Origin of the sequence: Paenalcaligenes suwonensis, assembly GCF_011290505.1 — a bacterium.
Taxonomy (GTDB): domain Bacteria; phylum Pseudomonadota; class Gammaproteobacteria; order Burkholderiales; family Burkholderiaceae_B; genus Paenalcaligenes; species Paenalcaligenes suwonensis.
On the sequence record NZ_JAANPV010000008.1, the window covers coordinates 57,672 to 173,014 of the forward strand.

Below are 115,343 nucleotides of genomic sequence, written 5' to 3' on the forward strand. Positions count from 1 at the left end.
ACATCAACTCCTTACAAAACTATCTATCCAGCGCCTATTAAGGGCGTTGCTGGGCGGTGGTGACAATCAGTGCTTTCATGTCACGTACAGCTTTTTCCCAACCATCAAATACCGCTTGAGCCACAATGGCGTGACCAATGTTTAGCTCAGCAATACCTGGAATAGCAGCCACTTCTTGTACGTTACCGTAATGCAAACCGTGACCTGCATTCACACGCAGACCCAAGGCCACACCTTGCGCTGCACCTTCACGGATGCGTTGCAACTGTATGGCTTGCTCTTCTGGGCCTGTGGCGTCTGCAAATGCCCCAGTATGCAATTCAATGACGGTAGCGCCTGCTTGTTGAGCAGCAGCAATTTGTGCGGCATCAGCATCGATAAACAACGACACGCGAATACCGGCATCTTGCAATTGCTTAACGGCGGCACTAACTTGCTCAAAGTGCCCCACCACATCTAACCCACCTTCGGTAGTTAGTTCGTGGCGTTTTTCAGGGACTAGACACACATCATCCGGTTTAACCTTGCAAGCAATTTCCAGCATTTCCGTGGTGATTGCACATTCCAGATTCATTCTGGTGCGCAACAACGGACGCATGGCAAATACGTCTGCATCTTGAATATGGCGTCTATCTTCACGCAGGTGCAAGGTAATTAAATCTGCACCTGCTTCTTCGGCACGTTGTGCCGCCAGTAAGGGATCAGGATATGTGGTCAAACGCTGCTGACGCAGCGTTGCCACATGATCAATGTTTACACCCAACTCAATCATTGGTTTCTATAGCCTTTTCATCCAGTTGCCACCCGCCACCTAACGCTTTGTATAGCGAGATGCGGTTAATCAGCGAAGCCAGACTAATCTGTATACCCGCTTGTTGCGCACTGTACAGGTTGACCTCTGCAGTTTGTACCTGCAAGAAGCTATCTACCCCTGTTTTGTAGCGCAAGTTTGCCAGTTCCAGCGTACGGTCTGCAGATGAGATCATACGATTTGTAGCGTCTAATTGCGAACTATAGGTAGCCTCACCCGCCAACGCATCCGCGACTTCTCGGAAAGCGTTCTGAATACTTTGCTCGTATTGGGCTACCGAGATGATTTTTCGCGCTTCTGCTACATCTAACGCGGCCTGAATACTACCACCCGCAAAAATCGGCAACGAAATTTGCGGTGAGTATTGCCAGAAACGGTGCGATGAACCCACTAAATTATCCAACGATGGGCTAGCAAAACCCAGCAAGCCCGTAATGGAAATTGAGGGGAAGAACGCCGCACGCGCTGCACCAATATTCGCATTCGATGCACGTAGTACGTGCTCCGCAGCAATAATATCAGGGCGACGCTGTAGCAAATCGGAAGGCAAGCCAACCGGAATATCGCTCACCAACTGGTCATGACCAAACGCCTGCTCTTTAGGCAGGTCAGCGGGCAGCTCAGTGCCCACCAATAATGTCAGCGCATTCAGCGCTTGCATTTCATTACGCTTAGCGGCCTCTAGGTCAGCACGTACAGTTTCTAGCTGCAGCGTCGCTTGATTCAGTTCTAGCTCGGACGTAGAGCCTGCTTCAAACGATACTTTGGTTAAGCGCAAACTTTCCAAACGGCTTTTCTCGGTGCTTAGCATGACGCTTTGCAGCTCTTGAGCAGCACGTAAACGGAAGTAGGCTTCAGCGACTTGGGCCACCACGTTAATACGAACGGCGCGTTGCGCTTCTTCTGTCGCTAAGTATTGCTCAAAAGCAGCTTCGCTAAGGTTACGCAACTTGCCAAAGAAGTCCAAATCAAAGGAGGTCACTGCCGCCCCGGTTTGGAAAGTCTTGCTCACCGACGATGCGCCAGGCAAACGCATGTTTTCTGGATTGCGTGTTACCTGACCATTTGCCGCAGCACCAATAGACGGGAACTGCTCCCCTCTAGCGATACCGTACTGCGCGCGCGCTTCGTCTACTCGTGCTACCGCGATACGCATATCGCGGTTGTTTTCTAAGGAAAGAGCAATCAGTGCTTGTAAACGTGGGTCGTTAAAAAACTCTTTCCAACCCAGGGTTTCCACACTGCCCTCAGCGCTTGCCTCAGCGGCACCCTGCACATAAGCAGGGTATTGCGCCGAAACAGGCATCTCGGGTTGCTCGTATTTAGGAGCGAATGAGCACCCTGCTAGCAGCAATGCTGCGCTAAGTGTACTGAGCTTAGCTTTGATCATTTTTGCTCCCCGGTACTAGCCTGAGCATGCGCGGCTTTCTCGGCCGCTGCAGCCGCAGCTGCGGCACCAAATAACTTGGGCTGCGTTTTAAACAATTTCAATACCACAACAAAGAAGGTAGGCACAAACAGCACTGCCAATGGTGTAGCGGCCAACATACCACCCAATACACCAATACCTACCGCGTTCTGACTGGCTGCACCCGCACCACTAGCAATAGACAGTGGTACCACACCCAGAATAAACGCAAAGGACGTCATCAGAATTGGGCGGAAACGTAGACGTGCAGCTTCAACTGTGGCCTCGATAAGATCGTCACCTCGGGCAACCGCATCTTTCGCAAACTCCACAATCAGAATCGCGTTCTTCGCCGCCAAACCAATAATGGTCACAATACCCACCTGGAAGTACACGTCGTTCGCCATGCCCATAGCACTGGTTAACAATACCGAACCCAGTACCCCTAGTGGCACAGACAACATCACTGACAGCGGGATAGCCCAGCTTTCATACAATGCCGCCAACACCATGAACACAACCAGTACCGACAGACCCATCAGGATCATACTTTGACCCGATGCCTGAATTTCCTGATAAGACAAACCTGTCCACTCGTAACCGAAGCCACGCGGCAATTCAGAAATCAAGCGTTCAATTTCGGCCATCGCGTCACCACTGGTGTAGCCCTCTTGCGCACCACCACTGATACGTGTTGCAGGGTAACTGTTGTAGCGAACAATCTGTACTGGGCCTTTGATAGGCTCAGCGGTAACTACAGTACGCAACGGCACCATTTCACCTTGATTGTTTTTCGCTTGCAGGCTCATCACGTTTTCGATGTTCATACGGAAACGTTCATCTGCCTGTACCCACACGTTCTGTACCCAACCTTCACTGGTGTATTTACCCAGATAGGAAGAACCCAACGCTGTACTTAAGAGGTTAGCGACTTCGTTGAAATCAACGCCTTGAATGGCCGCTTTCTCACGGTCAATCGTCACTTGCCACTGTTGGCCAGGAGCCAAGCCTGTCAAACGTACGTCTTTCAGAATTGGGCTTTGACCTGCTTTGTTCAGCAGCTCTTGAGTAGCATCCAACAAGGCCGCTGTACCCAGTTCAGCACGGTCTTCTAAACGCACATCAAAACCGGTGGAGTTACCCAACGACATAATGGCGGGCGGAACAATAGAGAACACGATAGAGTCAGGTAACCCCATCAGCAACGCACCCGTTGCACGACCAGCCACAGCTTGCGCTGAGTTTTCAGGACCTTTACGTTCTTTAAAGTCTTTCAGTGTTACGAATGCCAATGCTGCATTCAGACCGTTACCGTTAAAACTGAAACCACGCACAGTCACCAAGTTTTCTACTTGTGGCTGTTTAAAAAAGTAGTCTTCCACTTCTTTGATGGTATCCATCGTACGGTTAGCGGTAGAGCCTGCTGGCAACTCGATGTTCGCAAACGCAAAGCCTTGGTCTTCTTCTGGCAAGAAGGCGGTAGGCATACGCATGTACATAAACACTACAGCTACTACCAATGCCAGATACACCAGCATCATGCGGCCTGTACGTTTCAAGCTACCTTTAATAAAGCCTTCGTAACCATCTGTCAGCTTGTTAAAGCCACGGTTAAACATGCCGAAGAAACCACGACGGTTATCGCCATGCTCACCCTTAGGCACAGGTTTCAAAATGGTCGCGCACAGTGCAGGTGTAAAGCTCAGCGCCAAGAACGCGGAGAAGGCAATAGACACCGCCATCGCTACCGAGAACTGGCGGTAAATCACCCCTACCGAACCGGACATAAAGGCCAGCGGCAAGAACACCACCGTCAGTACCAGCGTAATACCTACAATCGCGCCCGTAATCTGTGGCATGGCTTTTTCGGTTGCCTCTTTAGGAGACAAGCCATCTTCCGCCATGATACGTTCGACGTTCTCTACCACCACGATCGCATCATCCACCAGAATACCAATTACCAGCACCATCGCGAACATGGTTAACACGTTCACAGAGAAGCCCATGGCATTCATCACACCCAGTGAGCCCAGAATAGCAACAGGCACCACCAAAGCAGGAATCACGGTATAGCGAATGTTCTGCAAGAACACATACATCACCACAAACACCAGCAACATCGCTTCTAGCAGTGTTTCAACCACCTGCTGAATAGAGGTTTGAATGTAGGGAGAGGTATCGTAAGGAATAGCGTAGCTAACTTGATCAGGGAAGAACTGAGACAGTTCTTTCATCTGAGACTTAATGCCTTCAGCGGTTTCCAATGCGTTAGCATCGGGCGTCAATGACACCGCAAACGCAGCCGTAGACTTACCGTTCAAGCGAGCACCAAACTGGTAGTTATCAGAGCCCACTTCTACACGTGCAATGTCGGACATTTTCACGCTAGAGCCGTCTAAGTTAGCACGCAGAATGATGTTCTCGAACTCTTCTGGTTTGCTTAGCTGACCATTAACGATAATAGGCGATGCTACACGTTGGCTGTCTGGGTTTGGTGGAGCACCCAAAATACCACCTGAAATCAGGTTGTTTTGAGCCGCTACTGCCGCGTTCACTTCAGCCATGCTTAGGTTATAGCTAACCAATTTTTCGGGATCAACCCAAATACGCATCGCTTTACCGGACGCAAACAGCTGGAACTTACCTACACCCGGTACACGTGAAATGGTGTTTTGCACGTTACGTTTGATGTAGTCAGCCAGTTCGGTTTGATCCAAACTACCGTCTTCTGACGACAGCGTAACCACCAGCAAGAAGCTGTCATTACCCTGCTCTACTTTCAAACCCTGCTGAACCACCGCCGTTGGCAAGGCTGCCTGCACGTTGGAAATACGGTTCTGTACGTCAACCTGAGCCATGTCAGGATCAGTACCGGGTTTAAAGGTAGCGGTAATTTGTGTTTGACCAAAGGAGTCACTGACGGACTCGTAGTACAGCAGACCTTTGGCACCGTTTAGCTCGTTTTCAATAACGTTAGCAACGTTACTGGCCACGTCTTCTGCCGTTGCACCTGGGTAGGTAGCACTAATGGTGACAGAAGGTGGCGCGACATCCGGGTACTGCGCGACCGGCATAAGCGGCAGCGACAGTAGCCCGAGCAGAGTGATCCCTAGCGCGACCACCCATGCAAAAATGGGGCGTTCAATAAAAAACTGTGGCATAAACTTTACTCGCTTGCTTTAGCAGCATCCTGACCCTGAGCTTGCTCTGCATCGCTATCTTGTGCAGGTGCAGCTTCGGCAGACTCTTCTGCATTTTCAGTGCTTGTAGGGCCAGATTTCCAAGGAGTGGGCTGAACAGGCACGCCCGGACCAATTTTCTGGAAGCCGGCAACAATCAGCTCGTCACCTGCGGTCAACCCAGTGTTCACCAAGATTTTGTCGCCGTATGTAGTACCTACTTTCACAGGCACTGCAGCAACTACACCTTCTTTCACAACAAACACGGACGTTGCACCGCCATTAGAGTACTGAATGGCTTGTGTTGGGACCAGAATGGCTTTCTCGTCTACCCCATTTTGCAAACGCACACGCACAAACATGCCTGGCAACAAAATATTGTCGGGGTTAGCGAACTCAGCACGCAGGTTGATTTGACCTGTAGATGGATCTACCGATACGCCAGAGAACAGCAACTCGCCAGTTTGGTCGTATTGGCTATTATCATCAAACAAGGCAGTCACTTTGGCGCCTTCAGCGTCTTGAGTAAGTTCGCCTGCTGCCATCGCATTACGCAACGACATCAATTCGCTAGCCGGACGGCGAATATCTACATAGACGCGATCCAACTGTTGAACCGTCGCCAATTGTGTACCTTCAGCCGCATTGACCAATGCGCCTTCCGTCACAATCGCTTTACCAATACGGCCATTAATAGGCGAGGTTACTTTGGTGTAGCCCAGATTAATTTCAGCCGTTTTCAAGTTAGCTTGTGCCGCAGCAATAGCCGCCTGCGCTTGCGCGTTGCGTGCCATCGCGTTGTCGTAATCTTGACGACTTACCGCATTTTCTTTAATCAGGATCTGATAGCGCTGCGCCAAAGAAGCGGCTGCTTTTGCATCGGCTTGCGCATTTTGCAATTGTGCAGCGGCTTGGTCACGCAAGGCTTGATACGTATCGGGATCGATACTGAACAAATGCTGGCCTTCAGTAACATCGGTACCTTGCTTGAAGTTAATTTCTTCAAGAATACCCGTTACTCGAGCACGAATTTGTGCTTCTTTGATGGCCTCTACGCGGCCCGGCAAGTCCTGATACAGCGCCGTCGGTGCAGTGCTCACCGTAACGACGCTGACTGGAACCTTCATGCCTCCACCGGCTTGCTGTTGGGGATCTTTATCACCGCATGCTGCAAGCAGAACCACACTAGTTAAGAATAATACTCGTAGCGGACGCCACGCCTTAGGGCGGGATTTCAGCATGAAAAACTCCTGAATCTCAATAGACTATAGACACACCGCGCCAGTAGACGTGGATAGTGAGACGTAAAGTATATATGGATTATTTGTTTTTCACAAAAACGACCACACAGTCGTATAGGGTCTTTTGCAACAAAAAATTAGCTCATTACCCTAGAAGCAAAGCATCGTCAGCGATTTTCTCTCCACGCACTTTTTCAAACATGTGAAGCAAATCGGTCACGTCCATACCTTTACGCTCTTCACCACTCACATCTAACACCACATTTCCTTGGTGCAGCATCACCGTTCTCTCCCCCACGTCCAAGGCCTGACGCATACTATGCGTGACCATCATGGTGGTGAGTTTGCCTTCTGTCACAATACGCTCAGTTAGTTGCAACACAAAGTCAGCCGTACGTGGATCTAAGGCTGCTGTGTGCTCATCTAATAGCAAGATACGAGAAGGACGTAATGCCGCCATCAACAAGCTCACGGCTTGTCGCTGACCGCCAGACAACAGGCCAATACGATCCGTCAGACGGTTTTCCAAACCCAAGCCCAATGTTTCCAGCTTGGTTTTAAATTCATCGCGCATGCTTAACTGCACCGCGCGAGACAAACCTCGACCCATGCCACGGCGGGACGCCAAAGCCATATTCTCTTCAATGGTTAAGTCTTCGCATGTACCCGCCATAGGGTCTTGGAACACGCGCGCCACCATATCGGCACGTTGCCATACCGGCAAACGGGTAACGTCTTTACCATCAATGAGAATTTGGCCGTCATCCACACTTTGATCACCCGATACGGCATTTAAGAAGGTGGACTTCCCTGCCCCGTTAGAACCAATCACGGTCACAAATTGACCACTAGGAATGGTCAGTGATGCACCACGCAATGCACGGGTTTCAATCGGCGTACCAGGGTTAAAAGTTAATTGCAGGTTTTTTGCTTCTAGCATGACTCTTCCCCTTAGTACTACGACTTACGAACTGCTTTTCTACGTTTTTTCAATAGCGGAATAACCAACGCTATTGTTACCAAGACGGCGGTGACCAAGTTAAGGTCTTGTGCCTTGAGGCCAATAAAGTCCGCATTCAACGCCAACGCGATGAAGAAACGGTACAAAATAGCGCCCAAAATCACGGCCAATGTGGCCCACACCAAACGGCGTGATGGCAAAATGCTTTCACCCACAATCACCGCGGCCAACCCAATCACAATAGTCCCTATACCCATAGAGATATCGGCACCACCTTGTGACTGTGCAAACAGTGCGCCAGCCAACGCCACTAGCGCATTAGAAATCGCCATACCCAGCAAAATCATGCCGCCTGTGGCTACGCCTTGAGCGCGCGCCATGCGAGGGTTAGAACCCGTGGCACGCATGCCTAAGCCTTTTTGGGTAGCAAAGAACCAGTCCAGCAACAGCTTAGCAATAATGACGATCAGCACCAGCAACAAGGGGCGGAAGATATAGTCATCCGACCAGCCTGATGGCTGCAAAATCGTGAATACGGTGTCGTCGTTAATCAGCGGCACGTTAGGTCGGCCCATAACGCGCAAATTGATGGAGTACAACGCCGTCATCATCAAGATACTGGCCAGCAAGTCCATGATCTTCAGTCGTACATTCAGCCAACCGGTAATCATGCCTGCAAAGGCCCCTGCGCACATTGCCACAAAAGTAGATATAAATGGATCTACCCCTTGGCTGATTAATACAGCAGCACAGGCGCCCCCTAATGGGAAACTGCCATCAACGGTTAAATCGGGAAAACGAAGAATACGAAATGAGATCAGCACTCCTAGTGCAACCAGACCAAAAATCAGGCCGATTTCCAGAGCGCCCCAAAGAGAATATATGGACATGCGTAGTCAGACAATAATAAAGCGGTGCCTGTTGATGGCACCGCTTGCGTGATTAGAGATTACTCAACAATGGTGGTGGCTGACTTGATGAATGCATCATCTAAGGTCAAACCCTGTTTAGCGGCGGCACCTGGGTTCACAAACAACTCCAGATTTTCGCTAGTAGAAGACGCTATATCGCCAGGCTTCTCGCCTTTAAGAATGCGCACCACTTTATCACCGGTTTGTTTGCCCAGATTGAAGTAGTTCACGCCCAGCGCCGCAATAGCACCACGCTCTACACTACCGGTATCCGATGCAATCAAGGGGATTTTGGCATCATTGGCTACTTTCACCAGAGCTTCGTACGCTGACACTACGTTATTGTCGGTGTTGGTGTAGAACACATCTACTTTGCCAATCAAGCTGCTACCCGCTGCACGTACGTCTACCGTACGAGCTGCCGTGGCTTCTACCAAGTTCATTCCTTGAGCCGACAACAGCTCGCGCATACGTTCTACCACCACCACCGAGTTTGCCTCGCCGGGGTTGTACACCATCCCTACATTTTGGGCGTCGGGAACAATGCGTTTAATCAGATCAACTTGTTTTTCTAGTGCCAGTGCGTCTGACATGCCCGTAACGTTTGTGCCGCTTGCGTCAAAGGAAGGCACCAATTGTGCTGCCACAGGGTCTGTCACAGCTGAATACACAATAGGAATAGATTTGGTTGCTGCCACAGCGGCTTGCGCAGAAGGCGTAGAGATAGCAACGATCACATCCGAGTTGTCACCTACAAACTTCTTAGCAATTTGCGAGGCAATAGCGGTATTACCTTGTGCTGTTTGAAACTGCCATTTCAAACCGTTTGCTTCGGTATAACCCGCTTCTTCCAGAGCTTGTTTCACACCGTCGCGTATGGAATCTAACGCGGGATGCTCAACGATTGAGGACACAGAAACCGTTTGCGCCCCGGCAACACCTGCACCCATCATGCTAATACCAGCCAGAATGCTGGCGAGAAGTGCCGTTGTATTTCTTAACTTCATGCGAAGCTCCTGGAAAAAATAATCAATAAGCCAGCCTACACGTAGTCTGAACTACAGGACTGGAAAAAACCCTAGTGAATTTCCCTGCTAAGTTTCACTAATTGTAAACGCAGTATCTGCTGGGCGTGTAGCCAAAAGGGCTTTAGCCCAGCGTCTGGCTTCCAACTTATACTGACTTTGCACCGTTTCAGCCCTATCCATCAACTGCTGCGTGGTGGTTTCCAAACCGCGCCCTTTAAAGGCCAACACAATGGTATTACCTTCATCAATTTCTGGTAAGACCAACACTTTGTTATCAAACACCTGACGGATATTGCGCAAATTTAATTCAAAACTGGGGTGTGAACCAAATAAGTTCACCACCATAATCCCGTCTTTGTCCAAGCAATGCTTACCGTTTTCATAGAATTCAACCGATGAGCAAACAGGCCCTTGGGCCGCTGCATCATACAAATCCACCATCATCACCACATGCTGATTATGGTTTTCGGTATTTGCCACCCACTCAGCTGCATCGTCATGCACGATTTCAGAGCGCACATGGTCGGGCAATCTGAAAAAAGCACGGCACATTGCCGTTACCTGCGGGTTAATCTCCACCGTCACGCACTCGGCTGGCGTTTGCGTTAGGCAATACCGCAATAACGATCCTGCACCCAAGCCCAATAAAGCAAGACGGTCAGACTCATGCGGCTCATGGAACAGCAACCATGTCATCATTTGCTGCGTATAAGCCAACACCAAGTCGTTAGGTTTAGACATGCGCATCGCCCCTTGAATCCATTCTGTTCCAAAGTGCAAATAGCGAATGCCATCGCTTTCCGACATCGTTACATCATCTTCTTCGTCTTCATACAGACTATCGTCTTCCCACTCTTGATCCATGGCCCTCTATTTCCCTGCTTGATCCATCACGTCAGTAGACGTCCGCCTAGAATCATAAGCGCTTTTAGCAAACCCTGCCCGCTTCGCCCGCCACACCTTTAGCTACTACCTACGCTTGCCGCATGGTGCTCAAAGCACTTAGCCTGCGTCACACATCAGATTGCTAAAGTCGCGCGCCACTAATTTGTCTTGCTCTATAAACACCATCAGCTTGGCACCATCTTGCCAACACCAGTTAAAGTCGTCATAGGACTCTATAGTCAGCAACGACATCCACTCTGGCCCCGGTGTAGGGTTATAGCCAAGGCTGTGATACGAGGGGTAACCCAACAAGTAATCGGTTGCCAGCATCTCTACGTTTGCCGAAGGGCCTGGTAACTCGCCCTCAACCTCAAGCAAATCCTCAAGAATGTCCGCATCAAAAGGGCAGCCTTCCAACATGTCTTCATGACGTGGAATATCCAGATCTCCCACCAGCTCAATACGCTTGCCTTTCACATCCTTACCATGCGGCGCTTTCATGGGTACCAAGCACTCTAGATCTTCAAAATACCACGCTTTCAGATAGCCCTCATCGCCCCAAAACACTTCAGCGTCGCTGTCTGAGTCGGGGTTATAGTCCGCATTAAATAGCGACAGCAATCCTGAAGCAGGCAACGAGTCTGGTCGATTCTCTATTTCAGCAAAGTTAATTTGACCTAGGAAGTAATACAAACCCACATCGTGCTCAGGCCACTCAAAACCCGCAGGCACCATGGCTGGCCCACCAAATTTGCTTTGCACTCCTGTAGCCGCTTCTTTGCTAATAGTGATGCGCACACTAGGTCGCACCAAACCACGCACAAACTCAGCATGCTCAGTGAGCACTGGATGGTTAGCAATTAGGTTTTCTAGGTCTTGGGTATTCATGAGCGAAGCCTTTACTCAAATTTCCAACAGCAATAAACCCCGTATTATGCCCAGCTTTTTAGGATTCACGCTTGGGTTTTGGCTACGCCCTTGCTCGGGGTACACTAGCCACACTGATTCGTGCTTGGGTAGTTAGGTGGGTAACCTCGGGCACAACGAACTATACCCACCCCTTGTAAGCTGTATAGATAAAGGGAATGCTTCAAAAATGAAAATTGCCACGTGGAATGTGAACTCTCTACGCGTACGTTTGCCGCAAGTGCTGGACTGGCTAGAGCAAAACCCTATAGATGTGCTGTGTCTACAAGAGCTAAAACTCGCCCAAGATAAATTCCCTATAGATGAACTGCGCGAAGCCGGTTGGGACGCACAGTGGGCGGGGCAGCCTACCTACAATGGCGTGGCGTTGATCACCAAACACGAAGCCAAGGATATTCAGCGCAACCTGCCTACCTACGAAGACCCACAACAACGCGCCATTGCCGCCACCTTTGACACTCCTGCTGGCCCACTGCGCGTTATTAACCTGTATTGCCCTAACGGCCAAGCGGTAGGTAGCGATAAGTTCGCCTACAAACTGGAATGGTATCAAGGGCTAACCACATGGCTGAAAACCGAACTAGAGCGCTACCCTAATCTGGTGGTTGTGGGCGACTACAACATTGCTCCGGCTGACGAAGACGTGCACGACCCTGCTCGCTGGGAAGGCGAGGTACATGTATCTGAGCCCGAACGCACGGCTTTCCAAGCCTTATTAGCGCTGGGCCTGCACGACTCTTTCCGTCTTTTCCCACAAGAAGAAAAAAGCTATAGCTGGTGGGATTACCGTCGCATGGCCTACCGTCGTAACGCTGGTTTGCGTATTGACCACATTCTGGTGTCGGACGCCGTAAAACCCGCTACTGTGGCATGCACTATAGATAGACAGCCTCGTGGCAATGAACAGCCTTCTGACCACACCCCCGTTATTGTGGAACTGGATTTCAGCAAAATAGCGTGATTGGCTCGCAATATTTTGCCTAGCCAAGCTGCTTTTTGTTATGCTTTCAACCCGCCGATTTGCTATTAGATCATCATGAGCACACAACACCCCGGCAATGTTTTCATTGTCGCCGCACCTAGCGGTGCTGGTAAATCCAGCCTGATCAACGCTCTGCTTAAACAAGAGCCCGATATTCAGCTTTCTATTTCATGCACTACTCGCGCACCGCGTCCGGGCGAAGTAGATGGTGAGCACTATCGCTTTGTGTCGGTAGATGATTTCCAAACGCTGCGTACCAATGATCAACTGCTGGAATGGGCCGAGGTGCACGGTAACTTCTACGGCACGCCCGTACAGCCTATTCATGAAGCCGCGGATGCTGGTCGTGATGTATTGCTAGAAATAGACTGGCAAGGAGCACGCCAAGTGCGTCGTTTCTTCCCTGAGGCCATTGGGGTGTTCATTCTCCCCCCTTCTATTGAAGCGCTGGAAAGCCGCCTGAACCAACGCGGTCAAGATTCCGCACAGGTGATTGCACGTAGACTGCTTGCTGCAGGCAGCGAAATGTCGCATATTTCCGAGTTTCAATATGTTATTATTAATCAAGAATTTAACTTTGCGCTTGCTGAGCTTGCCGCTGTAGTCAAAGCGAGCCGCCTAAGCTTGCCAAAACAAGCGCATAAACATGCCGAGTTATTTAGCCAACTTGGCATTCGTACTGAATTCAATTCCTAAATTTTAGTCATACAGGTTCTATTTATGGCACGTATTACTGTTGAAGATTGTCTGGATAAAATCCCCAATCGCTTTAACCTGACTCTGGCTGCTGCATACCGCGCCCGCGAACTGGCTCAAGGCCACGAAGCTCGCGTAGACAGCCGTAACAAGCCTACCGTTACTGCGCTGCGTGAAGTTGCTGCCGGTACCACAGGCCTTGAAATGTTGCGTAAAGTACCCACCTGATAAGCAATGATCTAGCGAGGAAGTTTTATGGCATTTACAGGTTTGCGTGGCGCTTCTTCCGGCCTGTTGGCCGTGTTAAAGAAAGGCTCCCGTCTTGGGCGCAGGAATAAAGATGTCGTTACTGTTCCTACCCTAAAACCTGCAAAAGCCCCTATAGCTTCTCTCGCTCCGCTGAACAAAATAATCAGCACCTACCTTGATCCCAAGGATGTAGAACGCGTACGCGAAGCCTATAAACTGGCTGATAACGCTCACTTGGGTCAATTTCGCACTAGCGGCGAACCCTACATTACCCACCCCATTGCTGTGACTGAAATCTGTGCTGGCTGGAAGCTAGACGCCGATTCACTCATGGCTGCTTTGCTGCACGACGTTATTGAAGACCAAGACGTTACCAAGCAAGAACTGGCAGAAAAATTCGGCACCGATGTTGCTGAAATTGTGGATGGGGTATCAAAGCTAGAGCGTTTGCAGTTCCAAACCAAAAGCCAGCAGCAAGCCGAAAGCTTTAGAAAAATGCTTTTGGCCATGTCCAAGGATGTACGCGTCATCCTGATTAAGCTGGCCGACCGTTTGCATAACATGCGTACTCTTGACGCTGTTAGCCCCGAAAAAAGCCGTCGTGTCGCCCAAGAAACCCTAGAAATTTATGCCCCTATTGCGCATCGCTTAGGCTTAAATGCACTGTTTCGCGAGCTGCAAGATCGCTGTTTTAAAGCCATACACCCTAACCGCTATAAAGTGCTGCATAAAGCCTTGATGGCGGCGCGCGGCAACCGCCGTGAAGTGTTAGGCAAAATCACCGAAGCTGTTACCGTGGCATTGCCTGCTGCCGGCATTGAAGCCGAAGTCAGTGGCCGCGAAAAATCCTTATACAGCATTTTCTGCAAGATGCAGGAACAGAAAAAATCCTTTTCGGATGTGCTGGATATTTACGGCTTCCGCGTTGTGGTGAACACCTTACCCGAGTGCTATTTAGCGCTGGGTACGCTGCACCAAATGTACCGCCCTATTCCTGGTAAATTCAAAGACTACATCGCCATTCCTAAAATCAATGGCTACCAGTCTTTGCACACTACCTTAATTGGGCCTTACGGTACCCCTATAGAATTCCAATTCCGCACACACGAAATGGATCATGTGGCGGAAGAAGGCGTAGCGTCGCACTGGTTATACAAAGACGACAACGTTACGCTTAACGACCTACAAAAACGTACCCATCACTGGTTACAGTCACTACTAGACATTCAAAGCCAAACCGGCGATTCCAGCGAGTTTCTGGATCACGTTAAGGTGGACCTGTTCCCTGATGCTGTGTACGTGTACACGCCACGAGGCAAGATTATTTCGCTGCCACGCGGTGCAACCCCTATTGATTTCGCCTACAGCATCCATACCGACATCGGTAACCAAGCTGTGGCAGCCAAAATCAATGGCGAGTTCGTTGCGCTGCGTACAGAAATGAAAAGCGGTGACTCGGTAGAAATCGTTACTTCCCCAGCCGCTAGACCTAGCATTCAGTGGCTGAACTACGTACGTACAGGCCGTGCACGCTCTGAAATCCGTCACTATCTGCGTACGGTTAAATACGAAGAATCCGTTGCTTTCGGTAAGCGCCTGCTTAAGCAAGCCTTTGAAAGCATCAATATTCCGTACCCAGACGACAACCACCCAGAATGGGACAAACTGGCCAAAAGCTCTGGTGCTGCCTCGCGTGAAGAGATTCTGGCCGACATAGGCTTGGGTAAACGTTTGGCTGCCGTTGTGGCACGTCGTTTTGCCCCCGAACTGGCTATCTTGGCAACAACCGCTGCACAAGTGGATGATTACACCTCTAGTGGTGCAGCACCTATTGTGATCCACGGTAACGAAGGCCAAGCAGTGCAATTAGCCCCGTGCTGTGGCCCACTTCCGGGCGACGCTATTATTGGTGGCATTCGTATGGGGCATGGCTTAGTTGTACACATGGCCGAATGCCAAGTTGCCCAACGCCAGCAAGTTAAAGAGCCCGAGCGCTGGATTCCAGTGGTATGGGATACCAATACCGCACGTCACTTGAACACCAAGCTAGACGTGACTGTGCTCAATGAACGCGGCGTATTGGGTAGGCTAGCAGCCACCATAAACGATGCAGATTCCAACATCTTGCACCTGACTATGCCCGATGAAGGCGCAGCCACAAACCTGCTGCACCTGACTATTCAGGTAGATAGCCGTACACACTTAGCTAGAGTGATTCGTTCTATTCGCCAAATTCCACAAGTACAGAAAATTGTGCGCGTGAAAGGCGCGAACTCGTAACAGCCTCTGTCCACTGCCTTGTACCTATACAGAGACAAGGCAGTGCGATCTCCCTACCCCACTATAGCGATACAAACAGCGTACGCCAGTACACCCACGATGGTGCCGGCGGCAATACTGTTATTGAACAGCTTTCTACCCAGCCATACCCCCACCAAGCCAAAGGCCCCCGGCAACACACTTAGTATTGGCGATTCTGGTGACACCTCGGCAATCAGCGATACCGTCAATAAGGACACTATAGCCGCTGGACCAATCGCCGCCAGCATTTGGTGCAACTTACGCCCACCTTGTCCTTGACGTTGCCTTCCCTGTAAGCGCAACGGCACATAGCGTATTAACAAGGTCCCCAAACACCCCAATAGCGCAATAATAATCAAATCCGCATTAGTCATGTTTGCGTCCTAGCAAAATAGCCAAACAACCTGCAAACATCCCTACGATGATGGCCATGTAGACAGGCATAATAAGTAGACTTAAGCCTGAACCTAGCGCTGCCGCCAACAAGACTTGACGTGGCACGGCTTCGGCGATTTCTAACAGCAAGGTAAAAAACAGTGCAGGCAACACAAAACCTAAGCTTTTATCCAGCACTTCCCAGCGACCTAACCAATCTGCACCAAATAGCGCCCCTACAGCCGTACCGCCTACCCACGACAAATATGCCCCTAACTGCAGACCTAAATACCAACCTTCTTTCTCGCTTTCAGGCTGCTTAGCAAAACGTCCTACGGCGGTCGCAAACACCTCATCTGTTAGCCCTGCCCCCCAAAACAACATAGGGCGCTTTGGCGTACACGGCTGCGCAGCATTCAGTAGTGCTGGGCCATAAAACAAATGCCGCAGGTTCATCAGCCACACTACCGCCACCACCGTTAAAAACCAGGCTTGCTGTGAAATCAGGCTGACCAACACAAACTGGCTGGCCCCGGCATACACCAATACCGAAAACAAAATAGCCGCCCAAGCGGGTACATCCACCGCCACTGCTGCCAACCCAAACGAGATAGCGACTGGCACGTAGCCAACGGCAATAGACAAGCTGTCTTTTAAGCCCCTACAGAACGCCTTGCTCATGGCTTAGCGATGAAGATCTGTGGGTCTACGCGTGCATTATTTAAACTGACATTCCAATGCAAATGCGGGCCAGTGGCTCTACCTGTAGCCCCTACTTTGGCAAACGATGCGCCACGTGCCACTTCATCACCGGGTTGCACCAGTATTTCGGACAAATGGCAGTACATAGTGATTAAACCTTGCCCATGGTCTAAGAACACCGTTTTGCCGTTAAAGAAGTAATCGCCCACCAGAATGACCTGACCATTAGCCGGTGCGCGCACCAACGTACCCGTACCCGCTGCAATATCTAAACCTGAGTGGGGGTTACGTTCTTCACCATTAAAGAACCTACGCAAGCCAAAAGGGCTGCTAAAACGGCCCTGCACAGGCAAATCAAACAGCACGTTGCTAGGGTAACGATCGTTAAACTGCTGATACGCCTCTATTTGCTCGTTATATTCGCGCTCATAGCGTGCCAACTGCTCGGCGCTGGGGTTCACATGCGAATTATTTTTAAGCTTGATGTGCTGCTCTCTGTACTGCTTATGGCCCACGTTAAAGCCTAGCGTCTGCCCCTGATCTGTGACGATCTGGTGCTCTCCCTGCGTGGTTTTCAGATCCAAGCCCACCACAGCAATCCACTGCCCATTGCTATCACGCACCACCAATACAGGTTTACCTTCGTACGTTGCTTTTGGTGCTTGCTCTTGATTACCCAAGGCCAGTACGGCCACACCGCCTGGCACAGCACTGTTAAGTTGACGTTGTATGTAGCCGGTTTCTTGTGCTGCTGCAGCACCTGCCCAAAAAGCACAGCCCAGCATGAACAGTTTTACGTATTTTTTTATCATCGCATCACACATTAAAAAGCCCCACCTAACTGCTCAGATGGGGCTATTTACATCACAGAGTAAGATTACAGCTCTTCTTCTGAATCACTGCTTTGCAATGCTTCTTGCACCGCAGCTTGCTCAGTCACTTTTAGTTCTGCACGCAATGCAGCCATACCGGCTTGCTCTTCAGCATTAGCCAACAACTGACGCATTTGCTGCTGCAAGAAATTTTTAAGTGCAGGGTCAAGATCAGCAACACTTTCACCCGTCACTTTAATCACGCTATAACCATTGTCAGTTTCTACACCAACATAGCTAGGCAGTGTGGTGACATCAGCAGACATCGCCGCATTCACGACAGCCTCTGACAAGTCAGCGTTGTTTAAGCGATTCACAGAACGCTCCCACCCAAACTTGGCATCACCAGCAGGCAATTGACCATCTGCGGTTAAGCTAGCCAGTGCTTTTTTACCTTCTTCTTGCACTTGTTTTTGCGCTTTCTCTACGGCTAAGCGCTCAACAATCGCTGTTTTGACTTGATCCAAAGCAGGTACAGAAGGGGCATAAATTTCTTCAGCACGCACCGCCACAATGTTATCTGCGGCAACTTCAATCACACCCGCGTTTTGACGCTGATTCAATGACTGAGAGCTAAATAAGGCGCGACGTACACGTGGGTCATTCAGCAACTCAGCATCGGCGGAGCTTTGTGCTGCAGCCTCGCCAATAATGGCAGCATCCAACAAACCATCGCGTGTAACACCCTTAGCGTGGCGTACTGGCAATCCTAGTGCATCGGCAGTGGACTGCAAGGATTCTGGGCTTTCGTAGACCAAGCTAGTCAGTTGCGTCGCCATATCAGCAAAACGCTGAGCAGCCACTTGCTGACGAATTTCCTGTTCTAACTGAGCTGCTAACTCTTCCAGCGGTTGAACGGATTCTGCTTCGTATACATTGGCTTTAAAGATATGGAAACCGTCTACGCTTTGCACGGCAGGCGACACATCGCCCGTACGCAATTCGAAAATAGCAGCGTCCATGTCAGGCAACGCACCACGGTTAATCCAGCTTAAGTTACCGCCATTACGTGCGGTACCTTTGTCGTCAGAGTTTTCCTGAGCCAAAGCGGCAAAGTCAGCACCCTCTTGCTTAGCCTCTGCCACCAATTGGTCGGCACGCTCACGAGCTGCTTTGCGCTCTTCTTCAGAAGCATCGGCTTTAACGGCTACCAAAATGTGGCTAAGGTTAATGCGCTCAGCGCGACCAAAACGGGATTTGTTCTGATCGTAGTAGGCTTTTAACTCTTCAGGCGTTGGGGTAGGTACGCTTTTGCGTGCCGCCGCTTCATCCAGCACTACATACGATACATCCACGTACTGAGGCAGACGCAATACATCTTGATTGTCGTCGTACCATGCTTGCACTTCTGCATCAGTAATGCTTTCAGGCTTCAGGTAGTTTGCTGTGTCGAAATTCAGCAGCTCTACTTTTCTAGTAGTAGTCAGTGCTTTATCTACCAAGTTCGCTATTTCAGTTGGCAGTTCTGTGGTTTGTGCCACTGGCCCCAACACACGACCCAATGTTAGGTCTGCACGTTGCGACTCTTCAAAAGCACGAATAGAAATGCCCGACGAGGTCAGCAAGGTGTTGTAGCGTTCTGGAGAGAACACACCTTCTACTTGGAAATCAGGAATAGCAGCAATTGCTTGGCGCAAAACGCCGTCCGATACGCTCAAACCTTCTTTGGTGGCGATTTCTATCAAGACATTACGATTCACCATCGCATCCAGCAATTTGCGGCGTGCTTCAGGGGAATCCACTACCGCCAAGTCAAAGGCGCTGCCTTGTTCTTGCTGCATGTTTTGTAGCTGTACACGACGTGCTTGATCAAACTCTTCAGCTGTCAGCGACGTACCACCAATGTTGACCAGTTCAGTCTCATTAGAGGTGTAGCTGCTGTAACCACTTACCCCGATCAGCACAAAAGAAGGCAAAACCAGGATCAGTAAAACCACCTGCATCAAACGTTGATGCGTTCGGAAAAAATTGAACATTAAACACCTATTCTTGCGTGTTTAGAACAGCACAGCTGCCAAACCAGTTGAAAACCAACGACCTGACGACCGGCCAGAGAATAAAATAATCCCCTATTCTACTGAACTTTTGCTCGGCTTTCATTGCTGAATCGCCTCAGCATCGTATAAACCTTTAAAATCGTAGACGTGGCTAGCTGTCATTACTGTTAAATACAGACTAAAATTCTTATTTCACAAGCACTTAGCCTAATGAAGGGTTGAATTCTTTTTCTACCTGCAATTTCATTCATTAACCGCTTTACTCCTATCGGATCGTACTTTGTTCAGCTATAGACACGCTTTTCATGCCGCCAACCATGCTGATGTTCTCAAACATGTCATTTACACGGGCATTTTGGATCATTACTTGCAAAAAGAAACGGGCTTCACCGTCGTAGACACACACGCAGGAGCGGGTCTTTACGATCTTGAACACGACTGGTCCCAGCAAAGTGGCGAATGCGTGGACGGGCTAGACCGTATTCTAGAAGCCGATAAGGCTCCCAACTTAGTTGAAGCCTACTTGGATGCCGTTGCCGAGTTGAACCCCGATGGCCTAGCGCGCTATTACCCTGGTTCGCCTTGGCTTGCCGTGAGCAAGCTGCGCAAACAAGACAGCTTCCATGGCTTTGAGCTACACCCTAATGAATACCCCTTACTGCAGCACAACCTGCAATTAATACGTACACCGGCAAAACGCCGTGTGCACGTACATGCAGAAGATGGTTTCAAAGAGGTTATACGCTTAATGCCACCTCACACACGCCGTGGCATTGTGATCATCGACCCCTCGTATGAGGCAAAAACCGATTACAAAAAGGTGTTTGATACCCTTTCTGAGATTCTTAAGCGCTTTGCCCAATGCTGTATTGTTATTTGGTACCCCGTGGTGCAACGTGAGGAAGTACGCAGCCTACAGCGACGTTTAGAGCAGCTACCCGTGGAATGGCTACATGCGTCGCTGAATGTGAAAGCACCACAGAAAGACGGTTTTGGCTTGCACGGTAGTGGCATGTTTATCATCAACCCACCTTGGGGCCTGACGAAAGAACTCCCCCAAACCATGAAATGGCTAACCAAAACCTTAGCCCAAGATGGACAAGCCTCGTTTAGCTGCCGCCACAAAGAGGCCAAACCCGTACGACGCGCAAAACGCGACGAAGACGAGTAATTGGTTGTAGCCTCATAGCATAAACAGCAGAAACAAATTCAGGGTGTAAAACACCCTGAAAAACACGCTACGCACCACAGTGGGCACGCTATAGAAACCGTATCAGTAGAACTTCTCGCCGGGGCGCAGGTAGCGCCATTTACCGGGTGGTAAATCACCCAGTACCACGCGGCCCATACGCACACGTTTCAAGCCTACGACTTTCAGACCCACCATTTCACACATACGGCGAATTTGACGTTTTTTACCCTCACGCAGCACAAAATGCAGCTGGTCGTCGTTTTGCCAACGTACTTCTGCAGGCAGCAATTGCTGACCATCCATACTTAAGCCATGACGCAACATGCTTAAGCCGCGTTCGTCTAACTTGCCGCTTACACGCACTAGATATTCTTTATCTATAGGTGAGTCTTCACCAATCAACTGTTTGGCAATACGACCGTCTTGCGTCAGTACCAACAAGCCTTGTGAATCAATATCTAAACGTCCCGCAGGTGCCAAACCGCGCAAATGAGCAGGGTTGAATTTACCCTGACCCGAAATGCCAGGCTTGTACTGTGTACTAGCCTGAATCAACGAGACGGCGTTTCTATACCCTTTTTCTGCTTGGCCGGAAACAATACCTACCGGTTTATGCAAAATAATAGTCACACGCTCGGTTTGACGTTGTTGAGCGGTTTTATCCAGTACAATTTTGTCGTTTGGAGATGCTTTTTGCCCCAATACCGCAACGCGGCCATTAACTTTTACCCAGCCACGCTCAATAAAAGCATCGGCTTCCCGGCGCGAACAAAGGCCGCGCTCTGACATGAGTTTTGAAATTCTGATCTGTTCCATAGTTTTGCTATTTTAAGCGTTGTTTACGTAATTCCCTATGAAATTCTGTCCGCCCGCTGAGAACTCTTGGACATCTCAACTTCCTGCTGAGTTTGCCGCCCTACCCGCCTTCTGGCTAGATAAGCCGGGCGCACTCACCGCATCACTGCGTAATTTAGGCCAATTGACCTTAGCCGTACAAGCTGAACGTGCCACTACCCTACATGCAGAAGAAAGCTGGATGCTAGATGAACCCCAAGCCTGGGTGCGGGAAATCGTGATGAGTTTAGACCAACACCCTATGGTGTGCGCGCGCAGTTTCTGTACGGTTGCCGCGGCAGACGATCAATGGGCCAGCATTAAAAATTTAGGCACTAAACCTTTAGCGGATATTTTGTACAACGATCCTGAGGTGAGCCGCTCTAGCTTTTGTTACCGCCTTAATAGCGAAGAAGACAGTGCACTTGCACCTTTGGCGCAACAGACTTTTCACACCCAAGCGCTTACACCGTTGTATGCACGCTGCTCGCGTTTCATGCGCCACAATCAAGCGCTGATTGTGATTGAGTGCTTTCATCCCGAGTTTTGGGTGCGTTACCCCAACAGTCAGCTTCTAGCCTAAACCCATAAATTACGTTAAGTTCTTTGTATATTCCTCGTAACAATTAATTTTACTAACAAAGTACTTAACGCATGAGTTCCTCTCTTACCGGCAGTGGGCGCCGTAATGCCTTAGTTCTGTCCGGACTGCAAGCACTTGGAGGCGCCAACCCTGCGGTTGTCGTAGCGCTTGGCGGTTTGGTGGGATCACAACTGGCCCCGTCCACTGAAATGGCTACCCTGCCCGTCAGTCTGTTTAATATTGGGCTGGCCTTAGGGGTATTACCGGCTGCATTTATCATGCGCCAAAAGGGTCGCCGCTTTGGCTACGTTCTGGGTAGTTTATTGGGCGCTTCTGGTGGCATGATCGCTTTTTACGGCATCGCCATTGGGTCGTTCTTACTGTTTTGTTTGGGCACTATCTTAGCCGGTTTGTACGCCTCGTATGTGCAAAGCTACCGATTTGCAGCTGCTGACTCGGTAGAAGGCCCACTGAAACCCAAAGCTATTTCATGGGTCATGATTGGGGGGTTGGTAGCTGCCGTGCTGGCAACCCAAGTTATCCTGCATACCACCGACATTATCCCTAGCCTTCCCTTTGGTGGCACCTTCATCGCTCAGGCTATGCTGGCACTGTGCGCTCTTCCGTTAATTGCATTTCTGCGTAACGACCCTGCCGTGCAGAGCACTCCCGCCGCGCAGGCCAACACATCGCATGGCCGACCACTGCTAGAAATCATTAAACAGCCCAAGTTTATTGTGGCTGTGATTGCGGGCACCAGTTCATACAGCTTAATGAGCTTTATGATGACCGCCTCGCCACTTGCGATGATAGGTTGCGGACACACCATGCGCGACTCTACCCTAGGCATTCAGTGGCACATTCTAGCCATGTTTGGCCCCAGCTTCTTTACGGGCACCCTAATACGCCGCTTTGGCAAAATCGCTGTCACCCTAAGCGGACTAGTATTAATTGCCCTCTCCAGCGCAGTGGCATTAAACGGCTTATCCGTTGAGCACTTCTGGCTTAGCTTAATTCTGTTGGGCTTAGGTTGGAACTTTGGTTTTATTGGTGCCACCGCCATGGTGACTGACTGCTATCGCAACGAAGAACGTAATCGCGTACAAGCCTTTAATGATTTCTTAGTGTTTGGCTCGGTAGCAATTTCATCGTTTTCGTCTGGCCAATTGCTGGTCACGCATGGCTGGGACGGCATCAACACATGGACCTTCCCTATAGTAGGCATAGTCGTGGTGTCGTTGATGTGGCTGTGGTTTCATGAACGCAGCCAAGCAGGCGTCGCGGCAGAATAAAGCCTCTACCGCTGCAGCCCTTAGATCATGGGCAAATAACCCGGATGAGGTTGCAGCGGAAACGCTGCAGCTATACGTGCAATATCGTCTTGGCTAAGGTGCAAATCTAGAGCCCCAGCATTATCCAACACATGACGCATCGTCGACGCTTTAGGAATGGCCACTACATTCTTGCTACGACATAAAAACGCTAATGCCACCTGACGTGCACTGGCATCGTACTGTTGCGCTATATCGCGTAGTAGCTGCCCTTCCGCACTGCTTTCCAACGGAAACTGGGCATGCCCAAACGGACTATACGCCACCACCGTAATATCATGCGCCACACACCAATCAATAAGCTCGTGTTCGATGGTGCGCTCTTCAAGATGGTAGAGCACCTGATTACAGGCAATTTTGCCATCACCCGTAATCGCATGCAGCTCAATTAAATCATCCACGTCGAAATTACTGACACCCCAACTGCGGATTTTCCCGGACTGCTGCAACATCTCCATAGCCTCTACGGTTTCCTCTAACGGAACCTGACCACGCCAATGCAGCAAATAACTGTCTAGGTAATCGGTTTGCAAACGACGTAGGCTTTGCTCGCACGCCGCAATAGTCGTGTCGTAACGGGCATTAGAGGGCAACACTTTAGAGACCAAAAAAGCCTCGTCCCTGCGGCCTAGCAAGGCTTCACCTAACAGGGTTTCAGCCATGCCATCGCCATACATTTCAGCCGTATCTATATGCGTTAGCCCAGCATCTAGGCCTGTTTGCACAGCGCGAATGGCTTGCGCACTGTCGGCAGCGCTATCTAAATACCATGAACCTTGCCCTATGCGGGACAAGGTTTTCTTAAATAGCAGCTGCACCTGCTTCACCAGTACGAATACGTACTACTTGCTCTACATTGGTGACGAAGATTTTCCCATCACCAATTTTCCCTGTGCGAGCGGCTTTAATGATGGCCTCGATCACCGAATCACAGCGCTCTGCAGGCACCACGATATCGATGCGAATCTTAGGCAGAAAATCCACCACATATTCTGAACCACGGTAAAGCTCGGTATGCCCTTTTTGGCGACCAAAGCCTTTTACCTCGGTCACGGTGAGCCCGTTAACATCCAGCTCACCCAAGGCCTCACGGACCTCATCTAACTTAAAAGGCTTAATAATTGCGGTAATTTGTTTCATCTATATAACCAAAGCAATAACTCTGAAAATTGCCACCCGCTACATCTTAACTGTCCAACGTACTACCTGCACGTTTTTCAGTAGTAGGACGCTCTGCCTGCAACATTTCTTTAAGGTTTGCACCCTGCGCAAAGGCTTCGCGCATGTCTACGCCCGATGGTGACTGGTATAGACGCAAGCCCATCTCAGGCAAGATAGACAAGAAGTGATCAAACACATCGCCTTGTATACGCTCGTAATTCACCCACGCGGTATCGTCGGTAAAGCAATACACCTCAACCGGCACACCTTCGCTAGTAGGCTCCATCATCCGTACCATTAACAACATCTGCTGATGAATACCCTTTTTATGCTTTAAATACTGCATGGCATACGCACGGAAGGTGCCGATGTTCGTTAAACGACGACGGTTAATCTCGTGGCCACCGCTTTCTATAAGCTGCCTATTGCTCTCTTCCAGCTCTTGCTGCTTGTCTTCCAAGTACTCGTCCAACAAAGAGAACTTACGCAGGCGTGTAATTTCATCGTCGGTCAAAAAGTGGATCGTGGACGCATCAATGCTCAGCGTACGTTTAATACGACGACCGCCCGACTCAAACATCTGACGCCAGTTTTTGTAGCTCTCAGAAAACAGTTTGTATGTCGGTACGCTGGTCACGGTTTTATCGAAGTTTTCGACTTTCACCGTATGCAAGGAAATATCAATAACCGTACCGTCAGCGTTAGCTTGCGGCATACTGATCCAGTCGCCGATACGCAACAGGTCATTGCTGCTAATTTGCGCACTAGCCACCATAGATAGCAAGGTATCTTTAAACACCAACAACAACACCGCTGAGATAGCACCCAGACCAGAGAGCATCAAAATGGGCGACTTATCCAACAAAATGGAGACCGCCACCACAGAACCCAGCGCCCACATAATGCTGCGAGCAACTTCTATATAACCTTTAATCGAGGCGCGCCCAGAACGGGTGCTTTCTTCGTAGATATCTTGAGTGGCCGATAACGCGGCACTTAAACAGCGCAACGCATAGAAGGCAGAGAGCGTCAGCACTATACGTTGCAAAACTTCGGTGACGGTCTCACTCATGGGCATGAGCTGCAGGTTTAGTGCTAAAAACAGCAATGCCACCATATGGCTCAAATAAGCAGCCACGCGGCGTTTACGTAGTGGTTCCTGCCACGACCCTTTACGTACCGCGTGTAAGGCCCTGCCAACCACTGCAGCCATCCCTGCACGCACGCCCCAGCTTATAATGCCGTACAACACGATCAATAGCAGTAACCCCGCTAAAACCCGCATCCAGGTTTCTGGCAAGTACTGCATTAATAACCCTTGATCTACCCATTCGTCTAACATAGTCATCTATACCTTATTTCTACACACTGGTAGGTCGTAGCACAGCAGTTATCATCAAACTTGCCATGACGTCCTAAATAACCGTTTAATATAGCCTATGGACCTGGCTGCACGTAAGCCTGGCTGACCTACAAAAGCAATCAATTATGTCTGATAACACCTCTTCTTCCATGCAAAACCAATTCGCGAACAAAGCCCAAGCCTGGTCGGCTCGCTTTACTGAACCCGTCTCTGACCTCGTTAAGCGCTACACCGCCTCTGTAAATTTTGACAAGCGTTTGGCTGCCTTTGACATCCAAGGCTCGTTGGCTCACGCCACTATGCTGGCAACCGTAGGTGTTATCAGCAACGACGACCTGCAAGCGATTGAACGCGGTATGGCGCAAATCTTGGACGAAATCGCACAACAACAGTTCGAGTGGTCCATCGATTTAGAAGACGTGCATCTGAATATAGAAAAGCGTCTGGTTGAAATCATTGGTGACGCAGGCAAACGTTTGCACACAGGCCGTTCACGTAATGACCAGGTCGCTACGGATATTCGTTTGTGGTTGCGCGCTGAAATAGACACCGCCATTACGCTGCTACAACAATTGCGTAAAGGTCTGGCCACATTGGCTCTTAAACATTCCGACACCATTCTACCCGGCTTCACTCACCTGCAAGTGGCTCAACCCGTGACCTTTGGTCACCACTTGTTGGCATACGCCGAAATGTTTGGCCGTGATGCCGAGCGTTTGGCTGACTGCCGCAAGCGTGTTAACCGTTTGCCTCTAGGTGCTGCCGCCTTGGCCGGTACCAGTTACCCCATTGATCGTGAGCAAGTGGCTAGCCTGCTTGAGTTTGACGGCGTATGCCGCAACTCGCTGGATGCCGTTTCTGACCGCGACTTTGCCATCGAATTCTGCGCTGCCGCCGCACTGATCATGACCCACATCTCGCGCTTCTCGGAAGAGTTGGTGCTATGGGTAAGCCCACGTGTAGGCTTTATCGACATCGCCGACCGCTTCTGCACAGGCAGCTCCATCATGCCTCAGAAGAAAAACCCCGACGTGCCCGAGTTGGCTCGCGGTAAAACCGGTCGTGTAAACGGTCACTTAATGGCCTTGTTGACGCTGATGAAAGGCCAACCTTTGGCGTACAACAAAGACAACCAAGAAGACAAAGAAGGTTTGTTTGATTCGGCTGACACCATCCGCGACACCCTGACTATTTTCGTAGACATGGTTGATGGCATCCGTGTTCACCCAGAAGCAATGCGTGCTGCGGCGCTGCAAGGCTTTGCTACAGCCACTGACTTGGCTGATTACCTAGTGAAAAAAGGCCTGCCTTTCCGTGATGCACACGAAACCGTCGCCTTGGCAGTACGTAAGTGCGAAGAAAAAGGCTGCGACTTAGCTGACCTAAGCTTGGATGAGCTTAAAGCCTTCCACCCTAGCATCGAAGAAGACATCTACGGCGTACTGACACTGGAAGGTTCTGTGGCTTCGCGTAATCACATCGGTGGCACAGCCCCTGAGCGTGTACGCTTTGAAGCAGAACGCATTCTAGGCGAATAAGCGTCTTAGACAGCTTTAGTGAAATGGGGTAGAACGTTACTGTTCTACCCCTTTTTTATGCATAAAAAACGGCCATGCACCCACGCATGGCCAAATCGCTACGATGACTCTTCCGTATTACGAATATCGACTATGCAATACGGGTGTAGGCATTTTTGCTTGCTGCTGCTTTGAGCGCTTAATAGACCATGCGCTATACGCCGATACCAAACCTGCAAAAACCACATAGCTTGCCACGTACCATGGTTGTCCATCATTCGCATGCAACAACGCCGTGGCTATCATGGGTGTAATACCCGACGCAAAGATACCCGAGAACTGATACACAAACGAAATGCCGGTATAACGCACGTCTGTATCAAACAGCTCGCAGAACAAGGCTGCCTCTGGCCCGTACACAGACGCGTACAAAATACCAAAAGGGATGATAATAGACAGCCAAACGATTAAGGTGCTATCGGAGTGTGCCGTCATGAAATACAAGGCTGGAACGGCCGAAAAACCCGTGATAATCGAACCCCAGAAATAGGTTTTGGTTCGCCCTACTTTGTCTGACAGTGCTCCAAATAACGGGATGCTAAAACACATAATAAATGAGGCAATCAACACACCCGTTAACGCTGTTGTTCTATCCATGTTCAGATCATTACTCAGATAACTGATGCTAAACACCCCAAAGATATTGAACAACACCCCATCAATATAACGCGCCCCCATCCCCCGAATAATATTGCCGGGGTACTGCTTAATCATGCTGATAAAGGGCTGTTTGTTTTCGGCATTACTGGCTTTGAGTTTCTCAAACTCGGGGCTTTCTTTAATCGCTACACGAATATACAACCCCAGAAATACCAGCAACGCTGACAGCAAAAACGCTACGCGCCACCCCCATACGTAGAAGTCCTCGGGGCTGAGCACTGCCGTTAGAATAGCGACCACGCCTGATGCCAAGCACAGGCCTAAGGCTAACCCCACCTGAGGCCATGAGGCATACAGGCCACGCTTCTCTTTAGGCGCATACTCGTATGCCATTAACACGGCACCACCCCACTCCCCCCCTAAACCTATGCCTTGCAAGATACGGCACAGCAGTAAAAGAATGGGGGCCCATACGCCTATGCTGTCATACGAAGGAATTAAACCTATAGCAACCGTTGAACTTCCCATCAATACCAAGGTTGCAATCAGCGCCCCCTTGCGACTGACTCTATCGCCTATGTGCCCAAAGATCACGCCACCAAGGGGTCTGGCAACAAAACCGATGGCAAAGGTTGTGTAGGCCAACATCGTGCCAATAAAGGCATCATCACTAGGGAAATACAGCTTGTTAAATACCAGTCCAGCAATCACACCATATAAGAAAAAGTCATACCACTCGATGGTGGCTCCAATAACAGAGGCGCGTATAACCCTAGACACCTCTTTTTTATGCGTTGTACTCATTCTCTTGTCTCCTCATTTCTGAGTTATGTAATAGCACTACACTCTTTGGTTTTGTTTTCTTGGTATTGCAGGATCATGTCTGCTGCTTTTTCAGCAATCATGACCACAGGTACATTGGTATTGCCTGACACCAACGTGGGCATAATGGAAGCATCCACGACGCGCAAACCCTCCACGCCATACACACGTAGCTGTTCATCCACCACGGCCATCTCGTCGGTTTCCTGCCCCATTTTTGCGGTGCCTGCCGGATGAAAAATCGTCGCACCGTAGTTGCGGCAAAACTCTAAAATTTCCGCATCACTTTGCTGCTCTATACCCGGCCTATACTCCTTCACCAACAAATCAGACAACGGCCCCGTATTCGCAATGCGCCGCACCAAACGTACAGCCGCTATCGCTGTGCGTTGATCCAAGTCGGCACTTAGGTAATTAGGCTGTATGGCCACCGGCTGAGCCGGATCTTTACTTTGTAGGCGCAGATACCCACGAGACTCTGGTCGTAACTGACACACTGAAATGGTGCATCCCGAAAACGGGTGTACTTGCCCACCCGCTTGATCCGCAGACAGTGTTCCAAAATGAAATTGCACGTCAGGGGTCTTAGCTTCATTTGGCAACGCATAGCAAAATGCACCGCCTTGATTAATGCCAATGGCTAAGGGACCTGATCGCGTAAACAGCCACTGCAACCCTATTTTGCTTTTGCTCCACACCGTTCGTAGCTGATCGTTGTTGGTAATGGGTTTGGCCACTTCATAAATCAAACGCAGTTGTAAGTGGTCTTGCAGGTTTTCACCCACCCCTGGCGCATGGCGCTGCACCCGTATGCCCAACTCTTGTAGCGCTGGTGCTGGCCCTATACCCGACAGCATCAATAGCTGTGGGCTTTGAATCGCCCCTGCACACAAAATGACCTCTTGCTTGGCGCGCAACACAAAAGGCTCGCCCCCTTTATAGGAAAGCTCTATGCCCATTGCTTTCTTATCTTCAAACAGCACACGGTGCACTAAATGTTCCGTCTTAACCTTGAGATTCATGCGCTGTCTGGCAGGGTTTAAATAGGCAACTGCTGTAGACTGCCGTAAACCATTTTTAGTGGTGAGCTGGTAGTACCCTACTCCGTGCTGATTACCAGTATTAAAGTCTTTAACATGCGGAATTTTCTCCCGCTGTGCCGACTGTATAAAAGCATCGACTAGCTCATGCTTGGCCGGAATAGAGGTGGCGCTAAGTGGGCCATGCTTCCCCCGTGTATCGGCTTCGGGCAAATCGTTCGTTTCCAGCTTCCTAAAATAAGGCAGGCAATCCTCCCAGCTCCAGCCTTGGTTACCCAGTGCTGCCCAGTGGTCGTAATCCTCTTTTTGACCGCGTATGTAAATCAATCCATTAATGGAACTACTGCCCCCTAAGGTCTTGCCTCGCGGCCAGTAAAACTGTCGTTGGTTCATGTGTGGATCGGCTTGTGTTTCAAAGCCCCAGTTCAACTTTTTGTTGAACATGGTTTTCCCATAACCTATAGGGATATGAATCCAGATGTTTTTATCGCTAGGCCCTGCTTCAATTAAACACACAGAATATTTGCCATTTTCAGAAAGCCTATTTGCCAACACACATCCCGCTGACCCAGCCCCCACAATGATGAAGTCATAAGTTTCCTGCACATCCAACTCCTTGCTGTTTTTGTTCTAAATAATGTAGGGAGTTGTGTGCAGAATCGGCATAGGGTTTTCGATTGAAAAACCATTTTCGGAACCTACAGTATCAAAAACGGTTTTGTTTTTATGCTAAGTTAGCGACATAATGACGTCAGAAGCGGATGCACACGCCACAGTGCTGCATCGCACACAATAAAAATGAGCGCCTAAAACTACCAACCAAAGGAGACTGAATACATGGACAGCACACCTAGTGCTCTGCGGGCGTTATCCATCATTGAAACCCTAACCAGCTCCACAGAGCCGCTCACACTTACTGAGCTTCTACGGCTCTCTAACATTCCCAAAACCAGCCTATTGCGAAACATTTCCACGCTGGTTCAAGCTGGCTATATCACTAGACTGCCAGGGCAGTTGGGCTACACTGTAGGCTCGCGCAGTTTGCGGTTAAGCATGGGTGCACTACGTTCGTCTTGGTTTCTCAATGCCGCACGCAAAACCCTTAAAAACTTGGTGCACAGCACCAGTGAAGCCTGCAACCTCACCATGCTTGCCGAAGATTCCGTGCAGTATTTAGTACGTGAAGACAGCAATGCCCCTTGGAGCTTACGGTTGCATGTACAACCTAATGCCCCTGTCCCCCTGCACTGCACCGCGAGTGGCAAGCTGTTTCTTGCCTATTTGCCTTACGTTGAGCAAAAAAAGTACTTAAGCAGGCTGACCCTGTCCGCGTACGGAGACAAGTCTATTTCTGATATTGCTGGCTTAAAAGCCGAGCTAGAAAATACCCGACGACAAGGGTTTGGCGTTGATAATGAAGAGTTTGTGACGGGCATGATTGCCATCGCAGTACCCATATTCGCGTCCACCCAAAGCTCACAAGTCACAGCCGCCATAGCGTGCCATGCGGTTACGGCCAGAACAGACTTAAAAAAACTGCTGTCATATCGCTCATTGATGTCACAAGCCGCAGCAGAGATTGCCAACTTACTGGCAACAAGCAGCCACTAATCGCGCCCAGCAACCGTTCGCTTTATGTATAAAAAATGCAGCAGTCACCTAGGGCAACGGCTGCATTGACTGATTTGTATGAGGGCATGGTCTTTGCATGCCATCACTCCAGCTAAATCAAGTCACGTCCCGCTAAGTTACGCATCAAATGCGAGATGCCGAACTCCCATGGCTTGCACTGCGTGGACAGGCGAACAGTGTTTTTCAAGCTACCCAGCTCGGGGTTAGAAATCACTACCACATCACCCAGTTTGTGCGTAAAGCCTTGGCCTGCTACATCGCGGTCTTCAATAGGCGCAAAGAGAGTGCCCATAAACAGCATAAAACCGTCTGGATACTGGTGGTGCCCACCTATAGTTTGCTGCACCAGTTCCAATGGATCTCGGCTGATTTCTTTCATTGAGCTTTTACCACTCATCACAAAGCCATCTTCGCCTTCCACTAACAGATCTACCTGTGCGTTACGCACATCGTCCAACGAGTAGCTGTCGTCAAAAATACGGATAAACGGGCCAATGGAGCATGATGCGTTGTTGTCTTTCGCTTTACCTAGCAACAAGGCAGAACGCCCCTCTACATCGCGTAGGTTCACATCGTTACCTAAGGTAGCGCCTTTGACTCTGCCTTTGCTGTCTACGGCCAGCACCACTTCGGGTTCGGGATTATTCCACGTTGAGCAGGGGTGCAACCCAATCTCGTCTAGGTGCCCTACTGATGATAGCGTTTGCGACTTGGTAAATACTTCCGCGTCTGGCCCAATACCCACTTCTAGGTACTGCGACCACAAGCCTTCTTGAATAAAGAACTCTTTTAGCTTCATGGCTTCGGGTGAGCCGGGTTTAATGCTTTTTACTTCGTCTTGAATGTGCTGCGCGATTTTCTGTCTAATCGCGTTGGCTGCAGACAAGTCACCGCCGGCACGCTCTTCAATCACACGCTCAATCATGGATTGTGCAAAGGTTACACCACATGCCTTGATGGCTTGTAAATCGCAGGGCGCTAAGATTTTTAGACCCGCAATCTTGCCTTGCAATAAATCTGCTGCGCTGCCTAGGTGTGTACCTGTTTGATCCTTCAACCACTGTGCGGGGGAATCCTGTTCTAACAGGTCACGCACAGTAGGAACTGCTTTTGATGTAACGTCAAAAACCCCTGCTTTAGTCACTTTGATCACAATAGGGCCATTGGCATCTGCAGACCATGCACGCCCTACAAAACTTCCTGTCTCTACGTAATTCATTACCACTCACCACGCTATTAATAATTATGTGCTGATACTAGCCATCGTAGAATAACGCTTTTTGCATTCAATATACATATCTATTTGGAACCACCCCTAAAAACACAAGGTAGTCATACTGTGCGCCCACAAAAAAGGGCTGCACATGCAGTGCAGCCCTTTTTGATGACTCCGCTAACAACCGTACTTAGTTAGCGGTAATCGGTTCAAACACAGCGATAGATTCCACGTGTGCCGTATGCGGGAACATGTTCAATACCCCTGCGTTCAACATGCGGTAACCACCCTCTTTGAGCAATATGCCTGCGTCGCGCGCCAAGGTGGCGGGATTACAGGACACATACACAATACGTTTTGGTTTTTCGTGAGGCTGTAATTCGCTTAACGCTTGCGCCACAGCCTGCGCACCGTCACGTGGTGGGTCAATTAGGATGCGATCAAAATAGCCCAATTTACGCAGCCATTCTACGTCTACCTCAAACAGGTTCAAGGTGGTAAAGCTGGCTTTGTCTTGTAAGCTGTGTTGTGCTGCGGCTTCACCTGCGCGCTTAGTCAAGGTGGAGCTACCTTCAATACCCACCACCTCAGACGCGATGCGCGCCAATGGCAAGCTGAAGTTACCCAAACCACAGAACAAGTCGGCCACACGCTCGCCTTCTTGAATCTGCAGCAGGTTCAAGGCCAAACGAATCAAGCTACGGTTAATGCTGGGGTTCACCTGCGTGAAGTCTGCCGGTTTAAAGGGCATACGCAAGTCGTAATCGGGCAAATCGTAGTACAAGCTGTCTTCGTCTTCGCGCTCCAAGGGATGCATGGTTTCTGGCCCCTTGGGTTGCAGCCACCAGCTCACGTTATAGCGTTTAGCAAAGTCACGTAGCAGTTGTATATCGTTGTCTTGCAAAGGTTCTATATGACGCAAGGCTAACGACAAACAATCTTCCCCAACAGACACTTCGATCTGCGGAATACGGTGCGGGATGGACATGGCGCTGATCAGCTCGCGCAGCGGCAGCAACAAAGCCGACACTTGCGGTGGCAAAATACGACATTCGGCCATATCTACCACGTAATGACTGCCTTTTTCCCTAAAGCCCACCAAAGCAGTGCCTTTTTTCATCACATTACGCACTGATAAGCGCGCACGATGACGATACTGCCAATACGGGCCATGCATAGGGGCCAAATAGCTTTCAGCTTTAACGCCACCAATGTGTCCTAAGGCATCTTCTAACACGCGCTGCTTCACCGCTACTTGCGCGGCGGGCTGCAGGTGCTGCATGGCACAACCGCCACACACACCAAAGCTAGGACAGGGAGGTGTTTGCCGCTGTGGTGACTGTGTCAACAACTGCACGACACGGGCTTTGTCATAGGATGACTTGCTGCGTACGTTTTCCACTAACGCGCGTTCACCTGGCAATACACCATCTACAAATACCACTTTCCCCTCGTAGTGGCCTACACCACGTCCCTCAATATCCAGGGACTCTATTTCCAACTCGTATGCTGTTGTCATGAAGATGTCTAAATTAAAAATGCGCTACCTGTACAAAACAAGCAGCGCATTCGTTGTACGTTATGCCAGTAGGCTGAAAATCATATCAGCGTGCGGGCAGATATGCCAGAGGATTGACCGGTGTCCCCCTACGGCGAATCTCGAAATGCAAACGTGGGGAGGTTGTATCGCTTTCACCCAAGGATGCAATCGTTTGGCCTTTTTTCACTTCGTCGCCAGTTTTCACTGACAGTTTTTCGTTGTGCGCATAGGCAGTAATAAAGCCGTTGCTATGACCCAGCAAAATCAGGTTACCCAAACCACGTACGCCATTACCGGCATACATCACTTTACCGTCAGCGGCGGCACGGATAGGATCGCCGATACTACCGGACAGATCTATACCTTTAGTTGCGGTGGTAAAGGACTGAATGACTGGACCATTTGCAGGCCAGCCCCATGATACCAAATTGGCATCACTGGCTTTTTGCACGGTACCTGTAGCAGCAGGCGTCGTCGTTGTGCCGCTGGTAGGCGGTACTTGTGTAGCAGGTGTAGGCTGTGTAGTGACCTGCGCAGGCGTAACGGGTGTAGTCACGGCAACTTGTGTGCTTGCACCTTCACCCAACTGCAATATCTGCCCTACGCGCAACTGTGAAGGATCAGTAATGTTGTTGATACGTGTCAGGTTTGCCAAACTCATGCCATGAGCTTGTGCAATTTTATACAAGGTATCACCTGCTTTAACTTCGTAGGTGCCGCCTGCAGAACGTGTGGCTGGTGTGGAGCTTACAGGACCACCTGCAGAGCCATCCACTATAGGCGCCCTATCCATTCTGGAAGCACAACCTGCCAACACCACTGACAATAAGACAACACTGACTACACTACGGCTTGCCGACTTGCTCAAGCCATTTTCAGCAACGGCCATTAACCCACCGCCTGAATGCTGCATAATACTCTCCTGAGTTTTTTAAAGCTGAGTACCTGCACGTAACGGAACAAAACGCACGGACTCAAGTTCCTTGCGTTGCCACGTCGTCATACTGGTACGCTCAATCAATACTAATCGTTGTGTGGCAGAACCTTCGGGAGCGATCAAACGCCCACCTACAGCTAGCTGCTCTAGTAGCGTCTGCGGTATTTTTAACCCGGCAGCCGCCACAATAATTCCATCAAACGGCGCGGCATGGGGAGCCCCCAACATACCGTCCGCAAAGCTTAACCTTACCCTACTGGTTAAGCTTAAATCACGCATTTTAATACGAGCGAGGTCGTATAGTCCTTGAATACGCTCTATGGCATACACTTCGTTGGCTAATTGGGCGAGCACAGCGGTTTGGTAACCGCAGCCAGCACCCACTTCTAGCACTTTTGTAGGAACGCGTATTTCGCACAAGGTAGCAATCATACGTGCTACCACCCAAGGTTGCGAAATTGTTTGTGCATAGCCTATAGGCAGAGCATCGTCTTCATAGGCCCGGCTTGCCAAGCCCTCATCGACGAACAAATGACGTGGCACAGCCATCATGGCTTGCAGTACGCGCTCGTCGGTAATGCCTTGCCTACGCAAACGCTCGATCATCATGCCACGCGAACGCTCTGAGTTCAAACCCAGATTTACATTCCTTGCCAGTGTTTCTATAGGTGTACTAAGCGGCGCACGCAATTGGCCTGGCTGAATGACTTTAGCGTTGCTATTAGAAGTAGTTAAGCCCTTCCCTAATCGAGAACGGCCAAACCTATTCGTCGTGCCATCAGCCCACGAGAAACGATTGTTATTGGGATTTTTGCTCATGGTTCACCCAACGTTGCATCGTTTCTATACTGTCGTAACTGGTCAGGTCGAAACGTAATGGCGTCAAGGACACAGCCAGATCGGCTACCGCTCCAAAGTCGGTATCACTGGCAGAGTCGCGAATCTTACCCACTGGCCCAATCCAGTACACAGGCTCACCATAGGGGGTAGCACTTTTGATGACGGGCTCAGAAGGATGACGTTTACCCAAACGCGTAACACGTGTGCCTTTTAAGGCTTCGTACGGCACGTTAGGAATATTTACGTTTAATAACGTGCCTGCGGCCAGCGGCTCGCGTGCTACTTTTTCGACCAAATCGCGGGCGACCCGAGCGGCACTGTCTAGATGGCTCCAGCCTTTTTCTATCAACGAAAAAGCAATGGACGGAATGCCAAACAAATGCCCTTCCATCGCGGCGGCCACCGTACCCGAATACAAGGTATCGTCACCCATATTGGCACCATTATTAATACCAGACACGATTAAATCAGGTTTGAAATCGAGCAGACCAGTTAAGGCAATGTGTACGCTATCGGACGGTGTACCGTTCACATAATAAAAGCCATTAGAGGCTTGGCGTACAAACAGTGGTCTATTGAGTGTTAACGCATTAGAAGACGCGCTACAGTTGGTTTCTGGTGCCACCACCACCAGTTCTCCCAAGTTTTTCAAGGCCGCATGCAAGGCTTCAATACCTGCTGCGTTATACCCATCATCATTGGAAATTAGTATTTTCATCTTTCAACCCGAAAAACAGAGTGAGGCACAGCTCACATTGTACCTGCTGCTTTGGTTTTTTATCATCAAGCCAGTAGAATCACCATTTTAGTATTTTCTTCTTCAACCATTTCCCAAAACAACCATGTTACCCAGCGTTATTCTGACCGCTCTTATTGCTTATCTTCTGGGCTCCCTGCCTTTTGCTGTGATTGTCAGCAAGTGTATTGGCTTAGCAGATCCGCGCAGCTTCGGCTCTGGTAACCCAGGTGCCACCAACGTTTTACGTACAGGAAACAAAAAAGCCGCGGTCTATACCTTATTGGGCGACATGCTTAAGGGTGTGGTTGCGGTACTTCTAGCGCAGTATGCCGTGCGTCACTGGGGCCTGTCTACCGGCTTACCGGGCGTCGCTGCACTGGCCGCCTTTCTGGGTCACATCTTCCCCTGCACCTTGAAATTCAAAGGCGGAAAAGGCGTAGCAACGGCTCTAGGCGTACTGTTAGCGCTGAACATTTGGCTGGGTTTACTCACCGCTGCTACCTGGCTAATCGTCTTCTACGCTAGCCGTTATTCATCCCTCTCTGCGCTGACCGCCGCTGTGCTTAGCCCTATGTACTACTTCCTAGGCGCAGGCACCTTATGGCCACTAAACGGTGTGATCGCCTTATGCTTAATTTTAATTTGCGCATTGTTGCTCTGGCGTCACAGTGCCAACATCCGTAGGCTCATTCAAGGCACCGAACCTAAAGTGGGTCAGAAGAAAGAACTGTAGGCCCAAGCACCCAGTAAATTGCCCATAAGTCTTTCTGAGACAAATGCAAGAGGCGTCCTTATCTAAGAAGGGGCTGTAAACCTACCACCTTCAGATCGACCGGGGAGGCGGAGGAAAACTTTTTTGATTTGGTGTCTCAAATCACAAAAAGTTGTTCCGCAGTCCCCCGCATCAGCGATGAATACGGCATTGCACTACTCAGCCATACGCCTTTAATACAGCGCCCCCGCCTCACTTAACTCCCACCGCGGGCGTACCGTAAAACTAGGATTCTTCAAGTTTTCAGGCAACAAGCCAGCATTTGCCCGCATGGCTGCCGCAAAAGCGATCATGGCACCATTGTCGGTACACAGCGCAACAGGCGGGAAAAACACCTCGGCTTTAAGCTTCGCTGCCTGAGTCAGCAAACGGTTACGCAGTGGCAAGTTTGCCCCCACACCGCCGGCCACCACCAAACGTTTCAAGCCTGTTTCTTTAAGCGCACGTATAGCCTTAGCAGCTAACACATCCACAATAGCGGCCTCGGTCCCTGCTGCTAGATTAGCCAGCTGCTCTTCAGGCACCTCATCGTTGTACTTTACTTTTAGCTCTTTCATTTTCAGCAACACAGCCGTTTTCAAGCCGCTAAAACTGAAATCTAAATCTTTGCTATGCAACATAGGACGCGGCAATACTACAGCGTCGGCATTGCCCTTTTGTGCCATGTTAGACAACGCTGGACCACCTGGGTAACCCAAGCCCATCAACTTCGCACTTTTATCAAATGCTTCACCCGCTGCATCGTCTAGGGTTTCGCCCAACAGTTCGTATTGGCCTACACCATCTACCCGCATCAATTGGGTATGGCCGCCTGATACCAGCAAAGCGACAAACGGAAAATCGGGCCTAGGCTCCGCCAACAACGGCGACAACAAATGGCCTTCCAAGTGATGCACAGGAATAGCCGGTAAATCCAACGCCCACGCGAGGGATCGGGCCACACTAGCCCCCACCAACAACGCCCCTGCCAAACCCGGCCCTGCTGTATACGCAACCGCGTCTATATCGGACAGACTCAAACCCGTTTGCTCCAACACCTCACGCGTCAGCGGCAAAGCGCGCCGAATGTGGTCTCTGGAAGCGAGTTCAGGCACCACGCCACCGTAATGTTGGTGCATAGCGATTTGGCTGTGCAGAGCATGGCCTAACAGGCCTTTTTCTGTACAAACTATTGCAACGCCCGTTTCATCGCACGAGCTTTCATAACCGAGTATTTTCATAGCTCATAATTGTACTGCGAAAGCAGCCCATCCCGCTAAGCTTCTACGTTGAGAGGCATAAGCCTTATCAGCAACTCCGCATGATGATATACCCTGCATTCCCCACCACAATGTGTACAAAAGGTCTAAAATCTGCCTCGCAGCAAATTGCTCAGAGCGCAACACACACTATTTATTTCACAGGGGAAGCCTTATGTTTGAACAGCTATTCAAACTAAGAGAGCATGGAACCAACATCAAAACAGAAATCTTGGCAGGGGTAACCACCTTCCTGACCATGTCGTACATCATTTTTGTGAACCCAGAGATTCTGTCGTCTACAGGCATGGATCGCAACGCGATTTTCGTTGCAACCTGCGTGGCCGCTATCATTGGTTCGTTGATTATGGCCTTCGTGGCTAACTGGCCTATTGGTATGGCACCAGGCATGGGGCTAAACGCTTTTTTCGCCTTCACCATCGTAGGTACGTTAGGCTTTACATGGCAACAAGCCCTAGGTGCGGTATTTATTTCGGGGATTATCTTCCTGATTCTTACCGTCTCAGGCATACGTAGCTGGATCGTAGACGGCATACCCCGTTCGTTACGATCCGCCATTGTTGCCGGTATTGGTTTGTTCCTTGGCTTAATTGCCCTGTCCAATGCACAGATTGTGGTGGCTCACCCAGCCACCAAAGTAGGTTTGGGTAACCTAACTGAACCTGCCGTGCTCTACGCTGTGCTAGGTTTCTTCATTATTGCCGCACTGGATGCACTGAAAGTACGTGGCGCCATTCTGATTGGTATTTTGGTCATCACCTTGCTGTCCATTCAACTGGGCCACAGCGAGTACCATGGCTTGGTATCTATGCCACCTAGCATTGCACCTACTTTCTTGCAGTTAGACATCATGGGCGCACTGTCCATGGGGGTAGTGCATGTGATTCTGGTGTTGGTACTGGTAGAGATCTTTGACGCTACCGGCACCATGATTGGTGTAGCAAAACGCGCCAACTTACTGCCAGAAGGCAAACCTAACCGCTTGAACCGCGCGCTGTTGGCTGACAGTACCGCTATTGTCGCGGGTTCTATGATTGGTACTAGCAGTACAACTGCCTACGTAGAAAGCGCCGCTGGCGTACAAGCCGGTGGCCGCACAGGGATGACCGCCTTGGTTATCGCCGCCATGTTCTTGCTGGCATTGTTCTTCTCGCCTTTGGCTGGTGTAGTACCGGCCTACGCCACTGCTCCTGCACTGCTGTATGTAGCGTGTTTGATGTTGCGTGAGTTGGGCGATATTGACTGGAATGATGTTACCGAAGCCGCTCCTGCCGCCCTAACTGCTCTAGCCATGCCCTTTACATACTCCATTGCAAACGGCTTGGCATTTGGCTTCATCAGCTACGTTGTAATCAAGACCATTACGGGTAAATTCCGTGACATGCACCCTGCTACCATCATTGTGGCAGTGCTATTTATTGCGAAGTACACCTTCGAATAAATCGCGTATTTTGTAGTCGCTAACGGCAACAGAAGCTTATATTCTGTTGCCGTTTTTGTAACTACAGAGCGTTGCAATAGCACTTAAACGCGCTACACTGACAGTTCACTCACTGTCCCAGCGACTGTTTGCTCTCTTTTTAGAAGGTCCGGCTCATGAGCACTGTAGAACTCACGCAAAATACTTTTCAAGCCAGTATCGAAGGTGAAAAGCCTCTGATTATCGATTTCTGGGCGCCATGGTGTGGCCCTTGCCGCCAATTTGGCCCAACCTTTGAAAAGGTTTCCGAAAAACACGACGATATTGTTTTCGCCAAAGTAAATACGGAAGAAGAGCAGGAATTAGCCGCTGCATTGCGTATTCGCTCTATCCCTACCATCATGGTATTTCGCGAACGCGTACTGCTATTTTCCCACTCTGGTGCTCTGTCTGAGTCTCAGTTGGAAGAATTAGTTTCTCAAGTAAAAGCCGTAGACATGCAGCAAGTGCATGCCGAAATTGCGGATCAGCAAAAACAGGCTCCTGACGCCTAAGTATGCTTGAAAACCGCTTGGATGACTTCAAGCGGTTTCAGACTTTCCCCCTATTTCATTCTTATCGCGCAGAAGCGTGGCTATAGTTGTGTGTGGGTGCAAAGCCCGCTTAGCAACGACTGGCTGACGTAGCCTCCAACGAAGGTAATGAGTGTCAAAGCCCGCCTACTAACGACTGGGCTGCATTAGCCTAAGGCTGCGAAAGTATTTTTTTATTTGAGACACCAAATAAAAAAATACTTCCATCCGCCTTTCCTCCAACGCTTGCCACGGTCTTTGCTTTGGTAGTTGCTGAGAGTAATGAGCCTTTCTGAAATAGCTAAAGGTGTGCTTGCTGAAACACTGAGTGAGACTGCACAGCAGGCAGAAAGTGATGCAATGAATGCCTAATCACTGCCACATAAGAAAGGGCTGTACACCTACCAGTAACAGCATGCTCAGGGGGGCGGAGAGAAAATTTTTTTGATTTGGTTTCTCAAATCACAAAAAATTCTTCTGCAGCTCCCCAGCGAGTGCGATGGATACAGCCGTTACCCTGAGCCAGCATGACGAGCAAAAGCCCACTCATCGTTAACCTATATCACGAACAAAACCGTGCGCGTGCGATGAATGCCGTCAGCCTCCAGCGTATGCAATGAACACAGCCGCTACTACATCAATCCTCGCTACGCGTCTCTGCAATCAAACTACGCAGTGTATCTTTCAGCATATCAATATCCAGCGGCTGCAAACGTCGAATCACCTCAGACTCATGATGCTTAGCCTCTTGGATCAGCCCCGAAATAAGCACCTGGCCCTCTTCCGTAATTTCTACTAAGGTCACACGCCTGTCGCCCGAATGCGGAACGCGGCAGATATACCCTGCCCCCACCATTTTATCGACCACACGCGTCACCGTAGGCTGCTTACTCGTTGCGATACGCGCCAAATGCCCCACGCTTACCACGCCAGCCCCCGACAACGTAGACAGCACACGCCACTCGGTAATAGACAAGCCCTTCTTAAGTACGACTTGGTGGAATTCGGTGGAGATAATTAGGCTAGCCTGAGCCAACAAAGCGGGTAAATAATCATCAACGAATACAAATTTATCTGCTGTAGGGGCGGTCATTACGTGGCCAATAGAGTCAAAAAGTTTGCCTAATATACCAAACTTTGCGCCGACGCCCGGTTTACCCCTTAAACCCTATCAGGGAAAACCATCACAAATAATATATTGAGAACTAAACATATTCATATGAAAATAATAATATTCCAATATACATAAGCAGTACCACAAGGAGGACACGATGGCAGAGCGTTCATTTGTCAAAGAGGTAGAGCTATTACGTCTAGGCGCAGGCGAAGTGTTTAGTGGCGAAGGCATTCTGGCCGTTACCAAAGCACTGTTAGAGTCTGGCGTCTCGTACGTGGCCGGTTATCAAGGCGCGCCCATTTCACACTTAATGGATGTATTGGCAGATGCCCAAGACATCTTGACTGAAAACGGGATTCGTTTCGAGAACAGTGCCAGCGAAGCTACTGCCGCCGCGTCCTTGGCTGCTTCCGTTAACTACCCTCTGCGTGGTGCCGTTACCTTTAAGGCAACGGTAGGCACTAACGTGGCCTCAGACGCTTTAGCTAACTTGGCCTCGGGCGGTGTTAAAGGTGGCGCGCTGATCATTGTGGGCGAAGACTACGGTGAAGGCTCTTCTATTATGCAAGAGCGTAGCCACGCCTTTGCCATGAAATCACAAATGTGGATGCTGGACCCACGCCCTAACCTGCCCTGTATTGTGCAAGCAGTAAAAGATGGCTTTGATCTGTCTGAGGCCAGTAATACCCCTGTTATGCTGCAACTGCGTATACGTGCCTGTCACGTACACGGCCAATTTGTAGCGTCCGACAACCGACGTGCCAAGTTCTCGCTAAAAGAAGCCATGGAGAACCCACAACGCGATTTAGACCGCATTGTGTTGCCACCCGCCAGCTTCTTGCACGAAAAAGAAAAAATCGAACAGCGTTGGCCTGCTGCCGTGGAGTTCATCGAATCTCGCCAGCTCAACGAGTTCTTTGGTGATAACCACGACGACATCGGTTTAATTGTTCAAGGCGGAGGCTATAACAACGTCATCCGTGCCTTGGAGCATTTGGATCTGGCCGATGTGTTTGGCGAGTCCAAAATTCCCATGTACGTGATGAACGTCGCCTACCCCTTAATAGAATCCGAAATTCTGCGATTCTGTGAAGGTAAACGTGCCGTACTGGTGCTGGAAGAAGGCCAACCTAACTTTGTAGAGCAAAATATCTCGGCGATTTTGCGTAAAGCCAAAAGCACGACGGAGCTACACGGTAAAGATTTCTTGCCTATGGCCGGCGAGTACAACACGCAAACCATGCTAAAAGGCTTGCGCGCTTACTTAGAGCACTATGGTCGTATTGAGCCACAGCCCGCTCGTAAACCACGCGTGATTCCGCTCAAAGAAGAAACCGTACAGCGCCAAACTGCTACAGCCGTGGCCGCTGAAGTACTGCCTGCCAACTCGCTAAACGAAAACGTGCATGGTCGCCCACCAGGTTTTTGTACTGGTTGCCCCGAGCGCCCTATTTTCACTGCCATGAAATTAGTAGAGCGCGAACTGGGCCCACACCACGTGAGCGCCGACATTGGTTGTCACCTGTTCTCTATTTTGCCGCCCTTCCATTTGGGTAATACCACGATGGGCTATGGTTTAGGGGGTGCCGGTGCGTCGGCACTGAACACCAACACCAGCAACAAACGTGCTATCTCGGTGATGGGCGACGGGGGTTTCTGGCACAACGGCTTAACCAGCGGCGTCGCCAATGCAGTGTTCAATAAGAGCGACAACCTCACCATCATTATTGACAACAACTACACGTCAGCCACGGGTGGTCAGGATATTTTGTCGTCACGTGCACAAAACGTGACCCGCAGCACCAATCACCCTATTGAGAAAGCCGTGAAAGGCGTTGGCGTAGAGTGGATGCGTACCATCCGTCGCACCTACAACCTTAAGGCCATGACGGAAACCTTGCGTGATGCGCTTACTACCGACGAAAAAGGCCCCAAAGTACTGATCGCCCAAAGCGAGTGCATGCTCAATAAGCAACGCCGCGAACGTGGTCAAGTACGTAAAGCCCTAACAGACGGTAAACGCGTGGTACGCGAACGCTTTGGTGTGGATTCCGACACCTGCACGGGCGACCACTCTTGCATACGCTTATCGGGCTGCCCGTCGTTATCCATTCGTCCTAACCCTGATGCACTGCGTACTGACCCCGTTGCCACAGTGATGAATAGCTGCGTGGGTTGCGGTCTGTGCGGTGAAGTGTCACACGCTGCCATTTTGTGCCCCTCGTTTTACCGCGCACAAATCATTCATAACCCTACTGGCTGGGATCGTTGGCGCGAAAAACTGCGCCGCAACGTGATCGGTTGGTTCCAGCGTCGTAGTGCCGCCAAGCGCGAGCGTTACGCATTCTAAGCAGCAGGGAGAGAGATATCATGCAAGTTAAACCCATAAAAATTGCTATTTTGGCGATGGGCGGTGAAGGTGGTGGTGTATTGGCCGACTGGGTAGTTAGCCTAGGCGAGCACAATGGTTACTTCGCACAAACCACGTCGGTGCCTGGTGTAGCACAGCGTACCGGTGCCACCATTTATTACGTGGAACTGTTCCCCGTTAGTGCCGCCCCCAACGATAAAAAACCGGTGCTGTCGCTGATGCCCATGCCCGGCGACGTGGATATTGTGCTGGCGTCTGAACTGATGGAAGCGGGTCGTGCGGTACAGCGCGGCATTGTGACCGACGACCGCACTACGCTCATCGCTTCTACTCACCGTGTGTATTCCATTGCTGAGAAAACCGCCATGGGTGATGGCCGTGTAGATAGCGATGCGTTGATTCAGCACGCTAAGCAAGCAGCTAAACGCTTTATCCATTTCAATATGGCCAAGGCCGCGGAAGATGCAGGCAGTGTGATCAGTGCCGTTATGTTTGGTGCCTTATCCGCCACCGGCGTACTGCCCTTTAGCCGCGAGCAATTTGAGCAAACCATTGAGCGTGGTGGCGTAGGTGTGAAGCCTAGCTTACGTGCCTTTGATTCCGCATACAGTCGCGTTAACGCGGCAGAAGACGAGCCTGCTGATGACGACAAGCCCGCCCTGCCCGACCCAGCGACAGTGAACCCCAAACACCCTCGTGTTGCAGCGCTGGTAGAACGTGTGCGTCAACGCTTCCCTATTGAGACTCAGCCTATAGTGCTGGAAGGTACCCGCCGCTTAATAGACTTTCAAGATATAGCCTATGGCGAGCTGTATATAGACCGACTGGACGCCTTGCATCAAAAAATGCGTGCCGACGACTACCTACTGCTTAGCGAAGCGGCTCGTTATTTAGCGCTATGGATGTCCTTTGAAGACGCCATTCGTGTAGCTGAACTCAAAACCCGTGCCACCCGCTTTGAACGCGTGAGCCAAGAGGTGCAATTGGCTTCTGGCCAAATCCTCGCCATTAACGAATACATGCACCCTAGGGTAGAAGAGATTAGTGAAATTCTGCCCTGCCAGCGCCTAGCGCGTTGGTTGTTGAACCCCAAATCGTGGGGGCATCGTGTGCTGCGTAGCATGACAGGCAAAGGCCGTGTCATCCAAACCAGTTCTCTACGTGGTTTTATGCTGCTCAATACCTTAAGTGGCATGAAACGCTGGCGTCGTAGCACTCTGCGCTTCCAAGCCGAGCAACAACGCATTGAAGAATGGCTGCAACGCATTAGCAGTCATGCGACTAGCCACCCCGCTTTGGCGCTGGAGATTACCCGTGCCCAACGCTTGGTTAAAGGCTATGGCGATACCCACCAACGTGGTTTGCGTAATTTCGCAACCCTAATGGGGGTGTTGGATCAATACCCTGATCGCATTTCCCCCGACATGCTACACGCCCTGCGTGATGCGGCGTTGGCTGATGAACATGGAAAGAAATTAGACGAAACAAGACAGGCGTACGCCTTAGTTTAAAAGCTTTATGTCAGCAATTGCTGTAGACCACCGTCAGATACTTTACTACTAAACAATATAGTGTAGAATGCAATTTGACTACGTGCGTATGTGACGGCTTGGTCTTTATTGTTAACGTACTGCGTCCTCCTTGAAGGGTGCGCTTGGAATCAGAAAATGCAACCAACCACAGACTTGGATTTGTCTACCGAACTCGTACAAGACAGCGGCTATGAAGGGCGTATTAGCCCCAAAGACCCAGCAACGGTACGCCTTTGGCTTAGGCTCATGACATGCACCAAGCAAATCGAGGACGAAATACGTAAACGTCTACGTACGAATTTTGATATTTCACTGGCCCGTTTCGACTACATGGCGCAGCTGTATCGCTACCCTCAAGGTCTGAAAATGGGTGAGTTATCCCGCTATTTAATGGTGACCAGTGGGAACATCACTGGTTTAACCGATGAGCTTTCACGCGAAGGCTTGGTATCGCGAGTCAGCAGTCCCACCGATAGACGCACATGGTTGCTGCACCTTACCCCTAAAGGTAAGAGCGCATTTGAACAAATGGCTAGTCAACACAACCAATGGCTAAGCGAACTGTTCGATGGCATGGACCACGACGTCATCGTAGAAGTCTTGCAGCAGCTGGGGCAATTGCGTGTGCATTTGCAAAAGAACCTCGGCTAACTACTGATAACCCCACCGGCCAGGCTAACCATAACAAGCATGTAACCTGGCTTTACCTAGACCTAGCGCTTTATGGCGTCACTATAAACAAAAAGGAAAACGCATGGAATCAAAGCCATACACGCAAAAACACCGAATCCGTTTTTCGGAATGCGACCCTGCAGGCATTGTGTTCTATCCGCAGTACTTTGTCATGTTCAACGATCTGCTTGAAAAGTGGATTGACGACATCGTCCCCACCGTAGGTTTTCATGGCGTTATTGCCGATCGTAAAGTTGGCTTACCCACCGTGCATCTGGATGCCGATTTCAGAGCCATCAGCAAAATGGGTGACGACGTTATCCTGAGCCTAAGCATTGAACGCCTAGGCGGACGCTCCATTCAACTGCACCTGCAATGCACCGATTTAGAAGGTCAGTTGCGTATGGAGATTAACCAAGTCATTGTGACCACCTCGTTGGTGACCCACAAAGCTATTGATATTCCAGAGTTTTTACGTACCCCCATGCAGGCTTACGTGCAGAAAGAAGCCGCTGTGATGGATAGCGCAAAATAAATCGCGTTTTTTCCTGTACCTAAATACTTTATTTGTATATTATTTATTAATAAACATACTACTCTGCATCTAATTCAGCGTGGTAATACCTATAAAAGGGAGCAAACATGAAGATCGTATGCATAGGAGGAGGCCCCGCTGGCCTGTATTTCGGTCTACTAATGAAGCTGCAAGACCCTAGCAACGAGATCATCGTAGTGGAGCGCAACCGCCCCTACGATACCTTTGGCTGGGGCGTGGTCTTCTCAGATGCCACCATGGAAAACCTGCGCGAGGCAGATCCTGTTTCGGCGCAAACCATCGGTGATGCTTTTAACCACTGGGACGACATAGAAACGCACTTCAAAGGCAGCGCACAGCGTAGTCGCGGGCACGGGTTCGTGGGCATTGGCCGCAAGAAACTGCTGAACATTCTGCAGGCGCGCTGTGAAGAAATTGGTGTGAAACTGGTATTTGAAACCTTCGTTGAAGACGAACTTGAAATTGCCCGTAAATACCAAGCTGACCTAGTCATTGCTTCCGACGGTATTAACAGCCGTATTCGCACTAAATACGCGCAAAGCTACCAACCCGACATTGACGAACGCCAATGCCGTTTTGTGTGGTTAGGTACAGAGAAAAAATTCGACGCTTTCAACTTCATCTTTGTTGAAAACGAGCACGGCTGGTTCCAAGCTCACGCGTACCGTTTTGAAAATGGCTTATCTACCTTCATCGTGGAAACTCCGCATGAAGTGTGGGAGAAAGCCGGCATCGAAAACATGAGCCAAGAAGAAGGTATAGCCTACTGTGAAAAACTGTTTGCACCCCACTTAGATGGCCACAAACTGATCAGTAATGCCTCGCACTTGCGTGGCTCGGCTATCTGGATTCGCTTCCCGCGTGTGATCTGCCGCAAATGGGTACATTGGGAAAACGTAGACGGTAAACAAATCCCCTTCGTCTTAATGGGGGATGCCGCCCATACCGCCCACTTCTCTATTGGTTCAGGCACGAAGCTGGCACTGGAAGATTCCATTTCATTGGCGCAGCATCTGAAAGATGACGCCAATTTGGAAACAGCGCTAAAAGAATATGAGGCTGCACGTGGCATTGATGTGCTGCGCATTCAAAATGCGGCGCGTAACTCTACCGAGTGGTTTGAAAACGTAGCGCGTTACGCCAACATGGCACCCGAGCAATTCACCTACTCTATGCTCACCCGTTCGCAACGTATCTCGCACGAGAACCTGCGCCTGCGTGACCCAGAAGGCATTGCCGACTTTGAGCGCTGGTTTGCCACCGATGCTGGCCTGAAACTGGAAAAGGGCGAGCAAGCCCCGCCTCCTATGTTTACGCCTTTCACCCTGCGCTGCATGAAGCTGAAAAACCGCGTGGTCTTTGCCCCTACGTTGATGTACTCGGCTAAAGACGGCATGGTGAACGATTTCCATCACACCCACTATGGCGCCAGAGCCTTGGGTGGTGCGGCTCTGCTAATGGCTGAAATGACTGCTGTCACCCCAGAAGGCCGTGTGACCCCTGGATGTGCGGGCTTATGGAATGACGAACAAACCGCTGCTTGGAAAAAAATCGTAGACCACGTACATAGCTTGGATGCTCGCATTGGTATTCAGCTAGGCCACGCTGGCCGTCGCGGTTCTACGCAAGTAGGTTGGGAACGCGCCAACAAACCTTTGTCCTCTGGTAACTGGGCTTTGGTATCTGCCTCGGCCATTGCTTACGACGCTGACAGCGCCACACCTAGCGCACTGAATAGCGCACAAATGGCAGACATTCGCGATGCCTTCGTCGCAGCGACTAAACGTGCTGACGCGGCTGGCTTTGACTGCGTGGAACTGCAAGCAGGCCACGGCTACTTGCTGTCCAGCTTTATCTCCCCGCTTACCAACCAGCGCACCGATGAATTTGGCGGCAGCTTAGAAAACCGCCTGCGTTACCCCATAGAAGTGCTTAAAGCCATGCGTGCTGCGCTGTCTAGCGACAAACCGCTATTGGTACGCATTTCGGCACACGATTGGGCGGAAGGCGGTATTACCCCTGACGACGCCGTAGCCATTGCGAAGCAATTCAAAGCTGCCGGTGCTGATCTGGTGGATGTATCCAGTGGTGAAGTGGTTGCGCATCAGAAACCCGTGTATGGCCGTATGTTCCAAACACCGTTTGCTGACCGCATCCGTAATGAAGCATCCATTCCTACTATGGCTGTGGGTGCGATTCTTGAAGCAGACCATGCTAATAGCATCATTGCCGCAGGCCGTGCTGATCTATGTGCACTTTCCCGTGGCTTCCTAGCTAACCCCGCTTGGCCCCTACACGAGGCTGCCAAACTAGGCTATCAGGACATCACATGGCCTGCCCCTTATCTGTGGGGTAAGGACTGGCTCTCACGCTAGCTACCCCTCACGTGCTACATGGCTGAAGATCAAAGGAGACAACAATGACACAAGAACGCTATGACACCTACAAAGAAGATGTGATTGGACGTGCCAACGTCACTGACACGCCCGAACTCATTGCGTACTACCGCGAGCTGGAAAAATTCGAGACGGGTGCGCTGTGGAACGTCGCCAATAAAATTGAACCGTGGGAACCCAAGTCTGACTCGGTACCCGTAGTGTGGCGCTTCAAAGATTTGCGCGACTACGTGCTGCGTTCGGTAGATTTGGTCACCCCTGAACAAGCCGGTCGCCGCGTTATTTACCTGAATAACCCTGGTCGTCGCGATTTCGCGGCTGCCGTAGGTTGGTTGTACTCGGGCCTGCAAGTCATGCATCCCGGTGAAGCCGCCTCGGCACACGCTCACTCGTCGTCCGCCTTGCGTTTCATTATGGAAGGCTCGGGCGCTTACACCGTGGTAGACGGCCACAAAATGACCTTGGGCGCGAATGACTTTGTGTTAACGCCTAATGGCTCGTGGCACGAGCACGGTGTCAGCTCTGACGGTACGACGTGCATCTGGCAAGATGGTTTGGACATTCCTCTGGTGAATGCTCTGGAAGCGGGCTTTTACGCTGTGCACCCCGACTTGCAGCAAGCCGTCACTTACCCAGTGAATGACGCTACCAACATTTGGGGCGGCCCAGGTTTAAAACCTACCTTGCACGACTGGCAAAAACCGTACTCACCGCTGTTGAAGTACGAGTGGGAGCCTACTTACGAAGCTCTGCAACGTTATGCCAAAGTGTCCGAAGGCAGCCCATTTGATGGCCTGATCATGGACTACTTGAACCCGCTAACAGGCGGCCCGGTGATGGCTACCATGGGCGCCAGCATGCAAATGTTGCTACCCGGCCAACACACCAAGGCCCACCGCCACACAGGCAGCATTATTTACCACGTCGCCAAAGGCCACGGGCATTCCATTATTAATGGCAAACGCTATGACTGGAACGAGCACGATATTTTCTGCGTGCCTTCATGGATGTTCCACGAACATGTCAACGGCTCCAACACCGAAGACGCTTGCTTGTTCTCGTTCCATGATCTGCCCACCATGCGTGCACTGAATCTTTATCGTGAAGAAGCCTTAGCCGACAACGGCGGGCATCAAATCATTACTAACTAACACCTTTGCATCCTTACATGCCTAGCAAAGGCATGTTTCGTAACTCTGGAGAAGAAAATGCGTCTCGTAACTTACCGCAGTGAACCCGCAGCAGCTGGCCGTTTAGGCGCTATCGTTAACGACTTGGTTGTTGACCTGCACGATTTTGGCGTTGTGACTGGCACCCCTCTGCCAGACAACATGCTGGACTTCATCGACATGGGTCCTGCTACAGTCACAGCCGTTTCCCGCCTGCTGAACGAATACAGCGACGATATGCCCATTGGCGTAGCCGTACCACTGGCTAACGTTAAGCTGCTGGCCCCTATTCCTCGCCCACGTAAAAACATCTTTGGTATTGGCTTGAACTACGTAGAGCACGTAGCCGAATCCAGCCGTACGTTGGACACCTCCAAAGAGTTGCCTAAAGAGCCAGTCATTTTCTCTAAACCACCAACCACCGTTGTGGGCCCTGGCGATGCGATTGAGCACAACAAAAACATCACCCAACAAATGGACTGGGAAGTTGAGTTGGCCGTCATCATGGGCACACGTGCTAAACGTGTGAGCAAAGAAGATGCACTGAACTACGTATTTGGCTACAGCGCCATGATCGACGTAAGCGCACGTGATTGCCGCCGTGCTGGTCAGTGGATTTACTCCAAAGGCCAAGACACTTACGCCCCATTTGGCCCCGTCATCATTACTGCTGACGAACTGCCAGACCCACACAACATCAACCTCAGCCTGACCTTAAATGGCGTGACCAAACAAAGCTCCAACACACGTCACATGCTGTTCAACGTGAATCACCTGATCGCTGACATCAGCGCCGGTATCACGCTGGAACCCGGTGACATTATCGCTACCGGTACTCCTGAAGGCGTAGGCGCAGGCCGTAGCCCACAAGAGTGGATGTGGCCAGGTGATGTAGTAGAAGCCTACGTAGAACACATCGGCACACTGCGTCACCCTATTGTTGACGTAACACCCAACAAATAAGGAATAGTCACATGCTAGATCTTCCAGTGTTTAAGGCTGCTGCCGTACAGACAGCGCCTGTATTCCTGAATACGGATGCCACCGTTGAAAAAGCATGCAAGCTGATACACGAAGCTGCCGATAACGGTGCCCGACTGGTTGCGTTTCCTGAAGTATTTATTTCGGCCTACCCCTACTGGAGCTGGATTCTAAACCCTGTAGACGGTAGCCCTTGGTTTGAAAAACTGGTGAAGTCCGCCATTGAAGTGCCGGGCCCAGAAATTCAGAAAATCGCCGAAGTAGCACGTCAGCGCAAGGTAAACGTGGTAATTGGGGTGAACGAACGTAACCCCAATAGCATCGCTACCATTTACAACACGGTAGTCACCATTAGCGACGAAGGCCGCATTTTGGGCCGCCACCGCAAACTGGTGCCTACTTGGGCTGAAAAGCTGACATGGGCACCGGGCGATGCTTCATCCTTACGCGTACACAAAACCAGCGTAGGCCCATTGGGCGCGTTGGCCTGCGGTGAAAACACCAACACCTTGGCACGCTTCAGCTTGCTGTCACAAGGCGAACTGGTGCACGTGGCTAACTACATTGGTTTACCGGTAGCGCCTAAAGACTACGACATGGCCGAAGCCATTCGTCTACGTGCTGCAGCACATTGCTTTGAAGGTAAGGTATTTACGGTTATCGCTTGTTCTACGATTTCTGAAGAAATCATTGAACAAATGAGCACCTCACACCCTGACGCTCGTGCATTGCTAGAACGCAAAAACAGCGCGTTCTCGGGCGTGATTGGCCCAGATGGCCGCACCATCGGTACACCACTGATTGACGATGAAGGTATTGCTTACGGTGAAATCGATTTGTCGCGCTGCATACAGCCACGACAAATGCATGACATCACCGGTCATTACAACCGTTTTGATATCTTCAATCTGCAAGTCAACCGACGTGCCTTGAGTGCTGCAACCTTTGTGAACGACGACTTCTGCGCTGCCGAGCTAAACCCCGCTGCGCCAGGTCTGGATGAACAACCCGAAAACTAAAGAATGATATGTGCCTACCCACCGTTATGTCTGTCATAACGGTGGGTCAGAGCACAACGAGGAGACAGCGGGATGAGTACACAAAACAGCATCAGCCAGCTGGTGCAGGCCTTAAACAGCCAACAAGTGCAGGTTATAGACCTGACGCACACCCTAAGCGAACGCTTCCCTGCCCTGCAACTGCCACCCCAATTTGGGCAAACTGCGGGCTTTAGCAAACAAACTATTAGCCAATACAACGACCAAGGCCCTGCTTGGTATTGGAACAACTTCACCTGTGGTGAGCATACGGGCACGCACTTTGACGCACCGGTGCATTGGGTATCTGGCAAAGACCAACCCCAAAACACCGTAGACACCATACCTGCGCACAACTTCATCCGCCCAGCCGTTGTGATTGACGCCTCGGCAGAGGTTGCCGCCAATGAAGACTGGGTACTGACCAGCGACTTCCTAAAAGCATGGGAAGCCAAGCATGGTCGTATTCCTGAAAACTGCTGGGTATTCTTACGTACTGACTGGTACAAGCGCTTAGAGCAAGACCCAGCGAGCTACGTCAACATGAAAGAAGATGGCCCCCACACGCCAGGCCCTAGCCAAGAAGCGGTAGAGTGGATGATTAACGAGCGTAATGTACTGGGTTTTGGTGTAGAAACCATTAACACCGATGCCGGACAGTCATACTCGTGGCCCATGCCCTACCCTTGCCACACCTTAATGCACGGCGCTAACCGCTACGGTTTGCAATGCATGCAAAACCTTGATCAGTTGCCACCTACGGGTGCGCTGATTATTTCTGCTCCATTGAAGATTGAAGCCGGCTCCGGCAGCCCATTACGTGTGCTGGCATTGGTGCCAAACTAAGTAGTTTCTGACGGCCTACTAGGGCCACCAAACTGCTGATTAGCCCTTCGTCATTACGAGGGGCTTTTTCATGGCACGATTGGGCTACATTAGCCTAAAGCTGCAAAACCCGCTTATCAACCACCGGCTGCCATAGCCTAAGGCTGCGAAAGTATTTTTTTATTTGAGACACCAAATAAAAAAACACTTCCATCCGCCTTTTGCTCGTCGCATGCCTAGGTTTTTGCATTGGTAGTTGCTGCTAGGCATTTCTACTTCTGTGACAGATTAGAGCAGTGGTTTTAACTAATTTCTTCTTGCGTACTGTCAGGCCTGTTTTAGCAAAGGTTGGCATACAAGATGAAGAAGCATAACCACTACCTCCCGTCCTGATTAAAGCGCTACTAAAGAAAGGGCGGTAAACCTGTCCAACACTAGGACATTCAGGGTGGTGGAGTGAAATTTTTTTTGATTTGGTATCTCAAATCAAAAAAAATTCTTCCGCAGCTACCCAGCGTAAGCAATGAATACAGCCGTCACTCCGCGCCAACATTGAGCATAGAAGACTACTACTCGTTAATCCCCATCACGAATAAACAGTCACGATACTTAAGGAAGGGCTGTAAACCTATCAATTGCTATACCTCGGGGGGGCGGAGGAAAACTTTTTTGATTTGGTGTCTCAAATCACAAAAAGTTGTTCCGCAGTCCCCCAGCATGTGCGATGAATACAGCCTCCTCCAGCACGTACTCTCCACTAATGGTTTTCCTTTATATTCTTTGGAATATGTTTACTACTAAACTATTAAGCAATAAGAAAATCATTGACCTGACTTCAGGCCATACTGGAAGAGATAAACGATGCCTACATTTGATCTGGTGGTACGCGAAGTACGTCCGGCCTCTGAGCTGATACGTGAAATCATGTTGGAGTCTGCGACCAACACCCCCCTGCCGCATTTCGACGCTGGCGCACATTTGCAGGTACACATCCCCGGCCTTAACGATCACCGCTGCTATTCACTGATCGTCACCACGCCCGACTACGACTGGCAATGCGCCCCCTCCTGTTATCGCTTGGGGGTACGCCTTGAAGATCAAAGCCGTGGCGGCTCGGCCTTTATGCATCAACTGCAAGTGGGTGATGTGATTCAGGTGAACGGCCCCGTCAACGATTTCCCCGTACACGAAGCCAACAACAGCGAGCCCGAATACGTGCTGATTGCTGGCGGCATAGGCATCACCCCCATCGCCAGTATGGCCTGCACGTTACAACAGCAAAACCGCCCTTTCCGCTTGCACTACAGCGCACGTAGCCAAGCGCAATTAGCGTTTGCCGATAGTTTGCAACAAGCTTTAGGCGACAAGCTGGTGTGCTACCACAATGACGGCCAAGCACTGGATTTAGCTAGCCTCTTCGATACGCTGACTCCCGAACAGCACATTTATGTCTGTGGCCCACAATCCATGATTGATGCGGTCATCGAAATCTCTAAAGAACGCCATTGGCCACGCAGCCATGTGCACTTTGAGCTGTTTACTACCGCTGCGGCGCAAGCCGGCGACCAGCCTTTTGAACTTGAACTGCGCCAGTCTGGTATGACGCTGACGGTTCCCGCCGATAAAACCATCGTAGACGTGCTGGAAGAGGCCGGCCTAGACCCTATGTTCGACTGCAAACGTGGCGAATGTGGCGTGTGTACCGCCGATGTACTGGAAGGTGTTCCCGATCACCGCGACTACTTTCTTAGCGATAACGAAAAAGCCAGCAACAAGGTCATACAGACCTGCATTTCACGCTGCAAAACACCCAAACTTGTTCTCGATCTGTAATTAGCAGGTGCCACCATGACTACCTACCGCAACAACCCTGAAGCCATCCGCCAACTGGTGCGTGATACCGAGGTACATAAAGACCTGTATATCAACCACGAGTTATTTCAGTTGGAAATGGAGCAGTTATTTGCCAACACGTGGGTTTACGTTGGCCATGCTAGCCAAGCGCCCAACAAAGGCGACTACATCACCACCACTGTAGGCAATGAAGAAGTGGTGATGGTGCGCCATAACGATGACAGCATCAAGGTGCTGTACAACCGTTGCCCCCACAAAGGTGTCAAAGTAGCCGGTGAAAGCTGTGGTAACACAGGCAAGTTCTTCCGCTGCCCGTACCACGCCTGGACCTTCCGTACCGACGGCAAGCTGTTAGCCATCCCACTGAAAAAAGGCTACGAGAACACGGGCTTTGAATGCAGCGAAGCCAGCCAAGGTATGGCGCCGGTTGAAAACGTAGAGGTGTACCGTGACTTCGTGTTCTGTAGATTAAGCCCCGAAGGCGAAAGCTTTGCCGACTTCTTTGGCGAGTCACTCAGCACCATCGACAACATGGTGGACCGATCCCCCGAAGGTAAGTTAGAAGTCGCCGGTGGCGTCATGCGCTACATGCATAACTGCAACTGGAAAATGCTGGTCGATAACCAGACCGACACCTGTCACCCCATGGTGGCGCACGAGTCGTCTGCAGGTACGGCGGTAAAAGTATGGCAAGAAGCCCCTGAAGGTACGCCTAAACCTATGGCGGTAGAACTGTTTGCTCCCTTTATGTCGCCTTACGAGTTCTTCGAGAACATGGGCATACGCGTTTGGGAAAATGGCCACGGGCATACCGGAGTTAGCGATTCCATCCACGCCGAATACTCTGATATTGGTGGGTATTGGGACCAAATGGTTGCCGCCTACGGTGAAGAAAAAGCGAAGGCCATTTTGGGTGATGTACGCCATAACACCATCTACTTCCCCAATATTATGGTGAAAGGCCCCATCCAAACCTTACGTGTGTTTAAACCTATTGCCGCCGACAAAACCTTGGTGGAGTCATGGACCTTCCGCTTAGTCGGCGCACCCGACAAGCTGTTAGAACGCACGCTAATGTACAACCGCTTGATCAATGCCCCGACTTCTGTAGTGGGTCACGATGATCTGGAGATGTATGAACGAGCCCAAACCGCTTTGCAAAGCCGTGGTCGCGATTGGATGAACGTAGGCCGCCTCTTTGAAGAAGGCGAGGCATCGCGTACCAATGTGGTGATTAATGGCACCAGCGAACTGCAAATGCGTGCGCAATTTCGCGCGTGGTTGAAATACATGGGTCTGTAAGCCCTGAATTTCCTGGTTCTTCATTAAAGGATAACAACATGACCCACCTTACCCCTCAGCACCTCATTGATTTCGTCTACCACGAAGCCGACCTCTTAGATCAACACCACTACGAAGACTGGCTCAAGCTTTTTACTGAAGACGGCTACTACTGGATGCCGTTGGCACACGGCCAAACTGACCCTGTATTGCATGCGTCGCTGATGTACGAGGATACGCTGCTCTTGCGCATACGCATTGAACGCTTGGCTGGGCAACGCACCTTTTCTCAGCAACCTAAAAGCCGTTGTCACCACCTACTGCAACGCCCGCAAGTGGTAGATTTCGATGCCAATGCTACGGAACATCGCGTACGCACCGCCTTTCACTACACCGAAACACGCGGTGATGATTTGCAGTTTTACGTAGGCTGGGCCACGCATCACGTGGTCGTCGATGCAGAAGGCCAATTACGCATACGCCTAAAACGCGTAGACCTGCTGAACTGTGATGCCCCCTTCGGCAATATACAGCTGTTCATGTAAGCCCCCTCGGAGCCCAATTACTCATGTCGCACACGATTTATTCTGTTTTCCAAAACACAGCCAAACAATGGCCCTCTAACGATTTCATCACCGTTTTACCTGAAACGGCTGAGATCTATGGGATTGAGGCAGGCAGTCTTAGCTACACCGAGGCCTTACAACGTATTGACCAGTTAGCCGCACAGTACCAGCAAGCGGGTTACGGACTAGGCCACCGCATTGGTTTATTGCTAGAAAACCGCCCCGTATTTTTGCTGCATTGGCTGGCATTGAACAAATTGGGCGCATCTATTGTGCCCATCAACCCTGATCTGCGTATTGCCGAACTCAGCTACCTTGTTCAGCACTCAGACATGGTGTTGGCCATTAGCTTGGCGTCACGCATCAACGATCTAGAAGAAGCTGCCGCGCAGAACAATATCGCCTTACCTGTGATCACACCTGAGCAAGCCCTACCGGCTGCGTCTACCGCCGCACACGCCGGTGATACTTTGGGTTTGCACACAGAATGCGCGCTGCTCTACACCTCAGGTACAACTGGCTTGCCCAAAGGGTGCGTGCTGAACAATGAATACTTTGATTACGCAGGCGACTGGTATGCAACGGTAGGTGGCTTAGCCCATCTGGAGCCCGGTAAAGAGCGTATGTTGACGCCGCTGCCCCTGTTCCACATGAATGCCTTGGCTACCTCTACCATGGCTATCATTAAAACCGGTGGCTGCATCATCGTACTAGACCGTTTTCACCCCCGTAGTTGGTGGGATTCTGTCAAACAGTCTAAAGCTACTGTCGTTCATTATTTGGGGGTGATGCCCGCCATTCTGATGAAACTACCCGCTAGTAGCGCCGATACTGACCACTGCGTACGCTTTGGCTTTGGCGCTGGGGTAGAAAAAACCTTGCACCATCCCTTTGAAACCCGTTTTGGCTTCCCATTGCTAGAAGCCTGGGCCATGACTGAAACCGGTGCAGCGGCCTGCGTGATCGCCAATGAAGAGCCACGTTTCATCGGCACTAGCTGCTTTGGTAAAGAAAGCGACAACGTAGACATTTTGCTCGTAGATGACAACGGCCAGCCCGTACCCAATGGCGTAAATGGCGAGCTATTAGTGCGCCGTGCTGGCCCTAACCCTCGCTTTGGTTTCTTTGCCGAATACTGGAAAGACCCTGCTGCTACCGAAGCAGCGTGGGCCGATGGCTGGTTTCATACGGGCGACATCGTCATGCGTGACGAATATGGCTATTTGCACTTTATTGACCGCAAACGTAACGTCATTCGCCGTAGTGGCGAAAACATTGCCGCTGTAGAAGTAGAAAACGCGTTACAGCAGCACCCCGCCATTCGCTCTATTGCCGTAGCTGCCGTCCCCGATGACATTCGTGGTGACGAAGTGATGGCACTGATTATTCCTCACGAAACACCCGAAAACCCTACTGCTTTGGCCGAAGACATTGTGCAATGGGCGCTTACCCAACTGGCCTACTTTAAGGTGCCTGGCTACGTGGTGTTTGTGGATGCAGTCCCTCTAACGTCCACCAACAAAATCCAACGTGGTGAACTGAAAACCAAAGCCTTGGCGCTAGTACAAAGCCCCGATTGCATTGATACCAATCACCTTAAAAAACGTCAGGAGCGCTGATGAGCCACCCTCGCCTGCCTTACGATGACGTCGTACTGGCCTGCCCTGTCACCATTGCCTACGAGCGTTTCTCGGAACACAGTGCGCACTACTGGCTGGGTTCTGCGCTACGTCGCTTACTGGATGACAGTGGCTTACAAAAAACTCAGGTGGATGGTGTTTGTGTATCCAGCTTCACCTTGGGGAATGACACGGCTGTAGGCCTGATGCAGCATTTTCAAATGAGCCCACGCTGGTTGGATCACATCCCTATGGGTGGTGCCAGCGGCGTGGTGGCGCTGCGTCGTGCAGCCCGTGCTGTACAGTGCGGCGATGCCTCTATCATCGCGTGCATTGCTGGGGACACCAACCACAAAGAGTCATTCAAACACACGGTTAGCGCGTTTTCTCGTTTCTCTCAAGATGCCGTCTACCCATATGGTGCAGCCGGGCCAAATGGCAGCTTTGCCTTATTGACCAACTACTACATGCACCATTACGGTGCGACGCGTGCCGACTTTGGCAAACTGTGTGTGGCCCAACGCAACAACGCGTTACGAAATCCACATGCGTTGATGAAAAAGCCGCTAAGCCTAGACGACTACCTCAACGCCAGAGTCATTGCCGACCCTATACATCTGTTTGACTGTGTCATGCCTTGCGCCGGTGCCGAAGGTTACTTAGTGATGCGCCGCGAACAAGCTGAAGCCTTAGGCCTGCCGTATGTACGCATTCTGGGCAGCATTGAACGCCACAACGCCTTTCATCACGACCCCGTGCAATACCGTGGCGGCTGGGCCATGGACATAGACGAACTCTACAGCATGGCTGGCGTTAGCCCTCGCGACATAGACTTCTTAGAAACCTACGACGACTACCCAGTCATCAACGTTTTGCAATTTGAAGACTTAGGGTTTTGCGAAAAAGGCCAAGGCCCCCAATTCATTAGAGATCACAGCTTCACCATAGACGGCAGCTTCCCCTTTAATACATCGGGTGGGCAGCTATCGGTAGGCCAAGCCGGTGCGGCCGGTGGCTACTTAGGTTTGGTGCAAGCACTGCGTCAACTCACGAACACCGCTGGTAACACACAAGTGAACAACGCCCGCATCGGTATGGTGTCTGGCTTTGGCATGATTAACTATGACCGTGGTATTTGCACGGCTGCCACCATCTTGCAGCGAGGATAATTATGTCCCAACCTCTTCCTCCCCATGCCCGTAGCCAGACTGCTCTGCATCTAAACCGTATTGCCGAATCAGGCAGCTTTAGCTTGCAAGTCTGCCAAGAATGCCAAACGGTACAGTACCCACCACGTGATGTATGCAGCCACTGCTTAGGGCCACAACTGCAGTGGCAAGCCGTAGAAAGCACCGCCACCTTAGTAGCCCAAAGCACCTTGCATCACAGTAACGAGCCCTACTTTCAAGCCAAACTGCCGTGGCACATAGGTACTGCAAAGCTTGATTGCGGCCCTGTTGCCATCGTGAACTTGCCGGCATCGTTGTCTATTGGCCAACGCCTGCGCGTAGCACTGGAATTAGATGCGTCGCAGAGTGCCGTACTCAACGCTACCCCTATTTGATCGCCCCTACTTCGTCGTGGAACCCTTATGACTACTCCCCATACCGTTATCGTTACTGGCGGTAGTGCCGGTATAGGTGCTGACCTATGCCGCCATTACGTGGCGCTAGGCTACACCGTTATTTCTATGGCTAGGAAAGCACCAGACTGGAGCCATAAGCGCTTGGTGCCTGTACTCGTCGATTTGCTAGACAGCCAAGCAACACAAGCGGCAATTGACGACATTACAGCCAAGTACGACGTTAGCCACTTTGTGCACAATGCAGGGGTAATTTGGCCCAACTTGCTGGAAAACGTCAGCCTAGAAGAACTGCAAGGGCTGACACAAATTCATCTGGGTTCCGCCATCCAAATCATGCAAGCTATTCTGCCGTCCATGCGAGCCAAAAAATTTGGTCGCGTCGTGCTGATGTCGTCGCGTGGTGCATTAGGCTTGCAAACCCGCACCGCCTACGCCGCTACCAAAGCGGGTATGTTAGGCATGGCAAGAACGTGGGCGCTGGAATTTGCCGATCAAGGTATTACGGTCAACGTGGTTGCCCCCGGCCCTATTCAAACACCTATGTTCTATGACGTAGTGCCCGCTGGCAGTGAGCGCGAACAAAATATTGCTGCAGGCATCCCCGTTAAACGCCTAGGTCGCGTCGACGATATTACTCGTGCCGTGCAATTTTTCTCTGATCCAGAAAACAGTTTTGTCACCGGCCAAACCCTGTATGTATGCGGTGGCGCTAGCATTGGCACACTCACCATCTAGGGTTATTTCCTATTCACATGAATTTATTTACCTGTAAACTATCCTCTTATAAATAGTATATAAGGGGGTAAAAACCCCTACGCTTGCCAACCCAGTCCGCAACGGAGACAACATGGACAAAGAATTAGAGGGTACGCAACAAACACACACAACCATAGGCCCACTGCGTTTTGCTGAACGCCTGCTAAATGGTGTGTGCGTCACAATCCTGACGGTAATGGTGATGGTGACCACTATTGATGTGATTGGACGCTATGTCTTTCATGCGCCTATACATGGCGCCTATGAAAGTAACGAGTTTCTATTGGCCATACTGATCTTCTCGGCCCTACCTCAAGTCACCTTGCATAATCAACACTTGACGGTCAGTTTGTTGGATGGCGTATTAAGCAAACGTGCCAAACACCTGCAACGCATGATCATTTCCCTGATCTCAGGTGGCGGGCTGGCTATTTTGAGCTACTACCTGTGGCTGCACGCCCTTCAACTGTCCGACTACGGCGACAGAAGTAACGCCTTAGATATTCCTATCGCGCCCATCGCTTACATCATTTCTGTGCTGACAGGCTTCGCTGCAGTAGCTGCCTTGTCGCAACTGTTCGCTCACCACCGCCAACCCTGACGCACCGGACACCATTATGCTTATTTCCTTGCTTGGACTGATCATCCTGCTGATCAGCCTATTCGTTGGCTTACCCATCGCTTGGGGGATGCTGCTGGTAGGTACGTTGGGCTTTAGCTTCTACACCGACTTTGAAGCCGCCTACACCATGGCTGCCCAAACCGCCTTTGATACCGGCTTAAGCTACAGCTTTACCGTTTTGCCCCTGTTTGTATTGATGGGCAACTTGGTGAACGCGTCAGGTTTATCTAAAGACATGTACACCGCCGCAAATGCCTTCATTGGGCACATGCGTGGTGGTTTGGCGATGGCGACTATCTTGGCCTGTGGTGCCTTCAGTACGTTGTGTGGTTCCAGTATGGCAACCACCGCTGCCATGAGCCGCGTTGCCATGCCTAACATGCGCAAATTCAACTATGACGACCGCTTAGCGGCGGGCAGTATTGCCGCAGGCGGCACCTTGGGTGTGCTGATCCCCCCCAGTGTGATCATGGTGGTTTACGGCATTCTGACTGAAACCGACATTGGCAAACTGTTTGCCGCCGGTGTAATCCCCGGTGCCTTAGCCATTTTGATGTACTTGTTGACCGTACTGGTACTGACTATCATCAACCCTAAACTGGGCATGCCGGGTGCTCGCAGCACATGGAAAGAACGCCTGCATTCTATTAAAGGCATCTTCACCATTACCATCCTTTTCTTAGTAATTATGGGCGGTATCTACGGTGGTATTTTCACGCCTACAGAAGCGGCGGGTATTGGTGCCTTCTGTACCTTCTTAATTACCTTAAAACGTCGTGGCTGGCAGCCTAAGCTGTACTTAACAGTGCTGCTAGAAGCCTCCCACACCACCGCCATCATGTTTGCCTTGGTCATCGGCGCGCTGGTATTTAACAACTTCTTAACCGTCGCTGGCCTGCCTAACCACCTGTTGGCTTTTATTAATGGTTTAGATGTATCACCACTGACGATCATCTTCATCATTTGCCTGATTTACCTGGTACTGGGGTGCTTCTTAGAAACCATGTCCATGGTCATGCTGACCGTGCCTATTTTCTACCCCATTGTGAGCTCGCTAGGCTTTGACCTGATTTGGTTCGGCATCATCGTGGTAGTTGCAGCAGAAATTAGTCTGATTGCGCCCCCACTAGGCCTGAACATCTTCATGATCAAAAACGTCATGCCAGAAATCCCCTTGCGCACTATTTTCTACGGCACCGCTCCCTTTGTGCTGACTGACATTCTGCGCATGGTGCTGTTGATCTTGTTGCCAGGCATGGTGCTTTTAATCCCCAACAGTATGTAGCACCGTCTTTCTCCCAAGGAGAACACTATGAAACTGCTGCAAAAATTAGGACTCACTATGGGCTTTGGCTTGAGTACGTTGGCGGCAACCGCCAGCGTTCAGGCCGAAACACAGGTACTGCGTTTTTCAAACTGGCAAGCACCTACGCATTTCATCACAACTGACATGCTGATTCCGTGGGGGCAAGAAGTAGAAGAAGCCACTAACGGGAGGGTGAAAATTGAATTCATCAACCCTTTGGGCAAACCACAAGCACACGTGGATTTAGTGCGTAACGGTATTGCGGATTTGGGCATGTCGGTACACAGCTACACCGCCAGCCGCTTTCCCATGGTGGAGTTTGCTGAACTCCCCTTCACCACTGAAGACAGCGGCATTAACTCCGTTGCTTACTGGGACACTTACCAGCGCTTCATGTTGGATCAGGACGAGCACCGTGGTTTGAAACTTCTGGGCGCATGGACCAGCCCTGCCTCGGTCATTTTGCTTACCAAAGAGAACGTCACAAGCTTGGATGATCTCAAAGGCGTAAAACTACGTTCGCCCAGTCCCTTGTTCGACTCCATCACCAAAGAACTAGGAGCCACCCCCATCACTGCCCCCGCCTCTGAAGCCTATGAAATGCTCTCCAGAGGGGTAATAGATGGCATGTACTTTCAACACGATCAGATTGATAACTTCAAGCTCGATCGCTTAGTGAAATCTGTAGTGGTAGCACCTGGCGGCTTTGGTAAAACCAGTCAATTCCTCTTCATGAATCCACGCAAATGGGACAGCCTTAGCGCGGAAGATCAGCAAGCCATTTTGTCTGTGTCTGAACGACACATGGCTAAAGCTTTTGGTGAAAAGTGGAATAAATCCGAACAAGACGCCATACAAAAACATGCAGCACAAGGCTTAGCCACTTATAGAGTAGAAGGCGAAACTCTGGATGCCTTACAGCAAAGACTCGCTTTTATTGAATCCAACTGGATAGAAACCGCCAATAAAAAAGGCATTGATGGCCAAGCCGTATTGGACTTCTACCGCGCTCAAATAGCAGCACTCACCCCCCAACCCTAATCCGGAAGTACATATGAAACTATTACAAAAACTAGGGCTCTGTATGGGCCTAGGCTTAAGCACTATGGGCCTTGCCAGCAATGTTCAAGCCGAAACACAAGTACTGCGTTTTTCAAACTGGCTGCCACCAGCACACTACATCGTTAAAGAAATGCTGGAGCCGTGGGCAGAGAAAGTCTCGGAAGTGACTGAAGGCCGCGTCAAAATCGAATTCATTAACCCATTAGGCAAACCCCAAGCACACTTAGACTTGGTGCGTAATGGTATTGCAGACATGGGGATGTCGGTACACAGCTACACCGCTAGCCGTTTCCCTATGATCGAATTTGCAGAAATGCCCTTCACGACTGACAACGGTGAAATTAACTCGGTAGCCTACTGGAACACCTACAGCCAGTTCATGATGGGTGCTGATGAGCACCGTGGTGTAAAACTGATGGGCTTATGGACCAGCCCTGCCACCGTGATCTTCACTACCAAACCAGAAGTCAACAATATTTCTGATCTGTCCGGTTTGAAACTGCGCTCCCCTAGCCCACTGTTCGATGCCATTGGTAAAGCCATGGGCATTGTGACACTGAACGCTCCCGCTTCCGAGAGCTACGAAATGCTGTCGCGCGGTGTGATTGATGGCTTGTACTTCCAGTACGATCAGATTGAAAACTTCAAGTTAGACAAGCTGATTAAAAGCGCTGTAGCCGTACCGGGTGGTTTTGGTAAAAGCAGCCAATTTATGTTCATGAACGAGCGTAAATGGCAGTCATTAAACGAAGCCGACCGTGCTGCAATTGAGCAGATTTCTGGCGAGTACATTGCGCGTGACTTTGGTGGTAAATGGCAAGCGTCTGAAGATGCCGCCATCAAAACACTGACCGATGCTGGCTTGAAAACCTACACTGTAGAAGGCGAGCAATTAGCGCAGTTGCGTAATGACTTGGCCTTTATCGAAACAGACTGGATTGCGGCTGCCGATAAGAAAGGCATCGATGGCAAAGCAGTACTGGAGTTCTACCGCGCTCAAATCGAAACTCTGAGCAACCAATAAGTTTTTATAGTTCCTGCGTTAGCCGACAACCGTTTTGGTTGTCGGTTTTTTTTGTTTTTGACGGTGAAGATTAGAGTGTATTTTAAGGTTGAAGCCATGTGGCTAGGCTGTATTCATTGCACATGATGGGGGACTGCAGAACAACTTTTTGTGATTTGAGATACCAAATCAAAAAAGTTTTCCTCCGCCTCCCCGAAGGGGCTAGCTAGTGATGGGTTTATTGCTTTTTCTTATTTGAACTGGAGATTTTTAAACAAGAAAGCATAGTGCTAGACAAGGGGTGTAATGTCAGCTTACGGCCCAAAGTGGACGGTCACACTACTTACGAGCTAGCTAAGCGGACTATCGAAGTTGGATCCGCTTAAGTGCTATGTTATCCAGAAATTTTGACAATATCTGTGGAGAGAGAAACAAGTGCGAGCAACTGAACTACTAATATACTCAAATAAAAGATGTTCAATTTTTTTGCAGCATTCATTTTTAGAGATTTATGGCTTTGCTCCCTGATAGAGTTTGCAAGCTCAATTTCCGGAGTGAATTTTTTTAGCGATTCTTCAATTTTTTGTGCATGGTGAACAGCGCCTTTAAGCAATTCATGATACCAAAATCTATCCATTAGATAAAAAGCAAGCCAAACAATTACTGAAATGGTCATAAATATTGAGGCAGTAGGTATTTTGTAATCTAAGATACTGACGTAGCCTGCAAATCTGTAGGCAATTGCTGCAGCGCCAAGCAGTACACCAAGTATCGATATTGAGAAACTTCTAATTCTCAAACATAAATCATTGAAATGCATTTGCACATCAACCACTTTCTCCCACATAGAAATTTGAATTTTAAAAAACTCCAATTTATTTTCTTCAGACATAATTCACCTTGTAATTAACTAGATTTTGATGATAGAAAAATTCGTCATTCTTATAATAATTAATGTGACAAAAGCCCTCATAACGAGGGCTTTTTCCTTATGAAACAGAGATTCTTAGTCCTGCTGATCGGCTTTTAGTTTGTTATGTATGTCTGCTATCCAGTCACCAGTCAGAGATACGTTTGCACTAGCCTTGTGAAAGTGAACTAATCGTTAGAAAACCGTATACAGCCGTCTAGGCAGATGATAAATCTACCTCCAACGCCCCTTACGCCAAGCCTCTTGCGCCGCAGGATTTAAAAATGTCCACGCTACAAAGCGACTTTTCTTTTGACCCTGTGTCATTTCCACAGTCCTCACTTTAAACGCATTCGCCTTTCTTAAGGCATGCAATATACCGGGTAAATTAGACTCTTTGGACACCAAGGTACTAAACCAAAACACCTGCCTGCTCACAGCCCTACTCTCTTCTATCATGAGCCGTATAAAGGCTGCTTCGCCTCCCTCGCACCACAACTCCGTACCCTGCCCACCAAAATTCAGCACAGTATTATTGCTTTGCTTTGGCGCAGCTTTGCCTAAACCTCGCCATTTACGGCTTGAGCCACTTAGCGCCTCTGCTCGTGACGCATGAAAGGGAGGGTTGCACAGCGTCAGGTCAAAATAGTCGTTTGTGCTGACAACGCCTTTAAAAATATGCTTCTGCGACTTTTGCTGGCGCAATGTGATCGCTGTAGATAAGCCCTTATTCGCGTTAATAGTGGCTCGTGCTGCTGTCAGCGCATTCGCATCAATGTCTGAGCCTACAAACTGCCACCCATATTCAGCGTGCCCTATTAAGGGATAAATCGTGTTTGCGCCCACACCAATATCTAGCACTCGCACCGCATCGCCTTGGGGAATGACTCCTCTATTGCTGCTTGCCAACAAATCGGCCAGATAATGCACGTAGTCCGCACGACCAGGGATAGGCGGACAGAGGTAATTAGCCGGAATATCCCACTGTTCTATGCCGTAAAAGGACTTCAACAAAGCACGGTTCAAGGTCTTCACTGCAGTAGGATTGGCGAAATCTATGCTTTTATCGCCATGCGGATTCAAGGCTACGAAAGGTGCTAGTTCAGGCGTGTCGTTGATTAGAGCGTCAAAGTCGTAGCGACCTTGATGGCGATTGCGCGGATGCAGTAAAGCCGCTGTTTTGTTTGGTGTTGAAGGCGTAGAAATGGGATTATCTGATTTTGAGGATGGCATTGTGTTTCAACAGGAACCCTTATCGGTTTTCAGGGTTCGTTATGGTAAGTAGGTGCATATGGCGGACATTATAGAATTCATTTATGTTTTGGTTGCTGTTGACCCATGACTCATGCGCAGGGTGGCAGACAAGAGGGTCAATATCGGCTTACGACCCTAAGTAGCCACTCAGTCTTGTGTGCATGATTGAGGGAAAGGAGACCATGATGGCTGTGACTCTAAATGGGCATGCTTTTGCTTCAGCACTGTAAAAGGTGAGTCCAAAGTCCCCAAAGCCACACATATCCAATCGTCCCAATCACCTGCTTGCTTGGACCAGAAAAGAGAGGAACCGCAATGCTTACAAAACTGTCTGAACACCGTTTCCGAGGATGCACAGGACTGTATTGCCTCGTTACCTGCAATGATACATAAGTCGTGACGCGGCACTGCTCCATAGGTAGCAAACGCAGCACCATGACTCTTTTGACATTGTTTGCAGTGGCAATGCGTTACAGCCTTTGGTGATAAGCGCAATTGGTATTTAATTCGCCCACATAGGCAGCTTCCTAGATAAGGCTCCAGATTCAAAAGGCGTATCGTAATCAGCTTGGCCTATACCGCCACGCTAAATATCAACCATGCGTGGTCAGAGGCTCTACCGTCAGCTTAAAACCCATGGCATGAATAACCTTGAACAGCGTCTCGGAGCTGGGCGCACGCTCTCCAGAGAGGCTTTTGTAAAGACTTTCCCTAGACAGTCCGGTGTCGCGGGCCAGTTGAGTCATGCCTCTAGCTCTGGCGATATCGCCCAACGCTGCCGCCAACAGTGCTGGATCACCATCTTCTATGGCAACCTGAAGGTAGGCGGCAATATCGGCCTCATCGTTGAGGTAGTTTGACGCATCAAACGGACGGGTCTTGATCTTGCTCATTTTGTAACTCCTGAGCCAATGCCTTGGCTCGCTCAATATCTTTCTTCTGGCTGGATTTGTTGCCTCCGCCAAGCATCATAATTACTGTACTTCCGTGCAAGATGTAATACATTCGCCAACCTGGACCGAAGGCTTCGCGCATTTCCCAAACGTTATCCCCTACAGACTTATGGTCTCCAAGGTTGCCAAGCGACGCCTTTCGTAGACGAAGCTGTAGCCGCGCACGTGTTGTACGATCTTTTAAGCTACCGAGCCAATGTATAAATTGCTCTGTTTCAATGATGCTGTACATGGACATATTGTAGCCTTGTGGCTACGTTACGCAATAGCTATTTGCATACAGATACTCTAGCCAAACAGATGTCAAAATGAGATCGGACTCTATTCGACCCACCGCGGACGTTTACGCCTCATCCACCAGATGGACTTGCGGCGCGTCATCCTGATTCCAAGAAAACAAAACCAGATGCCATAGACCTGGTGCCGTTCTCGAGGGATCAATCAAGCCGTTTGCCCCACAAGCCACAAGACGATCACGCACTGTCCACGAAGGTGGTGTTGCTCCTTTAGATACCAGCTCTTGCCATGGAGCGATGGCATCTTTAATGCTTACGCCCACCTCGGACAACGCCGACGAATTGCGCAGATCGATAATTTTTTTGGCCACGACATGAACACTGACCACCTCTAACTCACTACTGCGATTCCCCTTGTGAGATTGCATCGCAGCTTCTACCCCTTCGCGGGATGAGCTCAGATAGAGCGTAGGTTGTGTGCTCCTAGAGTAGCGTCCTGCACTTCTAGAACCTGACAACGAATAAGCACGGTACGCAGGATCGATGGCGCGATAGAAAATGCCTTCAATATCAGTAAACATTATTCATTCTCAAAAAATCGAAGAAATACTGTAAAAACAAACCAGCACACCCTCTTGCCTCTGTAACGGTACGCTACCACCAAGGTACGGATGCGGTTTTTCAGTACAATGCTGCATCCAAAACAGCAGCAACATTCAGTACGCGCAGATAAGGTAATTTATATGAGCGATTTCCTCTATGAACACTTCCTCGTGGACCCACGTGTATACCGTGTGGCACGAGCGTTCTGGTTTAAGAAAATAGCACAACTATTCCCTGAACGGAGTGAGCCTCTTAGCCCTTATCTGTCCGATCGGTTCGGAAATGGTGCTCTCTTTTATGATGGAAACCCAATAGTCAATGTGATTAACCGTCAAACAGGGAAAGCAGCTCGCGTGATACAGGAGTCACCAGAGGAGTTCGGGAAGTTTTATTCTTCGTGGGAACAGACCATATCCTTACAACCCGATGCAGAGAGCCCCACCGTTGAAATTCAAGAAAAGGTCATCACCCTCACACTGACAAGCGACTCGCTTGAGAAGGCAATAGCCGAACTGCAGGAATGGCTTAAAGACTAGCTCACACGGGTTCAAGGTCACGAACGCCGCCAGTTCTGGTATGCCTGTGTCAGAGCATCAAAGTCAGCGGCATTGTACGCGTTGTCTAGGTAAGGCTTAAACCACCGTCTGAGAATAGGATTTCACCTGTTAGATAGTCTGATGCCACTAGCATGGCCACAGCCTGTGCAATGTCTTCTGGACTAGCAGCTCTACGCCTAGGGGTCTGCCTCTAACACTTGAACCTATTGCTGGGGTTTTCCCTTGAAATCTAAAGTAATTTCGCTAAGTGGATAGTGCCTGCGGAAAGCGGCTAGACCACGCTTTCACCCCCACCCTACCATCTGTCTCACCCACAATCACAATAACAGTGGAGACAGATCCTCATGTTAAAAAACACCCTCGTGCGTCTTTCCTGTGGCGCAGCAGTACTGATCAGCCATAGCGCTGTTGCCATTGAAGGTAATGGCTTGCCCATCTACCCCGATGGGCTTGAAAACTATATGTCGGGTGCGTTGCCCGGCCCCGGTGTTCATCTGCTGATGTATGCCGGTTCTCTTAGCTACAACTCGGTACGCGATAAACACGGCGATAAGTTACCTATTCAAGATTTCAGTGTGGACGTCAATATGGTGGCACCTCGTGTGATCTGGGTAACTGGGGCTCAGGTCGCGGGCGGTCAATTGGCCTTTCATGCGCTGTTCCCTCTGCTCACGGTTAAAGAAGAGGCGTTCGGCCAGCGTAAGCGTCGCACCGGTTTGGGCGATATCGCCTTTGGCCCCGCCTTGGGCTACCACTTTAGTGAAAATGCCCATGCCGTGGTGGGGGTGGATTTTGTAGCCCCTACTGGCTATTACCGCCAAGACGCGATGGCTAACTTGGGTCGCAACTATTGGACTATTCAGCCAGCCGCCGCTTTTACCTATATGCAGCCTAGCGGCATCAATGCCGACTTGAAGGTGATGGTGGATTTTAACTTCCGCAATAACGACACCCGCACGCGTACCGGCAATGCTATTCACGCCGATTACGCGCTGGGCTATGGCTTTGGTAACGGTTTTGTAGCGGGTGTGGGGGGTTACGCCTATCAACAAATTGCCAGTGACTCTGGCCCTCGTTCGGGTGATGGCCGAGCCCGTGCGTTCGCGATTGGCCCATCTCTGCGCTATGCCAACGCCAATGGCTGGTTGTTTAGCGCCAAGTGGCAACAGGATTTCGGTGTACGCAGCCGCCCTAAAGGGCATCAGTTGATGCTTAAAGCGGCCATCCCCTTCTAACGCCTATTTCACGACGAGACAATTATGAAAGGTTTACAAGACAAGGTTTTTATCATCACCGGTGGCGCTACCTTAATTGGTACGGGCGTGGTGGATGTGCTAACAGGTTACGGCGCTCGTGTCGCTATTTTTGATATTGATGAAGCCGGTGGCGAGATTGCGGCAGGTAATGATCCCAAACACTGCAAATTCTGGCGCACTGATATCACCGATGATGCGGCGATTAGTCGCACTATCTCGGCAGTGAATGCATACTTTGGCCGCATTGATGGGCTGGTGAACTTAGCCTGCTCGTACGTAGACGAGGGCATGAATTCGTCTAGACAAGATTGGCTGCAAGCGCTGGATATTAATGTGGTCAGCGCAGTTGCCATGAGCAAGGCTGTACGCCCCTATCTGATTGAGCAACAAGGCGGTGCGATTGTGAATTTCACTTCGATTTCTTCTTCCGTTGCGCAAACGGGGCGCTGGCTGTACCCCGTGTCTAAGGCCGCTCTGGTGCAGTTAACTAAAAGTTTGGCGATGGACTTCGCCCCCGACCACATTCGGGTGAACTCGGTGTCGCCGGGCTGGACGTGGTCCAAGGTGATGCATTCACTCACCAATGGTAATCGCTACAAAACCGATAAGGTGGCCGCCCCCTTCCATCTATTAGGTCGCGTGGGCAACCCCGAGGAAGTGGGCGAGGTGGTGGCCTTCTTGTTGTCTGACGCCGCTAGCTTTGTGACGGGAGCGGACTATGCCGTGGACGGCGGGTATTCCGCCATGGGCCCAGAACAAAACGTTCCCGCCATTCCCAAACTTGCCCAATAACGCTATTTCAGTAAAAAAATTAGGAGACTCTTATGCGTAAAGTTGCCATTATTGGTGGTGGTCAGGCGGGTATGCCCGTTGCTTTTGGCCTATTAGACAAAGGCTACGATGTAGCGCTCTACACCAACCGCACCCCCGATCAAATTCGCCAAGGACGGGTCATGTCCAGCCAGTGTATGTTTCCCCATGCGCTGGATGTGGAACGACGCCTAGGCATCAATCACTGGGATGAGGAATGTCCCCCCGTTGAAGGTATTGGCTTTGCCCTACCCAACCCCGACAAACCAGACACCAAACTGTTGGACTGGGCCAGCCGCATTGAACGCCCCGCCCAAGCCACTGATCAACGGTTAAAAATGCCCATATGGCTGGAAGAGTTTGAGCAGCGTGGTGGCCGTTTGGTTTTTGAAGACGTAGGCGTAGCCGAACTAGAACGTATTGCCGAGGAACACGAGCTAACTATTCTGGCCGCGGGTAAAGGCGAAGTGGTGCGTTTGTTTGAGCGTGATGCAGAACGTTCCCCTTTCGATAAACCACAACGTGCATTAGCCCTGACCTACGTACACGGTTTGGAACCCATGCCAGAGTTCTCGCGGGTGTCGTTTAACTTCATCCCCGGTGTGGGCGAATACTTTGTGTTTCCCTCCCTCATCTTGTCTGGCCCCTGCGACATCATGGTGTTCGAGGGCATTCCAGGCGGCCCATTAGACCGCTTCCGCGATACCACCTCGCCACAAGACCACCTAGAACGCAGCGTGTCTTTCTTGCAAGAATTTTTGCCATGGGAAGGCGACCGTTGCCGCAATGTAGAACTGACTGACGACCAAGGTTATTTGGCAGGCAGCTTCCCGCCCTCCGTTCGTAAACCTGTGTTGACGCTACCTTCTGGACGCATCGTATTAGGCATGGGTGATGCAGTAGTGGTGAACGACCCTATTACGGGTCAAGGCTCTAACAATGCCGCCCGTTCTGCCCAAGTGTATTTGGACAGCATTTTGGCACGTGGCGAGCAAGCTTTTGACCGTGAGTGGATGCAATACACCTTTGATACCTACTGGAACTACGCCGGTAAAGTGGTGGCATGGACAAATTCCATGTTGCTGCCTCCAACGGAATCCGCACTGTCTCTATTAGGCAATGCCGCCAGTTCACCACGTATGGCTAGCTTTTTAGCCAATGCCTTCAATAACCCTACCACCCTGTTCCCCGCTTGGACTGATGTGTCAGCCGCGCAAGCGCTGATTGCCAAACTGGCCGAAGAACAGACTACGGCTGCTTGATCATAAAGGAGAGATTGCCATGTCCACACAGGCTGAACTGGTTAAGGAAACGGTCACTTTTGATAGCCGCACCTTCAGGCAAGCGCTGGGGCACTTTCCTACGGGAGTTGCCATTGTTACCACGCGTAGCCCCGAAGGACGGCCTGTAGGTCTGACCATCAACTCCTTTGCTTCGCTGTCCTTAGACCCTCCCTTGGTGCTGTGGAGCTTGGTGAAACACTCACCTAGCCTCGCTTTTTTTCAAGACTGTAAACACTTTGCTATTCATGTGATCAGTCAGCACCAAGTAGAGGCAGCGCTAGGCTTTGCCAATTCGCGTACTGAAGACAAGTTTTCACTGGTCAGCCACTCTAGTAGTGATGAGGGTATTCCCGTGATTGATGACTGCATTGCCACCTTTATCTGCGAAAATCACAACCAACACGATGGGGGTGACCACACGCTATTTATAGGCAAAGTCATACGTCACGATACGGAGCCCACCTTAGCACCTGCGGTGTTTCACCGTGGTGGTTTTACCCATCTACAACAACAATCAGGAGACTAATTCATGCAGCAACATCAGGATGTGGTCGTTGTGGGCAGCGGTATCAACGCGTTATGTTGTGCCGCACTGCTTGCCTGTAGAGGGTTAACCGTAACCGTACTAGAGCGCAACGCTGTAGCGGGTGGCTGCATTCGCACCGAGGAGCTCTTCCCCGGCTTTACCCACGATGTGTTTTCCAGCTGGTATCCCCTGTTTGTAGGGGGTGCCGCATATGCTGAGTTGGCACAACCGTTGGCGGATGCAGGTTTGCGCTTTGTGTCAGGCAACTACAGTACCGGGTTAGCTACTCCGCACGGCACCGGTATTGCGTTGCGCCAAGATATTGCCGATACCGTACAGCGCCTAAATGCTATAGCCCCCGGTGATGGCGATGCCATAGGGCAAGCTGCGAATCAGATCTTCGGCCCTGATGCAGGCTTGGTGTTTGGGCTAATGGGCAACGACCCCTACAGTTGGAAAACCAGCAAATTGCTGTTTTCGTCTTGGCGACAACGTGGCCTAGACGGCATGATGCACTTTGCGTCTGAGTCCTTAGAAAACTTCAGACGCTGGGCTGAATACGCCTTGCAACATGACTTAAGCCGCGCCCTGATTGCCCCTTGGGTATTACACAGTGGCTTAGGCCCAGACGAAGCGGCGTCCTCCCTCATTGGCAAACTCACCTTCTCGGCAGTGGTCGCAGGTGGCATGCCAGTGGTAGAAGGCGGTAGCTATAACTTAGTAGAGGCCTTCATTCGTGTGATTGAATCGCGGGGCGGCCAACTGTTGACGAATCAAGACGTGGAAGAAGTCTTAGTAGAAAACGGCAAGGCCATAGGCGTACGCACCACCACGCAACAGCGCTATCTAGCGAGCAAAGCTGTAGTCTGTAACGTTACCCCCAATCAACTGTACGAAAAACTGCTGCCCCAAGCGGACGACAGCCACAAGCAAATGGCGCGTCGTTACCGCTATGGGCGGGGTGGCATGCAAATACACTTCGCCTTAAAAGAGCGCCCCCAGTGGCTCAACCCCGAGCTACTGAACGTGCCTATGGTGCACGTGACCGAAAGCATGGAGCAAGTATGTGCCTCGGTAGTAGAGGCCAATAATGGCTGGTTGCCTGCAAAGCCTACTCTGGCTGTAGGCCAACCCGTTGCGGTAGACCCTAGTCGCGCACCGGATGGCAGTTGGATACTGTGGGTGCAAATGCAAGACATGCCTTCTTCTGTGAAAGCAGATATGGGCAACGAGCTGCCTATTCCAGCAGATGGCCGCTGGAACGACACCTTACGCGACGGCATGACAGAACGGGTACGACAGCGCTTAGAAACCGTGATGCCTGGTTTTAGCGAACATATTGTTGGCTGCAAAGCCTACAGCCCAGCAGATTTAGAGGCATGGAATATTAACTTGGTGGGTGGCGACCCGTATTCAGGGGTGTGTTCGCCTGACCAGTTTTTCTTTATGCGTCCATTTGCGGGCGATAACAAAACCCGTACGGGGCGCACGCCTATTTCTAATCTGTTCCAAATAGGCGCATCGGTGCACCCAGGGCCTGGTTTAGGTGGTCAATCGGGGTATTTGGCGGCTCAACGCATCCGCAAAGCCTAAGACAAGGCTAAAGCGTACTGTGACGCACGCGCTGCAAACTTTGACTGGGTGTTTCACCAAAACGGTCACGGTACGCAGCGCTAAAACGTCCTAAATGGGCAAAGCCCCAACGTAGCGCGATATCGGCAACGGAGCATTCAGCAGAGTCGCCGTGCGTCAGTAAGTCGGCACGTACACGATCTAAACGCAGTTGGCGCAAATACTGCATAGGGCTAACGCCACAATGTTCTTTAAACGCCACCTGCAAGGTACGTACGCTCACCTGCGTTTGAGCAGCCAACACATCCAGATTAATAGGCTGATCTATGTGTTCGTGTAAGTAGTTTTCCACCTGCTTAATGTGGCGCGGCAAAATAGCGCTGCGCACGCGGTTAAAACCCGACTGTTGTACGGGCGGATGCTCACCTAACAAGGTGGTCACTACCAGTTGTTCTAATTGCCGTATCAATAAAGGAGAACGCTGCATGGTAAGCGAGTTACGCGCACAATCTACTAAGTAACGCAGCATTAACTGCCAACTGACGGATTTATGGCATTCGAACTTGGCCGGAAAATGCACCCCACTCACTAAGGTGTCTACCCCTAAGTCTTGAGCTGTTTGCTCTAGCAACAATCGATCAATTTTGATCATGATTTGTTCGTTACTAGCTTGCCAGTTCATGTCTATCTCAGCATTGGGGCTTAGCACCGAGGCCACACCCGGCATGGAATCTACTTCTTCCCCCCCACAGCGCACGGTAGCTTGACCATATTGTGGGATTTGAATGAGGTAATAATCCACTAGGTCGTCTGGCTGAATACGCACATGAGCACCGTAGCCTAGGCGTATCACATCTACCTGACCAAAGTTGGCATGACGTATACACGACTGCAAGCTGCGCGCCTTCAACACGCTTAGCTTGTGAGGGGTCAGCATGTTACTGATCAACGTTTGCACCTGATCAGCACTGGAAGACATTACGTTTTCCCAAGAAACAGAATCAGTACTCATGACAGATACTCGGAAAACCCATTAACCCAGACTTTAGGCCGTATTGGCTAAAGACCTCTTCTGCATTGCAGTAGAGATAGTTTAGTTATAAAGTATATAGATCCCTATACGTATATTCCCCAACAGCTGTAACACTGTTGATTCACAGGAGACACGATTCACCATGCAGCACGATTACCATACTTATGAACCTAGCCAAGGGCACGGCCTACGCTACGACCCCATCAGCGCGATTGTGGGCCCACGCGTGATAGGCTGGATTGGCACGCAAAATGCAGCAGGTGAAACCAACTTAGCACCGTACAGCTTCTGTAATATTTTCAATTACCGCCCACCCATCATTGCGTTTTCTAGCGTGGGCTACAAAGACAGCGTACGTAACGCGATTGAAACTGGGGTCTTTACCTGGAATCTGGCAACCCGTCCTTTAGCCGAGCCCATGAACCTCACCAGTGTTGAGCGCCCAGTAAACGAGTTTGAGCTTAGCCAACTCACCCCTATCACCAGCCAACACATTACCGCACCACGCGTGGGTGAAAGCCCAGTGTCTCTAGAGTGCCGTGTCACCCAACATTTCCCGCTGCAAAAGCTAGACGGGCAAACCGATACATGGATGGTGTTAGGCGAAGTGGTGGCCGTGCATATTTCTCCTACGCTGATTAAAGACGGCGTCTACCATACCGCCGCCGCACGCCCTATTTTGCGTGGTGGTGGCCCTGGCGACTTCTTTGAAGTCTCAGACCAAACCCTTTTTGATATGCGTAGACCCAGCTAACTTCAGCCCGCTTACCTTCACCCTCAAGGCACTAGCGCAAACCCCTAGGTGCCTTTTTTTTATTTCATCATTAATATATTTAGTATTAAAAATATGAGAACAAATACATTAATAACACAGCCCTTGAGGAACGGAGACAACCATCATGATCAAACGCACACTATTGGGTGCCGCCCTACTGTCGTGTAGTTTCTTTAGCGTTCATGCTGAAGAAGTCACACTAAAGGCCGTCAGTGCCTTTAACACCGATACCTTCTTCACCGACCGCTTTAAAGTCTTTGTCGATAAGGTGAACGAGGACGGTAAGGGCTTAGTACAAATCCAATTTTTAGGTGGCCCCGAAGCGGTACCTACCTTTGAAGTAGGCAATGCGGTGCGTGCAGGTGTGGTGGATCTGGCCAATAGCTCTGCCGTGTTTCACGCCAACTTGGTACCTGAAGCCTTGGCCATGACGCTCACGGACCGCTCTATTCAAGAGCTACGCGCCAATGGCGGCCATGCGCTCATGGACAAGCTGCACCAAGACAAAGCCAACATGCTGTGGTTGGCCCGTGTTACGGACGGCTTGCAATACCACATCTACACTAACAAGCCAGTTAGCCAAGCCAGCGATTTGAAGAAAATGAAGCTGCGTAGCGTCCCTACATACTTGGCTTTTTTCCAAGCGCTAGGGGCTTCTGCGCTACAAGTGCCACCGGGTGAGGTCTACACCGCGCTTGAGCGTGGCGTGGTAGATGGCTACGGCTGGCCATCGGTAGGGGTGCTGGATTTAGGCTGGCAAGAAAAAACCAAATACCGTATTGATCCCGGCTTCTACAACGTGGAAGTGAGCTTGTTCATGAACAAAAATAGCTGGAACAAGCTAGATGATGCCCAAAAAGCCTTCCTACAAGAAAAAATCGAATGGGTAGAGTCCTTAAATCAAGAAGACCTACAACGTGCTGAACAAGAAAAAGCACGCCAAGCCGAAGCCGGTGTAGAAACCATCACCTTATCGGATGAAGCTGGCCAAGAGCTACGCGCTATTGCTTATAAAGCGGGTTGGGATGGCATCGCCAAATCCAGTCCAGCGCATGCAGCCGCCTTGCAAGAACTGTTCGGCGACGACGTGCCGTAATGCCTTCCTAGCCAGACCTGCCCCTGCGCGGGGCTGGCGCACTCTTTTTCCTAGCCATTATGAAAACAGCCTCTACTTCTAGTGTAGGCGTGCTTGTGCACGGCTATAAATTCATCATGACGGCCTGCGGAGCTCTTGCCGCCATTATCTTCGGACTCATGAGCCTACTGATTGGCTTTGATGTGATCTTGCGTAACTTGGGCTACGACTGGATTCCCTCCAGCGTAGAGCTGTCTGAGTACATGCTTATGATTGCCACCTTTGCTGGTGCGCCTTGGCTCTTGTATCACAACGGCCACATACGTGTGGATGTGATCGTTAACAAACTCCCCACCAGCATTGCCCGCCAACTTGAGGTGCTGTGCAACCTCCTAGGCATTGTAGTTTGTGCCACACTGACCTGGCAGTCCTACGTCATTGCCATGGACAACGCCACCAACGGCACATTGGTCTTTAAAGAACTGGTGTTTCCAGAATGGTGGTTAAACCTACCTTTACTCGCGGCCAGTACGCTACTAACCATTGAGTTCTGCCGTCGCTTGTACCAGTCTATTCACCCACTACGTCAGCAAGGAAACTAATCATGGACTGGCCACTCGCGTTGGGACTGATGCTAGGTTCCCTCTTTTTCTTCATGGCTATAGGCATGCCTGTGGTATTTGCCTTTTTGGCCGTTAACTTAATTGGTGCATGGGTGTTTTTGGGCGGCGAAATGGGCTTAGGCCAATGGGTACGCAACACCAACTCGTCACTGATTAGTTTCTCCTTAACCCCTATTCCCTTATTTGTGCTGATGGGAGAAGTGTTATTTCACACGGGATTAGCCTTTAGAGCGATTGATGCCATTGAAAAAGCCATTTCTCGCGTACCCGGAAAACTGTCTATCGTCAGTATTTTAGGGGGCACTACCTTCGCTACGCTATCTGGTTCATCTATTGCTAATACGGCCATGATGGGCGGCATGATGATGCCTGAAATGATGCGACGCGGTTACCACCCTACTATGTCCATGGGCCCCATCATGGCCGTAGGTGGTATTGCCATGCTTATCCCGCCGTCTGCCTTAGCTGTCATGATGGGTAGCTTGGCAGGCATCTCTATTGAACGCTTGCTGATAGGCGGCATCTTGCCTGGTATTTTGATGGCCGTAGGCTTTTTAGGCTATGTAGTGATTCGCAGCATTATGCGTCCGCAAGACGCTCCCGTTAGCGAACAAGACGACTCTGGCTTAAGCGGTTGGCAAAAATGGGGGCCTTTCTGCAAAAACGTGCTGCCACTTTTGGCGATTTTCGTCGCGGTAGTGGGCTCTATGCTTATAGGTTGGGCATCCCCCACCGAGTCTGCTGCCATTGGGGTATTAGCGTCGGTAATCGCGACCTTTGCCTACCGCGTTTTCAGCCTGCAAGCCTTATGGAAAAGCTTAATTGAAACCGCCAAAGTGTCAGTAGTGATTCTGTTTATTCTGGCGGCCTCTACCACCTTTGCCCAATTGCTCAGCTTCTCGGGTGCGAGCACAGGCTTTTTAAACCTAATACGCGGCTTAGACTTGTCTCCGGCGATGCTGATTATCTGCATGCTCTTGGTACTGCTGATTATGGGTATGGTGCTGGATCAAATCAGCATGATGATGATCACCCTGCCCTTTTTCATGCCCCTTGCACTGGCCGCCAATATTGATACGGTATGGCTGGGTGTAATGATGCTTATTGCGCTGGAAATAGGCTTGCTCACGCCCCCCTTCGGCTTATTGCTGATCGTGATGCAAAGCGTGGTTCCCCCCGCGATACGACTGCCACAAATTTATAGAGCTGCCGTACCCTTTATTACCATTGAGCTCGCGGTATTAGTGGCGGTATTTTTCATCCCCGTGATTGCGGTGGGCCTGCCCAATTTGATTAAGTGATCCCTATGAAAATAGCCATTATCGGAGCAGGAGCCATGGGCAGTCTGTTTGGCAGCCTGCTGAGCAAAGTTAGCCAGCCCGTTTTGTACGACCTGAATACCCCACATGTGGATGTGATTAACCGACGCGGTTTGTTGGTGTCCTACCCTGACCGCACCGACACCATTCACATGCGCGCGGTCTCTACTGCCGACGACTTAGAGGCTATGGATGCGGTCATTTTGTTTGTAAAGCATCCCTATACCCAACAAGCACTGCTAGATGGCCTGAAAAAGGCCATCACCCCCAGCACGCTAGTGGTCAGTTTGCAAAACGGCTTAGGCAATACCGAGTTAATGCAGCAAGTGCTAGACCCTGCACAAATCGTGTATGGTTTCAGCACTCTCACCAGCGACTTGGTAGAACCTGGCCACATACACGTTACCTGTGATTTAAGCCTGAACACGGCTATGTGGCCGTTAAATCATCAACCCAGCCCTGCGTTAAAACGCTTGTGCGAATTGATGAACCAAGCCGGCCTAAACACCACCATTTCCGCCAATGTAGAACACGATATTTGGATGAAGTTGCTGGTTAATGCGTCACTAAACAGTTTGTGCGGCATACTGCAGCAACCCGTAGGCCAAGTGGTAGACCTCCCTGAGTCTCGTCAGTTGCTTGAGCACATAGTCTATGAAACCGCCGATGTCGCTCACGCCAAGGGCTTAGCCATATCTAGGGACAATGCTCTACAGCATGTGCTGCATGTAGCCGAACGCACACGTGACCACGTCCCTTCTATGGCGATTGATATACGTAACCGTAAACCTACTGAAATCGAAGCCATTAACGGTGCCATCGTCAGGCATGGCAAAGCGCTGCGCGTAGCCACACCCTTTACCGAATGCACCGCTAATTTGGTGCGCAGCTTGCAACAGCATTACCCTACTGCGTAACCTGTATTGCACTACCATGCAAACGGCCCATGAAACATCATGGGCCGTTTGCATGGTACTTACTGCCGTATTAGGACACGGTTTCTGCTTCGGTATGCAGTCTAAAACGTTGCAACTTACCCGTAGACGTACGTGGCAAGGTTTCTACAAACACCACCTGACGTGGGTATTTATAGGGCACGGCATTTTGCTTAGCAAAGTCTTGCAGCGCTTTCACCATCGCCTCACCAGTCTCGTGACCAGCCCGCAGCACCACAAAGGCTTTTACCACTTGGCCACGTAATTCGTCGGCTACCCCCACTACGGCACATTCCGCTACGGCTGGGTGCATCAATAGCACTTCCTCTACCTCGATGGCCGCAATGTTGTAGCCTGCTGAAATGATCAAATCGTCTGTACGCGACTGGTAGTAGAAATAACCATCTTTATCCATGACGTACGCATCGCCCGTCACGTTCCAGCCATTTTGCACATACACTTTTTGACGGTCATCTGCCAAGTAACGGCAACCCACCGGGCCTTTAACCGCCAAACGACCTACGGTACCCGGCGGCACTTCATTACCGTTATCGTCCAATACGGCAGCTTTATAGCCCGGAACCGGCTTACCTGTTGCACCAGGGCGTACATTGCTTTCATCGTGCGAGATAAAAATATGCAGCATCTCGGTGGCACCAATACCGTCTATAAGCTCTATACCGGTGGCGTCACGCCATGCTGTGCGAGTAGCCACAGGCAAAGATTCCCCAGCCGACACACACTTACGCAATGTGCCGTTTCGTAGCACATCACCATGCCCTGCTAGCACGCGGTAAGCCGTAGGTGCCGTAAACAAAATCGTGGCACCAAACTCTTGTACTGCCGCCAGCAACGGTTCAGGGGTACTTTTTTCCAGCAGCACCGTGCTTGCCCCCACACTCATGGGAAACAGCACCAAACCACCCAAGCCGAAGGTAAAAGCTAACGGCGGGCTACCAATGAACACATCATCCGCCACGGGCTTCAAAATATGCTTGGCCCAGCCATTACAAATCGCCATCACATCACGATGAAAATGCATGGTGGCTTTAGGAATACCGGTAGTGCCCGACGTGAAGCCAAACAAGCAGTTATCTTCCGCTGCCGTGTCTACGTTTTCAAACTGTGGCGACACCTGTGCCATCAATGCTTCTAGACCATCCGCCGCATCAGTGTTGTAGAACAAAACATGTTGTAGCACTGGCTCTTGCTCTTGCTCTTGCGCTTCTAGCAAAGCTTCCGCTAACGCCGCATCGCACAATGCAAAGGTAGATTGCGATACCGACACAACTGGCGTGAGTTCTTTCACACGCAACAATGGCATGGTGGTGACGGCAATACCGCCCGCCTTCATCACCGCAAACCAGCACGCGACTAACATAGGGTTATTGGCGGAACGCAGCAACACACGATTACCGGGCACCAAGCCCATGTTTTGCACCAGCACGTTCGCGATGCGGTTGGCTTTCTCTTGTAAATCGGCGTACGTCCACGTCAAACCTTCGGCGCGTATACATACTCTGTCGCCTCTTCCTTCGGCTACATGCTTATCCAATAACTCTGTGGCGCAGTTCAGTTTTTCCGGAAATTGATACTCTGGCAAATCAAACAGTAACTCTGGCCACCATTCTCGTGGTGGTAGGTTATCGCGGGCAAAAGTATCTTGGTGTGCACTGTACATAGGTCTCCTCCTGCTTATTTTTGTCGTCTTAGCACCGCACTGCCCTGCAAACGTCCCGGCTTATACTCCCAGGTACGTTTTCCAAAGACTGCGATCGCTATCCAGTTCTGCCGACGAACCCTCCCACGCCACATGTCCTTTTTCTAGGATCACATGTCGGTCCGCCAGCCTAATTAATCGCTGTACATATTTATCTACAACCAGAATGGTCTGGCCTGCTTCGCGCAACATATCCAAACAACGCCAAATTTCTTCGCGCACCAAAGGCGCCAAGCCTTCGGTAGCTTCGTCCAAGATCAACAGTTTGGGGTTGGTAGACAAGGCTCTACCAATGGCCAGCAATTGCTGCTCACCACCTGATAATTGGCTACCCAAGTTGCGGTAGCGCTCTTTAAGCCTAGGAAAAATCGAGTAGATACGGTCTAAGGTCCAGCGGTCTTGCTGGCCACTGCGATTATCGGCAAAAGCAATTAAGTGTTCTTCTACCGTGAGGTTTGGAAAACACATGCGCCCTTCTGGCACGATGGCAATACCACGCCGCGCAATGGAATCCGCTTTAAGGCCATTGAGTTTTTCACCCGCAAAGTGGATCTCCCCGCCCTTAGGTTTTAATGCACCAATAATGGTTTTGATGGTGGTGCTTTTACCCATGCCATTACGTCCTAGCAAGGTCACTACCTCGCCTTCACGTATCTCCAGCCCTACGCCAAACAACACTTGGCTTGCGCCATAACCCGCTTCTACATTTTTGCAGGACAGTAAGGTCCCAGTATTGGTGCTACTCATACCATTGCCTCCACTGCATCGTCTTCGGTACCCAAATACACTTCTTGTACTTGCGGGTGATTACGTATTTCGTCAGCCGTGCCGGACGTCAGTATGCGGCCGTACACCAGCACAGAAATACGGTCGGCCAACTGGAATACCGCATCCATGTCGTGTTCAATTAGCAAGATGGTGGTTTCTTTACGCAGTTCGCGAATAATGCCCACCATTTGCAGGGAGTCTTCTGGCCCCATACCCGCCATGGGTTCGTCCAACAACAGCAATTTAGGGCGTGATGCCAAGGCTAACGCCACATCTAACTTACGCTGTACGCCATGCGGCAAAGTGCCAGCAATACGGTGCAAGTGCTGAGTAAGGTCTAACTTAGCGGCCAATTGCTCGGCATGCTCTTGCAGCAAAAGCTCATTAGAGCGACGCGACAAAAACCTAAAGCTGGTGCCTGAATGCGCCTGCACGGCTAGCATCAAGTTGTTCAGTACTGTGTCTTGCCTGAAGATATTGGTCACCTGAAAGCAACGTGCCATCCCAGCACGTACGCGTAAGTGCGAAGGCATGCCCGTAATGTCTTTGCCATCGAGTACCGTGCGGCCCTGATCGGCAGGAATCAAGCCAGAGATCAGGTTAACCAAGGTAGATTTACCCGCACCGTTAGGCCCAATCAACGCATGGATTTCGCCTTTTTCAACGGTTAGTGACACATTGTCTGTGGCCAGCAAACCGCCAAAGCGTTTCACTACTCCTTCGGTTTTAAACAAACTCATGCTGTTTTCCCCTTTGTTTCAAACCATGCAGCAATACCTTTAGGCGCCACAAAGACCACAAACAACAGCAATAAGCCCATAGGCCAGTGCCAGTAATCGGTGTACATGCGCAGCACTTCTTCCAGTACCAACCACACGCCAGCACCAATCACACCGCCCCAGCGGTTACCTACGCCACCAATCACCACCATCACAATCAATACCGCCGAGTGCGTCCACAGCATGAGCGAAGGACTAACAAAACCGTCGTTGCTGGCGAGCAAGCCGCCGCACAAGCCAGCTACGGCACCCGCCCCCACAAAGGCCACCAAACGCAGTCTGAACACAGGAAAACCCAGTGCGCCCATACGGGTTTCGTTATCGCGGGTACCTTTTAAGGCATAGCCATACTTAGAAACCTCTAAACGGCTATTTAGCGCAAACACCACGGCAGCAATCACCAACACCACACCATAAAAGCCGTACGACATGTCGTCTAACCAGCCGCCCATGGAAAGCGGGGTATAAATGCTGTAGCCGTCATCTCCGCCAAAAATACGCAGCGACATGGCGAGGTAATGCAGCATCTCCGCAAAAGCCAGTGTAATCATGATGAAGTACACGCCACGGGTACGTAGCGCCACCAGGCCAATCAATAACGCAGCCACACCTGACACGGCCAGTGCCATCAGCCATGCAGCCCATGCCGAGCTGTAACCGGCTTCTACGCAAGCGACGACGGTGTAAGCCCCCACGCCGATAAAGCCCGCATGTCCCAAGGCCACCAAACCACCGTAACCTAAAATGAAGTTCAAGCTAGTCACCGCCATCATCATGATGAGCAAGCGGTTCACAAAGCCAATGTAATAGTCCAGCTCTAGCGCCTGTAGCAACCACGGTAGCGCTGCTAATACCGCAAACACTAGCCATGGAAAGAGCTTCCCAGCCGTGCTGGAACGCTGAGCGGGTTGAGCCTGTTCTGAAGTCATGGCAATAGTCATGTTGTAGTCTCCACTCAGGCACGTGCAGGGAACAGCCCTGCAGGTTTAAATGTCAGCACAATCGCCATCAGCAAGTACATCGCGATACCAGCCAATGCAGGTGCCAAATCCGCGGCCAAGGCAGGAGAGAGAATTTCGCGCAAAATAGGAGGCAAGAAAGCACGGCCTGATGTATCGACCAAGCCCACAATCATCGAGGCCACAAAGGCGCCGCGTACAGAACCTATGCCACCAATCACAATGATGACCAAGGCAGGGATCAAGATGGATTCGCCCATCCCGACTTGGACGGCACTAATGGGGCCCATCAAAGCACCGGCCAACGCCGCTAATGCCGCCCCCACCAGAAATACGAACGAGAAAATGTGCCCGACTCGTACGCCCATGAACTCAGCCATAGAACGGTTAGACGCGCCCGCACGTACCAGCATCCCGATACGGGTGTGATTCACCAGCACATACAGCGCTACCGCCACTAACAGCCCCGCTGCTAACAGCATTAATCGGTAGGCTGGGTAAGGCAAACCAGGAATGAGTTCTATAGGCATGGACAAGGCTTCTGGCATGGGCGCCATAATAGGCGCCGCACCCCAGATGGCTTTTACCGCGTCATCGGCCAGCAAAATAATGCCGAACGTCGCCAGCACCTGCGCGAGGTGATCGCGCCGGTACAAATGCCGCATGATCAGGAACTCCAGCACCCAAGCAACCACTACCGTGGCAGCGATGGCGACGGCTAAGGCCAACCACATAGACCCACTGGCCACATGCACACGTGCCGCCACATAGGCACCCACCATGAACAACGAGCCGTGGGCTAGGTTCATGGTATCCATAATGCCAAAGACTAAGGTCAGACCTGCTGCAATCAAAAACAGCATCAGGCCAAACCCCACCCCATTTAGCAATTGCTCAGTAATGAAGATCCCGTTCATGCTTACCGCCTTTCCTTACATCTTGCATTGAGCAACGTAAGCATCTTGGTGCTGTTCAAGCACTGTACCTACCAACTTGTTCGTCAAGTTGCCGTCGCTATCTTTTTCTACTACACGAACGTAGTAGTTCTGGATGGGGTAATGGTTAGCGCCGTAAGTGAAGTCACCACGCACCGATGCATAGCTAGGGTTTTCTAAGGCTTTCACCAACGCATCTTTGTCTTGCGCGCCACCGGCATCACGTACGGCGGCGTCCATCGCCATGATGGTGTCGTACGCCATCGCCGCATAAACCGATGGGTAACGGCCGTCGTACTTCTCGCGGAACGCGGCTACGAACTCGGTATTGGCTGGCAATGGCAGATCATGCGCCCAGTGCGCGGTGTTCTGTACGCCCAGCATGGCTTCGCCCACCGCTGGAATAATGTCTTGGTCAGCCGAGAAGCCTGGGGCAATCATTGGAATGTCTTGCAAACCACCCGCCACGTACTGCTTCACAAAGTTAATACCCATGGTGCCGGGCAAGAAGAAAAACACGGCATCTGGTTTTTGGCTACGAATCTGCGCGATTTCGGCGGCGTAATCGATTTGACCTACTTTGGTGTAGATTTCATCGCGAACTTCACCTTCGTACAAACGCTTAAAGCCATTCAAATGGTCTTTACCTGCTGGGTAGTTAGGCGCAATGATGACCACATTGCTGTAGCCTTTTTCGTTGGCTAACTTACCACCGGCTTCATCGTAAGTATCGTTCTGGTACTGACCAAAGAAGTAAGGACTGCAACGCTCGCCGGCAAACTGGCTAGGGCCGGGGTTACTAGACAAAAACGGTACTTTGGCACGGAATAACGCAGGGGCTACCGCCAACGCTGCATTAGACGGGATAGGCCCCGTAAACATGTCGATTTTTTCACGCTGCAAATAGCGGTTCACCAACTGCGTTGCCTGCTCGGGGCTACCGGCATAGTCTGTTTTGATGAACTCTGCGGGCTTGCCACCTAAGGTGCTGCCCAGCTTTTCAATCGCCAAATCAAAACCATCGCGTGCTTCAGCACCTGAGGCGGCAAAAGGGCCGGAAATATCCAGTGCGATCCCCACTTTAACGGGATCATCTGCCCATGCTGACATACTGACACCAGCCGCCAACAGCGCTACTGTTAAACGGCGCGGAGCAAAGCCCAACCAAACTGATGTATTCATTGATGTCTCCTTATTCTGATTTTTCCACCACTGGCCAGTCAATGTGGGAATCAATAATTGATGCGATGATGAGAAATCCCGCCTGCCCTGTTACTCTTAGAAAGAGCCAAGCCTAGCGTGTCACACTGGCAATGTTTACTTATGTATTATTCATTTCTAAACTAAATATGCGTAATTGGTGAAAGCCCTAATACTTTTTTTAGGCAAAAAAAACGGCACCAATAATCGTTAGTGATTACTGGTACCGTAAAAAAACTGCAATGCCTGCACGACAACAACGGCAACTTGCAGCCATTACAGCTTCTGGAATAGCGTATTACGCACCCTTAGCTTGCAGGGTTCCAAACTGACCTTGCCAATACAATAAAGGCGAAGACATATTTTCCTGTGCTATTTGCACATGCAGCACACGTGCCACTACAACAGCATGGCTATGGCACATCACAATTTCCTCCACCTCACAGGCAAAAGCGGCAGCAGCCTCATCTAGCAACCACACGCCATGATGCTGGCTCCATTGCGCACCTTCGTAGCGCTGCTCACCCTTCACCCCACCCGCTCCCGCAAAACGCATGGCTAGGTTGTCTTGATTGGCCTGCAACACGTTGACGCCAAAGCGGCCACTTCGTTCAATTAACGGCCACGCCGAGGCTTGACCATTGATGCACACCAATAGCTCTGGCGGCTCTACCGAGACCGAACTTACTGAGGTAACCGTCAAACCCGATCGTGTGCCTTGAAAGTCGGCGGTAATCACACTAATAGCACCGGCCAAATGTCGCATGCCTTGCTTATAGCTATGGCTATCCACAATAGTCGTCATAGTCATGCTGCACTCCGGTTAAGGGCGTATGCCTCGTGCGCGCAGCAGAGGCAATACTTCATCGCGGAAATACGGAAACTCACTGGCATAATCAAAGAACGATAATGTGGTGCCTCTAAAGCCCGCGTCATGCAAAGCACAGATCAAATCAGCCACGCGCTCGGGAGTCCCCACCAGCGGGAAACCGCCATGCCCTACTGTCATGCGTTCGCGTATTTGTGCCAGTAACTCGTGCGGGAAAGAATGCGCATGCGCAAACTGTAAGTTCACCAAGTTTTCTACCGCCCCTTCATCGGCGTTATCCAACATACGCTGCCATTCGGCATCCGCCTCGGCTTGGATAGGCCTACAGATCACATGCGAAAACGTCATAACACCCACATCACGACCTTTTTCTTGAGCTTTTTGTTTAAGCTCAGCCACTTCTTTGCGCGAACGCTCCAGCTCCATGGCTGGCGTAAATAAGAAGTCGGCATTCTGACTCGCAAAATCACGTCCTTGCCCAGAACCAGCGGCATTAAAAATAGGCGGATGGCAATCGGGGCGCGGGTCGCCGTGCACTTGGTGCAAGTTGAAGTATTTGCCTTCCCAATCAAAACGGCCTTCGTGATCCCACAGTTTACGCACCACATCAAACCATTCTTGAGCGTAGCCATAACGTGTTTCATGATCATTAGGCAGGTCCAAGCCCAGTGCATCGTATTCAGGCTTATTCCAGCCCGCCACAATGTTTAGCCCCACGCGATTGCCACTCATTTGTGCCATGGTGGCAATTTGCTTTGCCAACACTACCGGGTGGTTAGCCACCGTATGCACCGTCGCAAAAATGTTGATGTTTTTTGTATGTGCCAGCAGCGCGGTGGCCCAAGTGACGGTTTCTAGTACATAACCATGAAAATCGGTTTCCCCACGGTAGCCCACCCAACGGGCGATAGGCAGCATAAAGTCTATGCCCGCATCGTCTAGCAACTTGGCGAGTTTAAGATTGTTTTCCCACGTCGCTTGCCAGCGGTCGGGCAACATAGATACCGTCATCCCGCCACCGCAATTACTGGCAAAGGTGCCGAGTAGAAAATGCTTACTTTCCAGCAAACTATTCTGATTCACGGTTGTCTCCTGTGTGCGATTTACTTTATTACTGAGTGAAATTCTAGGAATCTCACTCACCACCCGCTATCAAGAAACTTCAGTACTATCTAAAAAACACAGAAAATTACGCTAAGGAAAACCAGCAGCATCACACCACTCAACACACTGCTCAGCACTACGTGAATACACCAATAGGTTATATATAAACTATTTACTACTATAGTAAATTCATGAATTACGGGTGGTGGCCATTATGCAAAGCGCGCTGCAACACCATAAGCAGTTACGCTCTACAGACCCAGAGCAAGTGCAATCGCATATTGCACAGGTGCTGTGCGCCCATCAGCTACACCTTCGTAACCCCAAACAAGCCCTAAATACCGAACTGTATTATCGCGCGGGTACGCATTTAGGCTTTGGACGACTGCGTTACGGCACCACCGTACACATTGCCCCAGAGCCCCTGCAAGACTTCTACCTGCTACAGCTACCCGTGCACGGCAAAGAACAATTGCATCTGCATAACCAACGTCTGGATTACGGCCTTACGGTTGCTGCCATCATCAACCCCGAGCAAGAGTTTGATATGCAGCACACCGACACCATCAACAAGCTCTTTGTACGTATTAATAGGCGCAGTCTAGAACACTTCTTCCAGCAACATTACCAACGACCCTTACAGGGCAATCTGCATTTTTCTCCCCTGCTTTCCCTACAGCACGACGCGGGAAATAGCTTATGGCATGTGCTGCAATGGCAATTTGCAGAAGCCTCAGACGGCGTACTGTTTGACCGCCCCGACGCGAGGCAACGCTTAGAAGAAACCTTTTTGGCTACCTTGCTAGACTTATGGCCACACAATCAACCTTTGCAGGTAACGGGATCTATCACCCCACACGCCATTAAAAAAGCCAAGGACTATATCGCACAGCACCTAGAACAAGCGCTTACCATTAGCCAAATCGCCACGGCGGCGGATATTAGCAGCAGTAGCCTATACAACGGCTTTAAAAGTTTTGTGGGATTAAGCCCCATGCAATATGTAAAGCAGCAGCGTTTGCAGCACATACATCAACGACTACTGGATGCCGACCCTAAGTCGGTCACGGTGACAGAATTAGCACTGCAAACAGGGTTTTGTCATTTAGGGCAATTTTCTGCTGATTATCAAAAGATGTTTGGCGTGAAGCCCTCGGTGACCTTACAACGTTAAGGCGTTAGCATTCCCCATCTTCTTGACGGCAGTCAAACACAGGTTGGCAGTCTGGGCTAAGATTGCGACAACGTTGCCCTACCCGCGCAATGCACCATGGAAACCTTTATGCGCCTTCGCCTGCTCTCCCTGCTGGTCACTACGCTGACGGCATCACTACTCTCAACGACGGTACTCGCCCAAGAAAAACAGAACGAATGTGGTGAGCGAGCCGAGCAAATCTTGCGTGCGCTGTACCCTCAGGCTCAAAAAGTATCCGAGACTGACTTTGCTGTGGATGATGCTATGGCCAGAATCTCTACGGATAGCTACCTAGGGCTGTCACCCTATGCCATGGTGTGCAGACAATGGCCAGCACAACCCGAACACCTGTTAGTTGCACTGCCTCTACTTACCGACGAAGGTGACCACGTTGCCTCCGGTGATCTCGTCGTCGCTGTACTACGTCATGACAACCTAAACCCCGTTGCCCAATACCGCATCGAGGGACTTATTGACGACGATGCCATTAGCCTAAGTCTGCTAGATATAGACACGGCAGTATATAGGTTGGTAGAAGGCCGTTTGGCCTTTGGTGTACGCCTGTCTCGCCGAGGCGCATCGCGCGTGAACCCGTTTTATCAAACAGGCTTGTTCTTATTCAATCTTAAAGACACTACACTGCGTCCCATCCTGCTTAATCTGGAAGTAGAACGCCATACAGGTGAGTGGGACGGCATGTGCAATGGCACATTTTCTAGCCTGACACGTACCTTAGCTGTAGGAAGGCCTAATCAACACCGAGGCGCTGATCTTCTGATTACCACCAAAAGCAACAGCTCTGAAGCCAAGGCAGATCAGGAAGGCGATTGCGATGAGCAAGTCGTAGAAGACACCACCACACGTAGCCGCTTGCAATACAACGGACAGCGCTACAGCGTGCCGCAGGATATGCGCATGTGGTAAGTAAAACTTGCTAGATACAACAAGGGGGCTTACGCCCCTTTTTTTTACTGCTGAGATTTTTGCTCTCTAACCGTTGCCACCGCAAACAGCGAAATCACCGCCGTCAGCACGATGTACACCGCAACAGGTGTCCACGAGTTATCGTATTTATCCATCAACCATGTAGCGATCAATGGCGCTGTACCACCGGCCAACGCTGCACCAATCTGGTAACCCAAAGTGATACCGGTGTAGCGAACACGTGTTGAGAAAATTTCCGAGAACATAGTACCCAATACAGCGGTAATAGGTGCCCAGATAATACCCAAACCCACAACGGTCGCAATCAACAACATGGTGGTGCTACCGCTATCCAGCATCATGAAGTATGGGAAAGCGTACAGACCCATTGCCACAGCACCCAACATAAACAAGCGCTTACGGCCTACGTAGTCAGAGCACAAGCCCATCAACGGAATGCAGATAGTGGTCACTAAAGTAGCAATCGTTACCGCGTTCAATACGTCAAAGCGGTTGAAATCCAATGCACCTGTGGCGTAACTCACTACATAGGTAGAGAAAATGTAAAACGGGGCTGTTTCAACCACTTTTGCACCAATAGCAATCAACACTTCACGTCGGTGCGTGGTCAGTGTTTCCATAATGGGCATACGTGAAATATCGCCGCTTTCTTTGGCTTTTTGGAAGGCCGGTGTTTCATCAATCCCGTTACGAATCCACAAGCCCAGCAATACCAGACCAGCACTCGCAATAAATGGAACACGCCAGCCCCATTTCAGGAAATCCTCATCGGGCAGCAAGCTCATCAATGTCATGGCCAACGTCGCCAGCAACATACCAATAGTCACACCCATTTGCGGCACACTACCGTACAAGCCTTTACGGTTTTTTGGAGCGTATTCGTAGGCTAGCAGCAAAGCACCACCCCACTCACCACCAATCCCCAAGCCTTGAATTAAGCGGAAAACAATCAGCAAGATTGGTGCCAACATACCGATGTCATCGTAGCCTGGCAACAAACCAATCATGACGGTTGCACCTCCCATCAATGACAAGGTAATTACCAGCGTACGCTTACGACCAATACGGTCACCAATGTGCGCAAAAATAAAACCACCCAATGGGCGAATAAAAAATGTGAGCGCAAAAGACAGGTATGCCAGCATCAACCCAACGACTGGGTCAACGGTAGGAAAGAACACTTTATTAAATACCAACCCTGCGGTGGTGGCATATAGAAAGTAGTCAAACCATTCAATGGAACTACCCGTTAAACTCGCGATAAGTACGCGTTTATGCGAAACCTTTGACGCTACTGCGGCCTCGTTTTGTTGACTCACTATGTCTCCTTGGTCTGAATACGCTGGCGTTTACGGAAGCTGCCCACTTCTCTACAAACACAGCCCTACGTTGTCGCTGCATAAGCATCAGCGACAAAAACAACCGAGAGTATAATGAGGTTGCACCTTTTGGATTATAGGGGTTTACCCGTTATCCCTATGAGACGTCATTCTTATTGTTCTTCAGGTGCTTTTACTTTTTCAAATAGACCTTGGCCACGCGTCATATTGGTAAACGCGTTCTCGAATTCAGGCACGTTTTCTACGGGAATCGCTACGCGCCACACTACGCCTTCAGCATCAAAATCTTCAGTGACCACTTGTACGCCGTGCTGTTCAAATCGCGAGCGCACCAATGCCATATCACTAAAGCTGCAACTACAGTCTATTTCAGACAAGGCGATAATTTCGCGTTTATCGGCCAATCGCAAGCATTGCGCTGCGACACCTCCATACGCCCTCACCAAACCACCTGTGCCCAGTTTTACGCCACCAAACCAGCGTATCACCAGCACGACTACCTCGTCGCATTGCTGCCCTTCTATGGCTTGCAGTATGGGTTTGCCTGCTGTGCCGCCTGGTTCACCATCGTCGTTAAAACGGTAGTTATTGCCTATTTTGTAGGCCCAGCAGTTGTGTGTAGCATCTGGAACACTATACGCATCTAAGAAGCGCATAGCATCTTCCACTGTGCTAACAGGGGCAGCTATAGCCAAAAAGCGGCTACGTTTGATGTCTTCTTCAAACTGATGTACCCCCGTCAAACTGCACAGCATACTCACTCCGTTAGGAATCTAAACCACGGTAGGTTAAGTAGTCGTCGTAGTTACCCACGAAGTCTTCAATCTTACCGTCAGGCATCACTTCCAAAATACGTTGGGCCACGCCACCCACGAACTCACGGTCATGGGAAACCACGATCAACGTGCCTGGGTATTTTTCCAACGCCATTTGCAAGGATTCGATGGATTCCATATCCAAGTGGTTGGTTGGTTCATCCATCAACAACACGTTATGTCTGCCCAACATCAGGCGACCAAAACTTAAGCGGTTTTTCTCACCACCAGACAGTACGTTAACGGATTTATTGATTTCATCTGCCGAGAACAACAAACGTCCCAATACCGAACGCATGGCTTGATCGTCATCGCCTGCTTTGCGGAACTCGCTCAACCAATCAAACAAGTTGGCATCCGTGTCGAACTGGTCCGATACGTCCTGCGCCATGTAGCCAATGTCAGCATTTTCAGACCAAGTTACCGTACCGGAATCGGCTGCCAAGTCTTGTGCTAGCATGCGCAGCAAGGTGGTTTTACCTACGCCGTTTGCGCCCACAATCGCAATACGTTCACCCGCCTCTACGGCCAAATTCAAACGGTTCACAATAGGACGGTCGTACGATTTGCTAAGCAATTCAGTTTTCACCGCCAAACGGTGCAACGGCTTGGTTTGCTCAAAACGAATGTATGGGTTCTGACGTGAAGAAGGTTTTACCTCTACGGTGTCAGACTTAATTTTATCGATCTGTTTGATACGTGCTGTCGCCTGTCTGGCTTTGGATTTGTTGGCCGAGAAACGGCGCACAAAGTCTTGCAAGTCAGTAATGCGTTCTTTGGCTTTGGCGTTCGCATTCAGTTGACGCTCACGTGCCTGTGTAGAGGCCAGCATGTAGTCATCGTAGTTGCCAGGGTACACACGCAACTCACCGTAATCCAAGTCAGCCATGTGCGTACACACCTGATTCAGGAAGTGACGGTCGTGACTGATGATGATCATGGTGCTTTGGTAGCTGTTCAGCACGTCTTCCAACCAACGGATAGTGTGAATATCCAAGTTGTTAGTAGGTTCGTCTAGCAGCAATACATCAGGGTTAGAGAACAATGCCTGAGCCAACAACACACGCAGCTTCCAGCCAGGCGCAACTTGCGACATCAGCATAGTGTGTTGCTCAACCGGAATTTCCAAGCCCAACAACAATTCACCTGCACGCGATTCGGCTGTATAGCCGTCGTATTCTGCAAATTGTGTTTCTAGGTCTGCTGCTTTTAAGTAGTCTTCTTCGGTGGCTTCAGGATCCGCGTAGATTGCATCACGCTCACTCATGACCCGCCACATTTCTGTGTGCCCCATCAAGACTACATCCAGCACGCGTTGGTCTTCAAACGCAAACTGATCCTGACGCAGTTTACCCATACGCAGGCCCGGATCCAGCGTCACGTTACCGGAAGTGGCTTCTAAATCGCCGCCGATAATTTTCATGAACGTAGATTTGCCGGAACCGTTGGCACCAATCAAGCCGTAACGGTTACCGCCGCCGAACTTGACGTTCACATTTTCAAAAAGAGGTTTGGCACCAAATTGGATGGTGAGATTTGCAGTGGAGATCACGCTATTTATAATTCGCTAAAAACTAAAACCTTCAAGTGTAGCAAGGGCTGTGACAAAGCACAGCCCATACACTCCCCTAACCAACACGCCTTTAGTCGTGGTGGTGTTCGTCTATCAATAAATACGCCATATCATCTTCCCAAGCCACTCCCACCTGCTTACCTACTGGCAAGGTGGCTTTGACTTCGGTATGCCCGTAAGGCAAACCACGAATAATGGGCGTTTTTGTGTGGGCTCGTAACCACTGAATGGCGGCCTCCAAGTCGAAACCTTGGTCGTCGTCACTCAGTCTATAGCTACTAAAATCACCCAATACAATGGCGTGCTGCTTATCTAGCACACCGGAATACAGTAATTGGCTAAACATACGTTCTATACGATATGGGTGCTCACCCACATCTTCCAAGAACAGAATGCCTTTTTCTATGTTGGGGAAATACGGTGTGCCCATTAACGAGCACAACATGGCCATATTTCCGCCCCACAACACACCACGCTCATCAACAGGGTCTGAACCAAAGGACTCAAAACTGAGCACCTCTAATTCGTGGCGCATGGTTTCGGCAAATAAATCTGCCGTTAGGTCGTCTACTTCTTCGGCACCAAAGTCAAAGGCAGCGCAAGGGCCGGCATAACTAATCGCCCCCGTTTGTGCCAACAAGGCCAAGTTAAAGGCCGTGAAATCACTGTGCCCCACATAGCGCTTGCCGCTATCGGCAATGGCTTTCCAGTTAATGTGCGGCAACAGCCTAGACATGCCGTAGCCACCACGGCTCGCCAACACAATGCTTTGATCGGCATGGATAGAACGCTCGATCGCAGCCAAACGTTGCTCGTCTGTGCCCGCAAAACGTTGGTGCCTAGCCAGCACATCTTGATCTAGCACGGTTTCAAAACCCAGTGTTTTCAGGCTTTGTGTTGCTCTTTCTAGCTGGACTGCTTCTTTAACAGCACTGGACGGTGAAATCACATAAATCGCATCATGGTCATGATGATGGGCACTGCAGGTACAAGAATGGGGATGATGCTGACTCATGGTTTCGCTGGCTCACTTAAGTAAACAAAAACAAGAGAGTGCGCCTTGCTGTCAAAGCTAACAAGGCACACCTACAAGTGAATTACGCTTTTTCGCTATCGTTTTGGCTTTCGCCATCGCACTGACTGCTGCTTTGGCTTTCGCCGTCGCACTGACTGTTGCTTTGGCTTTCGCCGTCGCACTGACTGTTGCTTTGGCTTTCGCCGTCGCACGCCTTACGTCGTGCTTTGTGTTGGGCACGCCGTTCTTTGAAGAAACGTCGTAATAAATCGGCCGCCTCTGTTTCGCGCAGGCCTTGTTCAACCGTAGTTTGATGATTTAACTGAGACTGCTGCTGCAAGCATAAAACACTGCCGCAAGCCCCTGTTTTAGGGTCGGTAGCGGCATAGACTATTCTGCCCACACGTGCATGTAACATAGCCCCCATACACATGACACAGGGTTCTAGCGTGACATACACACTGGCACCTGGCAGCCGGTAATTTCCTACATGAGCCGCCGCGGCTCGTAAGGCTACGACCTCGGCATGGGCGGTAGGGTCTGGCGTGGTAATTGTACGATTATACCCCTCGCCGATGATTTTCCCTTGTATGTCTACTACCACAGCCCCCACAGGCACTTCACCACACGCCCATGCTTGCATCGCTAGCTCTAGCGCGCGATCCATGTAGGCTTGCTCAGCCTCGGCACTGAAGATTTGCAGATCCACCCTTTACCACCCTACCTGATTAGGCAAATCCCCAGTCGCGACTTTGCTACTAGCGCTCATCTGTAGCGAGGCACGTATACTAGAGGACATTCCTATTTTTGATGTTCGCATTCATGTCAAACTCCATGAACACATCCGACTCTACTGTTATACAGATTGACGGACTATCTAAGCGCTATGCCAATGGCTTCCAAGCGCTAGACAATGTCAGCCTGAATATTAAACGTGGTGAGATTTTTGCCTTATTAGGCCCAAACGGCGCTGGCAAAACCACACTTATTAGCATTATATGCGGACTGGTAAACGCCAGTCACGGTTCTGTGACGGTGGATGGCTTTGATTACAAACGCCACTACCGACAAGCCCGCTCACGCATAGGCTTAGTGCCCCAAGAAATTGGTGCCGAAAGTTTTGAAAACGTCTTGAACAGCGTGAGCTTTAGCCGCGGCCTATTTGGTAAAGCCCCTAACCCCGAACTCATCGAGAAAATCCTCAAAAGCCTAAGCCTGTGGGATAAGCGCACCAACCCGCAAATTGCCTTATCCGGGGGGATGAAGCGCCGCGTACTCATTGCCAAAGCCTTATCGCATGAACCGGCTATTTTATTCTTGGATGAGCCTACCGCGGGTGTGGATGTCAGCCTACGCCAAGACATGTGGGCATTAGTACGCCAACTGCGCGATCAAGGTGTCACCATTATTTTGACCACGCACTACATTGAAGAAGCCGAAGACTTGGCTGATCGAGTGGGCATTATTCAAGGCGGCAAACTGCTACTGGTAGAAGACAAACAGCAATTAATGCAAAAATTTGGTGAAAAAACCATGCGTTTGCAATTGCAAAACCCTATTACCGCCCTGCCCGGTGACCTCGCCGATTTAGGTTTAGTGCTCACAGACGACGGTATGGCCTTGCTGTATCACTATAAAACTGATGATGCCCAACTGAGTATTGCCAATATTCTCAAGGCCATTGAGCTGCACCATATCGCTGTTCAGGATATAGACACCCACCGTAGTTCGTTAGAAGAAATCTTTGTCAGCCTCATGGAGAAACCGGCATGAACCTGCGTGCTTTATTCGCTATTTATAAGTTTGAAATGGCACGTACACGGCGTACTTTAATGCAAAGTATTATTGCCCCCGTCATTTCTACTGCACTGTATTTTGTGGTGTTTGGTGCGGCCATAGGCCCACGTATTCACGAAGTGCAAGGTGTAAGCTACGGTTCGTTTATTGTGCCGGGTTTGGTGATGCTGTCGGTGCTAACGCACAGTGTGTCCAATGCCTCGTTTGGTATTTATTTTCCACGGTTCTCACGCACTATTTACGAGATTCTATCGGCCCCCGTGTCGTACACCGAAATCACCTTAGGTTTTGTAGGTGCTGCCGCGACCAAATCCATTATTTTGGCCACCATCATTTTGATTACGGCCAAACTCTTCGTGCCTTTCCATGTAGAGCACCCATTTTGGATGGTCGCCTTTTTGCTACTGACGGCACTAACCTTCAGTTTGCTGGGTTTTATTGTGGGCTTATGGGCAGATAACTTTGAAAAGCTGCAGTTAGTGCCCATGTTGATCATTACCCCACTGACTTTCTTGGGGGGTAGCTTTTACACCGTGGACATGCTGCCCAGCTTTTGGCAAAGCGTCAGCCTGTTGAACCCTGTGCTGTACTTGGTCAGCGGGTTCAGATGGAGCTTTTATGGTGTGGCCGACGTTAATGTGGCATTAAGCCTGGGCATGACCTGCTTATTCATGCTGCTTTGTGTTGCGGTCATTGCCCAGATTTTCCGTACTGGTTACCGGTTACGCCCCTAAAGGCGAAAGCCGATTAATCGCGGAAGTTTTCAAACTGCAGCGGCAACTCTACATCGCTTTGTTTGAGCAAAGCGATGGCCTGCTGTAGGTCGTCACGTTTTTTACCCGTAACACGCAGCTTTTCACCCTGAATTTGGGCCTCAACTTTGATTTTCGCGGCTTTAATAGCAGCAATCAATTTTTTGGAGGTAGGCTGATCAATACCCTGTTTTACCGTAATCGCCTGACGGGCTTCTGCCACGTTTTCTAGCGGATCAGCGGTTTCCAAACAGCGCACATCAATATTTCGCGCCGCAATACGTGCACGCAAAATAGGCATCATTTGTGTCAACTGAAAGGTGCTAGGCGCGTATTGTGTCACCACATATTCGTCTAACTCAAAACGTGCGTTGGTGCCTTTAAAGTCAAAGCGGTTCACCAATTCACGGTTGGCTTGGTCCACGGCATTTTTCAGCTCTTGTTTGTCTACCTCTGAGACAACGTCAAAAGAAGGCATAGTGCAATCCAATAGAAGAAGTATTTATCATCCTTAAGTGTAACGCATTAGCTCGCTTGCTAAATGATGCTACAGTACTAAGTACCATGAATAAAAACCACAAGCATTCACATGTTATCGAGACTACGCCTTCTATTTGACAACTTCACCCTCATCCTAATTGCCGTCGTTGTACTCGCCAGCGTCTTCCCCGCACACGGGCAAGGCGCTGTGTTTTTTGACTGGCTCACTAATGCTGCTATTGCCCTGCTATTTTTTATGCATGGCGCCAAACTTTCCCGCGAAGCCATTATCGCGGGTGCTACGCACTGGCGTTTGCACGCCGTGGTATTTAGCTGCACGTTCCTACTGTTTCCGCTGATAGGCTGGGCCACGCAACCCATCTTAGTACCTGTACTGGGCTTACAACTGGCTGCAGGCATTCTGTATTTGTGTGTGCTGCCAGGCACAGTGCAATCTGCTATTGCCTTTACCTCCATTGCTAAAGGTAACGTACCAGCCGCTATTTGTAGCTCATCAGCATCTAGCATTTTCGCCATTGTGTTAACACCACTGCTGCTAAAACTGCTGCTAGAAACCGAGGTTGAAATTGACATGACCGACACGGTAGTCAAAATCAGCCTACAAATTCTGCTGCCTTTTGTAGTGGGACACTTGATGCGCCCCTTTATCGGTCATTGGGTCACACGTAACCAAAACTGGCTAAAAAACATCGATCAAGGCTCTATTTTGCTGGTGGTGTACACCGCATTTAGCGCGTCGGTAGTAGGCGGTTTATGGGCAGAGGTTCACCCCTTGTCGTTGCTGGCCCTGACCATTGTGTGTTTGATTCTGTTGTTTGTGATTTTGTTTGGTACCCGTTGGATTGCTCGTCGCTTAAACTTCGACCTGCCCGACGAAATCACCATTGTGTTTTGCGCCTCTAAGAAAAGTATGGCCACAGGCGTGCCCATGGCTCAAGTACTTTTCCCAGCCAGCATCATCGGCCCTATGTTGTTGCCGTTGTTGATTTTCCATCAGGTGCAGCTCATGGCCTGCGCGGTGATGGCCAATCAGTACGCCTTAAAACACAAGCAACAGGCTGAACACACCGCTTAACGTAACTGCTCTATATATTGCGTTAAGGTAGCACGGGAGACTTCCCCCATACGGATGGCTTGCACACTGCCATCACTGTTTACGAACAACGTTGTGGGAAGCCCCCTGCTGCGAGCAAACCTCGCCAACTCAGCATCGCTATCCAACAGTACGTGTTGTAGATTCAATTGCTGCTCTGATAAGAACTTATCTACCGTTTCAGCCCTTTCTTGCTGATTGGCATAAATAAAGTTCACGTTTGGATGTTCGTTTTGCGCCGTTTCAAACACCGGCATTTCGCGCCTACACGGCGGACACCATGAAGCCCACAAATTAATCACCATAGGCTGGCCACTGAAGTTTTCCAGCGTGACCATTTGTTGATCGGCAGATGTGGCCCACGGGTTTTGCAATTGGGTTTGCAGAGGTAAAGGCTGTACCTCTTTTTTATAAACGCCTAGCCACAAGAAGGTGCTGCCCCCTATGACCACAGCAGTCATTACGGTGAGCGCAAAGGTCATGCGTTGCTGCCCTACGCTTTTAACCCCTAGGTATAGCGCCATCAACAACGATGCCAACAAACCGGCATAGACGGAAAAGCCCCCATCTCGTATGTCTAGCACGCCAAGTAAGTGATCTTGATATTGCTCCCAATACTGGCCTACAAACACCACGCGTGCCACGACCAGCCCGGCTACCGCTGTCAGCCAGACTCGTTTTTCTACGTTGACCTGATATTTTTTTTCCAGCAGCCACGCCAACGACACTGAGCACAGCAGCGTTAGTAGGATGATAAAAAGAGGTGTGCTTAACGCAAAAGGGCCAATTGTTATAGAGTTCATTTCCTGCTCACGTAAACCTTAAGTGCAACAGGATCAGACCCCTATTAACAGTAAAGGTTGCATTGCTGCATAAAGGCTTGCATGCGCAAGCTAGATTTCTCGCCAGGCGCTTGTTCAATGCCGCTACTGACGTCCACCGCAAAAGGACGAACGTCTTGAATCGCCGCACCTACATTCAGCGCATCTAACCCACCCGCCAAGATCACCGGGCGTGCGGTAGGCTGTTTATGCACTTCATTGAGTAATGCGGTATCAAAGCGTACACCGGTGCCGCCATAAGCGGGGCTATAGCTGTCAAACAGCCAGCCGCTCGCACTTTGGTAATCTTTGCATTGTTCCCACACCGCACGCGCGCTGCTGCTGTGTGCCCCCCCTACCCTAAAAGCTTTAAGGTAGGGGTGCGCAAAGGACTCGCAAAAGGCAACACTTTCATCGCCGTGGAATTGCAATAAGTTGGGCTGTACCACCTTCAACACATCTTTTACGTAGCGCGGTTCGGGATTCACGAACAAAGCCACGACAGAGACAAAAGCAGGTACGTGGCGACGTAACGCCGCCGCCTGCTCTAGGCTCACAAAACGTTTACTTGATGCGTAGAACACGAAGCCTATTGCATCGGCCCCATGCTCTACGGCAGCGGTGATATCTTCTTCACGGGTGAAACCGCACATTTTCACCCGTACTTTGCCCATACTCATGTGTTAACCACTATTTACTGAAATGCATTACCTGCATCGGAACCAAACGGATCACCGTACGAGTCCGAACCATAGACATCATCCACACCAAATTCGATGGTGGATTCGTCGATCTTAACTTCGTTGCCTTTGTAGTGCGTGACAATACCGGGGAACACCAGCACCACCACAATCATCGTGACCTGAATCATGATGAAAGGTACCGACCCCCAATAAATATCGCCCGTTGTGACTTTAGCAATACGTTGACCTGTTACCACATCGGTGTAGTCCTCTTTAGGTGCTACAGAGCGCAAGAAGAACAACGCAAAACCAAAGGGTGGGTGCATGAAGGAGGTTTGCATATTTACTGCCAACAACACACCAAACCAGATCAGGTCAATGCCCATCTTGTCAGCCACTGGACCTAAGAGCGGCACAATAATGAACGCCAGCTCGAAGAAGTCCAAGAAGAACGCCAACAAGAACGTGAACACACTCACGAAGATCAAGAAGCCCCACTCACCACCTGGCAGATCGATCAGCAAGCTTTCCACCCACAAGTCGCCATTAATGCCACGGAAGCTCAAGGTGAAGATAGTGGAACCCACCAAGATGAATACCACGAAGCACGATAGCTGAGTTGTTGCGGTCATCGCTTGCTTCAATTGCGTCCACGACAAGCGTCTACGCGAAGCAGCCATTAACACAGCCCCCACTGCCCCCATCGCCCCACCCTCAGTTGGCGTTGCTACACCAATAAAGATGGTGCCCAACACTAAGAAGATCAGGAACAACGGTGGAATCATGACAAAGGTAACGCGCTCGGCAATTTGCGACAGCATGTTGAGTTTCAACACACGGTTCAAGATTGCGATTACCCATGCAGTCGCTCCCCACAACATCATGATGATGACTACGTGCTCATCAATAGGAATGCTAGGGTGCGTACTGAAATAATGCATAGAACCAAAGTGCGCCGCTAATGCTGCCACAACGGTTAATACCAGCAATGATTTCAAACCACGAGAACCATTAGGCTCTATATAGACACGCGCTTCTTCAGGCAATGCCGGTACTTTATTGGGGCGTACTATCGCCACAATGACCACATACACAATGTAGGACAGTGCCAACAACAAACCAGGCAGCATCGCGCCACGGTACATATCGCCAATTGAGCGGCCCAGCTGGTCAGCCAGAATGATCAACACAATAGACGGTGGAATAATCTGCGACAAGGTACCCGACGCGGCAATTACCCCTGTTGCTAAACGGCGGTCATAGCCATAACGCAACATGATAGGCAATGAAATCAGGCCCATGGAAATGACTGATGCCGAGATCACGCCAGTAGTCGCTGCCAACATCGCCCCTACCAGCACCACCGCAATGGCTAAACCACCGCGCAACGGGCCAAATAATTGGCCAATGGTATCCAGCAAGTCTTCCGCCATGCCTGAACGTTCTAGTATCAGCCCCATGAGCGTAAAGAACGGCACAGCTAACAGCGTGTCATTCGCCACAATCCCGAATATACGCTGCGGTAGCGCCTGAAACAGCGCAGGCTGCATCAAATTCAGTTCAATCGCAAATAAACCGTACAGCACACCGGTTGCCGCCAAGGTGAAGGCAACCGGAAAACCCAACAGCAAAAAGATAATCAAATTGACAAACATGATGGGTGCAATGTTTGCCACGACAAATTCCATCATGATCAATTCCTATTCTGTTTTTGTTGTAGTCGCTCAAGCTGGCGTCTGTCATTTTCTTCTGCCACTTTGCGAATATCTTCCGCCATTTCCAGCTCGGCCTCACCTGTATTCGGTGCTGCCAATGGATCATCGCATTTGCCTGCCAAGAAACCAAACAAGCGTATGAGCCTAGAGACACCTGACAGAATCAGCAGTGCAAAGCCTATAGGAATTAACAGTTTCACGGGCCAACGAATCAATCCCCCTGTATTGGAGGACAGCTCCATCGTTTCGTAAGACTGCCAAAAGTAAGGAATGGCTAACCAGAACACCAAGATACATGCCGGCAACAAGAAAAACAAAATACCGAAAATTTCTATATACACTTGGGTTTTGCGAGAGAAGCGCTGAGCCAGCACATCCACACGCACATGTTCATTGAGCAAATAGGTATAGCCTGCCGCCAACAAAAAGATAGCGCCAAACAAATACCATTGCAGCTCCAACCACGCATTGGAACTGACGCCAAACACTTTACGCACAATGGCGTTGCCCGCACTAACTAGCACTACTAGCAGTGTGAGCCAAGCAACCGATTTCCCCACCACAGTATTCAGGCGGTCGATCAGTTGCGATAGACGTAATAACAATGTCATAAAAATAATGATGATGAATAAGCCAGAGTGGATCTCAAGCGGCTACATTCACCTCGCAATGATGATGAAATTTCTTACCATTCACCACGATTAATCATGCGACACCTGGGTCTTCAGGCTCAGGTCGCGCTGGGATTATCCATGGCCCCAAATGCTGCTGGAACAACGTCAATGGATCCTGCATTGGCAGTTGTACCGCCTCTTCGTACTTTACGCCAGCTAGGTATAGCCCGTCTGGTGCAAAAGTAGGAGGAGCATACTGCCGATCACGCCGCTCGATCAGAGTCGGTATATCGGAAGCATCGAGGCGGCCATAGCCCACGTAGAGCAATGTTCCCATCAGGTTACGCACCATATGATGGAGAAACGCGTTGGCCACAAAACGGAATACATAGAAACTACCCGACTGTTGTATGTCTATGGTGTAGATTTCTCTTACCGGGCTTTTGGCCTGGCAATCCGTTGATCTAAAACTACTAAAATCGTGTGTGCCCACAAAAAGTTCTGCGGCACGGCGCATACGCTCTAAATCCAGCGGACGAAATACCCATCCTACTTTCCCATCCAATAAGGGAGAGCGCACACTGGCTTCGCGCAACACATAAAAATACGTACGTTCTCTGGCAGAAAAGCGAGCATGGAAGTTTTCATCCACCTCTTGCGCCCATTGCACAGAAATAGAGCTAGGTAGAAACGCGTTTAAACCGCTTACCCACGCTTTCGCAGAACGTTTAACAGGCGGGTCCAAGTGCACTACTTGATTCAGTGCGTGCACCCCACGGTCTGTACGCCCCGCGCAGCATACTGCTACAGGTTGCCCTACAAACTTCAATAAGGCGTTTTCTAATTCTGACTGTACCGATGGAAGTACCGGTTGTCGTTGCCATCCATACCATGCACTACCGTCATAGCTTATGCCCAGTGCTACACGATTCATGAAGGCTTGCGCTCCGAAGGCGTTGGCTCATCAGAAGGTGGTACATCCAGATCTAGATTAATTTTTTCTAGTTTCTCGCGCACCATTTCCGGAGTCACCGGAGCGGGAGAATCTACTTCGGCGCGGCTATTATTCGCGCGACGTAAAATCCAAACAGTAATAATGACAATCAATGCCAGCAAGGCTGACATCACAATGAGCAAATGCTCTTGGATCCAAGACAAAGTACTACCCGTATCAGTAATTGATGATGTGTTTTTCTCGGCAGGCTCTACAAGTGAGGCACTGGCCGCGGTGTCATTGTTGTCTACCTCGCCCGCACTCGAGGTGGTAGCAGCAGGCGTCGTCGTGGGCTCAGCGTTTTGCTCGGCAGCACTCGTAGCCTCTGTGGCGGTGGTAGCTGCGGCGCCGTCATGGCTTGCCTGTGCTGAAGCACGCGCTTCCTGTTCGCTGACCGCTTCGGAAAGTTGACGTACGTTTTCTTCTAGTTGTTCTATGTTTTCGGCGGTGTTACTTAGCGCCTGCGCTGTGGCTACAGCTTGATCCTGCTTCACACTCTCCGCCCAGCTTTCCGTGCTGAGTGTTAGCGTATCGCCTTTGGCGGGTAACTCGGTAGGAGCAGCTGGCTCAACAGGGCGCGTTACCCCTGTGGTGGCCTCTGCTACGGCCAACGCTGGCGATGCATTCTCGGCCAGTTGCCGTTTGTACTGAGCAAACCACTGCGACTGATCAACAAAGATTTTTCTAGCTTCGGCATCGCTATACGCCTGCAGTTGTTCTGCCGTAGGCTCTTGCAACGTAGTGCCTGCTTTAAGCAGGTTCATGTTGCCATGCTGAAAAGCAGTGGGGTTGGCAGCCAGTAAGGCAGCCATGTATTGGTAAGTACTTACCCCTGCAGGTGTACGCTGTGCAGCAATTGAACTTAAGCTGTCGCCACGACGAACCTGATAACTCCCTGTGTTGGAAGCCACCGTATTGGCGGCAACGTTAGGGGTATAGTAGTCACGCGTCGTTGTAGGCGCAGTATTAGGTAATTGCAGGGATTCCGCTACCTTAGCCGCGTTTACCACACTAACTTGGTGGCGCTGTAGGCCTGAAGACGATTGAATGTCTACTAAAACATCAATCACCTTAGCATCCACTGCCTGCGGGCTACGAACGATAATTTGTGAGTGCTGTGGTTGCAGTTCAATCTGCCAGCCCTCTAACGCAACGGGCGGGGTTAACCCCGCCTGCTGCCATTGTTCCTTTTCAGGGAACTGGATGCTAAGTATGTCGTCGGGCTTCCAATCCCGCAATGCCACACTTAACACCAGTGGCTGCGCCGGTGGCGACAAGAGGCGGGCTCTGCCCACCTCTACCGCATGCGACGCGGTCGCAGCCAAAGCCGTCATTGATGCCAATGCAAGTGAACTTACAGTACGCAACGATATACGGCCAGGCCTCATTTACAGCTCTCCCAGGGTGATCATCAGCATGCGGCGCAGCGGTTCTGCAGCACCCCACAACAACTGATCACCTACGGTAAAGGCGCTGATGTAGTCAGGGCCCATGCCTAACTTACGTACACGCCCAACTGGGATATCCATGGTACCGGTCACAGCGATAGGCGTCAGTTGCTCCATCGTGGCCTGTTTCTCGTTAGGAATCAGTTTGGACCAGTCGCTAGTGTTAGCGATGATTTCGTTGATTTCATCCAGTGGTACGTCTTTGCGCAGTTTGATCGTCAGTGCTTGGCTATGGCAACGCAATGCACCAATACGTACACACAAACCATCCACCACAACGTGATCTTGGCCTTGGCGACCCAGAATCTTGTTGGTTTCAACGCCGCCTTTCCACTCTTCACGGGACATACCATCGCCCAGATCGGAGTCAATCCAAGGAATCAAGCTGCCACCCAGTGGTACGCCAAACTGCACACTGCTTAGGCTAGGGTCTTTTTGCTTTTGCAAAATACCACGGTCGATGTCCAAAATAGCTGACGCTGGATCGTCCAATTGTGCTTTAACAGCAGCGTTCAAATCGCCAAACTGCGTCAGCAATTCGCGCATATGTTGAGCACCACCGCCTGATGCGGCTTGGTAGGTCATGGAGGTCATCCACTCAACCAAATTGTGCTTAAACAAACCGCCCAAGCCCATCAACATACAGCTAACGGTACAGTTACCACCGATAAACTGTTTAACGCCTTTGGCTAAGCCAGCGTCGATGACGTCACGGTTAACGGGGTCCAGCACAATGATGGAGTTGTCGTCCATACGCAATGTGCTGGCCGCGTCGATCCAAACACCAGTCCAGCCAGCTGCGCGCAACTTACCGTACACCTCTTTGGTGTAATCCCCACCCTGAGCCGTCACAATAATTGGCAGCTTTTTCAAGCTTTCAATATCGTAGGCATTTTGCAAGGCGCCTGCGCCTGCTGCCCATTCCGGTGCTGCCCCACCAGCATTACTGGTAGAGAAAAATACCGGCTCAAATCGTGAGAAATCGTTTTCTTCGCGCATGCGTTGCATGAGGACTGAGCCCACCATGCCGCGCCAACCGACTAGGCCTACCGCTTGTTTCATGAATAATCACCTAAAAACCAAATTAATCCAATGCCTTAAGCACTGCATCCCCCATTTCGCGGGTACCCACTAACTGTGTACCTGCTTCGTAGATGTCTGCTGTACGTAGCCCTTGCTCTAACACCTTGCGTACTGCATTTTCTACTCGTACTGCCTGAGCGTTCTCATTCAGTGAGTAGCGCAGCAACATCGCAGCCGACAAGATCGTTGCCAAGGGGTTGGCTTTGTTCTGACCAGCGATGTCTGGGGCGGAACCATGGCTAGGTTCGTACAGACCTTGTTGCGAAGCATTCAAGGACGCAGAAGGCAACATGCCGATGGAACCCGTCAACATCGCTGCCTCGTCTGATAGTATGTCACCAAAAAGATTACCCGTCACGATTACGTCGAATTCTTTTGGTGCACGAACCAGTTGCATGGCCGCATTGTCTACATACATGTGGCTCAATGCAACATCAGGGTACTCTTTAGCCACATCAATCATGATGTCGCGCCAGAATTGCGAGGTTTCCAGCACGTTGGCTTTATCCACGCTACACAGTTTGCCTTGGCGTTTTTGAGCCGCTTGGAAGGCCACATGTGCAATACGGCGCACTTCGCTTTCAGCGTAGTGCATGGTGTCAAAACCCTGACGCTCACCGGCAAAGTTACCTTCGCTCACGGTACGCACGCCACGAGGCTGACCAAAGTAAATATCACCCGTTAACTCACGGATAATCAAAATATCCAGACCCGAAACGATTTCAGGTTTCAATGACGAGGCATTCGCCAATTGCGGGTACAAAATGGCAGGACGGAAGTTGGCAAACAAGCCCATGGCTTTACGCAGACCCAAAATCGCTTGTTCTGGACGTAACTCACGCGCTAAGGAGTCGTATTTCCAGTCACCTACCGCACCGAACAACACGGCAGCAGAAGACTTCGCCAATTCCAGTGTAGCGGGTGGCAAAGGGTGTCCATGCAAGTCATAGGCTGCACCGCCAACGGGCGCATGTTGCAAGTCAAGATCCAACCCCAAAGCGGTTAGAACGCGCGCGGCCTGTTCCGTAATCTCGGTACCAATGCCATCACCGGGTAATACTGCGATTTTTGTAGACATACGTTTTCCTGTGGTGTTGTAACGAACCGTGCGCTGTTCACACTGTGTTCTGCTGCTCACTTCCTACGAAGCAAGCGACACGGCTGACCAGCAGCCGTGTGGGATTAGTTATGCGGAAGGATTACCTACCAACCAAGGGTGCTGTGCCAAACGCTGGGCCTCAAACGCCTTGATGGTGTCTGCTTTTTGTAAGGTTTGGCCAATTTCGTCCAACCCCTTCAACAAACTTTGCTTACGGAAGGCATCAATCTCGAAACCGTATTCTTGACCGTCTTCAGCAATTACTTTCTGACGTTCCAGATCTATATTCAGTTCGTAGCCTTCTTTGGCTTGTACTGCATCAAACAATTTTGCAACGACGTCTTCAGGCAAAATGATGGGCAACAAGCCATTTTTGAAGCTGTTGTTGAAGAAAATATCAGCAAACGATGATGCAATAATGGCTCTAAAACCGTACTGCAACAGCGCCCACGGTGCATGCTCGCGGCTGGAACCACAGCCAAAGTTTTTACGCGCCAACAAAATAGACGCACCTTGGTAGCGAGGCTGATTCAGCACGAACTCTGGGTTCAGCGGACGCTTGCTATTGTCCATACCCGGTTCGCCATGATCCAAATAACGCAATTCGTCAAACAGGTTAGGGCCAAAGCCGGTACGTTTGATGGACTTCAAAAATTGTTTAGGGATGATCAAGTCGGTATCCACGTTTTCGCGGTCCAACGGTGCAACCATTCCTTTATGAGTGGTAAACGCTTGCATGATTAGTGCTCCTGACTCAATTCACGTACATCGGCAAAACTGCCCACTACTGCGGCTGCAGCGGCCATGGCTGGGCTCACCAAGTGAGTGCGACCGCCCTGCCCTTGCCTACCTTCAAAGTTACGGTTAGAGGTAGAGGCACAGCGCTCACCGGGTTCCAAACGGTCGGCGTTCATCGCCAAACACATGGAGCACCCAGGCTCACGCCACTCGAAACCAGCGTCAACAAAAATTTTGTCCAAGCCTTCTTGTTCAGCCTGCAATTTCACCAAGCCAGAACCAGGTACAACAATCGCTTGCTTCACGTTCTTGGCAACCTTACGACCACGAGCCACCTCAGCGGCCGCACGCAAGTCTTCAATACGTGCATTGGTACAGGAACCAATAAACACTTTATCAATCGCAATGCTAGTCAAAGGCTGATTTGCCTCTAAACCCATGTACTGCAACGCACGGATAATACCTTCGCGACGCACTGGATCCTGTTCGTTTTTAGGATCAGGTACGTTGGCATCTACCGGCAATACCATTTCTGGCGATGTACCCCATGTCAACTGAGGCTTAATGTCAGCCGCATCAATGCGTACCACCGCATCAAACTGAGCACCCTCATCGCTGGTTAACGTGTTCCAGTATTCGACGGCTTGATCCCACTGCGCACCTTTAGGTGAGTAAGGACGACCACGGAAGTACTCAACCGTTTTATCGTCTACGGCAACCATACCTGAACGCGCACCAGCCTCAATGGCCATGTTGCACACGGTCATACGGCCTTCCATGCTCAACGCTTTAACCGCCGAGCCGCCAAATTCGATGGCGTAGCCTGTGCCACCCGCCGTACCGATCACACCGATTACGTGCAAGATCAAGTCTTTAGCAGTGCAACCTGCTGGCAAATCGCCGTTAACTTCTACCAACATGCTCTTGCTTTTCTTCATCAGCAAGGTCTGGGTAGCCAATACGTGTTCGACTTCAGAGGTACCAATACCAAAGGCCAACGCCCCCATGGCACCGTGTGTACTGGTGTGGGAGTCACCGCACACAATAGTCATACCGGGCAATGTTGCGCCTTGCTCAGGACCGATAATGTGCACAATACCTTGGCGTTGATCGTCCATATCGAACAAGGTCACACCAAATTTCTGGCAGTTATCTTCCAAGGTGTCTACCTGCAACTTAGAGATAGGATCAGCGATCCCTGCTGCACGCGAGGTAGTTGGCACGTTATGGTCTGCTACGGCTAGGTTGGCACTGATACGCCAAGGCTTACGGCCAGCCAGCTCCAACCCCTCAAAGGCTTGGGGGCTAGTTACTTCATGCAGCAACTGGCGGTCGATATAGAGCAAACAGGTGCCATCGTCTTCACGGTGCACCACGTGGCTGTCAAACAGCTTGTCGTATAAAGTTTTTGCCATAACAGACTCTCAATCAATCAGAACAAGCGAAACGCTGTTATTTCGCGATGAATTCATTATGCCCGTCTCTAAAACCAGCACAAGACCATTAGTTATACTAGTATTGGGAGTACCAGCCTACGCCCTAAAAAACACAAAGCGGGTTTTGAGATCAACCCAAAACCCGCTGTAGCTGGTGACGCATCACTTACTATTTTTTAGTGTCCATATACAACGGCATTACCAACTCAGCCGCGACGCGCAATTCATCTATACGGCTTTGGGGTGACGGGTGGGTAGACAATAAGTCTGACTCGCTGCCACTTACGCCCGACATGCTAATCATTTTTTCCCAAAAGCTAATGGCCGCCCTAGGATCGTAGCCAGCACGCGCGGCAAGCTCCACACCAATCAAATCGGCTTCAGCCTCGTGCGTGCGACTATTGGGCAAATGGAACATCACGTCTGTTAGCGAGCCGCCCAAATCACCTACTGCCTGCGACCCTACTACAGCCGACAAAATCGCTAAACCAATGCTGGTACCCATTTTGTGCGACATTTGTTCGCGAGAGTGCTCACGCAACGCATGGGCAATTTCATGCCCCATTACCGCGGCAAGCTCGTCATCCGTTGCTTTTAAACGGTCTATTAAGCCGGTATACACCGCCATTTTCCCGCCTGGCATACACCATGCGTTAAGCTCGTCGGACTTTAAAACGTTAACCTGCCAATCCCACTGCAAGGCATCCGGCCTGAATATAGGCACTTGATTAATGAGCTTGGCCGAAATCTCTCGCACTCTACGAACCTGAGCCGCATCAGGCGACAACGCCCCTTGTGCTTTGGCCTGTGCTAGCGTTTCGTTGTAGTTCTGGGCAGCCGCTAACGTCAGTTCCTGCTCGGGCACAAAGCTAGACATGTATTGCTTACGTTGTATACCGACAACGCCACTGGAAGTGGTGTCAATCGCGGCACACCCCGTCAGAATCACAGTGGCACTTGCCGCCGCAATCACACATGCTTTACGCAATAGCTTGAGCAGGTTCATACGCAGTACCCCTTTACCACTGCCCACATTGAGCGCGTTGGCGCAACGCCTGATCCATGAGCACAATGGCTAGCAGTGCTTCAGCAATAGGTGTAGCCCTAATGCCTACGCACGGATCATGACGACCTAAGGTTTGTACTTCTATGGCTTCGCCCTGCTGGTTAATAGAAGGACGTTTAATGCGAATGCTAGAGGTAGGTTTAATGGCCAACGACACACGAATATCTTGGCCTGACGAAATACCGCCCAAAATACCGCCTGCGTGATTAGACGCAAAACCGTCTGGCAAAATCGCATCGCCATGCTCAGAACCACGTTGCGACACGCTTTCAAAACCATCGCCAATCTCTACGCCTTTCACGGCATTCAGACCCATCATGGCATACGCAATATCGGCATCCAAACGGCCATAAATAGGCTCGCCCAGACCAGCAGGTACACCTTCTGCAACCACTTCAATACGCGCACCGATGGAATCACCATCTTTACGCAAGGCGTCCATAAACGCTTCCAGTTCAGGCACCACCGATTCATCGGCTGCATAAAACGGGTTGTTAGGCACGTCGTCCCAGCTTTTGAATGGAATCACGATGGGGCCTAGCTGGCTCATGTAACCACGAATCACCGTGTTAAATTCTGCTGCCAACCATTTCTTAGCAATCGCACCGGCTGCTACTGTAGGGGCTGTTAAACGAGCAGAGGAACGACCACCGCCGCGAGGATCGCGATGCTGGTACTTACGCCAGTAGGTGTAATCAGCATGACCGGGCCTGAAGGTATCCAACAGGTTGCCGTAATCTTTACTACGCTGATCCGTATTACGAATCAACAACGCAATAGGCGCACCCGTCGTTTTACCTTCGTACACGCCCGACAGAATTTCCACCTGATCGGCTTCTTGACGTTGCGTAACGTGGCGCGACGTACCTGGTCTACGTCTGTCTAGTTCTAGCTGAATATCTTCAACACTCAGTTCTAATCCGGGAGGACAGCCGTCTACCACAGCACCAATGGCTGGGCCGTGAGACTCCCCAAAATTCGTTACACGAAATAAGCTACCTAAAGTATTTGCAGACATAAACAGTACGGTTTATAGACCAATCGAAAGCAGAATTATGGCATTAAAGCCCAGAGCATGCACCGGGCACAAGTTAGGAAGAACAACTCAAGGCAATGGATTGTGCCTCGGGCGGTGGGACTTCCGCATAGCGTTCGTAGCCCGAACGCTCTTCAAACGGGTTACTTAACACCGTAAACAAATCAGACAACACCGAGGCATCACCTTTCTCAGCCGCCGCAATGGCTTGCTGCGCCAAGTAGTTACGCAATACATACAGCGGGTTCGCTGCATTCATAGCATGTTGACGTTGAGCTGTGGTTTGTGGATCAGCCTCTAGCCGCACACGGTATTTATCTACCCAAACACGCGCCTGATCTTGATCGTGAAAACATTGCAAGAAAGCCTCAGGATGTTTTTCAGCCCACGCCAAAGCACGGAAGCTCAAACTGAAATCGGCTTGATCTCGGTGCAACAAACGCCACCAGTCATCCACTAATTGCGTATCGCCTTCTAACCACTCTTGCCACCCCATTTTGCGACACAGGTTCTCGCGGTAACGCTCTAAGAACCACCCCTCGTATTGTTGCAATACGGGGTTTAAGGTTTCTGGCGTTGCACCCAAGGTAGTCATCGCACTGGCTAATCTATAGAGATTCCAATGGCCCACGGAAGGCTGTTGGTTCCATGCATAACGCCCTTGCTGGTCAGTAGTATTACAAATGTGGTTGGCTTGGAATGCGTCCATAAAGCCAAAGGGGCCGAAATCCAGCGTTAAACCCAAAATGGACATGTTGTCGGTGTTCATCACACCATGACAAAAGCCCACAGTTAACCAATCAGCCATCAAGTAAGCGGTACGCTTGGTCACATCAGAAAGCAACAAGCGCGCCAACTCGGCGTGATCTTCACTTTGTTCGTACAAAGCCGGATAAAAATTCTGTACCACATAATGCAGCAAACTCTGCATTTCTTCTGGATGCCCTAGCCAATGCTCAAAGGAACCAAACCGTACAAAACTGGGGGCAACACGTGTCACTATCGCCGCACGCTCTACAGTTTCGCGGTACACCGGCACAGGAGAGGTCACAATGGCTAGCGCTTCCGTCGTGGGAATACCCAAGCCTTTCATGGCGATGCTAGCTAAGTATTCGCGCACTGACGAACGCACTACCGCCCTGCCATCCCCCATACGCGAATACGGGGTCAGGCCTGAACCTTTAAGTTGTAATTCTTGAGCGCCATCTGGCCCGTCAATCGCCCCTAATAAATGCGCGCGCCCGTCACCCAATTGACCCGCCCACACGCCAAATTGGTGGCCACTATACACCGCCGCCAAACTTTGCCCGCCCGGTAGCGGAGCATTGCCTGACAATACGTCTAGGAACGCTGGCGAATGCAGTAACTCATGACTAATACCCAAACGCTGCGCTAACGCTTCATTGGCATGCAGTAATTGTGCTTCACGCAAACCCGAAGCGGGTAACAGCGTATAAAAAGACGATGACAACGACGTAGCAAACCCATTACTGACTTGCAGCTCGTCTAGCGTGGAGGCCAATGCACTCATGATTACACTTCCTTGGCAGCCGCAGCAGCCTCTGCTTGTTTGGCTCGTGCTTTAGCCGCTTTTTTTGCTGGTCGCAAATAAAAAATAGCACAGAAATAAAACACCGTGGACAACACAATTTCCACAATCGCGCAATACACAGACACCGGATTCGGGTCTGACCACGCACGTACACAGCCTTCCATGAAATACAGCAAGATCAACATAGAAGACCACTGCAGTGTATAAATCTTGCCTCGCAAGATACCGGGCAGCGGCAAAATTAACGGCAATACTTTAAGCGCCAAGTATGACCCACCGGGTCGCAACGGAGCCAACCACATTTCCCAAACCAAACATAAGATGATCAGGCCTATTAAGGATGCAGCGGCAACACGATGTAAAACGGGATTTAATTGAGCATTCATACTGGTATTATCGCCTAAGGCGGGTTAAAACCCTACACATTGCTTGAAGTCTGCCGGATGATTTTTACCATGACCAACCAACCGTCCCCTTCTGTTGATGCTGTGGCGAAGAAGGCTAAAACGACGCCCCCTTCTGGCCAACCTCAGCGCAAAAAGCGTGAACTAGCAAGCGTTATGCTGCAATGCATGGCGCAAAGACGCCTGACTCAAGTCGCATCCAGCCTAACGTACACCACCATTCTGGCAGCCGTACCCCTACTGGCTGTTGTGCTGTCGCTGTTCACAGCCTTCCCTCTTTTTTCAGATTTTCGTGAAGCGCTAGAAAACTTCTTCACCACCAATCTGATGCCTGAGGCTGTGTCGGACA

General features: G+C 50.4%; 111 protein-coding genes and 1 pseudogene (2 of these 112 cut by a window edge). 49 read left to right on the top strand and 63 right to left on the bottom strand.

Annotated elements, in window-relative coordinates; genetic code table 11:
• The 10 genes from GY634_RS12780 to GY634_RS12825 form a co-directional block, all read right to left on the bottom strand.
• Positions 1 to 2 carry a 2-nt sliver of a nitroreductase family protein gene (locus tag GY634_RS12780; protein WP_278249039.1) on the bottom strand. 568 nt of this gene lie to the left of the window's left edge, so a 2-nt sliver of its 570-nt coding sequence is all that appears in the window; its start codon straddles the left edge of the window (only 2 of its three bases are visible, at positions 1 to 2); its stop codon lies off the left edge, out of view.
• Positions 3 to 37: 35 nt separating this feature from the next.
• Entirely contained in the window at positions 38 to 772 is a 735-nt protein-coding gene (locus GY634_RS12785) for a pyridoxine 5'-phosphate synthase (RefSeq protein ID WP_166409091.1), read from the bottom strand.
• Positions 765 to 2,201, bottom strand: a complete 1,437-nt coding sequence (locus tag GY634_RS12790; RefSeq protein ID WP_166409093.1) for an efflux transporter outer membrane subunit — start codon at positions 2,199 to 2,201, stop codon at positions 765 to 767. Before GY634_RS12790 ends, GY634_RS12785 begins: the two co-directional genes overlap by 8 nt.
• Positions 2,198 to 5,380: a multidrug efflux RND transporter permease subunit gene (locus GY634_RS12795; RefSeq protein WP_166409094.1), complete on the bottom strand. Its 3,183-nt coding sequence runs from the start codon at positions 5,378 to 5,380 to the stop codon at positions 2,198 to 2,200. The genes GY634_RS12790 and GY634_RS12795 overlap by 4 nt, the downstream gene beginning before the upstream one ends.
• 5 nt (positions 5,381 to 5,385) lie before the next feature.
• Positions 5,386 to 6,639: an efflux RND transporter periplasmic adaptor subunit gene (locus GY634_RS12800; RefSeq protein WP_166409096.1), complete on the bottom strand. Its 1,254-nt coding sequence runs from the start codon at positions 6,637 to 6,639 to the stop codon at positions 5,386 to 5,388.
• A gap of 145 nt (positions 6,640 to 6,784) precedes the next feature.
• Positions 6,785 to 7,579 (bottom strand): ABC transporter ATP-binding protein, encoded by a 795-nt coding sequence (locus GY634_RS12805; RefSeq protein WP_166409098.1) that lies wholly within the window; start codon positions 7,577 to 7,579, stop codon positions 6,785 to 6,787.
• Positions 7,580 to 7,596: 17 nt separating this feature from the next.
• A complete protein-coding gene (locus GY634_RS12810; protein ID WP_166409099.1) occupies positions 7,597 to 8,490 on the bottom strand; it encodes an ABC transporter permease in 894 nt (297 codons plus the stop codon).
• A 59-nt stretch (positions 8,491 to 8,549) separates the two neighbouring features.
• Entirely contained in the window at positions 8,550 to 9,464 is a 915-nt protein-coding gene (locus GY634_RS12815; protein ID WP_242683714.1) for an ABC transporter substrate-binding protein, read from the bottom strand.
• 141 nt (positions 9,465 to 9,605) lie between these two features.
• Positions 9,606 to 10,403: a spermine/spermidine synthase domain-containing protein gene (locus tag GY634_RS12820; protein ID WP_242683703.1), complete on the bottom strand. Its 798-nt coding sequence runs from the start codon at positions 10,401 to 10,403 to the stop codon at positions 9,606 to 9,608.
• A gap of 138 nt (positions 10,404 to 10,541) precedes the next feature.
• Positions 10,542 to 11,312, bottom strand: coding sequence for a YwqG family protein (locus GY634_RS12825; protein ID WP_166409103.1), 771 nt, complete (start codon positions 11,310 to 11,312; stop codon positions 10,542 to 10,544).
• A gap of 208 nt (positions 11,313 to 11,520) precedes the next feature.
• On the opposite strand from GY634_RS12825, the gene xth reads away from it, so the two are divergent.
• The 4 genes from xth to GY634_RS12845 all read left to right on the top strand — a co-directional run bounded on the left by xth (position 11,521) and on the right by GY634_RS12845 (position 15,558).
• A complete protein-coding gene (gene xth / locus GY634_RS12830; RefSeq protein ID WP_166409105.1) occupies positions 11,521 to 12,312 on the top strand; it encodes an exodeoxyribonuclease III in 792 nt (263 codons plus the stop codon).
• Positions 12,313 to 12,387: 75 nt separating this feature from the next.
• On the top strand, positions 12,388 to 13,029 hold the full coding sequence (gmk, locus tag GY634_RS12835) for a guanylate kinase (protein WP_166409107.1): 642 nt from the start codon (positions 12,388 to 12,390) through the stop codon (positions 13,027 to 13,029).
• A 24-nt stretch (positions 13,030 to 13,053) separates the two neighbouring features.
• Entirely contained in the window at positions 13,054 to 13,257 is a 204-nt protein-coding gene (rpoZ, locus tag GY634_RS12840; protein WP_166409109.1) for a DNA-directed RNA polymerase subunit omega, read from the top strand.
• 27 nt (positions 13,258 to 13,284) lie between these two features.
• Positions 13,285 to 15,558: a RelA/SpoT family protein gene (locus GY634_RS12845; RefSeq protein ID WP_166409111.1), complete on the top strand. Its 2,274-nt coding sequence runs from the start codon at positions 13,285 to 13,287 to the stop codon at positions 15,556 to 15,558.
• 53 nt (positions 15,559 to 15,611) lie between these two features.
• Here GY634_RS12845 and GY634_RS12850 read toward each other — a convergent pair whose 3' ends face one another.
• The 4 genes from GY634_RS12850 to GY634_RS12865 form a co-directional block, all read right to left on the bottom strand.
• Positions 15,612 to 15,953 carry an AzlD domain-containing protein gene (locus tag GY634_RS12850; RefSeq protein WP_166409113.1) on the bottom strand — a complete coding sequence of 114 codons (342 nt, stop codon included), beginning with the start codon at positions 15,951 to 15,953 and terminating at the stop codon, positions 15,612 to 15,614.
• Positions 15,946 to 16,635, bottom strand: coding sequence for an AzlC family ABC transporter permease (locus GY634_RS12855; RefSeq protein ID WP_166409115.1), 690 nt, complete (start codon positions 16,633 to 16,635; stop codon positions 15,946 to 15,948). Before GY634_RS12855 ends, GY634_RS12850 begins: the two co-directional genes overlap by 8 nt.
• On the bottom strand, positions 16,632 to 17,468 hold the full coding sequence (locus GY634_RS12860; protein WP_166409117.1) for a peptidoglycan DD-metalloendopeptidase family protein: 837 nt from the start codon (positions 17,466 to 17,468) through the stop codon (positions 16,632 to 16,634). The genes GY634_RS12855 and GY634_RS12860 overlap by 4 nt, the downstream gene beginning before the upstream one ends.
• Before the next feature lie 65 nt (positions 17,469 to 17,533).
• Positions 17,534 to 19,504 carry a SurA N-terminal domain-containing protein gene (locus GY634_RS12865; RefSeq protein WP_166409118.1) on the bottom strand — a complete coding sequence of 657 codons (1,971 nt, stop codon included), beginning with the start codon at positions 19,502 to 19,504 and terminating at the stop codon, positions 17,534 to 17,536.
• A gap of 388 nt (positions 19,505 to 19,892) precedes the next feature.
• On the opposite strand from GY634_RS12865, the gene GY634_RS12870 reads away from it, so the two are divergent.
• Entirely contained in the window at positions 19,893 to 20,696 is an 804-nt protein-coding gene (locus tag GY634_RS12870) for a 23S rRNA (adenine(2030)-N(6))-methyltransferase RlmJ (RefSeq protein WP_242683704.1), read from the top strand.
• Between the two features lie 102 nt (positions 20,697 to 20,798).
• Here GY634_RS12870 and GY634_RS12875 read toward each other — a convergent pair whose 3' ends face one another.
• Positions 20,799 to 21,533: a pseudouridine synthase gene (locus tag GY634_RS12875; protein WP_166409122.1), complete on the bottom strand. Its 735-nt coding sequence runs from the start codon at positions 21,531 to 21,533 to the stop codon at positions 20,799 to 20,801.
• A 37-nt stretch (positions 21,534 to 21,570) separates the two neighbouring features.
• On the opposite strand from GY634_RS12875, the gene GY634_RS12880 reads away from it, so the two are divergent.
• Complete coding sequence (locus tag GY634_RS12880) at positions 21,571 to 22,134, top strand: chorismate--pyruvate lyase family protein (protein WP_166409124.1); 564 nt, start codon at positions 21,571 to 21,573, stop codon at positions 22,132 to 22,134.
• A 71-nt stretch (positions 22,135 to 22,205) separates the two neighbouring features.
• Entirely contained in the window at positions 22,206 to 23,426 is a 1,221-nt protein-coding gene (locus GY634_RS12885) for an MFS transporter (RefSeq protein WP_166409126.1), read from the top strand.
• A 20-nt stretch (positions 23,427 to 23,446) separates the two neighbouring features.
• Here GY634_RS12885 and GY634_RS12890 read toward each other — a convergent pair whose 3' ends face one another.
• The 3 genes from GY634_RS12890 to GY634_RS12900 are packed head-to-tail and all read right to left on the bottom strand — an operon-like array spanning position 23,447 to position 25,968.
• Positions 23,447 to 24,292: an aldo/keto reductase gene (locus GY634_RS12890; protein WP_166409128.1), complete on the bottom strand. Its 846-nt coding sequence runs from the start codon at positions 24,290 to 24,292 to the stop codon at positions 23,447 to 23,449.
• The gene (locus GY634_RS12895) at positions 24,267 to 24,605 is read right to left on the bottom strand and encodes a P-II family nitrogen regulator (RefSeq protein ID WP_166409130.1); all 339 of its coding nucleotides are present in this window, start codon (positions 24,603 to 24,605) and stop codon (positions 24,267 to 24,269) included. Before GY634_RS12895 ends, GY634_RS12890 begins: the two co-directional genes overlap by 26 nt.
• A 46-nt stretch (positions 24,606 to 24,651) precedes the next feature.
• On the bottom strand, positions 24,652 to 25,968 hold the full coding sequence (locus tag GY634_RS12900; RefSeq protein WP_242683706.1) for a mechanosensitive ion channel family protein: 1,317 nt from the start codon (positions 25,966 to 25,968) through the stop codon (positions 24,652 to 24,654).
• 146 nt (positions 25,969 to 26,114) lie between these two features.
• On the opposite strand from GY634_RS12900, the gene argH reads away from it, so the two are divergent.
• On the top strand, positions 26,115 to 27,527 hold the full coding sequence (gene argH, locus GY634_RS12905) for an argininosuccinate lyase (protein ID WP_166409133.1): 1,413 nt from the start codon (positions 26,115 to 26,117) through the stop codon (positions 27,525 to 27,527).
• A 117-nt stretch (positions 27,528 to 27,644) separates the two neighbouring features.
• Here the strand turns inward: argH and GY634_RS12910 are convergent, their stop codons facing one another.
• A complete protein-coding gene (locus GY634_RS12910) occupies positions 27,645 to 28,970 on the bottom strand; it encodes an MFS transporter (RefSeq protein ID WP_166409135.1) in 1,326 nt (441 codons plus the stop codon).
• A 23-nt stretch (positions 28,971 to 28,993) separates the two neighbouring features.
• The gene (locus GY634_RS12915; RefSeq protein WP_166409137.1) at positions 28,994 to 30,634 is read right to left on the bottom strand and encodes a GMC family oxidoreductase; all 1,641 of its coding nucleotides are present in this window, start codon (positions 30,632 to 30,634) and stop codon (positions 28,994 to 28,996) included.
• Positions 30,635 to 30,865: 231 nt separating this feature from the next.
• Here GY634_RS12915 and GY634_RS12920 point away from each other — a divergent pair, with 231 nt between their 5' ends.
• Positions 30,866 to 31,639 (top strand): IclR family transcriptional regulator, encoded by a 774-nt coding sequence (locus tag GY634_RS12920; RefSeq protein ID WP_166409139.1) that lies wholly within the window; start codon positions 30,866 to 30,868, stop codon positions 31,637 to 31,639.
• Positions 31,640 to 31,751: 112 nt separating this feature from the next.
• On the opposite strand, the gene GY634_RS12925 is transcribed toward GY634_RS12920, so the two are convergent.
• The 5 genes from GY634_RS12925 to surE form a co-directional block, all read right to left on the bottom strand.
• The gene (locus GY634_RS12925; RefSeq protein ID WP_166409141.1) at positions 31,752 to 32,879 is read right to left on the bottom strand and encodes a fumarylacetoacetate hydrolase family protein; all 1,128 of its coding nucleotides are present in this window, start codon (positions 32,877 to 32,879) and stop codon (positions 31,752 to 31,754) included.
• A 187-nt stretch (positions 32,880 to 33,066) separates the two neighbouring features.
• Positions 33,067 to 34,395, bottom strand: coding sequence for a 23S rRNA (uracil(1939)-C(5))-methyltransferase RlmD (gene rlmD / locus GY634_RS12930; RefSeq protein ID WP_166409143.1), 1,329 nt, complete (start codon positions 34,393 to 34,395; stop codon positions 33,067 to 33,069).
• A gap of 85 nt (positions 34,396 to 34,480) precedes the next feature.
• The gene (locus GY634_RS12935; protein ID WP_166409145.1) at positions 34,481 to 35,329 is read right to left on the bottom strand and encodes a peptidoglycan DD-metalloendopeptidase family protein; all 849 of its coding nucleotides are present in this window, start codon (positions 35,327 to 35,329) and stop codon (positions 34,481 to 34,483) included.
• Between the two features lie 18 nt (positions 35,330 to 35,347).
• The gene (locus GY634_RS12940) at positions 35,348 to 36,172 is read right to left on the bottom strand and encodes a protein-L-isoaspartate(D-aspartate) O-methyltransferase (RefSeq protein WP_166409147.1); all 825 of its coding nucleotides are present in this window, start codon (positions 36,170 to 36,172) and stop codon (positions 35,348 to 35,350) included.
• Entirely contained in the window at positions 36,153 to 36,911 is a 759-nt protein-coding gene (surE, locus tag GY634_RS12945; protein ID WP_166409149.1) for a 5'/3'-nucleotidase SurE, read from the bottom strand. Before surE ends, GY634_RS12940 begins: the two co-directional genes overlap by 20 nt.
• Positions 36,912 to 37,035: 124 nt before the next feature.
• On the opposite strand from surE, the gene plsY reads away from it, so the two are divergent.
• Positions 37,036 to 37,665, top strand: a complete 630-nt coding sequence (plsY, locus tag GY634_RS12950; protein ID WP_166409151.1) for a glycerol-3-phosphate 1-O-acyltransferase PlsY — start codon at positions 37,036 to 37,038, stop codon at positions 37,663 to 37,665.
• A gap of 212 nt (positions 37,666 to 37,877) precedes the next feature.
• Here plsY and tsaD read toward each other — a convergent pair whose 3' ends face one another.
• Positions 37,878 to 38,924, bottom strand: a complete 1,047-nt coding sequence (tsaD, locus tag GY634_RS12955; RefSeq protein ID WP_166409152.1) for a tRNA (adenosine(37)-N6)-threonylcarbamoyltransferase complex transferase subunit TsaD — start codon at positions 38,922 to 38,924, stop codon at positions 37,878 to 37,880.
• 193 nt (positions 38,925 to 39,117) lie between these two features.
• Here tsaD and GY634_RS12960 point away from each other — a divergent pair, with 193 nt between their 5' ends.
• Both GY634_RS12960 and trxA read left to right on the top strand, forming a co-directional pair.
• Positions 39,118 to 40,404, top strand: a complete 1,287-nt coding sequence (locus GY634_RS12960) for an NCS2 family permease (protein WP_166409153.1) — start codon at positions 39,118 to 39,120, stop codon at positions 40,402 to 40,404.
• Between the two features lie 155 nt (positions 40,405 to 40,559).
• The gene (trxA, locus tag GY634_RS12965; RefSeq protein WP_166409154.1) at positions 40,560 to 40,937 is read left to right on the top strand and encodes a thioredoxin; all 378 of its coding nucleotides are present in this window, start codon (positions 40,560 to 40,562) and stop codon (positions 40,935 to 40,937) included.
• A gap of 655 nt (positions 40,938 to 41,592) precedes the next feature.
• On the opposite strand, the gene GY634_RS12970 is transcribed toward trxA, so the two are convergent.
• Positions 41,593 to 42,048 carry a MarR family winged helix-turn-helix transcriptional regulator gene (locus GY634_RS12970; protein WP_166409155.1) on the bottom strand — a complete coding sequence of 152 codons (456 nt, stop codon included), beginning with the start codon at positions 42,046 to 42,048 and terminating at the stop codon, positions 41,593 to 41,595.
• 178 nt (positions 42,049 to 42,226) lie between these two features.
• Here GY634_RS12970 and GY634_RS12975 point away from each other — a divergent pair, with 178 nt between their 5' ends.
• From GY634_RS12975 to GY634_RS13070, 20 genes are all read left to right on the top strand, one after another.
• The gene (locus GY634_RS12975) at positions 42,227 to 44,422 is read left to right on the top strand and encodes a thiamine pyrophosphate-dependent enzyme (protein WP_166409156.1); all 2,196 of its coding nucleotides are present in this window, start codon (positions 42,227 to 42,229) and stop codon (positions 44,420 to 44,422) included.
• A gap of 20 nt (positions 44,423 to 44,442) precedes the next feature.
• Positions 44,443 to 45,954, top strand: coding sequence for an indolepyruvate oxidoreductase subunit beta family protein (locus tag GY634_RS12980; RefSeq protein ID WP_166409157.1), 1,512 nt, complete (start codon positions 44,443 to 44,445; stop codon positions 45,952 to 45,954).
• A 156-nt stretch (positions 45,955 to 46,110) separates the two neighbouring features.
• The gene (locus GY634_RS12985; RefSeq protein WP_166409158.1) at positions 46,111 to 46,626 is read left to right on the top strand and encodes a MarR family winged helix-turn-helix transcriptional regulator; all 516 of its coding nucleotides are present in this window, start codon (positions 46,111 to 46,113) and stop codon (positions 46,624 to 46,626) included.
• Between the two features lie 103 nt (positions 46,627 to 46,729).
• Positions 46,730 to 47,182, top strand: a complete 453-nt coding sequence (locus tag GY634_RS12990; RefSeq protein WP_166409159.1) for an acyl-CoA thioesterase — start codon at positions 46,730 to 46,732, stop codon at positions 47,180 to 47,182.
• A 107-nt stretch (positions 47,183 to 47,289) separates the two neighbouring features.
• Complete coding sequence (locus GY634_RS12995; RefSeq protein ID WP_166409160.1) at positions 47,290 to 49,578, top strand: bifunctional salicylyl-CoA 5-hydroxylase/oxidoreductase; 2,289 nt, start codon at positions 47,290 to 47,292, stop codon at positions 49,576 to 49,578.
• Between the two features lie 44 nt (positions 49,579 to 49,622).
• Positions 49,623 to 50,750, top strand: a complete 1,128-nt coding sequence (locus GY634_RS13000) for a cupin domain-containing protein (protein WP_166409161.1) — start codon at positions 49,623 to 49,625, stop codon at positions 50,748 to 50,750.
• 57 nt (positions 50,751 to 50,807) lie between these two features.
• Complete coding sequence (locus tag GY634_RS13005) at positions 50,808 to 51,731, top strand: fumarylacetoacetate hydrolase family protein (protein ID WP_166409162.1); 924 nt, start codon at positions 50,808 to 50,810, stop codon at positions 51,729 to 51,731.
• Between the two features lie 11 nt (positions 51,732 to 51,742).
• Positions 51,743 to 52,768: a carbon-nitrogen hydrolase family protein gene (locus tag GY634_RS13010; RefSeq protein ID WP_166409163.1), complete on the top strand. Its 1,026-nt coding sequence runs from the start codon at positions 51,743 to 51,745 to the stop codon at positions 52,766 to 52,768.
• Positions 52,769 to 52,840: 72 nt separating this feature from the next.
• Positions 52,841 to 53,632: a cyclase family protein gene (locus GY634_RS13015; protein ID WP_166409164.1), complete on the top strand. Its 792-nt coding sequence runs from the start codon at positions 52,841 to 52,843 to the stop codon at positions 53,630 to 53,632.
• Between the two features lie 840 nt (positions 53,633 to 54,472).
• A complete protein-coding gene (locus GY634_RS13020) occupies positions 54,473 to 55,444 on the top strand; it encodes a PDR/VanB family oxidoreductase (protein ID WP_166409165.1) in 972 nt (323 codons plus the stop codon).
• Positions 55,445 to 55,459: 15 nt separating this feature from the next.
• Positions 55,460 to 56,767 (top strand): aromatic ring-hydroxylating dioxygenase subunit alpha, encoded by a 1,308-nt coding sequence (locus GY634_RS13025; protein WP_166409166.1) that lies wholly within the window; start codon positions 55,460 to 55,462, stop codon positions 56,765 to 56,767.
• Between the two features lie 38 nt (positions 56,768 to 56,805).
• Positions 56,806 to 57,291, top strand: a complete 486-nt coding sequence (locus GY634_RS13030) for an aromatic-ring-hydroxylating dioxygenase subunit beta (protein WP_166409167.1) — start codon at positions 56,806 to 56,808, stop codon at positions 57,289 to 57,291.
• A gap of 23 nt (positions 57,292 to 57,314) precedes the next feature.
• Positions 57,315 to 58,931, top strand: a complete 1,617-nt coding sequence (locus GY634_RS13035; protein WP_166409168.1) for an AMP-binding protein — start codon at positions 57,315 to 57,317, stop codon at positions 58,929 to 58,931.
• Positions 58,931 to 60,100 carry a thiolase family protein gene (locus GY634_RS13040; protein ID WP_166409169.1) on the top strand — a complete coding sequence of 390 codons (1,170 nt, stop codon included), beginning with the start codon at positions 58,931 to 58,933 and terminating at the stop codon, positions 60,098 to 60,100. The genes GY634_RS13035 and GY634_RS13040 overlap by 1 nt, the downstream gene beginning before the upstream one ends.
• A 2-nt stretch (positions 60,101 to 60,102) precedes the next feature.
• Positions 60,103 to 60,495 carry a Zn-ribbon domain-containing OB-fold protein gene (locus GY634_RS13045; RefSeq protein WP_242683707.1) on the top strand — a complete coding sequence of 131 codons (393 nt, stop codon included), beginning with the start codon at positions 60,103 to 60,105 and terminating at the stop codon, positions 60,493 to 60,495.
• Between the two features lie 27 nt (positions 60,496 to 60,522).
• Complete coding sequence (locus tag GY634_RS13050) at positions 60,523 to 61,251, top strand: SDR family oxidoreductase (RefSeq protein ID WP_166409170.1); 729 nt, start codon at positions 60,523 to 60,525, stop codon at positions 61,249 to 61,251.
• Between the two features lie 112 nt (positions 61,252 to 61,363).
• Entirely contained in the window at positions 61,364 to 61,873 is a 510-nt protein-coding gene (locus tag GY634_RS13055; protein WP_166409171.1) for a TRAP transporter small permease, read from the top strand.
• Between the two features lie 16 nt (positions 61,874 to 61,889).
• On the top strand, positions 61,890 to 63,179 hold the full coding sequence (locus GY634_RS13060; protein WP_166409172.1) for a TRAP transporter large permease: 1,290 nt from the start codon (positions 61,890 to 61,892) through the stop codon (positions 63,177 to 63,179).
• Positions 63,180 to 63,206: 27 nt separating this feature from the next.
• On the top strand, positions 63,207 to 64,241 hold the full coding sequence (locus tag GY634_RS13065) for a TRAP transporter substrate-binding protein (protein ID WP_166409173.1): 1,035 nt from the start codon (positions 63,207 to 63,209) through the stop codon (positions 64,239 to 64,241).
• Between the two features lie 13 nt (positions 64,242 to 64,254).
• Entirely contained in the window at positions 64,255 to 65,286 is a 1,032-nt protein-coding gene (locus GY634_RS13070) for a TRAP transporter substrate-binding protein (RefSeq protein ID WP_166409174.1), read from the top strand.
• A 373-nt stretch (positions 65,287 to 65,659) separates the two neighbouring features.
• Here GY634_RS13070 and GY634_RS13075 read toward each other — a convergent pair whose 3' ends face one another.
• The 6 genes from GY634_RS13075 to GY634_RS13100 all read right to left on the bottom strand — a co-directional run bounded on the left by GY634_RS13075 (position 65,660) and on the right by GY634_RS13100 (position 69,199).
• Positions 65,660 to 66,157, bottom strand: coding sequence for a hypothetical protein (locus GY634_RS13075; RefSeq protein WP_166409175.1), 498 nt, complete (start codon positions 66,155 to 66,157; stop codon positions 65,660 to 65,662).
• 252 nt (positions 66,158 to 66,409) lie between these two features.
• On the bottom strand, positions 66,410 to 67,408 hold the full coding sequence (rlmF, locus tag GY634_RS13080) for a 23S rRNA (adenine(1618)-N(6))-methyltransferase RlmF (protein ID WP_166409176.1): 999 nt from the start codon (positions 67,406 to 67,408) through the stop codon (positions 66,410 to 66,412).
• Between the two features lie 168 nt (positions 67,409 to 67,576).
• A complete protein-coding gene (locus GY634_RS13085; protein WP_341352830.1) occupies positions 67,577 to 67,978 on the bottom strand; it encodes a GFA family protein in 402 nt (133 codons plus the stop codon).
• Between the two features lie 44 nt (positions 67,979 to 68,022).
• Positions 68,023 to 68,322 carry an addiction module antidote protein gene (locus tag GY634_RS13090; protein WP_166409177.1) on the bottom strand — a complete coding sequence of 100 codons (300 nt, stop codon included), beginning with the start codon at positions 68,320 to 68,322 and terminating at the stop codon, positions 68,023 to 68,025.
• Complete coding sequence (locus tag GY634_RS13095) at positions 68,294 to 68,614, bottom strand: type II toxin-antitoxin system RelE/ParE family toxin (RefSeq protein WP_166409178.1); 321 nt, start codon at positions 68,612 to 68,614, stop codon at positions 68,294 to 68,296. The genes GY634_RS13090 and GY634_RS13095 overlap by 29 nt, the downstream gene beginning before the upstream one ends.
• A gap of 111 nt (positions 68,615 to 68,725) precedes the next feature.
• The gene (locus tag GY634_RS13100; protein WP_166409179.1) at positions 68,726 to 69,199 is read right to left on the bottom strand and encodes an RES family NAD+ phosphorylase; all 474 of its coding nucleotides are present in this window, start codon (positions 69,197 to 69,199) and stop codon (positions 68,726 to 68,728) included.
• A gap of 162 nt (positions 69,200 to 69,361) precedes the next feature.
• Between GY634_RS13100 and GY634_RS13105 the strand changes: the two genes are divergently transcribed.
• Positions 69,362 to 69,757: a hypothetical protein gene (locus GY634_RS13105; RefSeq protein WP_166409180.1), complete on the top strand. Its 396-nt coding sequence runs from the start codon at positions 69,362 to 69,364 to the stop codon at positions 69,755 to 69,757.
• An 85-nt stretch (positions 69,758 to 69,842) separates the two neighbouring features.
• On the opposite strand, the pseudogene GY634_RS17270 reads toward GY634_RS13105, so the two are convergent.
• Positions 69,843 to 69,965: pseudogene (locus GY634_RS17270) on the bottom strand (SDR family oxidoreductase); the annotation flags it as partial.
• 157 nt (positions 69,966 to 70,122) lie between these two features.
• On the opposite strand from GY634_RS17270, the gene GY634_RS13115 reads away from it, so the two are divergent.
• Genes GY634_RS13115 through GY634_RS13135 form a run of 5 tightly spaced genes read left to right on the top strand, consistent with a single transcriptional unit; the run spans position 70,123 to position 75,246 of the window.
• Positions 70,123 to 71,013 (top strand): SphA family protein, encoded by an 891-nt coding sequence (locus tag GY634_RS13115; protein WP_166409181.1) that lies wholly within the window; start codon positions 70,123 to 70,125, stop codon positions 71,011 to 71,013.
• Positions 71,014 to 71,037: 24 nt separating this feature from the next.
• Complete coding sequence (locus GY634_RS13120) at positions 71,038 to 71,826, top strand: SDR family oxidoreductase (protein WP_166409182.1); 789 nt, start codon at positions 71,038 to 71,040, stop codon at positions 71,824 to 71,826.
• A 32-nt stretch (positions 71,827 to 71,858) separates the two neighbouring features.
• A complete protein-coding gene (locus GY634_RS13125; RefSeq protein WP_166409183.1) occupies positions 71,859 to 73,106 on the top strand; it encodes a styrene monooxygenase/indole monooxygenase family protein in 1,248 nt (415 codons plus the stop codon).
• A 19-nt stretch (positions 73,107 to 73,125) separates the two neighbouring features.
• The gene (locus GY634_RS13130) at positions 73,126 to 73,653 is read left to right on the top strand and encodes a flavin reductase family protein (protein ID WP_166409184.1); all 528 of its coding nucleotides are present in this window, start codon (positions 73,126 to 73,128) and stop codon (positions 73,651 to 73,653) included.
• A 3-nt stretch (positions 73,654 to 73,656) separates the two neighbouring features.
• A complete protein-coding gene (locus tag GY634_RS13135) occupies positions 73,657 to 75,246 on the top strand; it encodes a phytoene desaturase family protein (RefSeq protein WP_166409185.1) in 1,590 nt (529 codons plus the stop codon).
• A gap of 7 nt (positions 75,247 to 75,253) precedes the next feature.
• On the opposite strand, the gene GY634_RS13140 is transcribed toward GY634_RS13135, so the two are convergent.
• Positions 75,254 to 76,237 (bottom strand): AraC family transcriptional regulator, encoded by a 984-nt coding sequence (locus GY634_RS13140; protein ID WP_166409186.1) that lies wholly within the window; start codon positions 76,235 to 76,237, stop codon positions 75,254 to 75,256.
• Between the two features lie 163 nt (positions 76,238 to 76,400).
• Between GY634_RS13140 and GY634_RS13145 the strand changes: the two genes are divergently transcribed.
• The 5 genes from GY634_RS13145 to GY634_RS13165 all read left to right on the top strand — a co-directional run bounded on the left by GY634_RS13145 (position 76,401) and on the right by GY634_RS13165 (position 80,967).
• Complete coding sequence (locus GY634_RS13145) at positions 76,401 to 77,012, top strand: flavin reductase family protein (RefSeq protein WP_166409187.1); 612 nt, start codon at positions 76,401 to 76,403, stop codon at positions 77,010 to 77,012.
• A 145-nt stretch (positions 77,013 to 77,157) separates the two neighbouring features.
• Positions 77,158 to 78,129: a TRAP transporter substrate-binding protein DctP gene (gene dctP, locus GY634_RS13150; RefSeq protein WP_166409188.1), complete on the top strand. Its 972-nt coding sequence runs from the start codon at positions 77,158 to 77,160 to the stop codon at positions 78,127 to 78,129.
• 59 nt (positions 78,130 to 78,188) lie between these two features.
• Entirely contained in the window at positions 78,189 to 78,710 is a 522-nt protein-coding gene (locus GY634_RS13155; protein ID WP_166409189.1) for a TRAP transporter small permease, read from the top strand.
• 2 nt (positions 78,711 to 78,712) lie between these two features.
• Entirely contained in the window at positions 78,713 to 80,032 is a 1,320-nt protein-coding gene (locus GY634_RS13160; protein ID WP_166409190.1) for a TRAP transporter large permease, read from the top strand.
• A gap of 5 nt (positions 80,033 to 80,037) precedes the next feature.
• Complete coding sequence (locus tag GY634_RS13165; protein ID WP_166409191.1) at positions 80,038 to 80,967, top strand: ketopantoate reductase family protein; 930 nt, start codon at positions 80,038 to 80,040, stop codon at positions 80,965 to 80,967.
• A 70-nt stretch (positions 80,968 to 81,037) separates the two neighbouring features.
• On the opposite strand, the gene GY634_RS13170 is transcribed toward GY634_RS13165, so the two are convergent.
• The 8 genes from GY634_RS13170 to GY634_RS13205 form a co-directional block, all read right to left on the bottom strand.
• Positions 81,038 to 82,666, bottom strand: a complete 1,629-nt coding sequence (locus GY634_RS13170; protein WP_166409192.1) for an AMP-binding protein — start codon at positions 82,664 to 82,666, stop codon at positions 81,038 to 81,040.
• A gap of 60 nt (positions 82,667 to 82,726) precedes the next feature.
• Complete coding sequence (locus GY634_RS13175; RefSeq protein WP_166409193.1) at positions 82,727 to 83,452, bottom strand: ABC transporter ATP-binding protein; 726 nt, start codon at positions 83,450 to 83,452, stop codon at positions 82,727 to 82,729.
• A complete protein-coding gene (locus tag GY634_RS13180; protein ID WP_166409194.1) occupies positions 83,449 to 84,213 on the bottom strand; it encodes an ABC transporter ATP-binding protein in 765 nt (254 codons plus the stop codon). The genes GY634_RS13175 and GY634_RS13180 overlap by 4 nt, the downstream gene beginning before the upstream one ends.
• The gene (locus tag GY634_RS13185) at positions 84,210 to 85,193 is read right to left on the bottom strand and encodes a branched-chain amino acid ABC transporter permease (RefSeq protein WP_242683708.1); all 984 of its coding nucleotides are present in this window, start codon (positions 85,191 to 85,193) and stop codon (positions 84,210 to 84,212) included. Before GY634_RS13185 ends, GY634_RS13180 begins: the two co-directional genes overlap by 4 nt.
• 14 nt (positions 85,194 to 85,207) lie before the next feature.
• Positions 85,208 to 86,128: a branched-chain amino acid ABC transporter permease gene (locus tag GY634_RS13190; protein WP_166409195.1), complete on the bottom strand. Its 921-nt coding sequence runs from the start codon at positions 86,126 to 86,128 to the stop codon at positions 85,208 to 85,210.
• A gap of 15 nt (positions 86,129 to 86,143) precedes the next feature.
• Positions 86,144 to 87,328: an ABC transporter substrate-binding protein gene (locus GY634_RS13195; RefSeq protein WP_166409196.1), complete on the bottom strand. Its 1,185-nt coding sequence runs from the start codon at positions 87,326 to 87,328 to the stop codon at positions 86,144 to 86,146.
• A 316-nt stretch (positions 87,329 to 87,644) separates the two neighbouring features.
• Positions 87,645 to 88,157, bottom strand: a complete 513-nt coding sequence (locus tag GY634_RS13200) for a flavin reductase family protein (RefSeq protein ID WP_166409197.1) — start codon at positions 88,155 to 88,157, stop codon at positions 87,645 to 87,647.
• A 12-nt stretch (positions 88,158 to 88,169) separates the two neighbouring features.
• Positions 88,170 to 89,258, bottom strand: coding sequence for an LLM class flavin-dependent oxidoreductase (locus GY634_RS13205; protein ID WP_166409198.1), 1,089 nt, complete (start codon positions 89,256 to 89,258; stop codon positions 88,170 to 88,172).
• A gap of 235 nt (positions 89,259 to 89,493) precedes the next feature.
• Here GY634_RS13205 and GY634_RS13210 point away from each other — a divergent pair, with 235 nt between their 5' ends.
• Both GY634_RS13210 and GY634_RS13215 read left to right on the top strand, forming a co-directional pair.
• A complete protein-coding gene (locus tag GY634_RS13210; RefSeq protein ID WP_166409199.1) occupies positions 89,494 to 90,453 on the top strand; it encodes an AraC family transcriptional regulator in 960 nt (319 codons plus the stop codon).
• Positions 90,454 to 90,561: 108 nt separating this feature from the next.
• A complete protein-coding gene (locus GY634_RS13215) occupies positions 90,562 to 91,398 on the top strand; it encodes a PA3715 family protein (RefSeq protein ID WP_166409200.1) in 837 nt (278 codons plus the stop codon).
• A gap of 44 nt (positions 91,399 to 91,442) precedes the next feature.
• Here GY634_RS13215 and GY634_RS13220 read toward each other — a convergent pair whose 3' ends face one another.
• The 5 genes from GY634_RS13220 to tadA form a co-directional block, all read right to left on the bottom strand.
• Entirely contained in the window at positions 91,443 to 92,738 is a 1,296-nt protein-coding gene (locus tag GY634_RS13220; RefSeq protein ID WP_166409201.1) for an MFS transporter, read from the bottom strand.
• 173 nt (positions 92,739 to 92,911) lie between these two features.
• A complete protein-coding gene (locus GY634_RS13225) occupies positions 92,912 to 93,514 on the bottom strand; it encodes an IMPACT family protein (RefSeq protein ID WP_166409202.1) in 603 nt (200 codons plus the stop codon).
• A gap of 10 nt (positions 93,515 to 93,524) precedes the next feature.
• Complete coding sequence (locus tag GY634_RS13230; RefSeq protein WP_166409203.1) at positions 93,525 to 95,126, bottom strand: ABC-F family ATPase; 1,602 nt, start codon at positions 95,124 to 95,126, stop codon at positions 93,525 to 93,527.
• Between the two features lie 91 nt (positions 95,127 to 95,217).
• A complete protein-coding gene (locus GY634_RS13235) occupies positions 95,218 to 96,162 on the bottom strand; it encodes an LD-carboxypeptidase (protein ID WP_166409204.1) in 945 nt (314 codons plus the stop codon).
• An 82-nt stretch (positions 96,163 to 96,244) separates the two neighbouring features.
• A complete protein-coding gene (gene tadA / locus GY634_RS13240; protein WP_278249042.1) occupies positions 96,245 to 96,871 on the bottom strand; it encodes a tRNA adenosine(34) deaminase TadA in 627 nt (208 codons plus the stop codon).
• Between the two features lie 125 nt (positions 96,872 to 96,996).
• On the opposite strand from tadA, the gene GY634_RS13245 reads away from it, so the two are divergent.
• On the top strand, positions 96,997 to 97,935 hold the full coding sequence (locus GY634_RS13245) for an ABC transporter ATP-binding protein (protein WP_166409205.1): 939 nt from the start codon (positions 96,997 to 96,999) through the stop codon (positions 97,933 to 97,935).
• A complete protein-coding gene (locus tag GY634_RS13250; protein WP_166409206.1) occupies positions 97,932 to 98,693 on the top strand; it encodes an ABC transporter permease in 762 nt (253 codons plus the stop codon). The genes GY634_RS13245 and GY634_RS13250 overlap by 4 nt, the downstream gene beginning before the upstream one ends.
• A gap of 13 nt (positions 98,694 to 98,706) precedes the next feature.
• On the opposite strand, the gene GY634_RS13255 is transcribed toward GY634_RS13250, so the two are convergent.
• Positions 98,707 to 99,189 carry a YajQ family cyclic di-GMP-binding protein gene (locus tag GY634_RS13255; protein WP_166409207.1) on the bottom strand — a complete coding sequence of 161 codons (483 nt, stop codon included), beginning with the start codon at positions 99,187 to 99,189 and terminating at the stop codon, positions 98,707 to 98,709.
• A gap of 111 nt (positions 99,190 to 99,300) precedes the next feature.
• Between GY634_RS13255 and GY634_RS13260 the strand changes: the two genes are divergently transcribed.
• The gene (locus GY634_RS13260) at positions 99,301 to 100,287 is read left to right on the top strand and encodes a bile acid:sodium symporter family protein (protein ID WP_166409208.1); all 987 of its coding nucleotides are present in this window, start codon (positions 99,301 to 99,303) and stop codon (positions 100,285 to 100,287) included.
• Here the strand turns inward: GY634_RS13260 and GY634_RS13265 are convergent.
• The 14 genes from GY634_RS13265 to GY634_RS13330 all read right to left on the bottom strand — a co-directional run bounded on the left by GY634_RS13265 (position 100,284) and on the right by GY634_RS13330 (position 114,976).
• Entirely contained in the window at positions 100,284 to 101,108 is an 825-nt protein-coding gene (locus GY634_RS13265; RefSeq protein WP_166409209.1) for a TlpA disulfide reductase family protein, read from the bottom strand. The genes GY634_RS13260 and GY634_RS13265 overlap by 4 nt on opposite strands.
• A gap of 44 nt (positions 101,109 to 101,152) precedes the next feature.
• A complete protein-coding gene (locus GY634_RS13270) occupies positions 101,153 to 101,806 on the bottom strand; it encodes a phosphoribosylanthranilate isomerase (RefSeq protein WP_242683709.1) in 654 nt (217 codons plus the stop codon).
• Between the two features lie 14 nt (positions 101,807 to 101,820).
• Positions 101,821 to 103,497, bottom strand: a complete 1,677-nt coding sequence (locus GY634_RS13275) for a TRAP transporter large permease (RefSeq protein ID WP_166409248.1) — start codon at positions 103,495 to 103,497, stop codon at positions 101,821 to 101,823.
• Positions 103,498 to 103,502: 5 nt separating this feature from the next.
• Positions 103,503 to 104,135, bottom strand: coding sequence for a TRAP transporter small permease subunit (locus tag GY634_RS13280; protein ID WP_166409210.1), 633 nt, complete (start codon positions 104,133 to 104,135; stop codon positions 103,503 to 103,505).
• Positions 104,136 to 104,229: 94 nt separating this feature from the next.
• A complete protein-coding gene (truA, locus tag GY634_RS13285) occupies positions 104,230 to 105,072 on the bottom strand; it encodes a tRNA pseudouridine(38-40) synthase TruA (RefSeq protein ID WP_166409211.1) in 843 nt (280 codons plus the stop codon).
• Entirely contained in the window at positions 105,069 to 106,466 is a 1,398-nt protein-coding gene (locus GY634_RS13290; RefSeq protein ID WP_166409212.1) for a type IV pilus assembly protein FimV, read from the bottom strand. Before GY634_RS13290 ends, truA begins: the two co-directional genes overlap by 4 nt.
• Before the next feature lie 54 nt (positions 106,467 to 106,520).
• On the bottom strand, positions 106,521 to 107,642 hold the full coding sequence (asd, locus tag GY634_RS13295; protein WP_166409213.1) for an aspartate-semialdehyde dehydrogenase: 1,122 nt from the start codon (positions 107,640 to 107,642) through the stop codon (positions 106,521 to 106,523).
• 22 nt (positions 107,643 to 107,664) lie between these two features.
• Entirely contained in the window at positions 107,665 to 108,741 is a 1,077-nt protein-coding gene (gene leuB / locus GY634_RS13300; RefSeq protein ID WP_166409214.1) for a 3-isopropylmalate dehydrogenase, read from the bottom strand.
• Positions 108,742 to 108,849: 108 nt separating this feature from the next.
• Positions 108,850 to 109,500, bottom strand: coding sequence for a 3-isopropylmalate dehydratase small subunit (gene leuD / locus GY634_RS13305; RefSeq protein ID WP_166409215.1), 651 nt, complete (start codon positions 109,498 to 109,500; stop codon positions 108,850 to 108,852).
• Positions 109,501 to 109,502: 2 nt separating this feature from the next.
• Complete coding sequence (leuC, locus tag GY634_RS13310; RefSeq protein ID WP_166409216.1) at positions 109,503 to 110,915, bottom strand: 3-isopropylmalate dehydratase large subunit; 1,413 nt, start codon at positions 110,913 to 110,915, stop codon at positions 109,503 to 109,505.
• A gap of 190 nt (positions 110,916 to 111,105) precedes the next feature.
• On the bottom strand, positions 111,106 to 111,942 hold the full coding sequence (locus tag GY634_RS13315) for a M48 family metallopeptidase (protein WP_166409217.1): 837 nt from the start codon (positions 111,940 to 111,942) through the stop codon (positions 111,106 to 111,108).
• 13 nt (positions 111,943 to 111,955) lie between these two features.
• On the bottom strand, positions 111,956 to 113,020 hold the full coding sequence (aroC, locus tag GY634_RS13320; RefSeq protein ID WP_166409218.1) for a chorismate synthase: 1,065 nt from the start codon (positions 113,018 to 113,020) through the stop codon (positions 111,956 to 111,958).
• Between the two features lie 73 nt (positions 113,021 to 113,093).
• On the bottom strand, positions 113,094 to 114,569 hold the full coding sequence (locus GY634_RS13325; protein WP_166409219.1) for a protein adenylyltransferase SelO: 1,476 nt from the start codon (positions 114,567 to 114,569) through the stop codon (positions 113,094 to 113,096).
• Positions 114,570 to 114,571: 2 nt separating this feature from the next.
• Positions 114,572 to 114,976: a DUF2069 domain-containing protein gene (locus GY634_RS13330; RefSeq protein WP_166409220.1), complete on the bottom strand. Its 405-nt coding sequence runs from the start codon at positions 114,974 to 114,976 to the stop codon at positions 114,572 to 114,574.
• Between the two features lie 69 nt (positions 114,977 to 115,045).
• Between GY634_RS13330 and GY634_RS13335 the strand changes: the two genes are divergently transcribed.
• Positions 115,046 to 115,343, top strand: the beginning of a protein-coding gene (locus GY634_RS13335; RefSeq protein WP_242683710.1) for a YihY family inner membrane protein. Its footprint extends 1,055 nt past the window's final position; 298 of the gene's 1,353 nt are visible here — the first part of the coding sequence; it begins with the start codon at positions 115,046 to 115,048; the stop codon falls past the right edge of the window.

Coding starts and splice junctions, on each gene's coding strand:
- rpoZ (WP_166409109.1), top strand. CDS start 13,054: ATGGCACGTATTACTGTTGAAGATTGTCTGGATAAAATCCCCAATCGC.
- GY634_RS13020 (WP_166409165.1), top strand. CDS start 54,473: ATGCCTACATTTGATCTGGTGGTACGCGAAGTACGTCCGGCCTCTGAG.
- GY634_RS12790 (WP_166409093.1), bottom strand. CDS start 2,201: ATGATCAAAGCTAAGCTCAGTACACTTAGCGCAGCATTGCTGCTAGCA.
- GY634_RS13160 (WP_166409190.1), top strand. CDS start 78,713: ATGGACTGGCCACTCGCGTTGGGACTGATGCTAGGTTCCCTCTTTTTC.
- GY634_RS12900 (WP_242683706.1), bottom strand. CDS start 25,968: ATGTTAGACGAATGGGTAGATCAAGGGTTATTAATGCAGTACTTGCCA.
- GY634_RS12785 (WP_166409091.1), bottom strand. CDS start 772: ATGATTGAGTTGGGTGTAAACATTGATCATGTGGCAACGCTGCGTCAG.
- GY634_RS13040 (WP_166409169.1), top strand. CDS start 58,931: ATGAGCCACCCTCGCCTGCCTTACGATGACGTCGTACTGGCCTGCCCT.
- GY634_RS13225 (WP_166409202.1), bottom strand. CDS start 93,514: ATGCTGTGCAGTTTGACGGGGGTACATCAGTTTGAAGAAGACATCAAA.
- leuD (WP_166409215.1), bottom strand. CDS start 109,500: ATGCAAGCGTTTACCACTCATAAAGGAATGGTTGCACCGTTGGACCGC.
- GY634_RS13275 (WP_166409248.1), bottom strand. CDS start 103,497: ATGGAATTTGTCGTGGCAAACATTGCACCCATCATGTTTGTCAATTTG.
- GY634_RS13000 (WP_166409161.1), top strand. CDS start 49,623: ATGACACAAGAACGCTATGACACCTACAAAGAAGATGTGATTGGACGT.
- GY634_RS12815 (WP_242683714.1), bottom strand. CDS start 9,464: ATGATGGGTGCAGGTGTTGCCGGGGCGCAAACGGTTTCTGTGTCCTCA.
- plsY (WP_166409151.1), top strand. CDS start 37,036: ATGTTACCCAGCGTTATTCTGACCGCTCTTATTGCTTATCTTCTGGGC.
- GY634_RS13065 (WP_166409173.1), top strand. CDS start 63,207: ATGAAACTGCTGCAAAAATTAGGACTCACTATGGGCTTTGGCTTGAGT.
- GY634_RS13180 (WP_166409194.1), bottom strand. CDS start 84,213: ATGAGTTTGTTTAAAACCGAAGGAGTAGTGAAACGCTTTGGCGGTTTG.
- GY634_RS13045 (WP_242683707.1), top strand. CDS start 60,103: ATGTCCCAACCTCTTCCTCCCCATGCCCGTAGCCAGACTGCTCTGCAT.
- rlmF (WP_166409176.1), bottom strand. CDS start 67,408: ATGCCATCCTCAAAATCAGATAATCCCATTTCTACGCCTTCAACACCA.
- GY634_RS12795 (WP_166409094.1), bottom strand. CDS start 5,380: ATGCCACAGTTTTTTATTGAACGCCCCATTTTTGCATGGGTGGTCGCG.
- gmk (WP_166409107.1), top strand. CDS start 12,388: ATGAGCACACAACACCCCGGCAATGTTTTCATTGTCGCCGCACCTAGC.
- GY634_RS12960 (WP_166409153.1), top strand. CDS start 39,118: ATGTTTGAACAGCTATTCAAACTAAGAGAGCATGGAACCAACATCAAA.
- leuC (WP_166409216.1), bottom strand. CDS start 110,915: ATGGCAAAAACTTTATACGACAAGCTGTTTGACAGCCACGTGGTGCAC.
- GY634_RS13165 (WP_166409191.1), top strand. CDS start 80,038: ATGAAAATAGCCATTATCGGAGCAGGAGCCATGGGCAGTCTGTTTGGC.
- GY634_RS12995 (WP_166409160.1), top strand. CDS start 47,290: ATGAAGATCGTATGCATAGGAGGAGGCCCCGCTGGCCTGTATTTCGGT.
- GY634_RS13120 (WP_166409182.1), top strand. CDS start 71,038: ATGAAAGGTTTACAAGACAAGGTTTTTATCATCACCGGTGGCGCTACC.
- aroC (WP_166409218.1), bottom strand. CDS start 113,020: ATGTCTGCAAATACTTTAGGTAGCTTATTTCGTGTAACGAATTTTGGG.
- dctP (WP_166409188.1), top strand. CDS start 77,158: ATGATCAAACGCACACTATTGGGTGCCGCCCTACTGTCGTGTAGTTTC.
- GY634_RS13055 (WP_166409171.1), top strand. CDS start 61,364: ATGGACAAAGAATTAGAGGGTACGCAACAAACACACACAACCATAGGC.
- GY634_RS12940 (WP_166409147.1), bottom strand. CDS start 36,172: ATGAGCAAAAATCCCAATAACAATCGTTTCTCGTGGGCTGATGGCACG.
- GY634_RS13210 (WP_166409199.1), top strand. CDS start 89,494: ATGCAAAGCGCGCTGCAACACCATAAGCAGTTACGCTCTACAGACCCA.
- GY634_RS13075 (WP_166409175.1), bottom strand. CDS start 66,157: ATGTCTGAAGAAAATAAATTGGAGTTTTTTAAAATTCAAATTTCTATG.
- GY634_RS12910 (WP_166409135.1), bottom strand. CDS start 28,970: ATGAGTACAACGCATAAAAAAGAGGTGTCTAGGGTTATACGCGCCTCT.
- GY634_RS13145 (WP_166409187.1), top strand. CDS start 76,401: ATGCAGCACGATTACCATACTTATGAACCTAGCCAAGGGCACGGCCTA.
- GY634_RS13100 (WP_166409179.1), bottom strand. CDS start 69,199: ATGTTTACTGATATTGAAGGCATTTTCTATCGCGCCATCGATCCTGCG.
- GY634_RS13090 (WP_166409177.1), bottom strand. CDS start 68,322: ATGAGCAAGATCAAGACCCGTCCGTTTGATGCGTCAAACTACCTCAAC.
- GY634_RS13185 (WP_242683708.1), bottom strand. CDS start 85,193: ATGACTATTGCCATGACTTCAGAACAGGCTCAACCCGCTCAGCGTTCC.
- asd (WP_166409213.1), bottom strand. CDS start 107,642: ATGAAACAAGCGGTAGGCCTAGTCGGTTGGCGCGGCATGGTGGGCTCA.
- GY634_RS13035 (WP_166409168.1), top strand. CDS start 57,315: ATGTCGCACACGATTTATTCTGTTTTCCAAAACACAGCCAAACAATGG.
- GY634_RS13030 (WP_166409167.1), top strand. CDS start 56,806: ATGACCCACCTTACCCCTCAGCACCTCATTGATTTCGTCTACCACGAA.
- GY634_RS13060 (WP_166409172.1), top strand. CDS start 61,890: ATGCTTATTTCCTTGCTTGGACTGATCATCCTGCTGATCAGCCTATTC.
- GY634_RS12820 (WP_242683703.1), bottom strand. CDS start 10,403: ATGGATCAAGAGTGGGAAGACGATAGTCTGTATGAAGACGAAGAAGAT.
- GY634_RS13195 (WP_166409196.1), bottom strand. CDS start 87,328: ATGAATACATCAGTTTGGTTGGGCTTTGCTCCGCGCCGTTTAACAGTA.
- GY634_RS13095 (WP_166409178.1), bottom strand. CDS start 68,614: ATGTACAGCATCATTGAAACAGAGCAATTTATACATTGGCTCGGTAGC.
- GY634_RS12850 (WP_166409113.1), bottom strand. CDS start 15,953: ATGACTAATGCGGATTTGATTATTATTGCGCTATTGGGGTGTTTGGGG.
- truA (WP_166409211.1), bottom strand. CDS start 105,072: ATGAATCGTGTAGCACTGGGCATAAGCTATGACGGTAGTGCATGGTAT.
- GY634_RS12895 (WP_166409130.1), bottom strand. CDS start 24,605: ATGAAACAAATTACCGCAATTATTAAGCCTTTTAAGTTAGATGAGGTC.
- GY634_RS12975 (WP_166409156.1), top strand. CDS start 42,227: ATGGCAGAGCGTTCATTTGTCAAAGAGGTAGAGCTATTACGTCTAGGC.
- GY634_RS13155 (WP_166409189.1), top strand. CDS start 78,189: ATGAAAACAGCCTCTACTTCTAGTGTAGGCGTGCTTGTGCACGGCTAT.
- GY634_RS12800 (WP_166409096.1), bottom strand. CDS start 6,639: ATGCTGAAATCCCGCCCTAAGGCGTGGCGTCCGCTACGAGTATTATTC.
- GY634_RS12885 (WP_166409126.1), top strand. CDS start 22,206: ATGAGTTCCTCTCTTACCGGCAGTGGGCGCCGTAATGCCTTAGTTCTG.
- trxA (WP_166409154.1), top strand. CDS start 40,560: ATGAGCACTGTAGAACTCACGCAAAATACTTTTCAAGCCAGTATCGAA.
- GY634_RS13265 (WP_166409209.1), bottom strand. CDS start 101,108: ATGAACTCTATAACAATTGGCCCTTTTGCGTTAAGCACACCTCTTTTT.
- GY634_RS13005 (WP_166409162.1), top strand. CDS start 50,808: ATGCGTCTCGTAACTTACCGCAGTGAACCCGCAGCAGCTGGCCGTTTA.
- GY634_RS13260 (WP_166409208.1), top strand. CDS start 99,301: ATGTTATCGAGACTACGCCTTCTATTTGACAACTTCACCCTCATCCTA.
- GY634_RS13115 (WP_166409181.1), top strand. CDS start 70,123: ATGTTAAAAAACACCCTCGTGCGTCTTTCCTGTGGCGCAGCAGTACTG.
- GY634_RS13135 (WP_166409185.1), top strand. CDS start 73,657: ATGCAGCAACATCAGGATGTGGTCGTTGTGGGCAGCGGTATCAACGCG.
- GY634_RS12875 (WP_166409122.1), bottom strand. CDS start 21,533: ATGGAACAGATCAGAATTTCAAAACTCATGTCAGAGCGCGGCCTTTGT.
- GY634_RS13315 (WP_166409217.1), bottom strand. CDS start 111,942: ATGAACCTGCTCAAGCTATTGCGTAAAGCATGTGTGATTGCGGCGGCA.
- GY634_RS13130 (WP_166409184.1), top strand. CDS start 73,126: ATGTCCACACAGGCTGAACTGGTTAAGGAAACGGTCACTTTTGATAGC.
- GY634_RS12920 (WP_166409139.1), top strand. CDS start 30,866: ATGGACAGCACACCTAGTGCTCTGCGGGCGTTATCCATCATTGAAACC.
- GY634_RS12860 (WP_166409117.1), bottom strand. CDS start 17,468: ATGATAAAAAAATACGTAAAACTGTTCATGCTGGGCTGTGCTTTTTGG.
- surE (WP_166409149.1), bottom strand. CDS start 36,911: ATGAAAATACTAATTTCCAATGATGATGGGTATAACGCAGCAGGTATT.
- GY634_RS12980 (WP_166409157.1), top strand. CDS start 44,443: ATGCAAGTTAAACCCATAAAAATTGCTATTTTGGCGATGGGCGGTGAA.
- GY634_RS12990 (WP_166409159.1), top strand. CDS start 46,730: ATGGAATCAAAGCCATACACGCAAAAACACCGAATCCGTTTTTCGGAA.
- GY634_RS13235 (WP_166409204.1), bottom strand. CDS start 96,162: ATGAGTCAGCATCATCCCCATTCTTGTACCTGCAGTGCCCATCATCAT.
- GY634_RS13215 (WP_166409200.1), top strand. CDS start 90,562: ATGCGCCTTCGCCTGCTCTCCCTGCTGGTCACTACGCTGACGGCATCA.
- GY634_RS13330 (WP_166409220.1), bottom strand. CDS start 114,976: ATGAATGCTCAATTAAATCCCGTTTTACATCGTGTTGCCGCTGCATCC.
- GY634_RS13280 (WP_166409210.1), bottom strand. CDS start 104,135: ATGACATTGTTATTACGTCTATCGCAACTGATCGACCGCCTGAATACT.
- GY634_RS12935 (WP_166409145.1), bottom strand. CDS start 35,329: ATGCAGCATTCAGGCGGTGGGTTAATGGCCGTTGCTGAAAATGGCTTG.
- GY634_RS12810 (WP_166409099.1), bottom strand. CDS start 8,490: ATGTCCATATATTCTCTTTGGGGCGCTCTGGAAATCGGCCTGATTTTT.
- GY634_RS13125 (WP_166409183.1), top strand. CDS start 71,859: ATGCGTAAAGTTGCCATTATTGGTGGTGGTCAGGCGGGTATGCCCGTT.
- GY634_RS13190 (WP_166409195.1), bottom strand. CDS start 86,128: ATGAACGGGATCTTCATTACTGAGCAATTGCTAAATGGGGTGGGGTTT.
- GY634_RS13175 (WP_166409193.1), bottom strand. CDS start 83,452: ATGAGTAGCACCAATACTGGGACCTTACTGTCCTGCAAAAATGTAGAA.
- GY634_RS12845 (WP_166409111.1), top strand. CDS start 13,285: ATGGCATTTACAGGTTTGCGTGGCGCTTCTTCCGGCCTGTTGGCCGTG.
- GY634_RS13170 (WP_166409192.1), bottom strand. CDS start 82,666: ATGTACAGTGCACACCAAGATACTTTTGCCCGCGATAACCTACCACCA.
- GY634_RS13200 (WP_166409197.1), bottom strand. CDS start 88,157: ATGACTATGACGACTATTGTGGATAGCCATAGCTATAAGCAAGGCATG.
- xth (WP_166409105.1), top strand. CDS start 11,521: ATGAAAATTGCCACGTGGAATGTGAACTCTCTACGCGTACGTTTGCCG.
- GY634_RS13325 (WP_166409219.1), bottom strand. CDS start 114,569: ATGAGTGCATTGGCCTCCACGCTAGACGAGCTGCAAGTCAGTAATGGG.
- GY634_RS12985 (WP_166409158.1), top strand. CDS start 46,111: ATGCAACCAACCACAGACTTGGATTTGTCTACCGAACTCGTACAAGAC.
- argH (WP_166409133.1), top strand. CDS start 26,115: ATGTCTGATAACACCTCTTCTTCCATGCAAAACCAATTCGCGAACAAA.
- GY634_RS12880 (WP_166409124.1), top strand. CDS start 21,571: ATGAAATTCTGTCCGCCCGCTGAGAACTCTTGGACATCTCAACTTCCT.
- GY634_RS12855 (WP_166409115.1), bottom strand. CDS start 16,635: ATGAGCAAGGCGTTCTGTAGGGGCTTAAAAGACAGCTTGTCTATTGCC.
- GY634_RS13290 (WP_166409212.1), bottom strand. CDS start 106,466: ATGACGGCTTTGGCTGCGACCGCGTCGCATGCGGTAGAGGTGGGCAGA.
- GY634_RS12805 (WP_166409098.1), bottom strand. CDS start 7,579: ATGCTAGAAGCAAAAAACCTGCAATTAACTTTTAACCCTGGTACGCCG.
- GY634_RS13255 (WP_166409207.1), bottom strand. CDS start 99,189: ATGCCTTCTTTTGACGTTGTCTCAGAGGTAGACAAACAAGAGCTGAAA.
- GY634_RS12825 (WP_166409103.1), bottom strand. CDS start 11,312: ATGAATACCCAAGACCTAGAAAACCTAATTGCTAACCATCCAGTGCTC.
- GY634_RS13050 (WP_166409170.1), top strand. CDS start 60,523: ATGACTACTCCCCATACCGTTATCGTTACTGGCGGTAGTGCCGGTATA.
- leuB (WP_166409214.1), bottom strand. CDS start 108,741: ATGTCTACAAAAATCGCAGTATTACCCGGTGATGGCATTGGTACCGAG.
- tsaD (WP_166409152.1), bottom strand. CDS start 38,924: ATGAAAATACTCGGTTATGAAAGCTCGTGCGATGAAACGGGCGTTGCA.
- GY634_RS13245 (WP_166409205.1), top strand. CDS start 96,997: ATGAACACATCCGACTCTACTGTTATACAGATTGACGGACTATCTAAG.
- GY634_RS12970 (WP_166409155.1), bottom strand. CDS start 42,048: ATGACCGCCCCTACAGCAGATAAATTTGTATTCGTTGATGATTATTTA.
- GY634_RS13070 (WP_166409174.1), top strand. CDS start 64,255: ATGAAACTATTACAAAAACTAGGGCTCTGTATGGGCCTAGGCTTAAGC.
- GY634_RS13140 (WP_166409186.1), bottom strand. CDS start 76,237: ATGAGTACTGATTCTGTTTCTTGGGAAAACGTAATGTCTTCCAGTGCT.
- GY634_RS12865 (WP_166409118.1), bottom strand. CDS start 19,504: ATGTTCAATTTTTTCCGAACGCATCAACGTTTGATGCAGGTGGTTTTA.
- GY634_RS13105 (WP_166409180.1), top strand. CDS start 69,362: ATGAGCGATTTCCTCTATGAACACTTCCTCGTGGACCCACGTGTATAC.
- GY634_RS13250 (WP_166409206.1), top strand. CDS start 97,932: ATGAACCTGCGTGCTTTATTCGCTATTTATAAGTTTGAAATGGCACGT.
- GY634_RS13270 (WP_242683709.1), bottom strand. CDS start 101,806: ATGAGTATGGGCAAAGTACGGGTGAAAATGTGCGGTTTCACCCGTGAA.
- GY634_RS13015 (WP_166409164.1), top strand. CDS start 52,841: ATGAGTACACAAAACAGCATCAGCCAGCTGGTGCAGGCCTTAAACAGC.
- rlmD (WP_166409143.1), bottom strand. CDS start 34,395: ATGACAACAGCATACGAGTTGGAAATAGAGTCCCTGGATATTGAGGGA.
- GY634_RS13010 (WP_166409163.1), top strand. CDS start 51,743: ATGCTAGATCTTCCAGTGTTTAAGGCTGCTGCCGTACAGACAGCGCCT.
- GY634_RS12925 (WP_166409141.1), bottom strand. CDS start 32,879: ATGAATTACGTAGAGACAGGAAGTTTTGTAGGGCGTGCATGGTCTGCA.
- GY634_RS13025 (WP_166409166.1), top strand. CDS start 55,460: ATGACTACCTACCGCAACAACCCTGAAGCCATCCGCCAACTGGTGCGT.